105 protein-coding genes, 2 pseudogenes and 2 riboswitches (2 of these 109 running past the window's edge) are annotated in these 113676 nt (G+C 74.6%); of the genes and pseudogenes, 55 read left to right on the top strand and 52 right to left on the bottom strand.

Annotated elements, in window-relative coordinates; translation table 11 throughout:
- The 5 genes in view from Ae150APs1_RS06825 to Ae150APs1_RS06805 are tightly spaced (at most 42 nt apart) and all read right to left on the bottom strand, a layout consistent with a single transcriptional unit that may run on beyond the window.
- Positions 1-633: the 5' portion of a metal-dependent hydrolase gene (locus tag Ae150APs1_RS06825; RefSeq protein WP_010237342.1), read on the bottom strand. The gene continues 276 nt to the left of window position 1, outside the view; only the first 633 of its 909 coding nucleotides appear in the window; its start codon is at positions 631-633; its stop codon lies off the left edge, out of view.
- Positions 630-2423, bottom strand: coding sequence for an SDR family oxidoreductase (locus Ae150APs1_RS06820; RefSeq protein ID WP_249266243.1), 1794 nt, complete (start codon positions 2421-2423; stop codon positions 630-632). Before Ae150APs1_RS06820 ends, Ae150APs1_RS06825 begins: the two co-directional genes overlap by 4 nt.
- Positions 2424-2465: 42 nt before the next feature.
- Complete coding sequence (locus Ae150APs1_RS06815) at positions 2466-2855, bottom strand: VOC family protein (RefSeq protein WP_075296486.1); 390 nt, start codon at positions 2853-2855, stop codon at positions 2466-2468.
- The gene (locus Ae150APs1_RS06810; protein ID WP_060575425.1) at positions 2852-3148 is read right to left on the bottom strand and encodes a metalloregulator ArsR/SmtB family transcription factor; all 297 of its coding nucleotides are present in this window, start codon (positions 3146-3148) and stop codon (positions 2852-2854) included. Before Ae150APs1_RS06810 ends, Ae150APs1_RS06815 begins: the two co-directional genes overlap by 4 nt.
- 32 nt (positions 3149-3180) lie before the next feature.
- Positions 3181-3735, bottom strand: coding sequence for a hypothetical protein (locus Ae150APs1_RS06805; RefSeq protein WP_060575426.1), 555 nt, complete (start codon positions 3733-3735; stop codon positions 3181-3183).
- Positions 3736-3862: 127 nt separating this feature from the next.
- Between Ae150APs1_RS06805 and Ae150APs1_RS06800 the strand changes: the two genes are divergently transcribed.
- Positions 3863-4765 carry an alpha/beta hydrolase gene (locus Ae150APs1_RS06800; protein WP_075296485.1) on the top strand — a complete coding sequence of 301 codons (903 nt, stop codon included), beginning with the start codon at positions 3863-3865 and terminating at the stop codon, positions 4763-4765.
- Positions 4762-5550 (top strand): crotonase/enoyl-CoA hydratase family protein, encoded by a 789-nt coding sequence (locus tag Ae150APs1_RS06795; RefSeq protein WP_010239949.1) that lies wholly within the window; start codon positions 4762-4764, stop codon positions 5548-5550. The genes Ae150APs1_RS06800 and Ae150APs1_RS06795 overlap by 4 nt, the downstream gene beginning before the upstream one ends.
- 9 nt (positions 5551-5559) lie before the next feature.
- Here Ae150APs1_RS06795 and Ae150APs1_RS06790 read toward each other — a convergent pair whose 3' ends face one another.
- The 6 genes from Ae150APs1_RS06790 to Ae150APs1_RS06765 all read right to left on the bottom strand — a co-directional run bounded on the left by Ae150APs1_RS06790 (position 5560) and on the right by Ae150APs1_RS06765 (position 11859).
- A complete protein-coding gene (locus Ae150APs1_RS06790; protein ID WP_083679975.1) occupies positions 5560-6849 on the bottom strand; it encodes a serine hydrolase domain-containing protein in 1290 nt (429 codons plus the stop codon).
- A gap of 174 nt (positions 6850-7023) precedes the next feature.
- Positions 7024-8307, bottom strand: a complete 1284-nt coding sequence (locus Ae150APs1_RS06785; protein ID WP_060575428.1) for an Nramp family divalent metal transporter — start codon at positions 8305-8307, stop codon at positions 7024-7026.
- Positions 8308-8357: 50 nt separating this feature from the next.
- The gene (locus tag Ae150APs1_RS06780) at positions 8358-8864 is read right to left on the bottom strand and encodes a GNAT family N-acetyltransferase (protein WP_010239958.1); all 507 of its coding nucleotides are present in this window, start codon (positions 8862-8864) and stop codon (positions 8358-8360) included.
- Between the two features lie 4 nt (positions 8865-8868).
- Positions 8869-9495 (bottom strand): YigZ family protein, encoded by a 627-nt coding sequence (locus Ae150APs1_RS06775; protein WP_075296484.1) that lies wholly within the window; start codon positions 9493-9495, stop codon positions 8869-8871.
- Between the two features lie 346 nt (positions 9496-9841).
- On the bottom strand, positions 9842-10156 hold the full coding sequence (locus Ae150APs1_RS06770) for a hypothetical protein (protein WP_010239966.1): 315 nt from the start codon (positions 10154-10156) through the stop codon (positions 9842-9844).
- A 17-nt stretch (positions 10157-10173) separates the two neighbouring features.
- The gene (locus tag Ae150APs1_RS06765; RefSeq protein WP_010239969.1) at positions 10174-11859 is read right to left on the bottom strand and encodes a sodium:solute symporter family protein; all 1686 of its coding nucleotides are present in this window, start codon (positions 11857-11859) and stop codon (positions 10174-10176) included.
- Positions 11860-12164: 305 nt separating this feature from the next.
- On the opposite strand from Ae150APs1_RS06765, the gene Ae150APs1_RS06760 reads away from it, so the two are divergent.
- Both Ae150APs1_RS06760 and galT read left to right on the top strand, forming a co-directional pair.
- Positions 12165-12956: a DeoR/GlpR family DNA-binding transcription regulator gene (locus Ae150APs1_RS06760; RefSeq protein WP_075296482.1), complete on the top strand. Its 792-nt coding sequence runs from the start codon at positions 12165-12167 to the stop codon at positions 12954-12956.
- A gap of 2 nt (positions 12957-12958) precedes the next feature.
- Positions 12959-14044 (top strand): galactose-1-phosphate uridylyltransferase, encoded by a 1086-nt coding sequence (gene galT, locus Ae150APs1_RS06755; protein WP_212567168.1) that lies wholly within the window; start codon positions 12959-12961, stop codon positions 14042-14044.
- Positions 14045-14125: 81 nt separating this feature from the next.
- On the opposite strand, the gene Ae150APs1_RS32645 is transcribed toward galT, so the two are convergent.
- The 3 genes from Ae150APs1_RS32645 to Ae150APs1_RS06740 all read right to left on the bottom strand — a co-directional run bounded on the left by Ae150APs1_RS32645 (position 14126) and on the right by Ae150APs1_RS06740 (position 17588).
- Positions 14126-15265: an NlpC/P60 family protein gene (locus Ae150APs1_RS32645; RefSeq protein ID WP_075296481.1), complete on the bottom strand. Its 1140-nt coding sequence runs from the start codon at positions 15263-15265 to the stop codon at positions 14126-14128.
- A gap of 389 nt (positions 15266-15654) precedes the next feature.
- Positions 15655-16422 carry an enoyl-CoA hydratase gene (locus Ae150APs1_RS06745; RefSeq protein WP_075296480.1) on the bottom strand — a complete coding sequence of 256 codons (768 nt, stop codon included), beginning with the start codon at positions 16420-16422 and terminating at the stop codon, positions 15655-15657.
- Complete coding sequence (locus tag Ae150APs1_RS06740; RefSeq protein WP_075296478.1) at positions 16419-17588, bottom strand: CoA transferase; 1170 nt, start codon at positions 17586-17588, stop codon at positions 16419-16421. The genes Ae150APs1_RS06745 and Ae150APs1_RS06740 overlap by 4 nt, the downstream gene beginning before the upstream one ends.
- Before the next feature lie 67 nt (positions 17589-17655).
- Between Ae150APs1_RS06740 and Ae150APs1_RS06735 the strand changes: the two genes are divergently transcribed.
- Positions 17656-18399, top strand: coding sequence for a GntR family transcriptional regulator (locus Ae150APs1_RS06735; RefSeq protein ID WP_139317089.1), 744 nt, complete (start codon positions 17656-17658; stop codon positions 18397-18399).
- Between the two features lie 17 nt (positions 18400-18416).
- Here Ae150APs1_RS06735 and Ae150APs1_RS06730 read toward each other — a convergent pair whose 3' ends face one another.
- Positions 18417-19181 (bottom strand): IclR family transcriptional regulator, encoded by a 765-nt coding sequence (locus Ae150APs1_RS06730; protein ID WP_010239990.1) that lies wholly within the window; start codon positions 19179-19181, stop codon positions 18417-18419.
- Between the two features lie 8 nt (positions 19182-19189).
- Complete coding sequence (locus tag Ae150APs1_RS06725) at positions 19190-20647, bottom strand: SLC13 family permease (protein WP_075296476.1); 1458 nt, start codon at positions 20645-20647, stop codon at positions 19190-19192.
- A 288-nt stretch (positions 20648-20935) separates the two neighbouring features.
- On the opposite strand from Ae150APs1_RS06725, the gene Ae150APs1_RS06720 reads away from it, so the two are divergent.
- From Ae150APs1_RS06720 to Ae150APs1_RS06710, 4 genes are all read left to right on the top strand, one after another.
- A complete protein-coding gene (locus Ae150APs1_RS06720) occupies positions 20936-22102 on the top strand; it encodes an aminotransferase class V-fold PLP-dependent enzyme (protein WP_075296474.1) in 1167 nt (388 codons plus the stop codon).
- A 65-nt stretch (positions 22103-22167) separates the two neighbouring features.
- Positions 22168-23892: an FAD-binding oxidoreductase gene (locus tag Ae150APs1_RS33365; protein WP_249266242.1), complete on the top strand. Its 1725-nt coding sequence runs from the start codon at positions 22168-22170 to the stop codon at positions 23890-23892.
- The gene (locus Ae150APs1_RS33360) at positions 23889-25112 is read left to right on the top strand and encodes a heterodisulfide reductase-related iron-sulfur binding cluster (protein WP_249266241.1); all 1224 of its coding nucleotides are present in this window, start codon (positions 23889-23891) and stop codon (positions 25110-25112) included. Before Ae150APs1_RS33365 ends, Ae150APs1_RS33360 begins: the two co-directional genes overlap by 4 nt.
- A gap of 3 nt (positions 25113-25115) precedes the next feature.
- Positions 25116-25949 carry a fumarylacetoacetate hydrolase family protein gene (locus tag Ae150APs1_RS06710; RefSeq protein WP_075296473.1) on the top strand — a complete coding sequence of 278 codons (834 nt, stop codon included), beginning with the start codon at positions 25116-25118 and terminating at the stop codon, positions 25947-25949.
- 62 nt (positions 25950-26011) lie between these two features.
- Here the strand turns inward: Ae150APs1_RS06710 and Ae150APs1_RS06705 are convergent.
- Positions 26012-27130 (bottom strand): annotated as a pseudogene (locus tag Ae150APs1_RS06705) (glycosyltransferase); the annotation flags it as partial.
- A gap of 75 nt (positions 27131-27205) precedes the next feature.
- Here Ae150APs1_RS06705 and cobF point away from each other — a divergent pair.
- The 4 genes from cobF to Ae150APs1_RS06685 all read left to right on the top strand — a co-directional run bounded on the left by cobF (position 27206) and on the right by Ae150APs1_RS06685 (position 32178).
- Positions 27206-28000, top strand: coding sequence for a precorrin-6A synthase (deacetylating) (cobF, locus tag Ae150APs1_RS06700; RefSeq protein ID WP_075296472.1), 795 nt, complete (start codon positions 27206-27208; stop codon positions 27998-28000).
- Between the two features lie 29 nt (positions 28001-28029).
- A complete protein-coding gene (locus Ae150APs1_RS06695) occupies positions 28030-28521 on the top strand; it encodes an SRPBCC family protein (RefSeq protein ID WP_010240005.1) in 492 nt (163 codons plus the stop codon).
- Positions 28522-28911: 390 nt separating this feature from the next.
- Positions 28912-31155 carry a hypothetical protein gene (locus tag Ae150APs1_RS06690; protein ID WP_075296471.1) on the top strand — a complete coding sequence of 748 codons (2244 nt, stop codon included), beginning with the start codon at positions 28912-28914 and terminating at the stop codon, positions 31153-31155.
- Between the two features lie 42 nt (positions 31156-31197).
- Positions 31198-32178 (top strand): SDR family NAD(P)-dependent oxidoreductase, encoded by a 981-nt coding sequence (locus tag Ae150APs1_RS06685; protein ID WP_083679973.1) that lies wholly within the window; start codon positions 31198-31200, stop codon positions 32176-32178.
- On the opposite strand, the gene Ae150APs1_RS06680 is transcribed toward Ae150APs1_RS06685, so the two are convergent.
- Positions 32168-32749 carry a helix-turn-helix domain-containing protein gene (locus Ae150APs1_RS06680; RefSeq protein ID WP_075296469.1) on the bottom strand — a complete coding sequence of 194 codons (582 nt, stop codon included), beginning with the start codon at positions 32747-32749 and terminating at the stop codon, positions 32168-32170. The two genes, Ae150APs1_RS06685 and Ae150APs1_RS06680, sit on opposite strands and share 11 nt — an antisense overlap.
- 143 nt (positions 32750-32892) lie before the next feature.
- Here Ae150APs1_RS06680 and Ae150APs1_RS06675 point away from each other — a divergent pair, with 143 nt between their 5' ends.
- Positions 32893-33423 carry a DUF5709 domain-containing protein gene (locus Ae150APs1_RS06675; protein WP_075296468.1) on the top strand — a complete coding sequence of 177 codons (531 nt, stop codon included), beginning with the start codon at positions 32893-32895 and terminating at the stop codon, positions 33421-33423.
- 103 nt (positions 33424-33526) lie between these two features.
- Here the strand turns inward: Ae150APs1_RS06675 and Ae150APs1_RS06670 are convergent, their stop codons facing one another.
- Both Ae150APs1_RS06670 and Ae150APs1_RS06665 read right to left on the bottom strand, forming a co-directional pair.
- Positions 33527-33937 carry an SsgA family sporulation/cell division regulator gene (locus Ae150APs1_RS06670; RefSeq protein ID WP_033199627.1) on the bottom strand — a complete coding sequence of 137 codons (411 nt, stop codon included), beginning with the start codon at positions 33935-33937 and terminating at the stop codon, positions 33527-33529.
- 273 nt (positions 33938-34210) lie between these two features.
- Positions 34211-34888 carry a hypothetical protein gene (locus tag Ae150APs1_RS06665; protein WP_075296467.1) on the bottom strand — a complete coding sequence of 226 codons (678 nt, stop codon included), beginning with the start codon at positions 34886-34888 and terminating at the stop codon, positions 34211-34213.
- Positions 34889-35068: 180 nt separating this feature from the next.
- On the opposite strand from Ae150APs1_RS06665, the gene Ae150APs1_RS06660 reads away from it, so the two are divergent.
- Positions 35069-36772, top strand: coding sequence for an AMP-binding protein (locus Ae150APs1_RS06660; RefSeq protein WP_075296465.1), 1704 nt, complete (start codon positions 35069-35071; stop codon positions 36770-36772).
- A 22-nt stretch (positions 36773-36794) separates the two neighbouring features.
- Here Ae150APs1_RS06660 and Ae150APs1_RS06655 read toward each other — a convergent pair whose 3' ends face one another.
- The gene (locus tag Ae150APs1_RS06655; protein WP_075296463.1) at positions 36795-37424 is read right to left on the bottom strand and encodes a flavin reductase family protein; all 630 of its coding nucleotides are present in this window, start codon (positions 37422-37424) and stop codon (positions 36795-36797) included.
- Between the two features lie 52 nt (positions 37425-37476).
- Here Ae150APs1_RS06655 and Ae150APs1_RS06650 point away from each other — a divergent pair, with 52 nt between their 5' ends.
- Positions 37477-38463 carry a cobalamin biosynthesis protein gene (locus tag Ae150APs1_RS06650; protein WP_256385573.1) on the top strand — a complete coding sequence of 329 codons (987 nt, stop codon included), beginning with the start codon at positions 37477-37479 and terminating at the stop codon, positions 38461-38463.
- Between the two features lie 519 nt (positions 38464-38982).
- On the opposite strand, the gene Ae150APs1_RS06645 is transcribed toward Ae150APs1_RS06650, so the two are convergent.
- Positions 38983-39825: an SURF1 family protein gene (locus Ae150APs1_RS06645; RefSeq protein ID WP_075296459.1), complete on the bottom strand. Its 843-nt coding sequence runs from the start codon at positions 39823-39825 to the stop codon at positions 38983-38985.
- Positions 39826-39866: 41 nt separating this feature from the next.
- Here Ae150APs1_RS06645 and Ae150APs1_RS06640 point away from each other — a divergent pair, with 41 nt between their 5' ends.
- The 9 genes from Ae150APs1_RS06640 to Ae150APs1_RS06600 all read left to right on the top strand — a co-directional run bounded on the left by Ae150APs1_RS06640 (position 39867) and on the right by Ae150APs1_RS06600 (position 50540).
- A complete protein-coding gene (locus Ae150APs1_RS06640) occupies positions 39867-41426 on the top strand; it encodes a cobyric acid synthase (protein ID WP_075296457.1) in 1560 nt (519 codons plus the stop codon).
- Entirely contained in the window at positions 41423-43630 is a 2208-nt protein-coding gene (locus Ae150APs1_RS06635; protein WP_075296455.1) for a putative cobaltochelatase, read from the top strand. The genes Ae150APs1_RS06640 and Ae150APs1_RS06635 overlap by 4 nt, the downstream gene beginning before the upstream one ends.
- Before the next feature lie 13 nt (positions 43631-43643).
- The gene (gene cobO / locus Ae150APs1_RS32640; protein WP_029239795.1) at positions 43644-44258 is read left to right on the top strand and encodes a cob(I)yrinic acid a,c-diamide adenosyltransferase; all 615 of its coding nucleotides are present in this window, start codon (positions 43644-43646) and stop codon (positions 44256-44258) included.
- Positions 44252-45631, top strand: a complete 1380-nt coding sequence (locus Ae150APs1_RS06625; RefSeq protein WP_075296453.1) for a cobyrinate a,c-diamide synthase — start codon at positions 44252-44254, stop codon at positions 45629-45631. Before cobO ends, Ae150APs1_RS06625 begins: the two co-directional genes overlap by 7 nt.
- A 150-nt stretch (positions 45632-45781) precedes the next feature.
- Positions 45782-46165, top strand: a complete 384-nt coding sequence (locus Ae150APs1_RS06620) for a cobalamin biosynthesis protein (protein ID WP_075301769.1) — start codon at positions 45782-45784, stop codon at positions 46163-46165.
- A 201-nt stretch (positions 46166-46366) separates the two neighbouring features.
- A riboswitch (cobalamin riboswitch) is annotated at positions 46367-46438 on the top strand.
- A 55-nt stretch (positions 46439-46493) separates the two neighbouring features.
- Positions 46494-47714, top strand: coding sequence for a uroporphyrinogen-III C-methyltransferase (cobA, locus tag Ae150APs1_RS06615; RefSeq protein WP_075296451.1), 1221 nt, complete (start codon positions 46494-46496; stop codon positions 47712-47714).
- Between the two features lie 57 nt (positions 47715-47771).
- Positions 47772-48287 (top strand): MarR family transcriptional regulator, encoded by a 516-nt coding sequence (locus tag Ae150APs1_RS06610; RefSeq protein ID WP_010230287.1) that lies wholly within the window; start codon positions 47772-47774, stop codon positions 48285-48287.
- An 87-nt stretch (positions 48288-48374) separates the two neighbouring features.
- Positions 48375-49925: a chloride channel protein gene (locus Ae150APs1_RS06605; RefSeq protein WP_249266240.1), complete on the top strand. Its 1551-nt coding sequence runs from the start codon at positions 48375-48377 to the stop codon at positions 49923-49925.
- Between the two features lie 2 nt (positions 49926-49927).
- A riboswitch (cobalamin riboswitch) is annotated at positions 49928-50115 on the top strand.
- A gap of 35 nt (positions 50116-50150) precedes the next feature.
- Entirely contained in the window at positions 50151-50540 is a 390-nt protein-coding gene (locus tag Ae150APs1_RS06600; RefSeq protein WP_075296447.1) for a hypothetical protein, read from the top strand.
- A gap of 7 nt (positions 50541-50547) precedes the next feature.
- Here Ae150APs1_RS06600 and Ae150APs1_RS06595 read toward each other — a convergent pair whose 3' ends face one another.
- From Ae150APs1_RS06595 to Ae150APs1_RS06585, 3 genes are all read right to left on the bottom strand, one after another.
- Positions 50548-52131 (bottom strand): DNA polymerase IV, encoded by a 1584-nt coding sequence (locus tag Ae150APs1_RS06595; RefSeq protein WP_075296445.1) that lies wholly within the window; start codon positions 52129-52131, stop codon positions 50548-50550.
- A complete protein-coding gene (locus Ae150APs1_RS06590) occupies positions 52128-52835 on the bottom strand; it encodes a 4'-phosphopantetheinyl transferase superfamily protein (RefSeq protein ID WP_249266239.1) in 708 nt (235 codons plus the stop codon). Before Ae150APs1_RS06590 ends, Ae150APs1_RS06595 begins: the two co-directional genes overlap by 4 nt.
- Before the next feature lie 102 nt (positions 52836-52937).
- A complete protein-coding gene (locus Ae150APs1_RS06585; protein ID WP_075296441.1) occupies positions 52938-53261 on the bottom strand; it encodes a hypothetical protein in 324 nt (107 codons plus the stop codon).
- Between the two features lie 256 nt (positions 53262-53517).
- Here Ae150APs1_RS06585 and Ae150APs1_RS06580 point away from each other — a divergent pair, with 256 nt between their 5' ends.
- Together Ae150APs1_RS06580 and Ae150APs1_RS06575 are read left to right on the top strand one after the other, a co-directional pair.
- Complete coding sequence (locus Ae150APs1_RS06580; RefSeq protein ID WP_083679972.1) at positions 53518-54582, top strand: FAD-dependent oxidoreductase; 1065 nt, start codon at positions 53518-53520, stop codon at positions 54580-54582.
- Positions 54583-54692: 110 nt separating this feature from the next.
- Entirely contained in the window at positions 54693-55904 is a 1212-nt protein-coding gene (locus tag Ae150APs1_RS06575) for a cytochrome P450 (protein WP_075296439.1), read from the top strand.
- Between the two features lie 42 nt (positions 55905-55946).
- Here the strand turns inward: Ae150APs1_RS06575 and Ae150APs1_RS06570 are convergent, their stop codons facing one another.
- From Ae150APs1_RS06570 to Ae150APs1_RS06555, 4 genes are all read right to left on the bottom strand, one after another.
- A complete protein-coding gene (locus Ae150APs1_RS06570) occupies positions 55947-56573 on the bottom strand; it encodes a 3-oxoacid CoA-transferase subunit B (protein WP_075296437.1) in 627 nt (208 codons plus the stop codon).
- The gene (locus tag Ae150APs1_RS06565; protein WP_010227284.1) at positions 56573-57319 is read right to left on the bottom strand and encodes a CoA transferase subunit A; all 747 of its coding nucleotides are present in this window, start codon (positions 57317-57319) and stop codon (positions 56573-56575) included. Before Ae150APs1_RS06565 ends, Ae150APs1_RS06570 begins: the two co-directional genes overlap by 1 nt.
- Positions 57320-57589: 270 nt before the next feature.
- Positions 57590-58489, bottom strand: coding sequence for an MOSC N-terminal beta barrel domain-containing protein (locus tag Ae150APs1_RS06560; protein WP_010227286.1), 900 nt, complete (start codon positions 58487-58489; stop codon positions 57590-57592).
- Positions 58490-58534: 45 nt separating this feature from the next.
- Positions 58535-59182 (bottom strand): HAD hydrolase-like protein, encoded by a 648-nt coding sequence (locus Ae150APs1_RS06555; RefSeq protein ID WP_083679971.1) that lies wholly within the window; start codon positions 59180-59182, stop codon positions 58535-58537.
- Between the two features lie 40 nt (positions 59183-59222).
- Between Ae150APs1_RS06555 and Ae150APs1_RS06550 the strand changes: the two genes are divergently transcribed.
- From Ae150APs1_RS06550 to Ae150APs1_RS06515, 8 genes and pseudogenes are all read left to right on the top strand, one after another.
- Positions 59223-60374, top strand: coding sequence for a lyase family protein (locus tag Ae150APs1_RS06550; protein ID WP_075296435.1), 1152 nt, complete (start codon positions 59223-59225; stop codon positions 60372-60374).
- On the top strand, positions 60371-61165 hold the full coding sequence (locus Ae150APs1_RS06545; protein ID WP_060575482.1) for an IclR family transcriptional regulator C-terminal domain-containing protein: 795 nt from the start codon (positions 60371-60373) through the stop codon (positions 61163-61165). Before Ae150APs1_RS06550 ends, Ae150APs1_RS06545 begins: the two co-directional genes overlap by 4 nt.
- A 59-nt stretch (positions 61166-61224) precedes the next feature.
- Positions 61225-61689 carry a pyridoxamine 5'-phosphate oxidase family protein gene (locus tag Ae150APs1_RS32635; RefSeq protein WP_075296433.1) on the top strand — a complete coding sequence of 155 codons (465 nt, stop codon included), beginning with the start codon at positions 61225-61227 and terminating at the stop codon, positions 61687-61689.
- A gap of 71 nt (positions 61690-61760) precedes the next feature.
- Complete coding sequence (locus tag Ae150APs1_RS06535; RefSeq protein ID WP_075296431.1) at positions 61761-62813, top strand: LLM class flavin-dependent oxidoreductase; 1053 nt, start codon at positions 61761-61763, stop codon at positions 62811-62813.
- Between the two features lie 37 nt (positions 62814-62850).
- Positions 62851-63756: pseudogene (locus Ae150APs1_RS31910) on the top strand (winged helix DNA-binding domain-containing protein); the annotation flags it as partial.
- Positions 63757-63948: 192 nt separating this feature from the next.
- Entirely contained in the window at positions 63949-64917 is a 969-nt protein-coding gene (locus tag Ae150APs1_RS31905; RefSeq protein ID WP_075301763.1) for a helix-turn-helix domain-containing protein, read from the top strand.
- Between the two features lie 58 nt (positions 64918-64975).
- On the top strand, positions 64976-65839 hold the full coding sequence (locus tag Ae150APs1_RS31005) for an acyl-CoA thioesterase domain-containing protein (protein WP_075296429.1): 864 nt from the start codon (positions 64976-64978) through the stop codon (positions 65837-65839).
- A 59-nt stretch (positions 65840-65898) separates the two neighbouring features.
- Entirely contained in the window at positions 65899-67308 is a 1410-nt protein-coding gene (locus Ae150APs1_RS06515; protein ID WP_083679967.1) for an FAD-dependent oxidoreductase, read from the top strand.
- 27 nt (positions 67309-67335) lie between these two features.
- Here Ae150APs1_RS06515 and Ae150APs1_RS06510 read toward each other — a convergent pair whose 3' ends face one another.
- On the bottom strand, positions 67336-67644 hold the full coding sequence (locus Ae150APs1_RS06510) for a hypothetical protein (protein ID WP_075296427.1): 309 nt from the start codon (positions 67642-67644) through the stop codon (positions 67336-67338).
- Between the two features lie 295 nt (positions 67645-67939).
- Here Ae150APs1_RS06510 and Ae150APs1_RS06505 point away from each other — a divergent pair, with 295 nt between their 5' ends.
- The gene (locus Ae150APs1_RS06505) at positions 67940-68218 is read left to right on the top strand and encodes an Lrp/AsnC ligand binding domain-containing protein (RefSeq protein ID WP_010232544.1); all 279 of its coding nucleotides are present in this window, start codon (positions 67940-67942) and stop codon (positions 68216-68218) included.
- Between the two features lie 256 nt (positions 68219-68474).
- Here the strand turns inward: Ae150APs1_RS06505 and trpD are convergent, their stop codons facing one another.
- Together trpD and Ae150APs1_RS06495 are read right to left on the bottom strand one after the other, a co-directional pair.
- Positions 68475-69518 (bottom strand): anthranilate phosphoribosyltransferase, encoded by a 1044-nt coding sequence (gene trpD, locus Ae150APs1_RS06500; protein ID WP_139316818.1) that lies wholly within the window; start codon positions 69516-69518, stop codon positions 68475-68477.
- A gap of 12 nt (positions 69519-69530) precedes the next feature.
- Positions 69531-69977 carry a response regulator gene (locus tag Ae150APs1_RS06495; RefSeq protein WP_050802227.1) on the bottom strand — a complete coding sequence of 149 codons (447 nt, stop codon included), beginning with the start codon at positions 69975-69977 and terminating at the stop codon, positions 69531-69533.
- 202 nt (positions 69978-70179) lie between these two features.
- Between Ae150APs1_RS06495 and Ae150APs1_RS06490 the strand changes: the two genes are divergently transcribed.
- From Ae150APs1_RS06490 to Ae150APs1_RS06475, 4 genes are all read left to right on the top strand, one after another.
- Complete coding sequence (locus tag Ae150APs1_RS06490; protein WP_010225598.1) at positions 70180-70788, top strand: heme-copper oxidase subunit III; 609 nt, start codon at positions 70180-70182, stop codon at positions 70786-70788.
- A gap of 71 nt (positions 70789-70859) precedes the next feature.
- Positions 70860-71750: a cytochrome c gene (locus tag Ae150APs1_RS06485; protein WP_139316817.1), complete on the top strand. Its 891-nt coding sequence runs from the start codon at positions 70860-70862 to the stop codon at positions 71748-71750.
- Positions 71747-72883 (top strand): Rieske 2Fe-2S domain-containing protein, encoded by a 1137-nt coding sequence (locus Ae150APs1_RS06480; RefSeq protein ID WP_010225594.1) that lies wholly within the window; start codon positions 71747-71749, stop codon positions 72881-72883. The genes Ae150APs1_RS06485 and Ae150APs1_RS06480 overlap by 4 nt, the downstream gene beginning before the upstream one ends.
- A complete protein-coding gene (locus Ae150APs1_RS06475) occupies positions 72880-74586 on the top strand; it encodes a cytochrome bc complex cytochrome b subunit (RefSeq protein WP_083679966.1) in 1707 nt (568 codons plus the stop codon). The genes Ae150APs1_RS06480 and Ae150APs1_RS06475 overlap by 4 nt, the downstream gene beginning before the upstream one ends.
- A 91-nt stretch (positions 74587-74677) precedes the next feature.
- On the opposite strand, the gene Ae150APs1_RS06470 is transcribed toward Ae150APs1_RS06475, so the two are convergent.
- Positions 74678-76426 (bottom strand): DEDD exonuclease domain-containing protein, encoded by a 1749-nt coding sequence (locus Ae150APs1_RS06470; RefSeq protein ID WP_249266238.1) that lies wholly within the window; start codon positions 76424-76426, stop codon positions 74678-74680.
- A 126-nt stretch (positions 76427-76552) separates the two neighbouring features.
- Here Ae150APs1_RS06470 and Ae150APs1_RS06465 point away from each other — a divergent pair, with 126 nt between their 5' ends.
- A complete protein-coding gene (locus tag Ae150APs1_RS06465) occupies positions 76553-78175 on the top strand; it encodes an NYN domain-containing protein (protein ID WP_083679965.1) in 1623 nt (540 codons plus the stop codon).
- A gap of 12 nt (positions 78176-78187) precedes the next feature.
- On the opposite strand, the gene Ae150APs1_RS06460 is transcribed toward Ae150APs1_RS06465, so the two are convergent.
- A complete protein-coding gene (locus Ae150APs1_RS06460) occupies positions 78188-78565 on the bottom strand; it encodes a hypothetical protein (protein ID WP_010224480.1) in 378 nt (125 codons plus the stop codon).
- 504 nt (positions 78566-79069) lie between these two features.
- On the opposite strand from Ae150APs1_RS06460, the gene Ae150APs1_RS06455 reads away from it, so the two are divergent.
- On the top strand, positions 79070-80203 hold the full coding sequence (locus Ae150APs1_RS06455; protein ID WP_075296423.1) for a glycosyltransferase family 4 protein: 1134 nt from the start codon (positions 79070-79072) through the stop codon (positions 80201-80203).
- Between the two features lie 43 nt (positions 80204-80246).
- Here Ae150APs1_RS06455 and Ae150APs1_RS06450 read toward each other — a convergent pair whose 3' ends face one another.
- The 3 genes from Ae150APs1_RS06450 to Ae150APs1_RS06440 all read right to left on the bottom strand — a co-directional run bounded on the left by Ae150APs1_RS06450 (position 80247) and on the right by Ae150APs1_RS06440 (position 83035).
- The gene (locus Ae150APs1_RS06450; RefSeq protein ID WP_075296421.1) at positions 80247-80984 is read right to left on the bottom strand and encodes a DUF4191 domain-containing protein; all 738 of its coding nucleotides are present in this window, start codon (positions 80982-80984) and stop codon (positions 80247-80249) included.
- 87 nt (positions 80985-81071) lie between these two features.
- Entirely contained in the window at positions 81072-82076 is a 1005-nt protein-coding gene (gene lipA, locus Ae150APs1_RS06445; protein ID WP_075296419.1) for a lipoyl synthase, read from the bottom strand.
- Positions 82073-83035: an SDR family NAD(P)-dependent oxidoreductase gene (locus tag Ae150APs1_RS06440; protein ID WP_075296417.1), complete on the bottom strand. Its 963-nt coding sequence runs from the start codon at positions 83033-83035 to the stop codon at positions 82073-82075. Before Ae150APs1_RS06440 ends, lipA begins: the two co-directional genes overlap by 4 nt.
- Positions 83036-83073: 38 nt before the next feature.
- Here Ae150APs1_RS06440 and Ae150APs1_RS06435 point away from each other — a divergent pair, with 38 nt between their 5' ends.
- Positions 83074-84000: an LLM class F420-dependent oxidoreductase gene (locus Ae150APs1_RS06435; RefSeq protein WP_075296415.1), complete on the top strand. Its 927-nt coding sequence runs from the start codon at positions 83074-83076 to the stop codon at positions 83998-84000.
- Here Ae150APs1_RS06435 and Ae150APs1_RS06430 read toward each other — a convergent pair.
- The 6 genes from Ae150APs1_RS06430 to lpdA all read right to left on the bottom strand — a co-directional run bounded on the left by Ae150APs1_RS06430 (position 83988) and on the right by lpdA (position 90762).
- Positions 83988-84485: a winged helix-turn-helix domain-containing protein gene (locus tag Ae150APs1_RS06430; RefSeq protein WP_075296413.1), complete on the bottom strand. Its 498-nt coding sequence runs from the start codon at positions 84483-84485 to the stop codon at positions 83988-83990. The two genes, Ae150APs1_RS06435 and Ae150APs1_RS06430, sit on opposite strands and share 13 nt — an antisense overlap.
- Positions 84486-84520: 35 nt before the next feature.
- Positions 84521-85246: a lipoyl(octanoyl) transferase LipB gene (lipB, locus tag Ae150APs1_RS06425; protein ID WP_029239165.1), complete on the bottom strand. Its 726-nt coding sequence runs from the start codon at positions 85244-85246 to the stop codon at positions 84521-84523.
- Between the two features lie 27 nt (positions 85247-85273).
- A complete protein-coding gene (locus Ae150APs1_RS06420) occupies positions 85274-86509 on the bottom strand; it encodes an NAD(P)/FAD-dependent oxidoreductase (RefSeq protein WP_075296411.1) in 1236 nt (411 codons plus the stop codon).
- Complete coding sequence (locus Ae150APs1_RS06415; RefSeq protein ID WP_010224470.1) at positions 86506-87396, bottom strand: TIGR01777 family oxidoreductase; 891 nt, start codon at positions 87394-87396, stop codon at positions 86506-86508. Before Ae150APs1_RS06415 ends, Ae150APs1_RS06420 begins: the two co-directional genes overlap by 4 nt.
- 150 nt (positions 87397-87546) lie before the next feature.
- A complete protein-coding gene (gene sucB / locus Ae150APs1_RS06410; RefSeq protein WP_075296407.1) occupies positions 87547-89304 on the bottom strand; it encodes a 2-oxoglutarate dehydrogenase, E2 component, dihydrolipoamide succinyltransferase in 1758 nt (585 codons plus the stop codon).
- A 57-nt stretch (positions 89305-89361) separates the two neighbouring features.
- On the bottom strand, positions 89362-90762 hold the full coding sequence (gene lpdA / locus Ae150APs1_RS06405) for a dihydrolipoyl dehydrogenase (RefSeq protein WP_170918052.1): 1401 nt from the start codon (positions 90760-90762) through the stop codon (positions 89362-89364).
- Between the two features lie 212 nt (positions 90763-90974).
- On the opposite strand from lpdA, the gene Ae150APs1_RS31000 reads away from it, so the two are divergent.
- On the top strand, positions 90975-91340 hold the full coding sequence (locus tag Ae150APs1_RS31000) for a hypothetical protein (protein WP_010224467.1): 366 nt from the start codon (positions 90975-90977) through the stop codon (positions 91338-91340).
- An 18-nt stretch (positions 91341-91358) separates the two neighbouring features.
- Here Ae150APs1_RS31000 and Ae150APs1_RS06395 read toward each other — a convergent pair whose 3' ends face one another.
- Positions 91359-92210, bottom strand: a complete 852-nt coding sequence (locus Ae150APs1_RS06395; protein WP_249266237.1) for an SDR family oxidoreductase — start codon at positions 92208-92210, stop codon at positions 91359-91361.
- Positions 92211-92310: 100 nt separating this feature from the next.
- On the opposite strand from Ae150APs1_RS06395, the gene Ae150APs1_RS06390 reads away from it, so the two are divergent.
- Positions 92311-92883 carry a hypothetical protein gene (locus tag Ae150APs1_RS06390; RefSeq protein WP_010224465.1) on the top strand — a complete coding sequence of 191 codons (573 nt, stop codon included), beginning with the start codon at positions 92311-92313 and terminating at the stop codon, positions 92881-92883.
- 23 nt (positions 92884-92906) lie between these two features.
- Here Ae150APs1_RS06390 and Ae150APs1_RS06385 read toward each other — a convergent pair whose 3' ends face one another.
- Positions 92907-94358: a leucyl aminopeptidase gene (locus Ae150APs1_RS06385; protein ID WP_249266538.1), complete on the bottom strand. Its 1452-nt coding sequence runs from the start codon at positions 94356-94358 to the stop codon at positions 92907-92909.
- Between the two features lie 291 nt (positions 94359-94649).
- On the opposite strand from Ae150APs1_RS06385, the gene Ae150APs1_RS06380 reads away from it, so the two are divergent.
- Together Ae150APs1_RS06380 and gcvT are read left to right on the top strand one after the other, a co-directional pair.
- Positions 94650-96008, top strand: coding sequence for an amino acid permease (locus Ae150APs1_RS06380; protein WP_170918051.1), 1359 nt, complete (start codon positions 94650-94652; stop codon positions 96006-96008).
- A gap of 19 nt (positions 96009-96027) precedes the next feature.
- Positions 96028-97155, top strand: a complete 1128-nt coding sequence (gcvT, locus tag Ae150APs1_RS06375) for a glycine cleavage system aminomethyltransferase GcvT (RefSeq protein ID WP_075296403.1) — start codon at positions 96028-96030, stop codon at positions 97153-97155.
- Positions 97156-97222: 67 nt separating this feature from the next.
- Here the strand turns inward: gcvT and Ae150APs1_RS06370 are convergent, their stop codons facing one another.
- Positions 97223-98461 carry a DDE-type integrase/transposase/recombinase gene (locus Ae150APs1_RS06370; protein WP_249266236.1) on the bottom strand — a complete coding sequence of 413 codons (1239 nt, stop codon included), beginning with the start codon at positions 98459-98461 and terminating at the stop codon, positions 97223-97225.
- Positions 98462-98656: 195 nt separating this feature from the next.
- On the opposite strand from Ae150APs1_RS06370, the gene Ae150APs1_RS06365 reads away from it, so the two are divergent.
- Entirely contained in the window at positions 98657-99778 is a 1122-nt protein-coding gene (locus tag Ae150APs1_RS06365) for a branched-chain amino acid aminotransferase (protein ID WP_075296399.1), read from the top strand.
- On the opposite strand, the gene Ae150APs1_RS06360 is transcribed toward Ae150APs1_RS06365, so the two are convergent.
- From Ae150APs1_RS06360 to Ae150APs1_RS06345, 3 genes are all read right to left on the bottom strand, one after another.
- Complete coding sequence (locus Ae150APs1_RS06360) at positions 99779-100600, bottom strand: adenosylcobinamide-GDP ribazoletransferase (RefSeq protein ID WP_075296397.1); 822 nt, start codon at positions 100598-100600, stop codon at positions 99779-99781.
- A complete protein-coding gene (locus tag Ae150APs1_RS30995) occupies positions 100597-102798 on the bottom strand; it encodes a bifunctional adenosylcobinamide kinase/adenosylcobinamide-phosphate guanylyltransferase (protein ID WP_249266235.1) in 2202 nt (733 codons plus the stop codon). The genes Ae150APs1_RS06360 and Ae150APs1_RS30995 overlap by 4 nt, the downstream gene beginning before the upstream one ends.
- 167 nt (positions 102799-102965) lie before the next feature.
- Complete coding sequence (locus tag Ae150APs1_RS06345) at positions 102966-103631, bottom strand: DUF3043 domain-containing protein (protein WP_075296395.1); 666 nt, start codon at positions 103629-103631, stop codon at positions 102966-102968.
- A 37-nt stretch (positions 103632-103668) separates the two neighbouring features.
- On the opposite strand from Ae150APs1_RS06345, the gene Ae150APs1_RS06340 reads away from it, so the two are divergent.
- From Ae150APs1_RS06340 to Ae150APs1_RS06330, 3 genes are all read left to right on the top strand, one after another.
- Positions 103669-104796: a glycerate kinase gene (locus tag Ae150APs1_RS06340; protein WP_060575499.1), complete on the top strand. Its 1128-nt coding sequence runs from the start codon at positions 103669-103671 to the stop codon at positions 104794-104796.
- A 135-nt stretch (positions 104797-104931) separates the two neighbouring features.
- A complete protein-coding gene (locus tag Ae150APs1_RS06335; protein WP_010225492.1) occupies positions 104932-105288 on the top strand; it encodes an iron-sulfur cluster assembly accessory protein in 357 nt (118 codons plus the stop codon).
- A gap of 137 nt (positions 105289-105425) precedes the next feature.
- Complete coding sequence (locus Ae150APs1_RS06330; protein ID WP_139317087.1) at positions 105426-106361, top strand: carbohydrate kinase family protein; 936 nt, start codon at positions 105426-105428, stop codon at positions 106359-106361.
- A gap of 72 nt (positions 106362-106433) precedes the next feature.
- Here Ae150APs1_RS06330 and asnB read toward each other — a convergent pair whose 3' ends face one another.
- On the bottom strand, positions 106434-108380 hold the full coding sequence (gene asnB, locus Ae150APs1_RS06325; RefSeq protein ID WP_075296393.1) for an asparagine synthase (glutamine-hydrolyzing): 1947 nt from the start codon (positions 108378-108380) through the stop codon (positions 106434-106436).
- 303 nt (positions 108381-108683) lie between these two features.
- Between asnB and Ae150APs1_RS06320 the strand changes: the two genes are divergently transcribed.
- Entirely contained in the window at positions 108684-109634 is a 951-nt protein-coding gene (locus tag Ae150APs1_RS06320; protein WP_075296391.1) for a cytochrome c oxidase subunit II, read from the top strand.
- A 14-nt stretch (positions 109635-109648) separates the two neighbouring features.
- Complete coding sequence (locus Ae150APs1_RS06315) at positions 109649-110047, top strand: cytochrome c oxidase subunit 4 (protein ID WP_010225485.1); 399 nt, start codon at positions 109649-109651, stop codon at positions 110045-110047.
- Positions 110048-110119: 72 nt separating this feature from the next.
- Here the strand turns inward: Ae150APs1_RS06315 and Ae150APs1_RS06310 are convergent, their stop codons facing one another.
- Positions 110120-111031 (bottom strand): SDR family oxidoreductase, encoded by a 912-nt coding sequence (locus Ae150APs1_RS06310; RefSeq protein WP_075296389.1) that lies wholly within the window; start codon positions 111029-111031, stop codon positions 110120-110122.
- Between the two features lie 95 nt (positions 111032-111126).
- Between Ae150APs1_RS06310 and Ae150APs1_RS06305 the strand changes: the two genes are divergently transcribed.
- Positions 111127-111699 carry a TetR/AcrR family transcriptional regulator gene (locus Ae150APs1_RS06305; RefSeq protein WP_075296387.1) on the top strand — a complete coding sequence of 191 codons (573 nt, stop codon included), beginning with the start codon at positions 111127-111129 and terminating at the stop codon, positions 111697-111699.
- Between the two features lie 36 nt (positions 111700-111735).
- Here Ae150APs1_RS06305 and Ae150APs1_RS06300 read toward each other — a convergent pair whose 3' ends face one another.
- Positions 111736-112893 (bottom strand): acyl-CoA dehydrogenase family protein, encoded by a 1158-nt coding sequence (locus Ae150APs1_RS06300; RefSeq protein ID WP_075296385.1) that lies wholly within the window; start codon positions 112891-112893, stop codon positions 111736-111738.
- Between the two features lie 193 nt (positions 112894-113086).
- Here Ae150APs1_RS06300 and Ae150APs1_RS06295 point away from each other — a divergent pair, with 193 nt between their 5' ends.
- On the top strand, positions 113087-113676 hold the beginning of the coding sequence (locus tag Ae150APs1_RS06295; protein WP_010225476.1) for a sensor histidine kinase. Its footprint extends 868 nt past the window's final position; the window shows 590 of its 1458 coding nt (coding positions 1-590); its start codon is at positions 113087-113089; the stop codon falls past the right edge of the window.

Raw genomic sequence — 113676 nt, 5'->3', positions numbered from 1 at the left:
GAGCTTCGCCAGCGCCGGGCCGCTGACGACCATCGACCGGATGCGGCGCAGGTACCGGCCGTCGAGATGGACGTAGAGGTCGTGCGCGACGCTGCGGTGCTCGACCTCCTCGGCGCCGTGCCAGCGCAGCATGTCGAGCATCTGCGGGTCCGCACCGGCGGCGTCGAGCTCGGGGGAGTGCAGCACCCACTCCCCGAGCACCGCCGTGAAGTGCTCGATCGCCGCGATCAGCCCGACCCGCTCGACCAGCCACTCGCGGGCGTCGTCGCCGGTCAGCCCGCGGTCGCCCAGCAGGTCGTTGAAGATCCATTCGACCTGCTCGACGTACCGCGAGACGTCCACACCGGCGTCGAGCAGGTGGTCCAGTGCCCCCTGGTGCGACGTCGCGTGCATCGCCTCCTGTCCGATGAACCCGCGAACGTCCTCGGCGAGTGCCTCGTCGTGCACGTGTGGCAGCGCCTGCGAGAAGACCTCGACGAACCACCGCTCGCCCTCGGGCAGCAGCAGGTGCAGCACGTCGATGAGGTGCGAGGCGAACGGCTCGCCGGGGATCCAGTCGGTGCGGAGGGTGGAGAAGTCGAACCGGACGTCGCGGGCGTGCAGGGCGATCCGGTCGTCGTCGGCAGTGCTCATCGGCGGTGCTCCTCCCGGGCGGGGGTCGGTGACGGACGGCCGGTGCCGCCGTCGACGCGGGCGACGGCGCGCAGCAGGCCCGGGGCCAGGCGCGACGCCAGCAGCCCGGCGTGGGCCTCGGCGGTGACGGGGGCGAGCGGCAGGTCGCCCTCGACGGCCCGGACGAGCCGCCGGGCGACCCGCTCGGGGGTGTAGCCGCGCCGTGCGTAGGCGGCGCCGGCCGCGTGGCGGCGGGCGTCCTGCTCGTCGTCGCCGGTCCCGGCGAACCGGGTGTGCGCGGTGATCGGGGTGTCGACGAAGCCCGGGCACAGTGCCGTGACCCCGACGCCGGCGTCCGCCAGCTCGGCGCGCAGGCACTCGGACAGCATCAGCACGGCCGCCTTGGTGGTCGCGTAGGCGGGCAGCGCCCGGGACGGGAGGAAGGCGGCGGCCGACGCCGTGTTGACGATGTGGCCGCCCTCGCCGTGCTCCGTCAGCAGCGCCCCGAAGTGCCGGCAGCCGTGCACGACGCCCCACAGGTTCACGTCGACGATGCGCTGCCACTCGGCGAGCGTGGTCTCGGCGAACGGCCCGGCGACGGCGATCCCCGCGTTGTTGACGACGACGTCGGGCACCCCGTGCTCGGCGGCGACCCGGCCGGCGAGCTCGGCGACGGCGGTGTCGTCGGCCACGTCGACGGTGTGCGCGACCGCTCGGCCCCCGGCCCGCTCGACCTGCGCCACGGTCTCCGCGGCGCCGTCGGTGGACAGGTCCGCGACGACGACGCGGGAGCCCCGGGCGGCGAACGCGAGCGCGGTCGCGCGGCCGATCCCACTGCCCGCCCCGGTGACGACGGCGAGCCCGCCGTCCCAGCGCACGGCCCGGTCCCGGCGCCCGCCGGAGGCGACCAGTGCGGTGCCCCGGGAGCGTGCGCGGGCGAGGGCGGGCCCGCCCTCCCCGGTGGTGCCGGTCGCGGTGGCGCCGGCGACCATCTCCGCCGTGCACCGGGCGATCACCTCCGGCCGCTGCCGGACCACCCAGTGCCCGCCGGGCAGGTAGCGCACCCGCAGGTCGGGGGCGAACTCCGCCGCGCTCGTCGCCAGTGCGGGCGTCACGTACGCGTCGCCGCGCGGAGCGAGGACCTGCACCGGGACGTCGGTCCGGCGCGGCTCGGGACGCCCGAGGCGGCGCGGGAGGTTGTGCCGGTACAGCTCCAGCCCGTTGACGGCGTCGCGCACCGCGGGCCGCGGGATCCGCTCGCGGCGGGTCAGCAGCCCCCCGAGGAACCCGCTGCGCACGGCAAGCTCCGGCACCACCGGCAACCGGAAGAACAGCGTGTACCAGGAGTGCGCGGCCTGCTTCAGGACCGCCCGCAGGTCGCGCGGGGACCGGCGGCGCAGGAACAGCGCGACGTGGTCCAGGCACGGCCCGGAGATCGAGGTGAAGGACGCGACCCGCCCGGCCAGGACGGTCCCGGTGACCGCGTGCCAGGTCTGGATGGCGCCCCAGTCGTGGGCGAGCAGGTGCACCGGCTCGCCGGGGGACACGGCGTCGCACACCGCGCGCAGGTCGGCGCCGAGCAGTTCCAGGTCGTACCCGGCCGGGCCGGCGGGGGCCTCCGAGTCTCCGTGGCCCCGCACGTCGTAGGTGACGACGTGGTGGTCGGCCGCCAGGAGCTCGGCGACACCGTCCCAGACGTGCCGGTCGTCGGGGTAGCCGTGCACCGCGACGACGGTCGGCCGGGACGGGTCACCACGCTCCTCGACGGCCAGCCGGAGTCCGTCGGAGCTCGTCACCGCACTGTGAGACACCGCGTCATCGTAGAAAATCTGTCAACAAGACGCCAGGGGGTGCTACTTCATGGTGGCGAGCTGGATCAGGTTCCCGCAGGTGTCGTCGAGGACGGCGACCACGACGGGGCCCAGGTCGGTGGCCTCCTGGGTGAACTCGACACCCAATCCCTTGAGGCGCTCGACCTCGGCGTACACGTCGTCGACGGCGAACTGGGTGAAGGGGATGCCGTCGGCGGTCAGGGCCTTCTTGAACGGGCCGGCGGCGGGGTGCCCGTCCGGCTCCAGCAGCAGCTCGACGCCGTCCGGGTCGGCGCGGGAGACCACGGTGAGCCACCGCGCGTCGCCCGCGGGCACGTCGGTCTTCGGGACGAAGCCGAGCTTGTCGGTGTAGAAGGCGAGCGCCTTGGCCTGGTCGTCGACCAGCACGCTGGTGACGTTGATGCGGATCATGGGAGGGGTCCTTCGCGGTCGACGGGCCACCGTTCGGCGATCGCTCGCAGCGGGCGCGCGTCGATGTGGTGGAACTTGTACCGGCCCTGGCGGCGGGTGCGCACCAGGCCGGCCTGTTCCAGCACCGCGAGGTGCTGGGAGACGGCCTGGCGGGTCGAGCCCAGGCCGTGCTTCATGGAGAGCCGGCCGCAGATCTCGAACAGGGTCTGCCCGTCCCGCTCGGTCAGCTCGTCCAGGATGATGCGCCGCGTCGCGTCCCCGATCGCCTTGAACAGCTCCGGGTCCGCGTCCACGGACCCTTTATAGGCAAGTCTGTACTTGCCTGTCAAGGGCGGCCGGCGCGCTCACCCGCCGCCCACATCGTCGCGACCCGGCCGGTGACCCGGTCGTGCGCCGCGCGCACCGCGGGCCCGGCCGCCCGGACGCCCGCGAGGGCGTAGAGCAGCTCGCCGTCGGGCCCGTGGTCGAGGTCGAGCAGGCCGTGCGCGCGGGCCAGCCCGACGACGAGGTCCTCGGCCGTCGTGCGGGCGCACCCGGCCGCCCGGTCGAGCGCGGCCACCGGGCCGGGCTCCGCGCCCGGGAGCAGCAGCCGTCCCAGCGCGCGGGCCAGCCGTCCCAGGGCGTCGCAGTCGGCGGGGGAGACGGCGACCAGGCACAGGTCCGGGCACGGCCCGGGCCGGTAGCCCGGGCGGGCCTGGGCCGCGCGCAACGGTCCGGACAGCTGCCGCCATGCTCGCAGGGCGCCGCCGGCCGCGGCGGGAGCGTGCACGTCGGTCGCGAGCGCGGTGAGTGCGGCGGACAGCGTCCGGTCCACCCGGGACCAGGCGACCCGGTCCCGGGGCAGGGCGCGCAGGACGGTCCCGGTCGTCGTATCGCCCATGGCTCCTCCGCCCTGCCGCGACTGTTGCGGACCGGTTCGCCCGGGTCCGCCGCATCGTCACGGGGCGTAGCCAGAAGTGGGGAGGAGGTAGGTTCGGCGGATCCGTACCCGTCGATCGGAGGCGCGTGTGTCCGACCAGCCGCCCGCATGGTTCACCTCGGCGGTCGCCACGCCGGCCGGCACCGGGCAGGTCGAGGTGGACGGCGTCCCGATCGTCTACCGCACCTGGGGCGAGCCGGGCGGTCCCGGCGTCCTGCTGGTACACGGCGGGGCCGCGCACGCGCGCTGGTGGGACCACGTGGCGCCGTTGCTGGTGGAGGGCTCCCGGCGGGTCGTCGCCGTGGACCTGTCCGGGCACGGCGACTCCGGGCGCGCCCCGTCCTACGACCTGGACCGGTGGGCGGCCGAGCTGCGCGGGGTGATCGGCGCGGCCGGCCTGGGTGAGCGTCCGACGCTGATCGGGCACAGCATGGGCGGCTTCGTCACGCTCACCGCGGCCCTGCGCCACGGCGAGGAGCTCGCGGGTGCGGTCGCGGTGGACTCCCCGGTGCGGGAGCGCTCCCCCGAGGAGCGGGCCGCCCGGCAGCGGCGGGCGTTCGGCCCGGCCCGCGTGCACACCGACCGCGACGCGCTGCTCGCCCGTTTCCGCACCGTCCCCGAGCAGGACGGCGACCTGCCGTGGGTGCACCGCCACATCGCGGAGCACAGCATCCGTGCCGTCGACGGCGGCTGGAGCTGGAAGTTCGACCCGAAGATCTTCGGCGGGATCGGGCTGACGCCCGGCGAGCTCGGGCGGCCCGGGTGCCGGATCGCGCTGTTCCGCGCCGAGTACGGGCTCGTCCCGGCGGACATGGGGGAGATGGTCGTCGACCGGATGGGCCGCGCGGCCCCGGTCGTCGAGATCCCCGGAGCCGGGCACCACGTCATGATCGACCAGCCGCTGGCGCTGGTGACCGCGCTGCGCACGCTGCTCGCCGACTGGGAGCACTCGGTGCCCGTGGTGGCCCCGCGTTCTAGAGTGGCGCCATGACCGAGCAGTCAGAGCTGACTGTTTCCGAGTCCGAGGTCCTGGTGGAGCGCCGCGACGGCGTCCAGGTGATCACCATCAACCGGCCCCGCGCGAAGAACGCCCTCAACGAGAACGTCGCGACGGCGGTGGCCGCGGCCGTCGACGAGCTCGACGCCGACGGCGACCTGCGCGCCGGGGTCCTCACCGGCGCGGGCGGGGTGTTCTCCGCCGGGATGGACCTCAAGGCGTTCCTGAAGGGCGAGCGGCCCTCGCTGCCCGGCCGCGGGCTGTGCGGGATCACCCAGCGGCCGCCGCGCAAGCCGATGATCGCCGCCGTCGAGGGCTGGGCGCTGGCAGGCGGCTTCGAGCTGATGCTGGCGTGCGACCTCGTCGTCGCCGCCCGTGGCGCCCGCTTCGGGGTGCCGGAGGTGAAGCGGTCGCTGGTCGCCGCGGCCGGTGGCGCGCTGGAGCTGGCGAACCGGGTGCCGCGGGCGCTGGCCCTGGAGATGCTGCTGACCGGCGACCCGATCGACGCCGCCCGCGCCGAGGCCGCCGGTCTGGTCAACCGGGTCGTCGACGACGGCGGCGCGCTCGACGCCGCCCTGGAGCTGGCCGCGCGGATCGCGGTGAACGGGCCGCTCGGCGTCGCGGCGTCGAAGCGGGTGGTGCTGGAGAGCCCGGACTGGGGCGACGACCGCTGGGCCCGGCACGACGACGTCGTCGGCCCGGTCCTGACCTCCGAGGACGCCCGCGAGGGCGCCGCCGCGTTCGCCGAGAAGCGCGACCCCGTGTGGCGAGGCCGCTGACCCCGGGCGTCACCCCGTGCTGGTCGGCGCCGCCGGAGCCGGTGCTTCGTCGAGCTGGTAGACCTGCCGGGCGACCTCCAGCAGCAGGGTGTTCGCGGTCTGCCGGCCGTCGAGCCCGACGGTCAGGTTGCTCCAGATCACCAGCGTCACGTCGTTGACCGGGTCGTGGCCGGCGAAGGCGTTGTAGCCCGGCATCTCGCCGAAGTGGAAGTACATGGTGGCGCCGGGGGCGAGTGTCTGGCGTTCGATGCCGTACCCGTACTGGGATGCGTCGGGCTCGGCCGGGTCCGCGGGGCGCGGGCTGCCGGCCCACCGCTCCTGGGTCGCGGCGTCGGAGACCCGGCCCCCGGCCAGTGCCCGGATCCAGGCGGCGAGGTCGTCGGCGGTGGACACCACGCCGCCCGCCGCCCAGGCGTAGGACGGGTTCTGGTGGGTGTGGTCGACGGGCGCCAGCGTCCCCGCCCGCGCCGCGGCCTGCACCTCCGGCGGGTACGGCACGTCCACCAGCGCGTACGCCGACCCGCCGTACATGTAGCCGTGCGAGTACGGGTCGGGCAACGACGCGTCCGTGGCCGCCGGGAGGTACGTCGCCCGCAGGCCGAGCGGATCGAGCAGCCGGTCCCGGTACACCTGGCCCAGCGGCCTGCCCTCGACCTGCTCGACGACCAGGCCGAGCAGGGTGTAGTTCGTGTTGCTGTAGTCGTAGGCGGTGCCGGGCGGGAACAGCGGCGGGTGCCGGTACGCGATCGCCAGCGTCTCCTGCGGCGTCCAGACCTTCCCGGGATCGGCGTCGAGGGTCGCCGCGAACCCGGGGTCGCCGGTGAACCCGTACAGCCCGCTGCGCATCGTCAGCAGGTCGGCGACCGTGATGTCCCCGCCGCCGGGGACGCCCGGGACGTGGGCCGACACCGGGTCGTCGAGCCGCAGCCTGCCCTCCTGCGCGAGCTGGACGACCACCGCGGCGGTCAGGGTCTTGGTGATGGAGGCGATCCGGACCCGGGTGGCGCCGTCCGGCCGGTCCGTGGCGCCGCGCCGGGTCGTGCCGGTGGTGGCGGTGAACGCTCCCTGCGGGGTGCGGACCTCCACCACGGCGCCGGGGACCATCAGCTGTGCGGCGGTCCGGTCGACGGCGTCCTGCAGCGCTGCGGGGTCGATCGTCCGCAGCACCGGCGGGCCGCCCGGGACGGCCGGTGACGGGGTCGGTGTCGGTGCGGCCGGCGGGGCGCCGGCCGTCGACGGGGGTGCGGCACCCGCCGCGCACCCGCTCACCAGGAGGAGGACGGCCACGAGCACGCCCACGGGCCCACGCCCGGGCGGGTTCCGGCACCACTCGGCACGAGGACGCATCCGCTGCTCCGACGCTTCACGGGGCCCGCACCGGGCCGGTCCCACCCATGCTGGGGCAGGGCCCGTGGCGTCACAGCCACCGTCCGGACCAGCGGGGATGCGGGCGCCCGGGGTAGGCGAGAGGTGTCAGCCCGTCCCGGAGAACGTCTGCCAGAGCAGCACGCCGTTCAGCGCCACCACGATCGCGGTGACGACGACGGCCGCGGCCGTCGTGGCCCGGTGGTTCACCAGGTCGCCCATCACCGACCGCTTCGCCGTCAGCCACACCAGCGGGGCCAGCGCGAACGGGATCCCGAACGAGAGCACCACCTGCGACAGGACGAGCGCCTGCGTCGGGTCGATGTCGAAGCCGAGCACGACGAGTGCCGGGGCGAGCGTGAGCAGCCGGCGCAGCAGCAGCGGGATCCGCCGGCGCAGGAACCCGGCCATGATCACCTGCCCGGCGTAGGTCCCCACCCCGGACGAGGCGAACCCGGACGCCAGCAGCGCGATCGCGAACCCGTAGGCCGCGACGGTGTCGAGCTCGGTCCCGAGCCCGGCGAAGATCCCCTCCAGGGTGTCGGTGCCGGGCACGTCGGTGCCGAAGAACAGCGCGGCCGCGACGACCAGCATCGACAGGTTGACCAGCCCGGCCAGGCCCATCCCGAGCACGATGTCGGTCCGGCCGGTGCGCAGCAGGAAGCGGGTGTCCTCCGGGGAGCGCGCCACCAGCCGCTTCTGGGTCAGTGCCGAGTGCAGGTAGATCACGTGCGGCATGACGGTCGCGCCGAGGATGCCGGTGGCGAGCACGAGCGAGTCCAGACCCGCGAAGCCCGGGACGAGACCGGCGGCGACCCCGCCGGGATCGACGTCGGTGCGGAACAGCGTCGACGTCAGCCCGACCAGGATGATCGCGAGCAGGAACACGATCGCCCGCTCGAACGGCCGGTGCCCGCGCGACTGCAGGCCCAGCAGCGCGAACGCGATCACACCGGTGATCAGGCCGCCGGTGAACAGCGGGATCCCGAACAGCAGGTGCAGCGCGACCGCGCCGCCGATCACCTCGGCGAGGTCGGTGGCGATCGCGACCAGCTCGGCCTGCGCCCACATGAACCGGGTGCCCCACCGGGACAGGTGCTCCCGGCACAGCTCGGGCAGGTTCTTGCCGGTGGCGAGGCCGAGCTTCGCCGACAGCGACTGGATCAGCATCGCCATCAGGTTGGCGACGACGATCACCCAGACCAGCAGGTAGCCGTAGCCGGCGCCGGCCGAGAAGTTGGTGGCGAAGTTGCCGGGATCGACGTAGGCGACCGCGGCGACGAACGCCGGGCCGAGCACGACCAGGCGGCCGCGCCAGCCGCGGCGGCGCAGCTGCTCGACCGTGACGGTCCCGGAGTCGGTCCCGGGGCCGTCGGTACGCACCGTCGCCATGGTCGCCCCCCGTGGTGTGAAGGTCCGGCGAAGACGGAGTGTAGGGGCGGCTAACTCTGCACGGAAGTGGGGTCCAGCCTGCGGTGCATCACGTGCAGGCCGGTCGTCGACCCGTCGGGGAGCCGGAACGCGTCCGGCACGATCCCGACCGTCGCGAACCCGAGCGAGTGCCACAGCGCGACGGCCCGGGTGTTGGTCGCGACGACCGCGTTGAACTGCATCGCCGTGTACCCGAGGGAGCCGGCCAGCGCGACGACGTGCTCACCCAGTGCGCGCCCGGTACCGCGCCCGGCCCGCTCCGGGTCGACGGCGAAGCTCGCGGTGGCCACGTGCGAGCCGGGGCCGGGCTGGTTCGGGCCGGTCTTGGCGGTGCCGACCACCACGCCGTCGTCGACGGCCACGACGACCCGCCCGGGCGGCGGGAGCATCCACATGCCGCGTGCCCACGTCTCGCCGGCGTCGACCGGCACGGTGTAGGTCCGGCCCTCGGCGAAGATCGGGCGCAGTACCGCCCAGATGGCCGGCCAGTCGTCGTCGGTCGCGTCCCTGATCTCCACCGGCTCAGGGTAGGTAGAGCTCGCGCGGGCCGGCGTCGAGGGCCTCGACCGAGCCGCCCGTGTGCTCGGCGAGCCAGTCGCCGAACCCGTCGACGTCGTCCTCGGCGACGGCCACGGTCAGCGTGACGTCCGCGCCGTGCTCGACGTCGCAGAGCCGGTAGGCGGAGTGGCGCAGGTCGTGCTCGAGGCGCCCGGCCCGGTCGTGCGGCACGGCGAGCAGCAGCTCGCGGTGCCGGACCCGGCGCAGCTCCCCGACGGTGTCGAGGGTCTCGGCCAGCGCGCCGGAGTAGGCCCGGACCAGGCCGCCCGCGCCGAGCTTGGTGCCGCCGAACCAGCGGGACACGACGGCGACGACGTCGGTGAGCCCGCGCCGGGCCAGCACCTCCAGCATCGGGACGCCTGCGGTGCCCGAGGGTTCGCCGTCGTCGTTCGAGCGGGCGGTGAGGTCCCCGGTGGCCGGGTCGCCGATCCGCAGGGCGGTGCAGTGGTGGGTGGGGTCCGGTCCGGCCCGCCGGACCCGCTCGATCACGGCGGTCGCGGCCTCGACCGTGCCGGTGCGGGCCACGGTGCACACGAAGCGGGAGCGCTGGATCTCGATCTCGTGCACCCCGTCGCGGGCGATCACCCGCACGACGCGCTCCGGGTCACACCGTGACGGCGCTCGCCATCGGCGGCGCCACGGGATCGATTCAGTGCAGACTGGTCGTGTCCGGTGAGGGGCTCCGCCCCACCCGGCGGTGCCGCCCCTCCCGGCACGAGAGCGGTCCCGGAGATCCGGGACCTCCGGGAGAAGAAGGGACCCAGACCCATGAGCGACACCCTCCGCGTCCTCCGTAGCGGCCTCGGCACGATCGCCCGCCGGATCGACGCCTACACCCTGCAGGCGTTCAACCCGGTCTACCCGACGCCGGCGGGCCGGGGTCGCTGACCCCCGGCCCACCGGCCGCCGTCACGGGCGCCCGAGGGCGGAGCGGCGCTCAGTCCTCGCCGTCGTCCCGCGAGGGGATCTTCAGCGGCCGCAGCCGCACCCACAGCACGAACAGCGCGCCGACGACCAGCATCGCGATGCCGGTGTCGAGGTTGAGGTTCGTCCCGCCGGTCTTCGCCAGGTTCTCCGGATCGTTCCCGGAGACCAGCCCGACGATCAGCAGGACGAGGCCGTAGACCCCGAACAGCAGCGCGATCACCGAGCGCAGGTCGAACAGGTTGGTCGCGGTGGTCGAGATCGGGGCGTCGGTCCCGGCCCGGTCGCCGGTCCCAGGGTCGACGCCGCCGGAGTTGTCCTCGGTCATCTCTGGTCTCCCTCCGGTCAGCCGACGATGATGTAGAGAACCACGGTCAGGGCGAGCACCAAGGCTCCCAGGACCATGGGCGACCGGTACCAGCCCGCGTCGTCGCCCTCCGAGGAGTGCGTGCGGGCCTCCTTGGACGTCAGGCTCCAGACCAGACCGACCAGCTCGGCGTCCGGCTTCGGGGTGCTCACCATCGACACCCCGGTGGCGACGCCGACACCGACGACGAACGCGGCGATCGCACCGACGAAGCTGCCGGCCTGGCTGGACATCTGCCACACCTCGGTGCGCACCAGGACGTCGACGAGCACCGCGGCCGTGGTGCCGGACAGCAGGCCGATCCAGGCCGACGGACCGGTCATCCGCTTCCAGAACAGGCCCAGGATGAAGATCGCGAACAGCGGTGCGTTGAAGAAGCTGAACAGCGACTGGATGTAGTCCATCAGGTTCTCGGAGCCCGAGGCGATGAACGCCGTACCGATCGCCAGCACGCAGCCGATGATCGTCACCATCCGGCCCACCTGCAGGTAGTACCGGTCCGGGCGGTCCGGCCGGAGCCAGTCCTGCCAGATGTCGTAGGTGAACACGGTGTTGAACGAGCTGATGTTCGCCGCCATGCCCGCCATGAACGCGGCCAGCAGGCCGGCGATCGCGACGCCGAGGATGCCGTTCGGCAGGACCTCCTTCATCAGCAGCGACAGCGCGTTGTTGTAGGTGATGCCGTCGACGGCCTCACCGCCGCCCTCCTTCACCGCGCTGATCTGCGGGACCAGGATCGCGGCGATCATGCCGGGGGTCACGATGACCAGCACGACCAGCGCCTTCGGGAACGCGCCGATGATCGGGGTGCGCCGGGCCGCGGACATGCTCTTGGCCGACAGTGCGCGCTGGACCTCGGCGAAGTTCGTCGTCCAGTAGCCGAACGAGAGCACGAAGCCGAGACCGAACACGATGCCCAGCACGGACAGGAACGGGTTCGCGATCTCGGTCAGCGGCGTGCCCGGCCAGGCGTTGAGGTCGGCGCCCCCGCTGGGGCCCTCGGTCACCGCCCTGGTCAGGCCGTCCCAGCCGCCGACCCGGTTCAGCCCGGCGACGGTCAGCGGGATCAGCAGCGCGAGGATCACGAAGAACTGCAGGACCTCGGTGTAGATCGCCGCGGAGAGGCCGCCCAGGCTGATGTACCCGAGGACGACGACGGCCGCGACCGGGATGGCCAGGTACAGCGACCAGCCGAGCAGCGCCTCGAGCACCAGGCCGAGCGAGAACAGGTTGACGCCCGCGATCAGGATCGAGGCCACCGCGAAGATCACGGCCTGCACCCGCTGGGTGGTCCGGTTGAACCGCTTGAGCAGGAACTCCGGGACGCTGCGGGCCTGGGAGCCGTAGTAGAACGGCATCATCACGATGCCGAGGAACACCATCGCCGGGATGGCGCCGAGCCAGTAGTAGTGCACCGTCGGCACGCCGTACTGCGCGCCGTTGGCCACCATGCCGATGAGCTCGATCGCGCCCAGGTTGGCCGAGATGAAGGCCAGACCGGTGATCCAGGCCGGCATCGACCGGCCGGACAGCAGGAAGTCGAGGCTCGACGACACCGAGCGCCGGGCCGCGTAGCCGATGCCGAGCACCAGCACGAAGTAGAAGGCGACCAGCAGGTAGTCGACGAGGTTCGGGTTGAGGCGCAGGACGTCCTGAGCGGTCATGCCGCGACCTCCCGCAACGCCTCCGGGGCCCGCCCGGGGGCCGTCTCGCGGTGATCCATCTCGGAAGCTCCTCGCCGTCGAGTGCGTACGTCCAACCGGCCCGGGCGACGACACGGTGCGCGAGCCACCGCACAAGCTAGACCGCACTCGGACAGAAGTGAACACTTTCGCGCGAAGTTGAGACCCTTGCGTGATGATGGGAGTCCACATGATCGGGTCCCGCATTCTCCGTGCCTGCTTGCTGACCGTTCGTATTTGTTGCATTGTGTGCGGGTGACGTCGATTCCCGCCGGGAGCCCCGGACGATGAGCCTGCTCGCCGAACAGCGGCGCGAGGTCATCGTCGACGAGGTCCGCACCCGCGGTGCGGTCCGCGTCTCCGAGCTCGCCGAGCACCTCGGGGTCTCCGAGATGACGGTGCGGCGTGACCTCGACGTCCTGGCGCGTCGCCGGCTGGTGGACAAGGTGCACGGCGGTGCGACGGCGATCGGCGAGCACACCACCGAGGAACCCGGGTTCTCCGCGAAGTCGGTCCGGGAGCTGGAGGAGAAGGACGCGATCGCCGCCGAGGCCGCGGAGCTCGTGACGCCCGGCTCGGCGGTCGGCCTGTCCGCCGGGACGACGACGTGGCGGCTCGCGCACCGGCTGGCGAGGATCCCGCGCCTGACCGTGGTCACCAACTCGCTCGCCGTCGCCGAGGCGCTGCACACCGGCGGCGCCGAGTCCCGCGGCACCACGGTGATCCTCACCGGCGGGGTGCGGACGCCGTCGGAGGCCCTGGTCGGACCGGTCGCGATCGCCGCGCTCCGCTCGCTGAATCTGGAGATCGTGTTCCTCGGCGTGCACGGGATGAGCGCGGCGGCCGGGTTCTCGACCCCGAACCTGACCGAGCGCGACACCAACCGCGCGCTCGTCGACGCCGGTCAGCAGCTCGTCGTCGTCGCCGACCACACCAAGTGGGGCACGGTCGGCATCTCCACCATCGCCGACCTCGACGAGGCCGACGTGCTGGTCACCGACGCCGGCCTCGCCGACACCGACCGTGCGGTCCTCGAGGGCGAGCTGGACCGCCTGATCATTGCTGACCCCGGGAAGTAGGCATGACGGTGCAGAAGCTCTCGACACGGATGGCCGACGGCCGGGAGATCCTCTGGTTCGACGGCCCCGGTCACCCGCCCCGCGATCCCGCCGATCTCGTCGACCGGCGGGACCTGCCGCGGGTCACTCCGGCCTCGCAGCTGCGCTACGACGCACTGGCGGGGGAGTGGGTGGCGATCGCCGCGCACCGGCAGGACCGCACGTACAAGCCGCCGGCCGACCAGTGCCCGCTCTGCCCGAGCCGCGACGGGCGGCTGACCGAGGTCCCCTCGCCCGAGTACGGCGTGGTCGCCTTCGAGAACCGGTTCCCGTCGTTCGGGTCCGCACCGGGGACGCCGCTCCCGGTCCCGGGCGAGGTGCCCGAGGCGGCGTCGGGGCGGTGCGAGGTCGTCTGCTTCACCGACGACCACTCGGTCCCGTTCTCCCGTCTCCCCCCGGAACGGGTGCGGCTGGTGCTGGAGGCGTGGGCGGACCGGACCGCGGAGCTCGGCGCGCGTCCCGGGGTCCGCTACGTGTTCCCGTTCGAGAACCGCGGCGCCGAGATCGGCGTGACGCTGTCGCACCCGCACGGCCAGATCTACGCCTATCCCTACGTCCCGCCGTTCCCGCAGCGGATGCTCGCCCACGTCGCCGCGCACCGGGAGGCGACCGGGGAGAACCTGATCGACTCGCTGCTCGCCGAGGAGCGCGCGGGGGAGCGGGTCGTCGTCTCCGGGGAGCACTGGACGGCGTTCGTGCCGGCGGCCGCGCGCTGGCCGGTCGAGGTGCACCTGTACCCGCACCGGCCCACGCCCGACCTGCCCGCGCTCGACGAGGCGCAGCGGGCCGAGTTCCCGCACGTCTACCTGGACCTGCTGCGCCGGCTCGACGCGCTCTACGACGACGAGCTGCCCTACGTCGCGGGCTGGAACCAGGCCCCCGTACGGGAGTCCGACGGCCGTGCCGACGCCCGGCTGCACCTGCGCGTGCACTCGATCCGCCGGGCCCCTGGCAAGATCAAGTATCTGGCCGGGTCGGAGTCCGGTGCGGGCGCCTTCATCTCGGACGTGCTGCCCGAGGCGGTCGCGGAGCGGCTGCGCGAGCTCTGACCCCGGGCGGCCCCGGACATGCGTCGAGGCCGGTACCCCTCCCCAGGGGCACCGGCCTCGGACGTCTCGGGGGTGGGTCGGTCAGACCCGGACCGCGCTGTTGAACGGCATCGCGTCGATGTCGGAGTACTTCACCGGCTCGCCGCTCGTGGACGCGTGCAGGATCTTGCCGTTGCCCGCGTAGATGCCCACGTGGCTCACCGGCGAGTAGAAGAACACCACGTCGCCGGGCTTGAGGTCGCTCTTCGAGACGGACTCGCCGTCCATCTCGGCCTGCGCGCTCGACGTGCGCGGGAGGTCGACGCCGACCTTCTCGAACGCCCACACCATCAGGCCGGAGCAGTCGAACGCGCTCGGGCCGGTGGCGCCCCACTGGTACGGGGTGCCGAGCTTGGTCTTGGCGGCGGCCAGCGCCTGCAGGCCGTTCGCGGAGCCGGTGAGGTCGGTGACGGGGTCGCCCGACACCTCGCCGGAGCCCGCGCCGTCGCGGGCGCTCGACCGGGCCTTCTCCTCGGCCTCGGCGGCCTTCTCCTCGGCGTCCTTCTTCGCGACCGCGGCGATCCGGGCGGCGTCGGCCTGCTCGAAGGCCTGCGGGACGGCGGAGGTGACGTGCTCCAGGCCGGTGCTCAGCGAGGACGCGGCCTCGCTCGTCCCCGGGCCGCCCTGCTCGGAACCGGCGGCCGGCACGGAGAGCTGCATCGTGGACTGGTTGTCGGCCTGGGCAAGGTCCATGTTCGCCGCGGGGTCGACCGGCGTGTCGTCCGGCGCGCCGAGCGAGGTCACCACGCCCATCACGGCGGTGGCGCCGACGAGGGTGGCCGACATCGTCGCGGCGACGGCGCGGGGCCGGGTGCCGAACGGGCCGGTCTCCGAGGTGCCGCGGACGAGGCCGACGGCGGAGCGGGAGGTGACGCCGGCGGGGACGTCGCGGGTGACGACGGTGTCGTCGCTCCCGCCGGTCCCGGCGGTGTCGCCGGGCACGACCGGCAGGCCGGTCGGCGGGGTGTCGATCCGCTCGATCGCCGGGCCGAAGGCGCCGGTGCCGTTCTCGCGGGCCGCGCGGCGGCCGCCGGAGGTCGGGGCGTCGAAGCCGGCGTCGGAGTACCGGGCGAGCAGCTCGGAGGCGGAGATGCCGGCGGTCGCGTCACGGTCGCGCCGGCGACGGGGGATCTCGGTTCCGGCGACGTCGGGGGTGTCGCCGGGGCGCAGTGCAGTGGTCATTCGTGTCCTCGCCGCCACGCGGACACCGGCTCTCGGGGGTCGAGCCGGACATCGTGTCCGCCCCCGCCGCATGCTGGGGTGGGCGCCAGGGGGAGTGTCGGCGGGCGGGGGAGCAGGCGGCCGACCGGGCGCACCAGCCGACATCTCGTCGACCAGCACCCAGGACCGTAACCGGTCCGTGACTCACATGCCTGCCCGGCTCGCGTGCGTGCGACGAACGGCGTCTCCCGCGCGATCCGCGTGCGGATCGACCGCCGAACGGCGGGCGTACTGGTCCGTCGGGGCGATCGCAGCGACCGTCCACGACGAGCGGTCGGTGCGATCGGGTGACGGGACGGGGCCGGGGGTCACCCGGCGGCACCCGGCCGGACGGGTGCCGCCGGGCCCGGTCAGTTCCCGGTCCAGGTGGGTGGACGGCGGTCCCCGAACGCGGCGACGGCCGCCCGGAAGTCGGCCGAGCCGTAGACCCGCTCGACGACCGCGGAGTCGTCCCGGTCCGGCCCGTCGGCCCGGCCGCGGAGCAGCTCCTTGGTCGCCCAGATCGTCAGCGGCGCGCCGCCGGTCAGCCGGGGGGTCAGCTCCGCGAGCCCGGCGTCGAGGTCGTCGACGACCGCGTGCAGGAAGCCCGGGACCCGCCTTGCCTCGTCGGTCTCCAGGAACCGCGCGGTGAGCAGCAGGTCCGCGGTCAGCGCGCGGCCCAGCGACTCGACGAGGAGGTCGAGCGTGCGGGCCGAGAGGCAGTTCCCCAGCGTCCGCGCGATGGGCACGCCGAACCGGGAGCCCGGCGTCGCGATCCGCAGGGCGGTGGCGCAGGCGATGCCCAGGCCGCCGCCGACGCAGTACCCCTCGACCGCCGACACCGTCGGCACCTGCACCGCCCGGATCCGGTCCAGGACCTCGGTGACCCGCTTCTCGTAGGCGACGCCGTCGGCCCCGGAGGTGAAGGCGGCGAACTGCCCGATGTCGGTGCCGGCGACGAAGGCCCGGCCGCCGTCGCCGCGCACGACGAGAGCGCGGACCTCGTCGTCGGCGTCGGCGCGCTCGCAGGCCTCGACCAGCGCGGCGTACATGTCCCAGGTCAGGGCGTTGTGCTGGGCCGCGCGGCGGAACGTCAGGGTGAGCACCCCGGCGTCGAGCGCGGTGGTCGCGTCGCTCATCGTCGTCCTCCCTGCGCCGGCTGGGGCAGCTCGGCGAGCACGTCGTCGGTCGCCGACCCGAGCGACGGGCCGGCGTTGCCGCGGCGGGCCGGGGTGCGGGAGAACCGCATCGGCGAGCCGAGCTGGCGCACCTCGCCCAGCTCCGGGTGCTCGGCGTCCCAGAAGAAGCCGCGCTCGGTCAGGACGTGGTCGGTGAACACCTCGTCGTGGCCGGCGATGGCGGCGCAGGGGACCCCGGCGTCGTCGAGCGCCGCGAGGACCTCCGCCGAGGTCATCGTGGTGGTGACCGCCTCGATCCGGGCGATCAGCGCGTCCTTCGCGGCGAGCCGGCCCGGGGTGTCGGCGAAGCGCGGGTCGGACTCCAGCTCCTGCAGTCCGAGCGCCGAGCACAGCGCCGACCAGAGGCGCTCGGTGTTCGCGCCGACCGTCACGTGCCCGTCTCCGGTCCGCACCGCCTGGTAGGGCGCGTAGCGCTGGTGCGCCGACCCCTGCCGGACGGGGACCTCGCCGTCGCCGAAGTACATCCCGGCCTCCCAGACCGCCAGCGACGCACCGGACTCCAGCAGTGAGACGTCGACGTGCTGCCCGGAGCCCGACCGGTCCCGCTCACGCAGCGCGGCGGTGACGGCCAGCGCGACGTACAGCGCGGTGACCAGGTCGCAGACCGGCACGCCGACCTTGACGGGGTCGCCGCCCTCGGTGCCCGTCACGCTCATCAGGCCGCTGGCCGCCTGGGCCATGATGTCGAGGCCCGGCCGCCCGGCCGCGGGACCGTCCTGGCCCCAGCCGGACGCGGAGGCGTACACGAGCTCGGGGCGCCGTGCGCTCAGCGCCGCGTACCCGAGACCGAGCCGGTCCATCGCGCCCGGCCGCAGGTTCTCGACGACGACGTCGGCCCGGTCCACCAGTGCGAGGAAGGCGTCGCGGCCGGCCTCGTCCTTGAGGTCGAGGACGACCGACTCCTTGTTCCTGTTGAGCCGCAGGAACGGCGAGCTCTCACCGTCGAGGAACGGGCCCGCCGACCGGGTCGGGTCGCCGATGCCCGGCGGCTCGATCTTGACGACGCGCGCGCCGAGGTCGGCCAGCTGCATCGTGGCGAACGGCGCCGCCATGAACGCGCCGATCTCGAGTACGAGCACTCCCTGCAGGGGTGGTGCGGTGGACATCTGCGACCTCCTCGGAGCCGACGGTCCGGCTCGATATACGGTATACAGAACAGTGGCGAAGGGGGCGATGCCGATGACGGCGGTGGAGCCGGAGGACCGGCGGCGGATCGTCGCGCCGCCGAGCATGGCCGTGCTGGCCACCGACGCCCTGCGCGGGATGATCTTCTCCGGCGAGCTCGCGCTGGGCGAGCGCCTGGTCGAGACCCGCCTCACCGAGCGGCTGGGGGTGTCCCGGCCGCCGCTGCGCGAGGCGTTGCAGACCCTCGCGCACGAGGGGCTCGTCGTGACCCACCCGCGGCGCGGCGCCACCGTCCGCACCCTGACCCGGCACGACGTCTTCGAGATCGTGACGCTGCGCGAGGAGCTGGAGTCGTTCGCCGTCCAGCTCGCGCTGCCGGTGCGGTCGGAGGCCCGGCTGGAGCGCTGCCGGGAGGCACTGCGGGTGTTCGAGGCAGCGGGACGGGCCGGCGACGAGACCCGTTTCATGCAGCGGAAGTTCGACTTCCACCTGGAGATCGTGGCCCTCGCGGGGCACTCGCGGATCACCGAGACCTACCGGTCGCTGTCGTTCCAGATGCTGCTGTGCTTCGCGCTGAACCGGGCCGCCCGCCGCGACGTGGAGACCCTGCTGGACAACGTGGAGCGGCACCGCGAGCTGCTCGAGGTGATCGAGGCCGGCGACCCGGAGGACGCCCGCCGGGCGCTGGCCGAGCACGGTCACGGCTCGTTCCTGCTCGACGTGGTCGACCAGCTCGACGGCGGCACCCCCGAGTCGGAGGAGTGGCTCGCCGCGCGGCGCGCCCTGCGGTGACCCGCCGCCGGGACAGCTCACCCGAACAGTCCGCCGATCCGTTCGGCGGCCCGGCGCAGCAGCGTGTCCGCCTCTGCGGCGCGGTCGTGCGTGAACCGCTGCACCGGTCCCGACACCGACACCGCCGTCGGGACTGGAGCGCCGGGCACGGGGACGGCGACGCAGAAGACGCCCAGCTCCTGCTCCTCGTCGTCGATGGCCCGGCCGGCCCGCCGGATCCCGGCGAGCTCGGCCAGCAGGAGATCGGTGTCGACGATCGTGCGGCCGGTCATCACCGGCGTCCCCGCGCTGCGGAGCAGGCGGCGCACCTCGTCGTCGTCGAGCTGGGCGAGCAGGGCCTTGCCCACCCCGGTGCTGTGCAGGTGCACCCGTCGCCCGACCTCGGTGAACATCCGCATGGAGTGCCGGGACGGGACCTGCGCGGTGTAGACGGCGCGTTCGCCGTCCAGCACCGCCATGTTCGCCGTCTCGCCGATCTCCTCGGCGAGCGACCGCAGGTCCGCGCCCGCCCGCACGCCGAGCACCCGTGACGCCCGGTCCCCGAGGCCGATCAACCGGGGGCCGAGGGTGTAGCGCCGGTTGGTCAGCTGGTGGGCGTAGCCGAGATCGAGCATGGTCCGCACGATCCGGTGGATGGTCGGGAGCGGGAGGCCCGACGCCTCGGCGAGCTCGCTGATCGTGAGCTCGCCGTCGGCGTCGGCCATCACGCCGAGCACCTGGAAGGCGCGGGCGATCGACTGGACACCGGCCGTCCCGCTCCCGGTGCTGGGCGCCGTCGTCATCGGGTGCCTCAGCCCCAGCCCGGGACGACGAAGATCAGCCAGGTGGCGAGCGGGGCGACCGCGCACATGCTGAAGCCCCAGATCGTCAGCCCGCGGAAGACCTTGTCGGTCTCCTCGCCCGGCGCGTTCGCCACCACCAGTGCGCCGCTGGTGGAGAACGGCGACGAGTCGACGACCGACGACGAGATCGCGAGGGCGATGATCAGCCCGACCGCGCCGACCTCACCGGCCAGCAGGAACGGCACCGCGAGCGGGATCAGGGCACCGAGGATGCCGGTGGTGGAGGCGAAGGCGGAGACGATCGCGCCGATCAGGCAGATGATGATCGCCGCGAACAGCGGCCAGCCGATCTGGGTCACCAGGTTGCCGAGCCAGTCGATCGTCCCGACCTGCTCCATGAGCGACACGAACGTCACGATGCCGCAGATCAGCAGCACGGTCGGCCAGGCGACCTGCCCGACGGCGGCCTTCGCCGACGACGGCGAGATCAGCGAGAGCACGGCGGCGACGGTGAGGGCGGTGAAGCCGACGTCGAGGCCGAACGCCAGCGCGTCGACCGCGAGGGCCACCAGGCCGACGATGGTGAAGATGTGGTCGCGGGTCAGCGGGCCGTGGTCCGGCTCGCCGACGGAGCCGTCCGTGCCGCCGGGGCCGCTCCGTCCGTCCGTGCCGTCGGAGCCGCCGGTGTCGCCCGGGTCGCCCGGGTCGCCGCCACCGGTCGCGGGGGCGTCGCCGGAGCCGCCGGTGGAGTGGTGCCGGTGCGTGCCCGACCCGCCGCCGCCGAGCGCCACCGACGTGGCCGGCTCCGCGGCGAGCGCGATCCGGTCCTCCGACGCGGTCGCGGCGGCCGCGTTGGAACGGCGGATCAGCTCGCGCCCGCCGAACAGGAAGAACACCACGACACTGAGCAGCAGGTTGAACAGGAACGACGACACGAACAGCAGGACCGGGCTGCTCGGGAGCGCATTCCGGTCGACGACGCCGTTCACGATGCTGCCGAAGATGCTCATCGGCGAGAACCCGCCCGCACTCGCGCCGTTGATGATGAGCAGACCCATCATCATCGGATTGATGCGGTAGCGGAGCGCGAATCCCATGCCGATCGGCGCGATGATCGCGACCGCGGCGGGGACGACCGCACCGACCGCCGTCAGCACCGCGGTGACCAGGAACATCACCCACGGGATCAGGGCGATCCGGCCACCCACGGCACGGACGGCCAGCTGTACCAGGCGATCGACGGTGCCGTTGCCCTTCGCGATCGCGAACAGCAGCGTGACGCCGACCAGGATGACGAAGAGGTCACCCGGGAATCCGGAGACGATGTCGTCGGTGTCCTCGCCGACGAACGCGGTGCCGACGATGAAGGCGGCGACGAAGGCGAGCGCACCCATGTGGACCGGGAGAACGGTGGCGATCAGGAACACCAGGGCTAGCGCCACGACGGTGATGAGTTGTATGGACATCGCGATCCTCTGTGGTCGGCACTGACTCAGGCAGGGACGTGCGAACGGTCGCCTCGGTGCGGCCGCACAGTTTTCCGCATCGCGGAAAATCAATTCCTTTTGGAGTATCAGCCGGATCACACTCGGGCGTCAACCCGGTGCTGCAGGCCGGCGGTGGCGGGTCGTTCGGGCTCGGACGGGACTCGGTTCTAACCTCTCGACGGAAGACAGTAGACGGTATACCGTCTACTGGCGAGACCGAGATTTCGTGATGCGGAAGCACTCGGCACCGAGCGTGGAGGACGCACAATGACGTACGCAGCAGGCCGCCACTTCCTGCAGATCCCCGGTCCCACGAACGTCCCGGACAGCGTGCTGCGGGCGATGTCGGCGCCGACGATCGACCACCGCGGACCCGACTTCCAGGCACTCGGCCAGGAGCTGCTCCGCGACATCCGGCCGGTGTTCGGCACCACGAACCCCGTGATCATCTACCCGGCGACCGGCACGGGGGCCTGGGAGGCGGCGCTGGTCAACACGCTCAGCCCTGGCGACGCCGTGCTGACGTTCGAGACCGGCCACTTCGCCACGCTCTGGCAGGAGATGGCCCGCGGGCTGGGCCTGGAGGTCGACTTCGTGCCGGGCGACTGGCGGCACGGCGCGGACCCCGCCGTCGTCGCCGAGCGGCTCGCCGCCGACACCGCGCACCGCATCAAGGCGGTCTGCGTGGTGCACAACGAGACCTCCACCGGCGTCACCAGCCGGGTGCCGGAGATCCGGGCGGCCATCGACGCCGCCGAGCACCCCGCCCTGCTGCTGGTCGACACCATCTCCTCGCTGGGGTCGATCGACTACCGGCACGACGAGTGGGGCGTCGACGTGACGGTGTCCGGCTCCCAGAAGGGCCTGATGCTGCCGCCGGGCATGAGCTTCAACGCGGTCAGCGACAAGGCCCTCGAGGCCTCCCGCACCGCGCGGCTGCCCCGGACGTTCTGGGACTGGGCCCCGATGCTGGCCGCCAACGAGCGCGGCTTCTTCCCCTACACGCCCAACACCAACCTCATGTACGGGCTGCGCGAGGCGCTGCGCCTGCTCTACGACGAGGGCCTGGAGAACGTCTTCGCCCGGCACACCCGGCACGCCGAGGCGACCCGCGCCGCCGTCCGCGGCTGGGGCCTGGAGGTCCTCTGCCTCGACGAGCGGGAACACTCCGGCGCGCTCACCGCGGTGCTGGTCCCCGCCGACGTCGACGCCGACAAGGTCCGCGCGATCATCCTCGACCGCTACGACATGTCGCTCGGCGCCGGGCTGGGCAAGCTCGCCGGGAAGGTCTTCCGGATCGGGCACCTCGGCTCGTTCAACGACCTCACGTTGGCCGGGACCCTGGCCGGCGTCCAGATGGGGCTGAACCTGGCCGGCGTGAAGATCGACCCGGGCGGTCTCGACGCCGCGCTGGAGCGCCTGCAGTCCGGCTGAGCCCCCGCCGGCCCCGCGTCGCAGGAGCACCACCCGTCGCATCGTCGCGAGAGGACCCACCACCGATGACCGCCGAGCTGACCCGTCCCGCCCGCCCGGCCCCCGCCTCCACCGGACTCGAGGACGCCCTGCGCGCCCGCGTGACCGGTGAGGTCGCCTTCGACGACTACTCCCGGCACCTGTTCTCCCGGGACGCCAGCATGTACTCGATCATGCCGCTCGGTGTGGTCTTCCCCCGCACGCACGACGACGTCGCCGCGGCCGTCCGCATCGCGGGCGAGTTCGGCGTCCCGGTGGTCCCGCGCGGGGCAGGCACCAGCCTCGCGGGGCAGACCGTCGGCCCGGGCCTGGTGCTGGACATGTCCCGGCACCTCAACCGGATCGTCGAGATCGACCCGGAGGCGCGCACCGCCGTCGTCGAGGTGGGGGTGGTGCAGGACCAGCTCAACGCGCGCGCCGCCGAGCACGGGCTGATGTTCGGACCGGACACCTCCACCAGCAACCGGGCGACGATCGGCGGGATGCTCGGCAACAACTCGGCGGGCAGCGGGTCGCTCACCTTCGGGATGACGATCGACCACATCCGGGCGCTGGACGTCGTGCTGTCCGACGGCTCGACCGCCCGGCTCGAACCGGTCGACGAGGCCGAGCGGCTGCGGCGTGCGGCGGCCGACACCCTCGAGGGCCGGATCTACCGGGAGCTGCCGGAGCTGGTCACCGCGCACGAGAAGGCCATCGCGGAGGGCATGCCGCTGTTCTGGCGGCGGGCCTGCGGGTACCGGCTGGACCGGCTCGCCGGCTACGGCGAGGCCAACCCGTTCGACCTGGCGAAGTTCGTCGTCGGGGCGGAGGGGACGCTGGTGCTGGCCACCCGCGCCGTCGTCGACCTGGTGCCGAAGCCGAAGCGCACCGTGTACGCGGTCGGGCACTTCGACACCACGCACGGCGCGATCTCGGCGACCCTGGACGCGCTGAGCTGCGCGCCGCACCAGGTCGAGATGATGGACAAGACGATCCTCGACCTGTCCCGGAAGAAGATCGAGTACGCCGACCTGGGCAACCACCTCGTCGGCGACCCGGCGGCGCTGCTGTTCGTGTCGTTCTCCGGCGACGAGGTCGACGAGCTGTCCGCGAAGGTCGACGCCGTTGCCGCCCTGTGGGCCGAGCACGGGCACGGGTACCACACGCTCAAGCTGGTCACCCCGGCCGAGCAGGCGGCGCTGCTGAAGGTCCGCAAGTCCAGCCTCGGTCTGCTGATGGCCGCCGGTGGGGGGACGAAGCGCCCGCTGGCGTTCATCGAGGACACCGCGGTCGCGCCCGAGCACCTGGCCGAGTACACGGAGCGGTTCGCCGCGATCCTCGACGCCCACGGGCTGGAGGCCGGCTTCTACGGCCACTGCTCGGTCGGCTGCCTGCACATCCGGCCCTTCGTCGACCTCACCGACCCGGAGCAGGTCGAGACGATGCGGGTGGTCGCCGAGAAGGTCAAGGACCTGGTCGCCGAGTACGGCGGCGTCAACTCCAGCGAGCACGGCGACGGCCTCGCCCGCTCGGAGTTCAACCGGGAGATCTTCGGCGACGAGCTCTACGAGGCGATGCAGCGGGTCAAGCGGATCTTCGACCCGGCCGGTGTCATGAACCCCGGCAAGATCGTCGACGCGCCGCCGATGACCGACAACCTGCGGGACCGCGACGCCCTGCCGCCCGCACCGCCGCTGACCACGGCGCTGTCGTTCGAGGTGATCGGCGGGCCGGGCGCGGGATGCGGGACGTGGCGGACCGGTGCATGAACATCGGCCTGTGCCGCAAGACGACGGCCGGGGTGATGTGCCCGTCCTACCAGGTCACGCTGCAGGAGGAGCACTCCACGCGGGGCCGGGCGAACGCGCTGGTCAAGGCGCTGTCCGAGCCGGACCCGGCCGCCGCGCTCGGCGACGAGCGGCTGCACGAGATCCTCGACCTCTGCCTGGGCTGCAAGGCGTGCAAGAGCGAGTGCCCGATGAGCGTCGACATGGCGTCGCTGAAGTCGGAGGCGCTGCACCACCACCACGAGCAGCACGGCACGCCGCTGCGCTCGCGGATCTTCGGCGGGATCCGGGCACTGAACCGGCTCGGGTCGGCGACGGCGCCGCTGTCGAACCTGCCCGACCGGGTCCGCCCGCTGCGGGCGCTCATGGAGCGCACCGTCGGGATCACCGCGGCCCGGCCGATGCCCCGGTTTGTCCGGGACAACCTGGTGCGCTGGAACCGGCGCCGGGACCGGCCCGCGCCGGGCAGCGCCGGCACCGTGAACTGGCTCGCCGACTCCTTCACCACCTACACCGAGCCGCACATCGGGCGCGCCGCGATCGAGCTCCTGGAACGTGCCGGATGGACCGTCGAGCTCGCCGGTGGCGGCTGCTGCGGGCGGTCCAGCCTGTCCAAGGGCATGCTCGACGACGCCCGCCGCAAGGCGTCCGGGCTGGTCACCTCGCTGGCCCGGGACACCGCGCCGGGATCACCGATCGTCGGCTGCGAGCCGTCGTGCGTGTTCACCCTGCGGGACGAGACGCTGTCGCTGCTCGGGAACACCCCCGATGCGGAGCAGGTCGCCGGCCGGGTGCAGCAGGTCGAGGAGCTGCTGGTCGCCGCGATCGACGACGGCCGCCTCGTGCTGCCCGAGCGGTCCGGGCTGAGTGGGCGGCGGGTGGTCTTCCACGGGCACTGCCACCAGAAGGCCGAGGTCGGCACCGCCGCGACCCTGGCCCTGCTGCGCCGGATCCCCGGCCTGGAGGTGTCCGAGATCGACTCCGGGTGCTGCGGGATGGCCGGGTCGTTCGGGTTCGAGGCCGAGCACTACGAGACGTCGATGGCGGTCGGCCGGGACCGGCTGTTCCCGGCGATCGAGGCCGAGCCCGCCGACACCCTCGTCGCCGCCACCGGGGTCTCCTGCCGGCAGCAGATCTTCCACGGCGTCGGGCGGACCGCCTGGCACCCGCTGGAGCTCGTCCGCACCGCGCTGGAGGGCTGACGCGTGCGCGTCGTGCGGTACCGGGACGCCGGCGGCGCGGCCCGGCGGGGGAGCGTGGAGTCCTCGGCGGACGGCGACCTGGTGCGCGAGCTCGGCCCGGACGGGCCGGGGGAGGTCGTGGGCAGGCTCGACGACGTGGCACTGCTCGCTCCGTGCGACCCGCGCACCATCGTGTGCGTGGGCAGCAACTACGCCTGCCAGGTCGAGGAGAAGGGGCGCCCCTGGCCGGAGCAGCCCGCGCTGTTCCTGAAGGCACCGAACGCCCTCGCCGCGCCGGGGCAGACGGTCCTGCGCCCGGCCGAGGTGCAGCGGCTGGAGTACGAGGGCGAGCTCGCGGTCGTGATCGGGCGGACCGCCCGGAGGGTCACCGAGCGCGATGCGATGGCCCACGTCTACGGCCTGACCTGCGCCAACGACGTCACCGCGCACGACTGGCGGTCCGACGGCCAGTGGACCAGGGCGAAGAGCGCCGACACCTTCCTCCCGCTCGACCCGTGGATCGAGACCGGTGACGACGACGGCCCCGCCGACCGGCCGCGTGCCGTGCGGACCCGGCTCGGAGACCGGGTGGTGCAGGAGTCCGACACCGGAAAGATGATCTTCTCGGTGCCCGAGATCCTGGCCTGGGTGACGCGGTGGATCACGCTGCAGCCCGGCGACGTCGTGCTCACCGGCAGCCCGGCTGGGGTCGGCCCGATGGCGCCGGGGGACCTCGTGACCGTCGAGATCGAGGGGCTCGGGGCGTTGAGCAATCCTGAGCCGGCGGGCCCGACCGGCTCCGGGGTGTCCAGCTCGGCGGGCGCCGGGGCGTCGGCGTGCCCGAGGGCGCTGCGGTAGACGTCGCCGAGCTGCGCGGCCCAGCCGGACGCCTCGAAGCGGTCGAGGAACCGCTGCCGGGCCGCCGCCCCGTACCGGGCGCGCAGCTCCGGGTCGCGGGTCAGGCGCACCAGCTCGTCGGCGATCCGCGACGACACCACCGGGGCCAGCGCACCGGTGTGCCGGGTGACGATCTCCGGGATCCCGCCGACCCGGGTCGCGACGGCGGGCGTACCGGTGCCGTGCTCGAGCACCAGCATCCGCGGCATCGTGTCGTGCCGGGTGGTGTGCAGCTGCACGTCGGCCGCCCGCAGCAGCTCGACCGGGTCGGTGCTGCGGCGGAAGGCGACCCGGCCGGACAGGGCGTCGTCGCCCGCCACCCGGGACTCCAGCCACGGACGCAGCGGTCCGTCACCGCCCAGGACGACGGTGAGCGGCTCGTCCGGCGGGATCTCGGCGACGGCGTCGAGCAGCATGTGCTGGCCCTGTCCGCGCCGCATCGGCGCGACCGACACGGCGACGACCTCGTTCTCGTCGACCCCGAGCCCGCGGCGCAGCCGGGCGGCGGCGTCGGGGGTCCCCACGCCGGGGTCGGCCGCACCGTCCGGGATCACCGACAGCCCGGCGGTGGAGCCTGCGACTCGCCGGTACCAGTCCCGCTGCAGCACCGAGGTCGCGATCGTGCGTGTCATGAACCGGCGCCGGGCCAGCGTCTTCGCCGTCCGGCGGAGCTGGTCGCCGCGGTCGGCAGGCTGCTCGTGGATGTGGTGCAGCGTCGAGACCGCGGGGACCCGGAGCCGGGCCGCGGCGGCCGAGCCGACGACGTCGGGCCGCAGGCCGTGGGTGTGCACGAGATCGACCCCGCGCTCGCGGAAGGCGGCGACGACCCGCAGGACCCCGCGCGGGTCCCACGGCGCCACGTTCAGCTCGACCGGCGGCGTGCCGGCCCGGGCGAGACGGGTCGCGATCCCGGTCGTGTCGGACGGGGCGAGTGCGACCACGACGATCTCGTAGCCGGCGCCGGGTGCGGCCTCGGCCAGGTCTGCCAGCGCGGCCGCGCAGCCACGAGGGTCGAGGGACTCGACGACATGTCCGATCTTCACGGTCTTCTTCCCTCCCGGGGCGGTAGGGACATCGGTCGGCGGTCCGGACGACACTACCGAGTGACGACGGTCGGTGACGGATCGGAACGCTGCGCGCATCGGGCGACGGTCGCTCCACGCTGCGGCCGGTCGGGGGAGCGCGGCGGGCCGTCGTGCGTCCATTACGGTCACGTCGTGCGTACGGTGCTGGTGATCGGAATCGGGGCGGGTGACCCGGAGCACCTCACCCTCCAGGCGGTGTCCGCCCTGCGGCGGGCCGACGTCGTCTTCGTCATCGACAAGGGCGACGTCAAGGACGACCTCCGGGCACTGCGCACCGGGATCCTCGACCGGCACCGGCCCGAGGGCGGGTACCGGCTCGTCACCGCGCCCGAGGTGGACCGCGACCGCGGCACCGAGGTCGAGCACGACGACGGGCGGTACCGCGACGTCGTCGTCGACTGGCAGGACCGGCGTGCCGAGCTGTACCGGCGGATGCTGACGACCGAGCTCGCCGACGGCGAGATCGGCGCCTTCCTGGTCTGGGGCGACCCGTCGCTCTACGACGGCACCCTGCGCCTGCTCGACCGGGTGCTCGACGGCATCGACGGCGAGTGGTCGGTCGAGTCCGTCGCCGGGATCTCCAGCGTGGCCGCGCTCGCCGCGGCGCACCGGCTGATCCTCAACCGGATCGGCCGCTCCGTCCTGATCACGACCGGGCGCCGGATCGCTGAGGGGATGCCCGACGACGTCGACGACGTCGTCGTCATGCTCGACGGCCGCACCGCCTTCGCCGGCCTCCCGCCCGAGCAGCGCGCCGACCTGCACATCTACTGGGGCGCCTACCTCGGCACCCCGGACGAGCTGCTGGTCGAGGGCCCGCTGGACGAGGTCGCCGGCGAGATCGCGGAGGTCCGTGCCGCCGCCCGCGAGCGCAAGGGATGGATCATGGACACCTACCTGCTGCGGCGGGGCGCCGACGAGCGCTGAGCACCGCGCAGCCCGACGAGGAGGTCGTAATGCGCTACGCCGACGGGCCCACCACCGAGGCCGAGACCCGGGTCGACGCCGATCCGGTGGCGGTGTGGGAGCTGGTGACCGATCTCGGCTTCCTCAGCGGGGTCTCCACCGAGATGCAGCGCGCCGCGTGGGTCGGCGACGCCGCGCCCGGCCCCGGCGCCCGGATCCGTGGCGAGCACCGGCACGATGCCCGCGGTGAGTGGACGACCGTCTCCACGGTGACCGGCTGGGAGCCGGGCCGCGTCTTCGAGTGGACGGTCGAGCCCGACCAGGACGGCGGGGCCGCCGCCGTCTGGCGCTTCGAGCTGACCCCCGACGACGGCGGTACCCGGCTGCGCCAGTGGGCGCGGATGGGGCCGGGGCCGTCCGGGCTGACCGAGGTGATCGCGACCCGTCCCGAGCTGGAGGAGCGCATCGTCGCCGGCCGGCTGCGGGAGTGGCAGGCCGGCATGGAGCGCAACCTCGAGGCGGTACGCGAGCAGGTCCGCTGACGCTCGCCGTCACCCGTCCGGGACGTGAGCGCAGGAATTCCTGCGACGAACCGTCACCATGAGCGGGTCCGGTCGTTGATCCATGGGGACATCCGGCGAACCTGAGAACACTCAGCGTGTTCGTCGTAGATCGTTGCGCTGTTCGGCGCAATGTCCCGTGCGTTCGTCGTGCCGCGCTGTCGGATGATCGCTCCGGTCGTCGTCACCCTCTCAGGAACGCAACCTGTGGCCCGCGGGTTACCTAACGTCGCCGACCGGACGAGCCGGGCGAACCGGCACGCTCCGGCCGCTCCCACGGGTGCTCCCGCACCCGGCCGCGCCGGTCGCCCGCGCCGTCCTCCGATGCTCCCCAGCGCGTCGCCCCCCCGGCGACCGGAAGGACTGCTCGAGATGGGTAAGCACACCCGAGTCGGCAAGCGCCTCGTCGCGGCCGCGCGGCCGGAGGTCCGGCGCCGCCACGCCGCACCCTCGTCCGGCGTGGGCCGGCGGATCGCCGCGCCCGCGGCGCTGACCGCGGTCCTTCTGACCTCCGGCGGAACGGCCGGCACGGCCTTCGCGGGGGAAAGCTCCGGATCCGGCGACGACAGCGGCTCGTCCTCCGCCGACTGCCCGGACGGGAGCACGCCGGAGGACGGCGAGTGCGAGACCGGGTCGTCCGGCTCGTCCTCCTCGCTCGGCGGGCTGTCGGACGCGGTGACCGGTGACGACGTCGTCGGGTCGGTCATGGGGGCCGGCGGTGGGTCGTCCTCGGGATCGGGCTACTCCGGTTCGGACGGTTCCGGTTCGAAGGACTCGGGCTCGAAGGATTCGGGTTCGAAGGACTCGGACTCGGAGGACTCGGGCTCGGGTGGTTCCGGCTCCACGGAGTCGGCATCGAGCAGCTCGGGGTCGGGCGGCAAGGACTCCGGCGGAAGCGGCTCGTCCGGCAAGGACTCCGGTGGTGAGGGCTCGGGCAGCGCGGGCTCGTCAGGGAAGGACTCGGGCCCCGGCGCGGACCCGAGCGGCTCCGATTCCGGGAAGGACGCGAGCAGCTCGGGCACGACCGGTTCGGACGCGGGGAGCTCCGGCGCACCCTCGTCCGGTTCCACCGGGGGCTCCGGCGGTGGCCTGCTGGACGGCCTCTCCGGCACCGACGTCCTGTCCGGCGTCACCGGCGGCGGATCCCCGACCGATGCGCTCCCCGGCGTCGGCGGCGGCACGGACAGCAGTGCGGCCGGCGGCAAGGACAGCGGCAAGGACAGCGGAGCGGCCGGCAGCAAGGACAGCGGCGGCAGCAGCAGCGGCGAGGACAGCTCCGGCGGTGGCAGCGGCGGCACGGACGGCGGGGCGAGCGGCGGCAGCACGGACTCCGCGGGCGGCAGCGGAGGCCCCGGCGGTGCAGCCCCGACGGACGCGCTCGGCGGCGTCACCGGCGCGCTCGGCGGGCACGGCGGCTCCCCGCTCGACGCGCTCTCCGGCGTGACCGGCGGCGGCCCGACCGGCGGTGCGCCCGACTCCGGGTCCGCCGAGGCCGCCTCCACCGAGGACAGCTCCGCCGAGGGCGCCGGGGCTGCGACGGGCGTGCAGCAGTCCGGCGACGCGCCGTCCACCCCGGCCGCCGCGGCTCCGGACGCGGGCCCGCTCGGCGCCGTCCCCGGCCTGAACGACCTCACCACCGGGCTCGGGAAGGCCCCCGACCTGGACACCGCGACGTCCCCGCTCACGTCGCTGCCCGACCCGGCCGAGACCCTCGCCGGCGCGAGCGGGCAGGTCCCCGGCGCGCAGCAGGCCGGCGGCCTGGTCGACATCGCGATGGGACTGACCGGCACTGCCATCGGCACCGACACCGGTACCGACGTCGGTGGGCTCCCCGAGGGCATCGCGGGGCTCGCGAACCTGCCGTCGCTGCCCGAGCTGCCGTCGATCCCCGGGGTCACGGACGGCAGCACCGACGAGCTCCCCGACGTCCCCGGCGTCACCACCAGCGGTGCGCTCGACGGCCTCAACGAGATCGCCGGACTGCCCGACACGTCCCCGCTGACCGGCGCGGACGGACCGCTGCCGGACCTGTCCGGTGTCGCCGAGGCCGCCGGCCTGCCGGACTACTCCGGGCTGGGCGGGCTGCCGGACGTCGCGGGCGTCGTCGGCGGTCCGGGCACCGGGCCGACCGAGTTCAGCCTCGACTCGAAGAACACCGACGGTGTCAGCGGGCAGGCGTCCGTCGACGACGACACCGTCACCGCGACCGCCACCGGCATGGACCCGGACGCGGAGTACGTCAGCTTCTTCTACGGCGCCACCTCCAGCGCCACCAACAACAACCCGTGCATCCTCGACGGCACGAACCCGGTGCCCGGTGGCCAGACGGTGGGCGAGTGGGAGGTCGACGAGAACGGCAACGGCACCCTGGACGCGCCGAACCCGTCCGGGAACATGTACAAGCTCACCGGCGGCACGATGTCGATCCGGAAGGTCGAGCACGGCTTCGACAAGGCGACCGCCCCGCCGGTGAACCCGCTGTCGTACTCGCTGTCGAGCTGTGGCGAGATGGAGCGGATCTCCACCGCGGACCCGGTGACGAACGCGGTGCCGAAGCTGCCGACGGCGAACGTGCCGAGCGTCCCGTACGTCTCCGGTCCCGGCCTGGCGGGCTAGATCATCGGGCGGGCCCGGGACCGCTGTGGTCGGATCGGTGGTGTGCTGAGCGTGCTGGACACCGTCCTCGACCGCGCCCTGGTCCTGGGCTACTCGAGGATCGGCCACCTGATCCGCCGACGGACCTGGTCCGGGGGCCGGGCCGACCCCCCGCGCGGGGCGCTGGCCGGCCGCACGGCGCTGGTCACCGGCGCCGGCGGCGGGCTGGGGGAAGCCATGGCGACCGGGCTGGTCCGGCTCGGCGCCACCGTGCACCTGCTGGTCCGGTCACCGGACAAGGGGCGGGCGGCGCAGGACCGCATCGTCGCCGCCGTCCCCGGCCTGTCCCGGGACCGGCTGCCGGTGCAGGTCTGTGACCTGGGGGAGCTGGCCGACGTCCGCGCCTTCGCCACCCGCTTCGCCACCGAGGTCGAGGCGCTGGACCTGCTCGTGCACAACGCGGGCCTGCTGCCGAAGGAGCGCTCCGAGACCTCCGAGGGCAACGAGCTGACGCTCGCCGTGCACGTCCTCGGGCCGCTGCTCCTGACCCGGCTGCTCGCGGACACGCTCGCCGCGGGTGCGGAGCGCTCGGGCACCGACTCGCGGGTGGTCGTCGTGTCGTCGGGCGGGATGTACGCGCAGCCGCTGCGCGACGACGACCTCCAGTTCACCCGCGGCGACTACGGCGGCACCGCCGCCTACGCGCGCACCAAGCGGATGCAGGTCGTCCTCACCGGGCAGCTCGCCGACGAGCTGGGGCCGCGCGGGATCACGGTGCACGCGATGCATCCGGGCTGGGCCCGGACACCGGGCGTCACCGGATCGCTGCCGCTGTTCGACGCGGTCGTCGGGCCGGTGCTGCGGACCCCCGCCCAGGGCGCGGACACGGTCGTCTGGCTGGCCGCGGCGCCGACGTCGGAGATCGGGACGGGCCGGTTCTGGCACGATCGGGCCGCCCGCCCCGTGCACTATCTCGGACGGACCCGGGAGACCGCGGAGCAGCGGGACCGGTTCCGCGCCGAGGTCGACCGCCTCACCGGGTGACGGAGCCGGTCAGCAGTGCCGACGCGGTCCGGGTGACGTGGTCCATGACGGCGTCCGGGTCGGCGGTCCCGATCGCGCCGTCGGGCAGCAGCGGGTGCGCGAGGCTCAGGCCGAGCAGCCAGGTCAGCAGCAGCTCGGCCCGCAGCGCCGCCTCCCGCTCGTCGGCGGCGCCGGTGGCCTGCGCGGCGAACGCCGCGGTGAAGGCACCCGCGAGCTCGACCCGGACCGCGGCCGCGGCCTCCGAGGTTCCGGCGGACCTGACCAGGGAGCCGAAGACGTCGTGCTCGGGCCCGGAGCCGCGGTCGAGGATCGAGCGCAGCGTCCGTCCGAGCAGCTCCTCGGGCGGTCCGTCGCTCAGGACGGCCAGGGCGCGTTCGGCGGCGACCCGGGCGTAGAGCGCGTCCTTGCTGCCGAAGTGGCGGAACAGCAGCGCCTGGTTCACCCCGGCCCGCTCGGCGATGGCCCGCACCGACGTCCGGTCGTAGCCATGCTCGGTGAACAGGTCCGCGGCCGCGGCGAGCAACGCGCGCCGGGTGGCCTCGCCGGAGCGGGCGGAGGGGGCGGCGGTCACGGGTGGTGCTCCTCTCGGCGGGACGCCGTGCGGTGGTGATCCGGTGGACGGACGGTAGCGCCCGGCGGGCGGCGCATGATGCGGCACGCCCCCGGGTACCTGCTGACGACGACGAGAACGACACCCGAGGAGACGCACTTCTGATGGCCGCAGGCGACGAGAACGAGTTCCAGCCCGAGGCGCCCGACATGGCGTCGGCGATGCAGCTGGACACCGACGAGGCGCTGACCGGCCCCTCGGGGACCGACCCGCTCGACTCCGGTTACGTCCCGCCGGACCGGCCGTACGGCGTCGACGACAATGCCGTGACCCCGGCGGGCGAGCGCGAGGGCGAGACCCTCGACGAGCGACTGGCCAAGGAGGTCCCCGACGAGCTGCCCGCCGACGCGGGCGACCGGTCCGGGCGGCTGGTGAACGCCACCGACTCGCCGGCCGGGGAACCCGCCGTCGACGGGGCGGCGTCCGAGGTCGGGATCGACGGCGGCGCGGCCAGCGCCGAGGAGGCGGCCGTGCACGACGCCGACGTGGGCATCGAGCCGGTCACCGACGACAGCCCGGCCGAGGATCCCGAGGTCAGCGCCCAGCTGGACGAGGACGCCGACCGGGCCGACGAGGCTGCCGCGGACGCCGAGTGGGACGCCGACACCGACCCCGAGTGGGCCGAGCAGCGCTGAGGACACACCGCCACCGGGCACGAGGGCCCCGGACCGGGCAGCCGGTCCGGGGCCCTCGCGCGATCCCCCGGGGCGCGCTCCGCGGAGCGCTCGTCCGTGATCGTCAGGCCGCGCTGCCGGTGAGGCGCGCGATGGCCGTGTCGATGTCCAGGTGGTCGTTCTCCTCGCCGAGATCGACGATCTCCAGCGTCGCGTCGACGAACTGGGCCAGCAGGTCGCGGTCGACCTCGAGGACCGCGGAGCCGCCGTCGGAGCGGATCTCGATCTCCACGACGTCGTAGCCGTCGACGCGGCGCGGTGCCATCCGGATGTCGCCGATACCGGTGGGCGTGGTCAGGCCCTCGATCACGAGGTCGCGGGCGACCAGCCACTCGATCCACCGATCGGTCGAACGACGCACCGAGAACGAGATCGCGAACGGGTCCGACGCGCGGTACGCCCAGCGGCTCACGATCGGCGACGCCTGACCGTGCAACACGGTGAAGACGTCCTGCTGGATCGAGTCGCTGGTCATCGTGCCCACCCCTCCTGGAACCCGCCGGACCGGGACGTCGTGCGCCGGTCTCACCAGGAACATCGCCGGGGGCCGCCCCGGCGCTGCAACTTTCGCGCTGATTCACCCGTTCGCGCCACCTGTCGTTCACCTCACGGTACTGATGTGGCGCAGAGGGTGTAACGAGCGACCGGGCCCGGAGCGACTCCTCCGGATGGTCATCGGATCCGGTGACGCCGCGTGCGTGACCGGATCCCGGCGGTGAGTGCAGGCCGGTACCGGACCGGTACCGGATCAGTACCGGTCGACGCGGGTGACCAGCCAGATCCCGCCGGGGCCCTTCCGGACGGTCTGCTCCAGCGACACCGTGGACTTCGCCGCGGACCGGCCGTCGGTGACGGCGAACCGTCCCGGCGCGAGCTCCGTCATCGACGGGTCGCGGTAGCCCAGCTCCGCACCGACGTAGGAGATCGCGACCTCCTCCGGGTCCAGCAGCCACGGGTCGCCGCCGTCGTCGGCCTGCTGCTGCATCCGCTTCGCGGTGGCCGCGTCACCCGCCGGCCACAGCGGCGGGGCCGCGCCCGGCTGCGGGGCACTTCCGCCGGTGCCGCCCTCACCACCCGTGCCGCCCGTGCCACCGCTCCGGTCGCTCGGCGGTGCCTCGGTCGTCGGACGGGTCGTCTCCGGGGCGGGGGTGGTGCGGGTCGGTGACGGCGACGGTGAGGGGGTCGGGCCCGCCGTCGGTGACGGCGTCGCCGGGGCCGTGGTCCCGGCAGGCAGCTCGCCGTTCCCGCAGCCGCTCAGCAGCAGGACGAGGACGAGCAGCGCGACGACGACGAACGCGGTGCGCAGCAGCAACCGTGGTCCGAGGTTCCCGACCCGGACGCGCGACAACCCGGCCCGCGACGCCCCCCGGACGGATCGGGCGGACGTGGCGGACGGCGTCACCCTCGGCAGGTCCGGCGCGGTCACAGGGGCACCTTACGATCTTCGACCTGACCGTTGTGGCAGGCAGCGTGGTCTCGTTCCGGTGATCGGTGTCGGTCGGGCGTCGCGGTCCCCACGGCCGGGCCGCAGTGATTAGGGTCGCCGGGGACGGCCGGGGACCGGTCCCCGCGCGCACGACCCACGAGCCCGACGAGGTGCACACCCATGGCGTCTGCCACCGGTACCGCGGCGACGGAGAAGTTCCTCGCCGCCCGCGACTTCCTGCTGGCCCACCGCGAGGACTACGAGACCGCCTACCGGGACTTCCGCTGGCCGGAGCTCGACGAGTTCAACTTCGCGCTGGACCACTTCGACGTGGTCGCTGCCGACCCGGAGCGGGGCGCCCGGCGGGCACTGTGGATCGTCGAGCAGGACGGCTCGCAGGCGTACTGGACCTACGCGGAGCTGGCCGAGCGCTCGAACCGGGTCGCGAACTGGCTGCGTGCCCAGGGCGTCGCCCGCGGCGACCGGATCATCCTGATGCTCGGCAACCAGCTGGAGCTGTGGGAGACGTTGCTGGCGGCGATGAAGCTCGGCGCGGTCGTCATCCCCGCCACGACCCTGCTCACCCCCGCCGACCTGCAGGACCGGGTGGACCGCGGCGGGGCGCGGCACGTCGTCGTCGGGGCGGGTGACGCCGCGAAGTTCGACGCCGTCGACGGTGACTACACCCGCATCGCGGTGCGCGGGGTGGTGAACGGCTGGCGCGACTACTCCGCCGAGGCGTACGACGCGTCGGCGGTGTTCGAGGCGGACGGTGTCACGAAGGCGTCCGACACGCTGCTCCTCTACTTCACCTCCGGCACGACGGCGAAGCCGAAGCTGGTGGAGCACACGCACACGTCCTACCCGGTCGGGCACCTGTCCACGATGTACTGGATCGGGCTGGAGCCCGGCGACGTCCACCTGAACATCTCCTCGCCGGGCTGGGCCAAGCACGCCTGGTCGAACGTGTTCGCACCGTGGATCGCCGAGGCGACGGTGCTGGTCATGAACTACGCGAAGTTCGACGCCGAGTCCGTCCTGTCGGTGCTCGACTCCTGCGGCGTCGACAGCTTCTGCGCTCCGCCGACGGTGTGGCGGATGCTGATCCAGGCCGACCTGTCCGGGCTGGCGACGCCGCCGTCGAAGGTGGTCGGTGCCGGGGAGCCGCTCAACCCCGAGGTGATCGAGCAGGTCGAGCGGTCCTGGGGGCTGCGGATCCGGGACGGGTTCGGCCAGACCGAGTCGAGCGTGCAGATCGGCAACCCGCCCGGGCAGCCGGTGAAGCCGGGCTCGATGGGGCGGCCGATCCCGGGCTTCGTCGTCGCGCTGGTCGATCCGGCCACCGGCGCGAGGGCCGACGAGGGCGAGATCTGCCTGGACCTCGACCACCGGCCGACCGGGCTGATGGTCGGCTACGCCGACGACCCCGAGCGCAACGCCGAGGCGATGGCCGGCGGCTTCTACCACACCGGCGAGGTCGGCTCCCGCGACGAGAACGGCTACATCACCTACGTCGGCCGCGCCGACGACGTGTTCAAGGCCAGCGACTACCGGATCAGCCCGTTCGAGCTGGAGAGCGTGCTGATCGAGCACCCGGCCGTCGCGGAGGCCGCGGTCGTGCCGTCGCCGGACCCGGTGCGTCTCGCTGTCCCGAAGGCCTACGTCGTGCCCGCGAAGGGGTACGAGGCGAACGAGGAGACCGCGAAGGCGATCCTGCAGTTCGCCTACGACAACCTCGCGCCGTACAAGCGCGTCCGGCGGCTGGAGTTCTTCGAGCTCCCGAAGACGATCTCCGGCAAGATCCGCCGGGTCGAGCTGCGCGGCCGCGAGGGCGAGATCCACGCCGACCCGGCCGCGCAGCCGCCGAAGGAGTACACGCTGTAGGCGCCGCGCGGCGGGCCCGGCGTCAGCTCTCGTAGTGGCCCGGCCACTCCCGGTACGGGATGCGGGTGATCTCGATGATCTCCCCGAGCCGGGACCACTCGTTGCGCCCCAGGCGGGCCAGCGGGGCGAGCCGGCGGACGTCGGGCAGGCTGTTGCCGCGCTCGTCGGTCACGAACACGCTCTCGTCGATCGCGGCGTGGGTGACCCGGCCGATCACGACCGTCGAGTTGCCGAGCTCGATGTTGGCGTGCAGCTCGCACTCCAGCACGACCGGTGACTCGGCGACCCGGTACGGCGCGACGGTCGCGCTCGGCTCCGGGGTCAGGCCCACCGAGGAGAACTCGCTGATGTCGGAGGGGAAGTCGGTGGCCGTCGCGTTGATCTTCTCGAACATCGGCTCGCCGGCCAGGCAGACCACGAACTCCCGGGTCTCCGACACGTTCCGCAGCGAGTCCTTCTTCCCGACCGAGGTGAACTGGACCATCGGCGGGTCGACGCAGGACACCGTGAAGAACGAGTGCGGGGCCAGGTTGTCGACACCGTCCGCGGAGCGGGTCGACACCCAGGCGATCGGCCGGGGGACGACGACGCTGGTCAGCAGCTTGTAGAACGGGCCGGCGCCCACCTCGGCCGGCTTCAGGTCCGTGCGCATGCCGCTGATCCTGCCTGCTGTGCCTCCGGCGTGCCGATCTACGGTCGTCGTCGTGCGCGCACGGGGCCGGGCGGCCGGACTGATGATCGGGATCCTCGCCGACGCGGTGCTGGGCGATCCCCGGCGCGGGCATCCGGTGGCCGGTTTCGGGACGCTCGCCGCGGGTCTGGAGCGGCGCCTGTACCGCGACTCCCGCGCCGCCGGGGCCGCCTACACGACGGTCCTGGTCGGCGGGACGGTCGCGGCCGGTGCGCTGGCCGAGCACGCTCTCCGGCGCGGTTTCCGGCGGGGTCCCCGGCACGGCCTGTGGCGCGGCGCGGCCCGCTCGCCGGCCCCGACGGTGCTCGTGACGGCGGCCGCGACCTGGGCGGTGCTCGGTGGCAGCTCGCTGGTCCGGGAGGGATCGGCGCTCGCCACCGCGCTGGACGCGGATGACCTCGCCGCGGCCCGCGCCCGGATCCCGAGCCTCTGCGCCCGCGACCCGGAGCTGCTCGACGCCGACGGGATGGCCCGTGCCGGGGTCGAGTCGCTGGCGGAGAACACCTCGGACGCGGTCGTCGGCCCGCTGGTCTGGGGCGCCGTCGCCGGGGTACCCGGGCTCCTCGGCTACCGCGCCGTGAACACCCTGGACGCGATGGTCGGCTACCGGTCGCCGAGGTACGAGCGCTTCGGATGGGCCGCGGCGCGCCTCGACGACCTGGTCAACCTGGTCCCGTCGCGCGTGACGGCGGTCCTGACGGTCGCGCTGGCACCGCTGGTCGGCGGCAGCCCGCGGGACGCCGCCCGGACCTGGCGCCGGGACGCCGCGGGCCACCCCAGCCCGAACGCCGGCCCGGTCGAGGCGACCGCCGCCGGCGCCCTGGGCCTGCGGCTGGGCGGGACGACGACCTACGCCTACGGCGTCGAGGAGCGCCCCGCCCTGGGCGACGGCGACCCGCCCCGCGTCCCGGACCTGCACCGCGCGGCCCGCCTCTCCCGCCTGGTCGCCGCGGCAGCGGGGGCGTTGGCGGTCGGCGTGGCGTGGGTGCGGGCGGGGTGACCGGCTCCCGGCTCCCGGCTCCCGGCTCCCGGCGCCCCGGCTCCCGGCGACCCGGCCACCCGGCGACTCGGTGGCTCGGCGGTCGGCGACTCGGGCCGTCCGTCGAACGCGCGTCCCGGCCGAGGTGAGGGGGTTCCGTGGAATCGCTTCCTCAGGCAGCGATCTCGGAACAGGTCCTCGTGCCGTCGGTCCCGTGCCTGAGCGGTGGGGTGTCGTCCGGGCCCTTGGGAGCGACCGGGCTCGTGCCCGGCAGACCGGCGGCGGAGCAGTCCGGACGTGGCGTCCCGCCCTCGTGGAGGGACGCACTCGGGGGAGATCGCTTCCTGAGGAAGCGATTGTCGGTGAAGTGGTCCTGGCCCCCGACCGGGTTCCGGCCCTGGCCCTGGCCCGCCCGGCCCGGCCCTGGCCCGCCCGGCCCGCCCGGCCCGGCCCGCCTGCCTCCGGCGCGCCCGACATTCGACGTCGGCTCCTGGCCCGCGCGCCCGCGCGGCGCACGGTCGAGCGCCCGGGGAAGCCGGGTCAGGTCCCGCTGGGCGTGTGCTCGTCCCGGTCGGCGCGGGGTTCGTCGGCGGAGTAGCCGTCGCGGCCGGAGAGCTGGTCGCGCAAGCTGCCCCGGCTCTCGCGCCTCCCGCGTCGCTGCAGCATCTCCAGCCGGATGAAGATCCCCAGTGCGACGAGCGCGACCACGCCGAAGGTCAGCCACTGCAGGGCGTAGGAGAAGTTGCTGAACGGCGCGCCGCCGCCGGGCGGGGCGATCGGGATCGGGGTCAGCACCCCGGCCTGCCCCTCCTCCAGCGAGACGACACCCTCGAGCGGGGACGCGCCGGTCGCACCGGCTAGCGCCCGGGAGTCCGCCGCGTAGATCTGGTGGGTGCCGCCCTCGAGCAGCGGCGGGCGGCCCTGCGGGTCGTTCTCGTTCAGGCGCAGCCGTCCCTCGACGGTGACCTGGCCGGACGGGGCCGGCGCGTACCCGGGGACGACGCCGCCGTCGCCGGCCGCGACCGACCCCCGGTTGACGACGACGAGACGGCCGTCGGCGAGCCGCAGCGGTGTCAGCACCTCGTAGGCCGGGGCGCCGCCGACGACGCGCAGCCGGACCAGCGTCTCGGCGTCGCGCTCGTAGGTGCCGGTCAGGTCGACGCGGCGCCAGATGTCGTCGCCGGACACGCCCTGGCCCGGCGGGACCAGCTCGGCGAAGGGGACCGCCGGCGTCGCGTCGGCGGCGGCGATGGCGCGGTTCTGCGCGTCCCGCTCGGCCTCCCGGTCGAACTGCCACGGTGCGAGCAACGTGTAGCAGAGCACCACGAAGGCGCAGACGACGCCGATGAAGGCGAGCCAGCCGGGCCGCAGCAGGAAACGCACGCCGTCCAGGGTAGTCGGGGGGCGCAGGGATACTGATCGCCGTGGCTGCTGATCCTCCGGGCACCGACCTCACGGGTGCCGTGCTCGTCGCCGGTACGACCTCGGACGCGGGTAAGAGCGCGCTCGTCGCGGGGATCTGCCGGTTCCTGCACCGGCGCGGCGTCCGGGTCGCGCCGTTCAAGGCGCAGAACATGAGCAACAACTCCGTCGTCACCCCGGACGGTGGCGAGATCGGGCGGGCCCAGGCCATGCAGGCGTTCGCCTGCGGGATCGCCCCGGGCGTCGACCTGAACCCGGTCCTGCTCAAGCCGGGCAGCGACCGGACGTCGCAGGTCGTGGTGCGGGGGCGCGCCGACGGACAGGTCTCGGCGCTGTCCTACCGGCACCGGACGGCCGCGCTGTCGGACGTCGTCGCCGCGTCGCTGGCGGAACTGCGCAGCCGCTACGACGTCGTCGTCTGCGAGGGCGCCGGCTCACCCGCGGAGATCAACCTGCGGGCCACCGACCTCGCGAACATGGGCCTGGCGCGCCGCAACGACCTGCCGGTGCTCGTCGTGGGGGACATCGACCGGGGTGGTGTCCTCGCGCACCTGTTCGGCACCCTCGCCGTCCTCGACCCGGCCGACCAGGCGCTCGTCGCCGGGTTCGTGATCAACAAGTTCCGCGGGGACCCGCGCCTCCTCGAACCGGGCCTGGAGCAGCTGCGGGTGCTCACCGGGCGGCCGCCGCTCGGGGTGCTCCCGTTCGCCGAGGGGCTCTGGCTCGATGCCGAGGACTCGCTGTCCGCGGTCGCCGACGGCGTGCTCGGGAGCCCGGCGCCCCCGCGGGGCGACCAGTGGCTGCGGGTCTCGGTGGTCCGGTTCCCGCGGATCTCCAACGCCACCGACGCCGAGGCGCTGGCCTGCGAGCCGGGCGTCGCCGTCCGGTACGTGTCCGTGCCGTCCCGGATCGCGGACACCGACGTCGTCGTCCTGCCGGGGTCGAAGTCCACCGTGTCCGACCTGGCGTGGCTGCACGCGTCCGGGATGGCGGACGCGGTGCGCGCGCACGCCGCCGCCGGGCGTCCGGTGCTGGGGATCTGCGGCGGGTACCAGATGCTGGGCCGCACGATCGCCGATCCGGACGGCGCCGAGGCGGAGGCGGGCACCGTCGTCGACGGGCTCGGGCTGCTCGATCTCGACATCGCGTTCGACCCGGTCAAGCACCTCGGCACGCCCACCGCGACCGCCTGGGGTGAGCCGGTGACCGGCTACGAGATCCACCACGGCCGTGTCGTGCGCTCCGGTGACCCCGCGCTGGTCGACGGCGCCGGGGAGGGCTCCGACCGCGGCGGCGTGCTCGGCACGCACTGGCACGGCCTCGCCGAGAACGACGGGTTCCGCAGGCTCCTGCTCACCCGGCTCGCCGCCGAGGCCGGGCGGGACGGCTTCCGGGTGGCCGACGACACGTCGTTCCACGCCGAGCGGACCCGGCAGGTCGATCTGCTCGCCGACCTGGTCGAACATCATCTCGATACGTCCACACTTGAACATGTGATCGGACACGGTGCGCCACCGGACCTCCCGGTGCTGGCGTCCGGTCTGGCAGCCTCACGCGGGTGAGTTCGACGAGCACGGCCGGTACGACCCCCCGCTTCCCGTTCTCCGCCGTCGTCGGGCACGACGACCTGCGGCTGGCGTTGCTGCTCAACGCCGTCCACCCGGGCGTCGGCGGGGTGCTCGTGCGCGGGGAGAAGGGCACCGCCAAGTCGACCGCGGTGCGCGCACTGGCCGCCTTGCTGCCGGAGCACGACGTCGTCGACGGCTGCCGGTTCGGCTGCGACCCCGCCGCCCCCGACCCGGGGTGCCCGGACGGCCCGCACGCCGCGGAGCCCGCCGCGTCCACCCGGCCCGCACGGCTCGTGGAGCTGCCGGTCGGCGCCACCGAGGACCGTCTCGTCGGTTCCCTGGACCTGGAGCGGGCGCTGTCCGAGGGCCGCCGCGCCTACCAGCCCGGCCTGCTCGCCGACGCCCACCGCGGGGTGCTCTACGTCGACGAGGTCAACCTCCTGCACGACCACCTCGTCGACCTGCTGCTGGACGCGGCCGCGATGGGCCGTGCGCACGTCGAGCGCGACGGCGTCTCCGTCTCGCACGCGGCCCGGTTCCTGCTGGTCGGGACGATGAACCCGGAGGAGGGCGAGCTGCGTCCGCAGCTGCTCGACCGGTTCGGGCTGACGGTGGAAGTGCGGGCGTCGCGCGACGTCGCGACCCGGGTCGAGGTGACCCGGCGGCGGATGGCGTTCGAGGACGACCCCGCCGGGTTCACGGCCCGCTACGCCGGCGACGAGGCCGCGACCGCCGGGCGGCTGCGCGCCGCCCAGGAGCGCGTCGGGTCCGTCCGCGTCTCCGACCGGGAGCTGGAGCGGATCGCGTTCGTCTGCGCCCGGTTCGACGTCGACGGCATGCGCGCCGATCTCGTCATCACCCGCGCCGCCGCCGCACACGCCGCCTGGGAGGGCCGGACGGCGGTGACGGAGGACGACGTCCGCGTCGCCGCCCGGCTCGCGCTGCCGCACCGCCGCCGCCGCGATCCCTTCGACGAGCCCGGCCTCGACGAGAAGGACCTCGACGAGGCACTGCGCGACGCCGAGGACCACCTGGGCCCGGACGACGACCCCGACGACGGCCCCGACGACCCGGACGGCGGCCCGGACGACGGGGGGCCCGGCGGCGACCAGGACCCGGGCGACGGCGGCCCCGACGGTCCGGGCTCCGACGGCGGCGCCCCGGACGCACCCGGGACCGATCCCGGTGGGGCGGACGGATCGGGGACCGGTGGCGACCCGGCGGCGCCCCGCGACGACGCCGGCGGCGGCCAGGAGGGCGAGGAGGGCCCGCAGGGATCCGACGCCCCCGCACCGGACCCGGCCGACGGCACCCCGCAGGGCGGCGACGACGGCGAGGGCCGCGCCGTCGTCCTCGGGGACACCGCACGGCTGCGCCGGGCCACCGTCCGCAAGTTCACCGTCCCGGGCCTGGGGGCCGGCGCGCCCGGCCGCCGGTCGCGGGCCCGGACCGACACCGGCCGCGTCGTCCGGCCCACCGGTTCCGGCACGGCCCGCGCCGCCGACCTGCACCTGCCCGCCACGGTTCTCGCCGCGGCGCCGCACCAGGCCACGCGCGGGCGCAGCGGGCCGGGCCTGCTCGTCCACCGCACCGACCTGCGCCGCGCCCAGCGCGAGGGGCGGGAGGGCAACCTCGTGCTGTTCGTCGTCGACGCGTCGGGCTCGATGGCCGCGCGGAAGCGGATGACGGCGGTCTCCGGTGCGGTGCTCGGCCTGCTCCGTGACGCCTACCAGCGCCGGGACAAGGTCGGGCTGGTGACGTTCCGGGGCCGCGCGGCGGAGCTCGCGCTGCCGCCGACGTCGTCGGTCCCGACCGCGCAGCAGCGCCTCGCGAAGCTGCGTACCGGCGGGCGCACCCCGCTCGCCGGAGGGCTGCTGAAGGCGCGCGCCGTGCTCGACGCCGAGCGCCGCCGGGACCCGCGCCGCCGCCCGCTGGTCGTGCTGCTCACCGACGGTCGTGCCACCGTGCCCGCCCGCGACGGCGGCGACCCGGTGTCGGACGCCCGCCGCGCCGCCGGTCTGCTGGCCGCCGACGGGGTGCACACCGTCGTCGTCGACTGCGAGGGCGGGCACGTCCGGCTCGGGCTGGCCGCGCCGCTGGCCGCCGCGGCCGGTGGCGAGCTGGTGACCCTCGACGAGCTGACCGCCGACAGCGTGGGCGACCTCGTGCGCTCCGCCCGCACCGCCCAGGCCGCGTGAAGGGAGAACGACCGTGCCGCAGGGACAGGTGAGCGTCACCCCCGCCGACGGGCTGACCACCCGCCAGCGCCGCAACCGCCCGCTGCTGGTGGTGCACACCGGCGTCATGAAGGGCAAGTCGACCGCCGCGTTCGGGATGGCGCTGCGCGGCTGGAACCAGGGCTGGCCGATCGGCGTGTTCCAGTTCGTGAAGTCGGCGAAGTGGAAGGTCGGTGAGGAGGAGGCGTTCCGCGCCCTCGGGAAGCTGCACGACGACACCGGCCAGGGCGGGCCCGTCGAGTGGCACAAGATGGGCTCGGGCTGGTCCTGGACGCGCAAGCAGGGGACCGAGACCGACCACGCCGACGACGCCCGCGAGGGCTGGGCCGAGATCCGCCGCCGGATCGCCGACGAGCGGCACCGGGTCTACGTGCTCGACGAGTTCACCTACCCGCTGAAGTGGGGCTGGATCGACACCGACGAGGTCGTCGAGGTGCTCGCGAACCGGCCCGGGCAGCAGCACGTGATCATCACCGGGCGGGACGCGCCGCAGGCCCTGGTCGACGCCGCCGACCTGGTCATGGAGACGACGAAGGTCAAGCACCCGATGGACGCCGGTCAGAAGGGGCAGCGGGGGATCGAGTGGTGAACCCGGCCCGGGCGGTCGTGGTCGCGGCGCCGTCGTCGGGCAGCGGCAAGACGACCGTCTCCACCGGTCTGATGGCGGCGCTGAGCCGGCGCGGGACCCGCGTCGCCCCGTTCAAGGTCGGGCCGGACTACATCGACCCGGGCTACCACACCCTGGCCGCCGGGCGTCCGGGCCGGAACCTCGACGTCGTGCTGCAGGGCACCCACCGGCTCGCGCCGCTGGCCCGGCACGGGGCGGCCGGGGCCGACGTCGCCGTCGTCGAGGGCGTGATGGGCCTGTTCGACGGGCGGATCGCCGACGGCGCCGGATCGACCGCGCAGGTCGCGGCCGCGCTGGGAGCGCCGGTGGTGCTCGTCGTCGACGTGCGCGGGCAGTCCCGCTCGCTCGCCGCGCTGCTGCACGGGTTCCGGTCGTTCGACCCGTCCGTGCAGGTCGCGGGCGTGATCCTGAACCGGGTCGGCTCCGACCGGCACACCGAGGTGTGCCGGACCGCGGCCGACGAGGTCGGCCTGCCGGTGCTGGGCGCCGTGCCGCGGCGCGCTGAGCTGGCCGTGCCCTCCCGGCACCTCGGGCTGGTCACCGCCGCCGAGCACGGGTCCGCCGCGACCGCAGCGGTGGACGCGATGGCGGAGCTGGTGGCGGCGCACGTCGACCTCGACGCGGTGCTCGCACTCGCCCGGCCGCTGCCGGACGGCCCGGCGTGGGACCCGGCGGCCGAGACCGCCGCGGCGAGCCCCATACCGGGTGCGGGGGAGCGGCCCGTCGTCGCACTGGCCGGTGGGCCCGCGTTCGGGTTCGGGTACGCGGAGCACGCCGAGCTGCTGGCCGCGGCCGGGGCCGAGGTGGCGGTCGTCGACCCGCTGCGGGATCCGTCGCTGCCGGACCGGACGGCGGCGCTCGTCCTGCCCGGCGGGTTCCCCGAGGAGCACGTCGGTGCGCTCGGGGAGAACGCCTCGCTGCGCTCCGGGGTGGCGCGGCTCGCGGCCTCCGGGGCACCGGTGCACGCCGAGTGCGGTGGGCTCCTCTACCTGTGCCGGGACCTCGACGGGACCCCGATGTGCGGGGTGCTCGACGCGTCCGCCGCGATGACCCCACGACTCACCCTGGGCTACCGGGACGCCGTCGCCGTCTCCGGGTCCGCGCCGTTCCCGGCGGGTGCCCGGGTCGGGGCGCACGAGTTCCACCGCTGCGCCGTCACCCCGCGGGCCGGGGCGGCACCGGCCTGGGTGTGGCGCGGCGGCGAGCCCGAGGGGTACGTCGTGGACGGGGTGCACGCCTCGTTCCTGCACACCCACCCGGCGGGCGTCCCGGAGGCGGTGGCCCGGTTCGTCGCCGCCGCACGCGGGGCGACGACGGCGCCCGCCTCACCGTGAGCAGCGCCCGCGTCGCTGTGACCGGTGCTGCATCGCCGTGACCGGTGCCCGCGTCGCCGTGCCGGGGGCCGCGTCGCCGTGCCCGGGGGCTGCGGGGCCCCGGCCGCGGATCGGTGCGGTCCTGCCCCGGCGGTGCGTGCCGGGCCGGCCGTGACCACAGGAAGGGCGGACGGGCTCGTCGTCGGGATCGGGGCGCGGCCGGGATGCTCCGAGGACGCGGTGCGCCGGCTCCTGGACCGGGTCGCGGTCGCGCACGGCCTCGACCTGGCCTCCGCGGACGTCGCCACCCTGGACCGGCGGGCCGGCGAGCCCGGCCTACGCGCGGCCGTCGCACCCCGGGTGCCGCGGGGGTTCACCGCGACCGAGCTGGCCGGGGTCGTGGTGCCGCACCCCAGTGAGCGGGTCGCCGCCGCCACCGGGACGCCCGGGGTCGCCGAGGCGGCGGCGCTCCTGGCCGCGGGCCCCGGCGCGGAGCTCGTGGTGCCCAAGACCACCGGCACCGGCGTGACCGCCGCCGTCGCCCGCCGCCCCTGACCCGCCCCTCGCCCCCCGGTTCCCCGCCGCTGTTCGCACGGAGTTCCTCCGCTCGCACAGGATCCGATCCCGTGCGAGGCGAGCGATCCCGTGCGAACCCGGGACGGAGGGAAGGGGACCCGACCCTGGCCGGTGGTGTGGGGTTGGCCTCCGTGGGGCGGACACGCATGCGTCGGTCGTTATCCTCGATCGTCGCCGTCGAGCGGGAACCCGGTGCGAGTCCGGGGCGGTCCCGCCGCCGTGACCGGGTCCGCGGGCCCGGGAGCCGGACCTCGCCGTCGGCGCGGAACCCACGTCCGGGCGCGGACCACCCGGGAGAGGAACGTCGTTGAGCGCGCAGCACGAGCAGTATCTGGTCGGCCTGGACCTGTCCGGGCGACGGGTCGTCGTCGTCGGCGGGGGGCAGGTCGCGCAGCGCCGCGCCGCCCGTCTGATCGCCGCCGGGGCCGTGGTCGAGGTCGTCTCGCCCGAGGTCACGCCGGCGGTCGAGGGCATGGTGTCGGCCGGTGAGATCACCTGGTCCGCCCGCGGGTACGCCGACGGCGACCTCGACGGCGCCTGGTACGCCATCGCCGCCACCGACGACGCGTCCGTCAACACCGCGGTCACCGCCGAGGCCGAGCGGCGACGGGTCTTCTGCGTCCGGGCCGACGACGGCAGCCGCGGCACCGCCGTCACCCCGGCCACCGGCCTGCACGACGGGCTGACCGTCGGCGTCCTGGCCCGGGGTGCGCACCGCCGTTCCGCGGCCGTGCGCACCGCGCTGGTGGAGGCGCTGCAGTCCGGCGTCGTCGACGAGGACGCCGAGCTCCCGCAGGCGGGCGTCGCGCTCGTCGGCGGCGGGCCCGGCGATCCCGAGCTGATCACGGTCCGCGGACGGCGGCTGCTGTCCCGGGCACAGGTCGTCGTCGCCGACCGGCTCGGCCCGCGCGACCTCATGGACGAGCTCCCGCCCGACGTCGAGGTGATGGACGCCTCCAAGATCCCCTACGGCCGCGCCATGGCCCAGGAGAAGATCAACGAGCTGCTGGTCGAGAACGCGCGGGCCGGCCGGTTCGTCGTCCGGCTGAAGGGCGGCGACCCGTTCGTCTACGGACGCGGGTTCGAGGAGGTCCAGGCCTGCGCCGCGGCCGGGGTGCCGGTCACCGTCGTCCCCGGCATCACCAGCGCGTTCGCGGCACCCGCCGTCGCCGGGACGCCCGTGACCCACCGCGGGGTGGCGCACGAGATCGTCGTGGTCTCCGGGCACGTCGCGCCGGACGACCCGCGCAGCCTCACCGACTGGACCGCGCTGGGCCGGATGACCGGCACGATCGTGCTGATGATGGCCGTCGAGCGGCTCGGGCGGTTCGCCGACGCGCTGATCACGCACGGCCGCGCCGCGGACACCCCGGTGCTGATCGTGCAGGACGGCACCACCCGCATCCAGCGCACCGTGCGCGCCACCCTGGAGACGGCCGAGAAGGTCGCCGCCGAGGCCGAGGTGAGCCCGCCCGCGATCATCGTCATCGGGCCCGTGGCGGGCCTGGAGGCACCCGTCGCCGACTGATCCGTGCACAGCCTGATCCGTGCACACTGCAACTTTGCAGTGTGCAACGATGAGGGCGTGACGGACGAGATCGACGACGTCGTGGACGCGGTCATGACCGCGAGCCGCGCGATGCTCTCGGTGGTGGCCCGGTCCCTGGCCGCCGCCGGTGAGCACGCGGGCGAGGACGTGACCGTGCCCCAGTACCGGGCGCTGGTCGTCCTGGCCCAGCACGGCACCCGGCGCCCGGCGGACCTGGCCGTGGCGCTGGCGGTGTCGGCGTCCACCGCGACCCGGATGTGCGACCGCCTGGTGGCCCGCGGGCTGGCGGAGCGCACCCGGACCGGTGCGGACCGCCGGGAGGTCGCCGTCGCGCTCAGCGGCGCCGGCCGGGACCTGGTCCGGGAGGTGACCCGGCGCCGTCGTGCGGAGATGCACCGGCTGCTCGCGACGCTGCCTGCGGGGGAACGGACCGCCGTGCGCGACGCGCTGCGGACGTTCGCCGCCGCGGCGGGCGAGGTGCCCGAGACGGACTGGGCCGTCGCCCCGCTGTCCGTGGGCGAGCAGGACGACCAGGGCGGGGCAGCCCGGTGAGCGCCGTCGCCGGAGCCCCCCCGCCCGGCCCTCCGTGCGCTGCACCGGGCGCTCGTCGGTACCCGGCCCGGCCTGGTCGGCCTCGCCGTGATCATCGGCGTCGGAGCCGGGGTGGGCTCGGTGCTGTTCCACGAGCTGATCCTCGGTGTGACCTGGCTGGTCACCGGCCGGGAGGACTACTCCGGCGCAGGGCGCGTCCCGTCGGAGCACCTGCCCGCGCTGGGGGTCTGGTTCCTGCTGGTCGCGCCGGTGCTCGGCGGGCTCGTGTACGGGCCGCTGGTCCAGCGGTTCGCACCGGAGGCCCGCGGGCACGGCGTCCCCGAGGTGATGGTCGCGGTTGCGCGCCGCGGCGGCCGGATCCCGGCGACGGTGGCCGGGGTGAAGGCGCTCGCGTCCGGGATCTGCATCGGCACCGGCGGCTCGGTCGGCAGGGAGGGGCCGATCGTGCAGATCGGGTCCGCGCTCGGCTCGGCGATCGGGCAGTGGCTGCGGGTGCCGTCGACCCGGCTGGTGCTGATGGTCGCCTGCGGGGCGGCGGGCGGGATCTCCGCGACGTTCGACGCGCCGATCTCCGGTGTCGTCTTCGGGCTGGAGCTGATCCTCCGGTCGTTCGGCGCGGAGGCCTTCGGTGTGCTGGTGATCAGCTCGGTGACCGCGAACGTCACCGCCGAGCTGATCGCCGGGGACCGCGCGATCCTCACGCTGCCGCACTTCGAGCTGGGCAGCGCCGCGCAGCTGCCGCTCTACGCCCTGCTCGGGCTGCTCGCCGGGCTGCTCGGCTGGGCGTTCGCGCGGATCCTCTACCGGATCGAGGACGTGTGCGACGCGGTCTGGCGCGGCCCGGAGTGGCTGCGCCCCGCCGTCGGAGGGTTGTTGCTGGGGGCGTTGCTGCTGGCCCTGCCGCAGATGTACGGCGTCGGCTACCCGGTGCTGGAGGGGGCGATCGAGGGCCGGTACGTGTTCGGGTTCCTGCTCCTGCTGGTGATCGGCAAGATCGTCGCGGCGAGCCTGACCATCGGGATCGGCGGGTCCGGCGGCGTGTTCGCGCCCTCGCTGTTCATCGGCGGGCCGGCCGGGACCGCGTTCGGGGTCGCCGCCGCGGCCGCGTTCCCCGCGCTGCACCTCGACCCCGGGGCGTTCGGGCTGGTCGGGATGGCGGCGGTGTTCGCCGGGGCCGCGCACGCCCCGATCACCGCGGTGCTCATCGTGTTCGAGCTGACCGGCGACTACGCCCTGATCCTGCCGCTGATGGCGGCCGTCGTGCTCGCCACCGGGCTCTCGCACCTGGTCTCGCGGGACGACATCTACACGCTCAAGCTGCTCCGGCGCGGTATCGACCTCGCCGCCGACACCCCCACCGACGAGGCGTTGCGATGGGTGACGGTCGGCGAGGTGATGCGTCCCCTCGACCCCGCCGACGACGGCGGGGCCTCCCCGGCCGACGGGCGTCCGCAGCCGGGGGCCGGTGGGCCGCTCACCCCGGACACCCCGGTGCACGACGTCCTGGACCTGCTCGCGGCGCACCGCGGGGCCGGGCTCCCGGTGCGGGAGACACCGGACGGCCCGCTGCTGGGCACGCTCGCCGAGCACGACGTCCTCGATCATCTGCGGGGTGTGGGCTCCGCCGGTCGTGGTTGACCCTCGCCCGTCCGCGTGATGGGCTCGGTGACGACGACGGTGCAGGAAGCCGGTGCGAGTCCGGCGCGGTCCCGCCACTGTCATCGGGGAGCGCGTCCCCACCCACGGTCACGGCCCACCACGGGCGGGAAGGCCGGGGGCGCGTGACGATCCGCGAGCCAGGAGACTGGCCGTCGTCGCAGGAGATCCACTGGTGAGGGCGAGGACCCTCGAGGAGGTCATGCGATGAGCGACGACGCGCGCCCGGTCCTGGTCGTGCTCGGCACCGAGCCCGACGCCGGGTCCGGCCCGGCCGGTTGCGGGGCCGACGACCTGCTCGCCGAGGCGGACACCGTCTTCACGTTCCCCCGCGGGCCCGAGTCGGTCGCGCTGTTCTACGCCGAGGCGTGGCGGGTCGAGGGGGTGTCCCCGCGCGACGCGGTGGCGCGCTTCACCACCTGGGCGGGCGCCGCCCCGTCCGGCACCGCGGTGCTGCTCGTGGCGGGGGAGCCGAGGTCCGACGTCGCGCTCGGCGCCGTGCTGGACGGCCTCGAGCGCTGCTGCCCGGACCTCGATGTCCGCGTCCCCGCCGGGACCCGGGTCGCGCCCCCGCACCGGAGCCCGCTGATCGGCTGACCGGGGTTCAGGCGGGTGCCTGCCAGCTGCTGAGCGGATCGGCGCGGGCCAGGACGGGGTCGGACGCGTCGAGGGTGCGGGTGCGGCCCGGGCCGGTCAGCGCCGTCTCGAACCGGACGGTCACGCGGCCGTGCCCCGCTCCCTGGACCCAGCCGTGCCCGTGCTCGGGATGGTGGACGTCGTCGCCCGCGGCCCGCGGCCGGTCCGGGTCGGGCACCCGGTCCGGACGGGTGGGGCCCGGGCCGACCGTCGGCGGTGCCGGCTCGTCGGTCACCGCCGGTAGCGCCGGCTCGTCGGCCGCCGCCGCCACGGTGGTGACGACGGCGTGGCCGGCGATCGTCGCGGTACCGCCCGGGACGCCGGGCTCCGCGGCCGCTGCTCCGCCGGTGCCGCGCTCCGGTCCACCGGGGCCCGGCTCCGGGGAGTCGGTGCCGCCCGGCTCCGCGGTGTCGCTGCTCGTCGCCGCCCGCCAGCCCTGCTCCGACGGGACCGCCTCGAACAGCGCGAGCGGCGGCTCGTCGCCGAACCCGGACACCGACACCCCGAGCAGCCGGACCCCGCCCTCGCCGACCGCGGTGTCGGCCAGCCGGCGGGCCACCGCGGTCAGCGTGGCGAGGTCCCGGCTGGGGAACGGGGTCGTCTCCGACCGGGTGTGGGTCGTGAAGTCCCCGGTCCGCGCCTTGACGGTGACGGTGCGCGCGGCGCGCCCGTCGGCGACGAGCCGCCGGTGCACCGCGACGCAGATCGACGCGACGGCGTCGTGCACCGCCGTCATCGCGGTGAGGTCGGTGTCGAACGTGGTCTCCGCGGAGATCTGCTTGGCGGCGCCGCGCGGCGCGACCGGGCGGTCGTCGATCCCGCGGGCGAGCCGGTGCAGCTCGGTGCCCATCGCGGTGCCGAGCACCCCGGCGACCTCGCGCCCGTCCATGGCGGCGAGCTGGCCGATCGTCTCGATCCCGATCTTCCGCAGCGCCTCACCGGAGACGGGTCCGATGCCCCACAACGACCGCACCGGCAGTGCGGCGAGCACGGTCTCCTGCTCGGCGTGGGCGATCACCCGCAGCCCGTCCGGCTTCGCCAGCTCGGAGGCGATCTTCGCGATCTGCTTGCCGGACCCGGCCCCGACCGACGCCGGCAGCCCGGTCCGCTCCCGCACCGCCGCGCGCAGCCGGGTGCCGAACTCGTCGACCGCCGCCGGATCCGCCCCGGCCAGCACCGGCGGTTCGATGAACGCCTCGTCCACCGACACCGGCTCCAGCACCGGGGAGAACTCCGCGAGCACCCCCATCACCTGGTCGGAGATCGCCTTGTACAACGCGAACCGGGGCGGCAGCACGGTCGCGTGCGGGCAGCGGCGCCGGGCCTGGCCCATCGGCATCGCCGAGCGCGCCCCGAACACCCGCGCCTGGTAGCTCGCCCCGGCGACGACGCCGCGCGGACCGGCCCCGCCGACCAGCACCGGCCGGTCGGCGAGCGTCGGCCGGGTGAGCTGCTCGACGGAGGCGAAGAACGCGTCCATGTCGAGGTGCAGCACCCATCGGGCGGACGCGGTCCGCGGGGCGCCCGGGCTCCTCCCGTCCGGTGTCGTCACCGCCCCATGGTGCCCCGGACCACCGACAGGACCGCGTCGCCGTCGGCGACGTCGATCCGGGGCGCGGCGTGCCCGGCACCGGCGACCGCGCCGGGGTGGTCGGGGTGCGGGGTGGCGACGTCGGCGACCCACCACGGCCCGCCCGCATCCGGCCAGTCGAGGATGCGGGCGTCGGCGTCCGGCGCGGAGAGCGTGATCGCCTCCATCGGGCTGCTCAGGCCCTCGCCGGTGGCCTTGAGCAGGGCCTCCTTCCGGGCCCACGTGACGAGGAACCCGTCGGCCGCGAGCACGCCCGCGTCGCGCTCGGCGGGGGAGAGGGCGTGCCGGGCGAGGCCGTCCAGGTCGGGGAGGGGCCTGTGCTGCTCGACGTCGACGCCGACCGGCCCGGCCCCCAGCGCCACGCCGACGAGCGCGCCGGAGTGGGTGAGGGAGAAGCCGGGGTCGTCGTGCCGGCCGGTGAGCCGGGGCTTGCCGTGCGGCCGGCCGCAGCGACAGGTGCGGTCGAGAGCGAGCCCGGCCGGATCGGCGTCGAGATGCGTGCCAAGGACGAGGCGGGTCAGCGCGTGCGCGGCGAGGTAGCGGGCGCGGTCGTCGTCGCGGCGCAGCGCGGCCATCCGGTCGCGCTCGTGGTCGTCGAGCAGCGCGACGAGATCGGGCCGGGAGGAGGGCTCGACCGGCGCGGCCCACCAGACGGAGACGGTCACGGCGGACAGCGTCGCACGGGCCACCGACAGCGGGGGTGGTGCTCGGGTGTGATCACGGTCCGGGGCCCGTGCCCGGTGACGGGCACGGGCCCCGGAGACCGGTCAGCCGGACCGGCGGGCGGCGAAGTCCGTGCGGACGTGCGCGGGCTTCACGTGCGGCGTCGGTCCCGCGGTGCGGGGCGCGGCCGGGCCGGACGCCCCGCCGGAGCCCTTCCCGCGCTTCGCGGCACGGCGTTCGGCGCGGTTGGCCGGGCGGTCGGACGCGCCGGTGCCGGGCACGGTCGCGGCACCCGTGCCGGTGGTACCGGTGTCCGGGCCCGCCGCGGAGGGTCCGGGCAGGAGGGCCGGGGACGGCACGGTGGTGCCGCCGCCGGACGTGGTGGTGTCGCCGGGCGTGGCGGTGGAGCGGGATCGGGTGGTGCGCATACGGGCCTCCAGGTGATGACGGGTCGGACGTTGACCGAGGAGGGCCGGTGACGTGCCGGAACGCCGGACGGCAGGATGCGGCGGAGCGCGCGGCATCGGTTCCGGGCCCGGGGACGGACGTCACGGGCCGGCGGGCGCGGGGACTCGCGGGAGGAGCCCCGGCGGGCCGCTCAGAGGAACCGGATCAGCATGGCGGGAACGGTAGGAGACCACCGCCACGGCGTGCCACCGGTTTTCCGCGGCTACCGTCGCGCCGGTGGACGCGCACCTGACGGACCTGGTCGTGATCGGCGGCGGGATCGCCGGTGTGTCGGTGGCCTACGAGCTGGCCGCGCACGCGCGCGTCGTGCTGCTGGAGGCCGAGACCGACATGCCGGTGCACTCGACCGCACGGTCCGCGGCGACCTACATCCCCGGGCACGGGTCGGGGCCGTTCCGGGCGCTGATCGCGGCGTCCGGGCCGCGTTTCGCCGCGCTGCCCGACGAGCTCGGCACCCCGCCGCTGCTGACCCCGCGCCCGGTGCTGCACGTCGGCACCGACGACGACGGCGCCGCTGCCCTGGCCGCGATGCTCGCCGACCAGGCCGGCGAGCCGGGCGCCCCGGTGGCGCTGGACCCGGACGAGGCGCACCGCCGGGCACCCGTCCTGCGCCGGCCGCCCCGGGCCGCCGCCTGGACCGCCGGCGCGGCCGACGTCGACACCGCGGCCCTGCACGACGGCTACCGGCGCGGCCTGCGCGCCCGCGGCGGCACCGTCCTGCGCGACGCCCGGGTGAGCGCGCTGGCCCGCGACGGCGACGGCTGGACCGCGCGGACGGTCGCCGGGCACGTCGTGCGGGCCGGCGCCGTCGTCGACGCCGCCGGGGCCTGGGCCGACGAGGTGGCCGCACTGGCGGGCGTCTCCGGCGCCGGGCTGGTGCCGCACCGCCGCACGATCGCCGCCTGCCCGGTCGCCGATCCGTCGGTGCTCCGCCCGGGCGGAGCACCGCTCCCGCTGATCGCGGACGCGGCCGAGCGCTGGTACCTCAAGCCCGAGGCCGACGCCGTCCTGGTGTCACCCGCCGACGAGACCCCGCAGCCGCCCGGCGACGCCCGGCCCGACGAGCTCGACGTCGCGCTCGCGCTGGACCGGGTCGGCGAGGCGATCACGCTGGGCCTGCGCTCGGTGCGGACCGCATGGGCCGGCCTGCGGACGTTCGCCCCGGACCGGGCCCCGGTGCTGGGTGCCCGCCCCGGTCACCCCGGCTTCCACCTCGTCGCGGGGCAGGGCGGGTCCGGGATCGAGTCCGCCCCGGCGCTGGCCGCCCTGCCGCGTCGGTGATCCTCGGGCGGCCGGCCCCGGCGGACGTCGCGCTGGACCCGGATGTGTGCTCCGCCACTCGTCTCGGCTGATGTAAGCGGTCGCTTACCCATCGCTGGCACCATGGGGACATGGCGCTGACCACCACCGGCACCGAGCCGCACGCCCTGTTCTCCGGCGACTTCTGGACCGACCCGCACCCCGCCTACGCGGCGCTGCGCGACGACGAGCCGGTGCGCGAGCTGGCGCTGCCGGACGGGAAGGCGTGGCTGATCACCCGCTACGCCGACGTCCGGGAGGCGTTCGTCGACCCACGGCTGTCGAAGGACTGGCGCTACACGCTGCCGGCGGACCAGCGGGACGAGCACGCCGCGGCGCCGACGCCGATGATGATCCTGATGGACCCGCCGGACCACACCCGGCTGCGGAAGCTGGTCAGCCGCTCGTTCACCGTCCGGCGGATGAACGAGCTGCAGCCGCGGGTCGAGGAGATCACCCAGGAGCTGCTGGACCGGCTGCCCGCCGACCGGCCGGTCGACCTCATGCGGGAGTACGCGTTCCTCGTCCCGGTGCTCGTGATCTGCGAGCTGCTCGGCGTGCCTGCGGAGGACCGGGACCAGTTCTCCGCGTGGTCGTCGGTGATGGTCGACGACTCGCCGCAGGAGGAGAAGTTCGCCGCGATGGGCAGCCTGCACGGCTACCTGAGCGAGCTCATCGAGCGCAAGCGCACCGAGCCCGACGACGCGCTGCTCTCGTCGCTGCTCGCGGTCAGCGAGGCCGACGGCGACACCCTGTCCCACGAGGAGCTCGTCGCCATGGCGATGCTGCTGCTCATCGCCGGGCACGAGACGACGGTCAACCTGATCGGCAACGGCGTCCTGGCCCTCCTGACCCATCCCGGGGAGCGGGCGAGGCTGCAGGACGACCCGTCACTGATCACGTCGGCGGTGGAGGAGTTCCTGCGCTTCGAGTCGCCGGTGACGAACACGCCGATGCGGTTCGCGAGCGAGGACGTCACCTACTCCGGGGTGACCATCCCCGCCGGGTCGACGGTCATGCTCGGCCTGGCCGCGGCCAACCGGGACCCCGCGTGGACCGAGCGGGCCGAGGAGCTCGACATCACCCGGGACGCGTCCGGCGGGGTGTTCTTCGGGCACGGCATCCACTTCTGCCTGGGCGCCCAGCTGGCACGCACCGAGGGACGGGTGGCGATCGGGAAGCTGGTCGCGCAGCGCCCGGACCTCGCGCTCGCCGTCGACCCGTCGGAGCTGACCTACCGCGAGTCGACCCTGGTCCGCGGGCTGACGGGGATGCCCGTCACGGTGGGCGCTGCGCGCCCGTGAGTGGTTGACGCGGTCAGGACCGCGTCAACCACTCACGAGCCGTCAGGCCAGCGGGGCGCCGGTCTTCTCCCGCACCTCGTCGGCGGAGACGCCCGGGGCGGTCTCGACCAGCGCGAGACCGTCGGGTGTCACGTCGATGACGGCGAGGTCGGTGACGATCCGGGTCACGCAGCCCAGGCCGGTGATCGGCAGCGAGCAGCGCTCGACGATCTTCGGTGACCCGTCCTTCGAGACGTGGTCCATCATCACGACGACGCGCCGGGCGCCGTGCACGAGGTCCATCGCGCCGCCCATCCCCTTGATCATCTTGCCGGGGACGGCCCAGTTCGCGAGATCGCCGTTCGCCGCGACCTCCATGCCGCCGAGGACGGCGACGTCGAGCTTCCCGGCCCGGATCTGGCCGAAGCTCTCCGCAGACCCGAAGTAGGCGGCGCCGTCGGCGACGGTGACGGTCTCCTTGCCGGCGTTGATCAGGTCGGGGTCGATCTCGTCGTCGGTGGGGTAGGGACCGACGCCGAGGATCCCGTTCTCCGAGTGCAGGACCACCGTGCGGCCGTCGGGGATGTGCCCGGGGACCAGGGTCGGCATGCCGATGCCGAGGTTCACGTACGACCCGTCCGGGAGTTCCTCGGTGACCCGGGCGGCCATCTCGTCGCGTGTCAGGGCCATCAGCCGCTCACCGTCCTGAACTCGACCGGCTTCTCCACGCCGGGCACGTGCAGGACGCGCTGGACGTGGATGCCGGGGGTGTGCACGTGGTCCGGGTCGATCTCGCCCGGCTCGACCAGGTGCTCGACCTGCGCGATCGTGACCCGGCCCGCGGCGGCCGCGTCCGGGTTGAAGTTTCGCGCCGAACGCCGGAACACGAGGTTGCCGTGCCGGTCGCCCTTCCAGGCGTGGACCAGCCCGAAGTCGGGGGTCAGTGCGCGCTCGAGGACGTAGGACACGCCGTCGAACTCGCGGACCTCCTTCTCGGGCGACATGACCGCGACGGAGCCGTCGGGTGCGTAGCGCCAGGGGAGGCCGCCGTCGGCGACGAGCGTGCCGACACCGGCCGGGGTGTAGAACGCCGGGATCCCCGCGCCCCCGGCGCGCAGCCGCTCGGCGAGCGTGCCCTGCGGGGTCAGCTCCAGCTCCAGCTCGCCGCCCAGGTACTGGCGGGCGAACTCCTTGTTGTTGCCGACGTAGGAGCCGATCGTGCGCCGGATCCGGCCGGCGGACAGCAGGGTGCCGAGGCCGAAGCCGTCGACGCCGAGGTTGTTCGAGATCGTCTCCAGATCGGTCGCGCCCTGCTCCAGCAGGGCGGCGATCAGCACCGTCGGGACCCCCGACATGCCGAACCCGCCGACCGCGAGCGACGCGCCGTCGCCGATGTCGGCGACCGCGTCCGCGGCGGATGCCACCACCTTGTCCATCACGCACCTCCGTCGGACGCGACGGTACCGCAGTGTGCGATCTGCGGACAAGCGTTCGCTGTGCGAACGCCATCGGTGCCGACGGAGCGCGGGCGTGCGCCGTCGCGTAGCCAGGCCCGCTCCGTCCGGCGGCCGTCTCGAGCCGGAGCACCCCGTCGTCTGTCCGTGCACCCCGGCGCCGGCTCACGCACCCGTCGCGTGGGGTGCCTCGCCACGTGACGGGGTGCGCCGACGGTGGCGGGGTGCGCCGACCGGGTGCCGGGCGCGGGGTCAGGCCGCGGTGGGGGCCTCGTGCTCGTCGCCGACCGCGATCTCCCCGTCGGTGACGACGTCGGCGTACACCCCGGCGCACGCCCAGACCCCGCCGATCTGCGGGATCTCGATCCGGTTGTGCTTGGCGATGGTCCGCAGGGTGCCGGGGTCGCGGGGCAGGTCGCCCTGCGCCAGCGTCGTCATCACGCACCGCATGGTGGCGAACGAGTACCGCACGGCGACGCCGCCGATGGTGCCGTCCGACCCCGGCCAGTCGTTCTCGAGGAAGCCGGCGTCCTCGCCGCGAAGGACGACGTTCGGGCGGTAACGGCGCGGGTCGAAGGTCGCGTCCGGGGCGAGCTCGCGCAACCGGTCCAGTGTGGACTCGGTGAGCACGTGCAGCGTGGACAGGTCGAAGAAGGTGCCCGGCGCGCCGAACGCGGAGACGTCGAACCGGCTGACCCGCTCGCCGGTGTCCTCGTGCCGGGCGGTGGTGCCCTCGATCAGCTGCCCGGGGGCGAGCTGGTCGATCGGGAGGTCGTCGAACTCCGGCCAGACCTCCTCGAACTGGCTGCCCTCCGGTGGCTCGGCGATGAGCCGGACCTCGCGGTCGAGGATCGCGGAGAGCGCCGTGTCGATCCCCGGGTCGTCGGAGCGCAGCATCGAGCCGTCCGGGAAGCGGATCTCCACCTCGGGCAGCGGGCGGCCCGGTTCCGGCTCGGCGGCGAACCGCGCGGAGAAGTCGAGCAGGCCCGACCACAGGCGCGGGACCTTGGCGCTCGCGACGGTGCCCGACTCGACGTCGTACACCGCCAGTGCCCGGTCGCCCAGCAGCCCGCGGCCGGTCACCACCGACCGTTCCACGGACTCGCCGAGCATGGATTTCACCGGGTACCGGTGCAGTGAGACGACCGTCATACCTCGGTGTCTACCGGTCGCGAACGGGCCGGCGAAAGGAAGTCCTCAGCCGAGGAGTGCGACCCGGAGATCGTCCGCGGATGCGTACACGATCTCGGCACCCGCGGCTTCCAGCTCGCCCGGCTCGGCGTAGCCCCAGCCCGCGCCGGCACAGCGGAGGCCGTGCTCGGCCGACCCCTCGACGTCGTGCAGCCGGTCGCCGACCATCAGCGGCTCGTCCGCACCGGACGGGTTCCCCAGCCGGCGCAGCGCCTCGGCGACCACGGCGCCCTTGGTCGGGCGGTCGGCGGTGCGGGTGTCGCCGACGATCTCGGTGAACAGGTCGGTCCAGCCGTGGTGAGCGAGGATCTTGCGCGCCGACGGCTCGGCCTTGCTGGTGGCGAGCGCCATCGTCACGCCGGCGTCGCCGAGCGCCCGCAGCAGCTCCTCGACGCCGGGGTAGGGCCTGCTCCCCATCCAGCCGTCCTCGTCGCCGTAGATCCGGCGGTAGACCGGCAGTACCGCCGCCGTGCCCTCCTCGCCGAGGATCGGCGGGAGCGAGCGGTAGAGCGGCGGCCCGAGCAGGTGGGTGCCCAGCGCGGACTCGGGCACGTCGAGGCCGACCTCGTCGATGGCGCGGCGCATCGAGCCGAGGATGCCGGGGGCGGAGTCGACGAGGGTGCCGTCGAGATCGAGGAGGATGTGGGTCAGCACGGCTCCATTCTCCCTGTTCTCTCTGCGTACACTCGTCCGCATGGCGAACGCCCTCTTCGGCCCGCTGTCCGGCACGGACCGGGTCGACGTGCTGCTCGACGACGGCGCCTGGATCGCCGCGCTGCTCGAGGTCGAGCTGGCGCTCTCGGCGGTCGCGGCCGAACAGGACGCGGTCTCCACCGACGACGCCGACGGGGTCGAGCGGGCCGTCGCGGCCGTCGCCGGGGTGGACCCGGCCGCGCTCGCCGCGGAGTCCGTCGAGGGCGGCAACCCGGTGATCCCGCTGGTCAAGCGCTTGAAAGCGGCCGCTGCCCGGATCCAGCCGGGCGCCGAGCGGGCGGTGCACCCGGGCGCGACCAGCCAGGACGTCCTGGACACCGCGCTCGTGCTGCTCACCCGCCGGGCCGGGCACCGGATCACCGAGGACCTGGCCGCCTGCGCGGACGCCGCGGCCGCGCTCGCCCGCGACCACCGCGGAACCCCGTGTGCCGCCCGGACCCTGGGTCAGCAGGCGCTCCCCACGACGTTCGGCCTGGTCGCCGCGAACTGGTGCGCCGGCCTGGACCGCGCCCGGGTGCGGCTCGCGGCGGTGCTCGACGAGCTCCCCGTCCAGTACGGCGGCGCCGCCGGCACCCTCGCCGCGACCCACCAGCACGGCCCGGCCGTCGCCGACGCGCTCGCCGCCCGGCTCGGGCTCGCCCCGCAGGGCGTCCCGTGGCACACCGAGCGCACCCGGATCGGCGAGCTCGCCGGGGCGCTCGGCGTCGCGGCGGGGGCGTGCGCGAAGCCGGCGGGCGACGTCGTCCTGCTGTCGGCGACCGAGCTGGCCGAGGTGTCCGAGGCCGCGCCGGGGGACTCGTCGTCGATGCCGCATAAGCGCAACCCCGCCGCGGCCGTGACCGCCCGCGGCGCCGCGACGCGGGCCCCCGGCCTCGTCGCGACCCTGCTCGCGGCGCAGGAGCAGGAGTTCCAGCGCGCCGCCGGCGCCTGGCACGCCGAGTGGGAGACGCTCACCGGGCTGCTCCGGGTCGCCGCCGGCGCCGCCTCCCGGCTGCGGACGTGTCTCGAGGGACTGCAGGTGCACCCGGACGCGATGGGCCGGAACCTGGCGCTCGCCGCGGGCGCGCAGGGCAGCGGGGCGGGCCACGCAGCGGAGCTGGCCGACCGGGTGCTGGCGGGGCGACCGCGGTGAGCGAGGAGCCGGGGGAGCGCCGCGAGCAGGTCCGGTCGCTGGCGCGCGGGCTCGCCGTCATCCGCTCGTTCGACGCCGACCGCCCGCAGCAGACCCTCGCCGACGTCGCCCGCTCCACCGGCCTCACCCGTGCCGCCGCGCGCCGGTTCCTGCTCACCCTCGCCGACGAGGGCTACGTCCGCACCGACGGCAGGCTGTTCGCCCTCACCCCGCGGGTGCTGGAACTGGGCTGGTCCTACCTGTCCGCGATGGGCCTGCCCGAGGTCGCCGCCCCGCACCTGGAGCGGCTGGTCGCGACGGTGCGCGAGTCGGCATCGGTCTCGGTGCTCGACGGCGACCCGGCCACCGGCTACGACGTCGTCTACGTCGCCCGGGTGCCCACGTCGCGGATCATGACCGTCGCGATCACCATCGGGACCCGGTTCCCCGCCTACGCGACGTCGATGGGTCGTGTCCTGCTCGCCGCGCTGCCGCCCGCCACCCTCGACACCTACCTCGCGGGGCTGCGTCCGGAGACCCTGACCGAGCACACCGTCGCCGCCCCGGAGGCGTTGCGGGCCGAGCTCGGCCGGGTCCGGGCCGACGGGCACTGCGTCGTCGACCAGGAGCTCGAGGAAGGGCTGCGTTCGATCGCGGTTCCCGTGCACGACCGGGCCGGGCGGGTCACGGCCGCGGCGAACGTGTCGACCCACGCGTCCCGGCTGGACGCCGCGACCCTGCGCACGGACGTGCTCCCGGAGCTGCGGGCGTGCGTGTCCGCGATCGAGGCGGACCTGCGGGCCGCCGGATAGGGCACCATCGGCGGCATGACTACTCTGATTCAGATCACTATGCCGGCCGGGGGCCTGCGATGACGGCCGCGCTGCTCGACCGCGGTGCGCCCGGGCACGCCCACGTCGCGGCCCGGCTCGCGGCCGAACCGGTCATCTGGCTGACCACCGTCGGCGACGACGCCCGCCTGCACTCGGTTCCCGTCTGGTTCCTGTTCGCCGACCCCGAGATCCTGATCTTCAGCAGGCCGGACACCGCGAAGGTCGCCCGGCTCCGCGACCGGCCCGGGGTGTGCCTGTCGCTGGACACCGCGGCGTCGGGCACCGACGTCGTGCTCGCCGAGGGCGACGCCGCACCGGCCGTCGAACCGCCGGAGCCGGAGCTGCGCGAGTTCGGGGAGAAGTACCGGGAGATGCTCGGTGACCAGGAACTCGACGGCTGGCGGCAGGTGTTCGCCCGGCCGCTGCGGGTCCGGCTGCGCCGCATCGTCGCCTGGCGGGTCGGCCCGGGCGGGCTCGAACGGGTGGCGGTCCGGGCCGGCTGAGGTCCCCGGCGGGAACATCGGCCCGCACGGCCCGGTTGCGCCGGAGGGACGGTCACGACGAGGGAGGCACGGTGAGCGGACGCTTGCACCTGGCGGTCGAGCTCGGAGCGGCCGGGCGGCATCCCGGCGCCTGGCGGTCGACCGGCGCCGATCCGGACCGGCTGCTCACCGCCGAGCACCACGTCGACGTCGTCCGGACCGCGGCGCGCGGTGGTCTCGACCTGGTCGCGCTGCCCGACTCGCTGCAACCCCCCTCGGACGACCCCGCCGCGCTGCCCGGCACCCTCGACGCCGTCGCGATCGCCGCGCGGGTCGCTCCTGCGGTGCCCGGCATCGGCGTCGTCCCGACCGCGACGGTCACCCACACCGAGCCGTTCCACCTGTCCAAGGCGGTCGCCACCCTCGACTTCGTCGCGACCGGGCGTGCCGGCTGGCAGCCCGACGTGTCGCGGACCCGCGCCGAGGCGGACCTCTTCGGGCGCACCGGACCCGAGGAGCCGGCGACGCTCTGGCGCGAGGCCGGCGAGGTGATCGACGTCGTCGCCCGGCTCTGGGACTCCTGGGAGGACGACGCCGAGATCCGCGACGCCCCGACCGGCCGGTTCGTCGACCGCGACAGGCTCCACCACATCGACTTCGCCGGCGAGTTCTTCTCGGTCAAGGGCCCGTCGATCACGCCCCGGCCGCCGCAGGGGCGGCCGCTGACCGTGCTGCGCGGCGACGAGACCGCGGCGCTGCCGGTCGTGGGCCGCCACGCCGACGCCGGCCGGGACCCCGGGACCGTCCCGGTGCTGCTCGACGTCGAGACCCTGCTCGGCCCGGACGCCGCGGACCGGCTCCGGGAGCTCGACGCGCTCGCCCCGGCCGGGGCGGACCTCGGACCGGCGACACTGCGCCACGTCGGGGACCCGGCCGGGCTCGCCGCGCTGCTGCGTGACGCCGCCGAGGAACGGGCCGCCGACGGGTTCGTCCTCGCGCCGCTGGCCCTGCCGAGCGGTGCCGGGGAGATCGTCGACGGGCTGCTGCCCGCGCTCGGCGACGTCTGGTCACCCGCGCCCTGCGACGGGTCGCTGCGCGAGCGGTTCGGCCTGTCCCGCCCGGCGAACCGGTACGCCACGCGCTGAGGCGCACCGACCGGCGCGGACCGGGCAGGATCGCGGCATGCGCCTGCTCACCGCGGACGACTCGCTCCGGGCCCTGCTCGCCCGCCAGCTGCTGCTGGAGCGGGCCGACCTGGGCGTGCCCCGGGCCTTGGAACGGCTGGGCGGGCTGCAGACCCAGCACGCGCCGTCGGGCTATCTCGGGCTGGCCGCACGGCTCCGCGGGTTCGACCGGGCCGCGCTCACCGCGATGCTGCACGACGGGCGGGTCGTGCAGACCTGGGCGATGCGCTCGACGATCCACATGCTGAGCCGGCGCGACCACCCGACGTTCACCGCGGCCGTCCGCGACGAGCAGCGGGCGGAGTGGCTACGGCTCCGCCGGGACGTCACCGGCGACGACATGACCGCCGCGGCGGCAGCCGTCGCGGATCTCCTCGCCGGCGGACCGCGCCGCCATACGGAGATCACCGCGGAGCTCGCGGCGCGCGGACTTCCCGCCGGGACCTTCCCCGGCGTCCAGCACTGGGTCCCGCTGGTCAGGGTGCCGCCGGCCGGGACGTGGACGACGCCCCGCGCGCACGTCTACGGCCTGGCCGCCCGGCGCGGCCGGGATACCGGCGACCCCGGCGAGGACGCCGTGCAGCAGGCCAGGGTCGAACTCGCCCGCCGGTACCTGCGTGCGTTCGGCCCGGCCTCCGCGCCGGACGTCGCCCGCTTCGCCGGCTGGCCGGTCCGCGTCGCCCGGACCGCGCTCGGGGAGCTGGACCTGCGCCGGTTCCGCGACGAGGACGGGACCGAGCTCGTCGACGTCCCGCGGGCACCGCTCCCGGACCCGCGGACCCCGGCACCGGTGCGGTTCCTGGGCCCGTTCGACGCCGTGCTGCTGCTCGCCCACGCCGCCCGCGGACGGATCCTGCCCGCCGCGCACCGGCACCTCGTCTTCGCGACGAGCAGGCCCCGCTCGGCCCCGACGTTCCTGGTCGCCGGCCGGGTCGCCGGCACCTGGACCCACGACGACGGCCGCGTCCGCCCGCGCCGTCGCCGACGAGGCCGAGCGCCTCACCGCCTGGTACGCGGGCTGACCACGGCGGGATCCCGACGGCGCGTGGCAGGAACGACCGTGGACGGCCGGTTCCTGCCGCTCTACCGTCGGTCCATGCTGCGCAGCGTCTCCGTGCTGGTGCTCGACGAGCTGGCGGTCTTCGAGTTCGGCGTGCTCTGCGAGGTCTTCGGCCTGGACCGCTCGGACGACGGGCTGCCCGTGCTCGACTGGTCGGTCTGCGGGATCGAGGCCGGACGGCCGGTGACGACGAAGAGCGGCGTCACGATCACCCCCGAGCACGGTCTCGACGCGCTGGCGGGCGCCGACCTGGTGTGCGTCGCCGCGACCGCGCTGCGCGAGTTCCCGGCGGCCGCGCTCGACGCGGTGCGGGCCGCGCACGCCCGCGGCGCGACCGTGCTCTCGGTCTGCTCCGGGGTGTTCGTGCTCGGCGCCGCCGGGCTGCTCGCCGGCCGCCGCTGCACCGTGCACTGGAAGCACGCCGACGAGCTGCGTGCGGCCCATCCCGAGGCCCGCGTCGAGGAGGACGCCCTCTACGTCGACGACGGCGACCTCGTCACCGGTGCGGGCACCGCCGCCGGGATCGACGCCTGCCTGCACCTCGTCCGCCGCGAGCTCGGCGGCGCGGTCGCCAACGGCATCGCCCGCCGGATGGTCGTCCCTCCGCAGCGCGAGGGCGGGCAGCGCCAGTTCGTGGAGCTGCCGGTCCCGGAGTGCACCGCCGACTCGCTCGCGCCGGTGCTGGCCTGGCTGCTGGAGAACCTCGACCGCGAGCACACCGTCGCCGGGCTGGCCCGGCGGGCCGCCATGTCGGAGCGGACGTTCGCCCGCCGCTTCGTGGAGGAGACCGGCACCACGCCGCACCGGTGGATCTCCGCGCAGCGGGTGCTGCACGCACGCACCCTGCTGGAGGAGACCGACCTCGGGATGGACGCCGTCGCCACCCGCACCGGGTTCGGCACGGCCGCGCTGCTGCGCCACCACTTCCGGCGTGCCCTCGGCGTCTCGCCGGCCGACTACCGCAGCACGTTCCGCTGCCACCGCGACGAGCGCCGCCCCGCGTGAGGGACGGCACACCCGCCCGCCCGCCTGCGAAACGTTCCCGTATCGCACGATGACGGGTATGCCCACCACGTCGTCGACCTCCGGCCCGTCCACCCGCGAGCGGATGCGGCGCGCGCCGGTCGAGACCGGCCTGGGCATGGTGCCCGACCCGGCGTCGACCGCCGAGCGGATCCGGCTGCGCGCCCCGATCACCGACGGTGTCCGCACCGATGGTGGACGGCTCCTGCCCGCGCTGCTCGCCGACTCCGGCATCGGCTACCTCGTCTTCTCCACCGCCAAGCTCGTCGCCGGTGCCCCGACCGTGGACCTGCGCCTGGACCTGACCGGCGTCCCCGCGCCCGGCGCCCGGTGGCTGACCGCCGACCTGACCCTGCTGCACCTCGATGACGAGATCGGGATCGGCCGCGCCGAGATGTACGACGACACCGGTGTGCCGGTCGCGCACGCCGTCGTCACCATGGCGCTGACCGGCGTCCCGGACCGGCCGGGCGGGCTGGCGTCGGGCGGCGCCGCGGTCGACGCCGGCTCCGGCGGCGGTCCCGACGACGACACCGACTTCCGCTCCGAGCTCCCGCCGTTCGACCCCGCCCGGCTGGTACCGGACAACCTGGAGTCCGACGGCGACGACGCCCTGTTCACCCCCGGCCCGTCGACGGTGAACCTCAACGGCACCACCCACGACGCCGTCCTGACCGGCATCGGCGCCGCCGCGCAGGCCCGCCACCTCGCGGACCCGACCGCGCGTTCGCTCGCGCTGACCGTGGACTTCCTACGGCCCGTCCAGGTCGACGCGCCGCTGCGGGTCCGCACCGAGACGGTCCGCGACGGCCGCCGGTTCTGGACGCTGCGCACCGAGCTGCTGCTGCCCGACGGCCGTCCCGCGGTGCGCGTGACGGGCGGGGGCATCCGGCGCGCCGCGTGATCGCCGGGGGCGACGGGGACTGTTAGCGTCGTCACCGACCGACGGCCGGAGGTGCGATCGTGACGTCCCCGCAGGTGCCCGTCCCGCGGCCGTACCGGGTGGCGGTGATCGGCTCCGGCCCCTCCGGCCTGTACACGGCGGAGGCCCTGCTGGAGGGCGATCCCGACGTGCAGGTCGACGTGTTCGACCGGCTCCCCGCCCCGTACGGACTGGTCCGCTACGGCGTCGCCCCGGACCACCTGAAGATGAAGTCGGTGATCCGGGCGCTGGTGTCCACCTTCGACGACGCCGACCGGGTCCGGTTCCTGGGCAACGTGCACGTCGGGGACGCGGCCGGCGGCGGCGCCGTGCCGCCGGAGGTGCTGCGTGAGCACTACCACGCCGTCGTGCACGCCACCGGCAGCGCGATCGACCGCGACCTCGGGATCCCGGGGGAGGGGCTGGCCGGATCGGTCGGCTCGGGAGCGTTCGTGTCCTGGTACTGCGGCCATCCTGACGCGGCGGGGCCGGGACCCGCGCTGGACCGGGCCGGTGCGGTCGTCGTCGGTGCCGGGAACGTCGCGATCGACGTCGCCCGCATCCTGGCCCGCCCCGCCGACGATCTCGCCGCCACCGACCTGCACGACGTGGTCCTCGACCGGCTGCGTGACAGCGCCGTCATCGACGTGCACGCCCTGGTCCGGCGCGGGCCGCAGCACGTCCGGTTCACCCCGGCGGAGCTGCGTGCGCTGGGGAAGCTGGACGACGTCGAGATTCGGGTGCACGACGACGGGATCCTCGCCGCCGGGGTCGAGGAGCCCGCGGAACGCCGGATGCGGCAGGTCCTGGAGACGCTCACCGAGTGGGCGGCCGACCCGCCCGGCGCCGGCGGCAGGCGACGGATCCACCTGCGTTTCCTGCGCAGCCCGGTCCGGCTCGTCGGGGACGGCGACGGTTCCGGACGGGTTCGCGCGATCGAGATCGAGCGCAACGAGATCGCGCCGGACGGCTCGGTACGGGGGACCGGGGAGACGTCCCTGCTGGAGACGGGGCTCGTGGTGCGCGCCATCGGCTACGCCGGCGAGCCCGTCCCGGGCCTGCCGTTCGACGGTGCCGGTGGCACGGTCCCGCACGAGGCCGGACGGGTGGTGCTCGGCGGGGAGCCGCTGCGAGGCAGCTACGTCACCGGCTGGATCAAGCGGGGGCCGACCGGCGTCATCGGGACCAACAAGGGCGACGGCGCGGAGACCGCGGCCTCGCTGCTGGCGGACCTGCCCGGCCTCGCGACCCCGCCGCGGCCCGGCGGCGACGCAGTGATCGACCGGTTGCGGGAGTTCGGCGTCGACCCGGTGCTGTGGGAGGACTGGCAGCGCCTGGATGCCGCGGAGATCGCGCTCGGGCAGCGGCGCGGCGGCACCGATCGGGTCAAGATCGCTGAGCGCACGGCGATGCTGGACGCCGCCCGGGGCACCCGGACCGGAGGCGGGTGACCCGGTCCACCGGTACGGGCCGACCGGTCAGTACGCGTCGACGGCGAGGACGAACGGCATCGCGAGCATCCGGGTCTCGAATTCGTCGGCCTCGGACGGCGTCATCGACATCGTGCAGGTGACGGAGCTGTAGGCGACGCCCTCGCGGACGTCGACGCAGAACTCCCGCAGCGTGCGGCCGCAGGTCTGGAGTGCCGTCGCGACCTGCATGACGCCCTCCATCCCGTCGCCGGTGACGACGGTGTGCCGCCGCGGCATCCGGGACGCGATGTCCGCGGCGCCGCCGGAGGAGGCGGGGAAGGCGAAGGTGGTCGGGCGGTCAGCGGTGATGCTCATGATGAGAAGGCTCCGTGCGTCACGAGGGAGAACGTGCTGTGTGAACGCGAGCCAGGTCTCGGCGTACGAGAGGGGTGCGCCTGGATGGGGCGCGGCGCGTCGGCGGCCTGGATCAGCCGACGCGCAGTGCTACTACCGCGAGAAGTCGTGCGGGCAGCGCTGCGGCCGGAGCAAGGGTGAGCTCGACGGAACGCATGCGATCACCGTAGCAACCAGGTGCGGCCTGCGCCACACGGGATCCGCGCACTAGCCTGTGCGGCGACCGTCAGACCCTGACCCGAGGGGGAGTCCCGTCGTGATCACCGCGATCGTCCTGGTGCACACCGCAGCCGACCGGATCCCCGAGACCGCGCAGACGATCGCGAACCTCGACGGTGTCGCGGAGGTCTACTCCTGCGCCGGCGACGTCGACCTGATCGCGGTGGTGAAGGTGCGGGAGCACGAGGAGCTCGCCGACATCATCGCCGGGAAGCTGAGCAAGGTCGACGGCGTCGTCGGGACCGACACCCACATCGCGTTCCGCTCGTATTCGAAGGCCGACACCGACGCGGCCTACTCCATCGGCCTCGACTGAGGGCGGATCCCCGGCTCTCCACCGCCCGGACGGCCAGGGCCGGCCACCCCTGTGTGGAATCGCTGCTCGAGGCAGCGATTCCACACAGGGGTGGCCGTCGCCGGATGCGGTCACACCGGTGAGGACCGCGCCGGACGGCTGCGGACCGCGCCGGACGACTGCGGACCGCGCCGGACGACCGCGGACCCGGTGCGTCCACGACCGGCCGGAAGCCCGGCCCGGCCCGGTCCGCGCTGCCGGTCGGCCGGCAGCGCGCTCAGCCCGCGGCGAGCTCGGTGGACAGCGCGGCCCAGCGGGCCAGCAGGTCCGCGGCGGCGCCCGAGTCGATCGCCCGCGCCACGGTCTCCATCGCGTCGGCGACGGCGGGGGCCAGCGCGCCGTCCACCCCGCGGTGTGCGGCCAGGGCACCGGCGGCGTTGAGCAGCACGGTGTCCCGCACCGGACCGCCCTTGCCCGCGACCAGGTCCCGCACGACGGCGGCGTTGACCTCCGGCGGACCGCCGCGCAGCTCCTCGGCGGTCACCGGCCGGACCCCGAGCGCGGCCGGGTCCAGCGTCTCCCGGCGCACCGCTCCGCCGGAGGTGATCCAGACCGAGCTGGTCGTGGTCGTGGTCAGCTCGTCCAGGCCGTCGTCGCCGCGGACCAGCAGCACGGACTTGCCGCGCCGGGCGAACACCTCGGCCATCACCGGGGCCAGCCGGGGGTCGGCGCAGCCGATCAGCCCGGTCTCGGGCTGGGCCGGGTTGGACAGCGGCCCCAGGACGTTCATCGCGGTCGGGACGCCGAGCTCGCGCCGCACCCCGCCCGCGTAGCGCATCGCCGGGTGGAAGGCCTGCGCGAAGCAGAAGCCGATGCCGAGCTCGGCGACGCAGCGCTCCACCGCCGCCGGGCTCAGCTCGATCGCGACGCCGAGCGCCTCCAGCACGTCGGCGGTGCCGGACTGCGACGACGCGGCCCGGCCGCCGTGCTTGACCACCGGCGCGCCGGCGGCCGCCACGACGATCGCCGACATCGTCGAGATGCTGACCGTCTGCGCCTGGTCACCACCGGTCCCGACGACGTCGACCGCCCGGCCGGGGACCTCCACCCGCAGCGCGCGCGCGAGCATCGCGTCGGCCATCCCGGAGATCTCGGCGGCGGTCTCGCCCTTCGCGCGGAGCGCCACGAGGAAGCCCGCGAGCTGCGCGGGCGTCGCCTCGCCGGCGAAGACCCGGCCCATCGCCCAGGTGGACTCCTCGGCGCTCACGTCCTCGCCACGCATGAGGCGGCCGATGACGGACGGCCAGGTCGGTGCAGTCACGCGGTGCGGTCCCTACTCGGTCTCGGTGAGCGTTCCGGCCCGGTGGTCGCGCAGCACCTGCGCGATCACCTCGGCCGCCTCGATCGGGTCCAGCGGGTGCACGAGCACCGCGTCGGCCTCCGACCAGGTGGCCAGCCAGCGGTCGTCGCGGCGGCGGACGGTGAGCACGATCGGGGGACAGTCGGTGACCTCGTGGTGCAGCTGCTTCGCCACACCCATCCCGCCGGTGGGCTGGGCCTCACCGTCCAGGACCAGCAGGTCGGCCGTGCCCGCGTCGCACGCAGCGAGGACCTCGGCGATGCCGGAGGCCTCCACGTAGCGCACGCGCCCGACGTCCGGCGCCGGGCGCCGCCCGACCGCCTGGATGATGCTCTCGCGGACCTCGGGGCGGTGGCTGTAGACGAGCACGGTGCTGGTGCCCGCACTCGTCCCCGCCGCGCCACCGGCCGCGCTGCCGATCCCTGCCGCTGTTCCGCTCGCCACGGTGGCCGATACTAGGGGAACTCCCCGACACTCCCGAACGTCGATCGGTCGGGCACCGGCGACGGCGGCGCCCCGTCCTCCCGACCAGGCGAAGACCTGCTGATCATCGGCACCGTTCGCCGATCGTGATGCGGGAAGGGGTATCCCGACAAGCCGTAGAAGTTCGCGTCGGGTCATAATGCCGGGCGTGACGACAGCGGCACCCAACATCAGCGCGCGGATCCACTCGTTGAACCGCCCCAACCTGGTCAGCATCGGCACCATCGTCTGGCTCTCCAGCGAGCTGATGTTCTTCGCCGGGCTGTTCGCGATGTACTTCACCGCGCGGGCGCAGAACGACGGGCCCTGGCCGCCCCCGCCCACGCACCTGAACGTCCCCTACGCGCTCGCGATCACGATCGTCCTGGTGGCGTCGTCGTTCACCTGCCAGTTCGGGGTGTTCGCGGCGGAGCGCGGCGACGTGTTCGGGCTGCGGCGGTGGTACCTGCTGACGCTGGCGATGGGCACGTTCTTCGTCGTCGGCCAGGCGTACGAGTACTACGAGCTGGTCGAGACCGGCACGACGATGGCCGCCAGCTCGTACGGCACGGTCTTCTACATGGCGACCGGGTTCCACGGCCTGCACGTCATCGGCGGTCTGGTGGCGTTCGTCTACCTGATCATCCGCACCAGGCTCAGCAAGTTCACCCCGGCGCAGGCCACCGCAGCGATCGTCGTGTCCTACTACTGGCACTTCGTCGACGTGGTGTGGATCGGACTGTTTGCCGTCATCTACTTCATCCGATAACGGGCCGAGCCCCACTTACGTCCCGAGACTCCCCACCCGCCACGACGTCGAGGTTGGAAAACCCCCCAGCGATGACCGAGAACCCCGAGGGCGCTGACCACGCAGCCCAGAACCCACCACCGGGCAACCGGCCGGACGAGAAGGCCGGCGCCCGGCGCCGCCCGCACGGCAAGCTGCGCCGCCGGATCGCGGGCGCCCTCGCCATCGGTCTCGGCCTGCTGTCCGTCGGCTTCCTCTACGCCGCCTTCGCGCCGCAGCCGCAGTTGGCCGAGGCGCAGCCGGACGCCGCGCTGATCGCCAAGGGTGAGCAGCTCTACAACAACACCTGCATCACCTGCCACGGTGCGAACCTGCAGGGTGAGCAGGACCGCGGGCCGAGCCTGATCGGTGTGGGCGACGCGGCGGTCTACTTCCAGGTCTCCTCGGGCCGCATGCCGATGGCCCGCCAGGAGGCGCAGGCCATGCGCAAGCACCCGCTGCCGATCTTCGACCCGGAGTCCGCCGAGGGCCGCGCGAACCTGGAGGCGCTGGGCGCCTACATCCAGGCGAACGGCGGCGGACCGGTCACGCCGGTCGAGCGCGGGGAGGCGCTGCGCGGTGAGGACCCGGGGCGCGGCGGCACGCTGTACCGCCTGAACTGCGCGTCCTGCCACAACTTCACCGGTGTGGGCGGCGCGCTGTCGTCCGGCAAGTTCGCCCCGGCGCTGGCTCCGGCCAGCGAGGAGCAGATCTACACCGCGATGCAGACCGGCCCGCAGAACATGCCGCGCTTCTCCGACCAGCAGCTCACGTCGGAGGAGAAGCAGGACGTCATCGCGTACATCAAGTCGGTCAACAACACGAACGACCCGGGTGGCAACGCGCTCCTGGGTCTCGGCCCGACGGCGGAGGGGATCTTCATCTTCACCGTCGTCATGTCCGGGCTCGTCGGGTTCGCGATCTGGTTGGGGGCGAAGTCTTGAGCAGCGACGTCAGCACCGGGCCGGGCGGGCGCCCGACCCAGGAGGAGCTCGACGCGATGTCGCCGGAGCAGTTGGCCCGCCTGGCCGGCGAGCTCGACGAGGTCGAGGTCGTGCACAACGCGCCCGCCTTCCCGATCCCGGGGACGCGGGCGGAGAAGCGGGCCGAGCGCGCGGTCGCGCTGTGGTTCCTGATCTCGGCGATCTCCGGGATCGCGTTCGTCGTCGCCTTCATCTGGTGGCCGTGGGAGTACGTCAACGCCGGCGAGCCCGGCGTCGGCCTGTACTCGCTCTACACCCCGGTCATCGGCCTCACGTTCGGGATGTCGATCCTGGCGCTCGGCATCGCGGTGATCCAGGCCGTGAAGAAGCTCTTCCCGGCCGAGGTCGCGGTCCAGCAGCGGCACGACGGCCCGTCGGACGAGATCGACCGCCGGACGATCATGGCCCAGCTGGCCGACGCCGGTAACGGGACCACGCTCGGCCGCCGGAAGCTGATCATCCGCTCGGCCGGGCTGTCGGCGGCGGTGCTCGGCATCGGTACCGGCGTGATCGCGCTCGGCGGCATCGTCCGCAACCCGTGGGCCGAGGGCGAGGAAGCGCCGCTCTGGCACACCGGATGGCGCCCCGAGGGCGGCGAGACCGTGTACCTCCGCACCGACACGGGTATCCTCGGGGAGATCGCACGAGTGCGTCCCGAGGACATGGAGCCCGGTTCGATGATGACCGTCTTCCCCTACCGGGAGAGCGAGCGCGGGAACGAGGAGGAGCTGCTGCACGCGCAGCGCGCCTCCGACGCGCCGGTCATGCTGATCCGGCTGCGCCCGGGTACGCCGGTCACGGCGCGTCCCGGCCAGGAGAACTTCAGCTACGGCGACTACTACGCATGGTCGAAGGTCTGTACCCACCTCGGGTGCCCGACGTCGCTGTACCAGGCACAGGACAACCGCATCCTGTGCCCCTGTCACCAGTCGCAGTTCCTCGCGACGGAGGACGCCGAGCCGGTCTTCGGGCCGGCCGCGCGGCCGCTGCCGCAGCTGCCGATCACGGTGAACGAGGAGGGCTACTTCGTCGCGGAGAGCGACTTCGTCGAGCCCGTCGGACCCGCGTTCTGGGAGAGGCCGAAGACGACATGAGTTCGATCACCACGCCGAGGTCCTCCTCCGGAGGGCTGAACGAGAAGGGCGCCGAGGCGCTCGACCAGCGGTTCCACCCGGCGGCCGGACTGCGCAAGCAGTTCAACAAGGTCTTCCCGACCCACTGGTCGTTCATGCTGGGCGAGATCGCGCTCTACAGCTTCATCATCGTGATCCTGTCGGGCATCTACCTGGCGCTGTTCTTCGATCCCTCCATGGAGGAGATCGTCTACAACGGCCCGTACGACCCGCTGCGAGGTGTCCACATGTCGCGGGCGTACGAGTCCGCGCTGGAGATCTCGTTCGAGGTCCGCGGCGGCCTGTTCATGCGCCAGCTGCACCACTGGGCCGCGCTGCTGTTCGTCGCCTCGATGATCATCCACATGTTCCGGGTGTTCTTCACCGGAGCGTTCCGCAAGCCGCGTGAGGCCAACTGGACGATCGGCATCGTGCTGATCCTGCTGGGCACCTTCGCCGGCTTCACCGGCTACTCGCTGCCGGACGACCTGCTCTCGGGCGTCGGCCTGCGGATCGCCTCGGGCATCACGCTGACCGTGCCGATCATGGGCACCTGGGTGCACTGGGCGCTGTTCGGCGGGGAGTTCCCGGGCACGGAGATCATCCCCAGGCTCTACATCCTGCACGTCCTGGTGCTGCCGGGGATCATCCTCGCGCTGATCGCGGTGCACCTCGGGCTGGTCTGGTACCAGAAGCACACCCAGTTCCCCGGCCCGGGACGGACCGAGAAGAACGTCGTCGGCGTGCGGATCCTGCCGCAGTTCGCGGCGAAGGGCGGCGCGTTCTTCGCCGTCGTCGCCGGTGTGCTCGCGCTGATCGCCGGCCAGTTCCAGATCAACGGCATCTGGCACCTCGGCCCGTACGACGCCTCGCACATCTCCGCGGGGTCCCAGCCGGACTTCTACATGCTCTGGTCCGAGGGCATGGGCCGGATCTTCCCGCCGTGGGAGTTCTACCTGTTCGGCGAGTACACGATCCCGGCCGCGTTCATCCCGACCGCGGGCTTCCTGCCGGTGCTGTTCGTGGTGGCCGGGATGTACCCGGCGCTCGAACGCCGGTTCACCGGCGACGACGCGCTGCACAACCTGCTGCAGCGTCCGCGCGACGTGCCGGTCCGCACGGCGCTCGGCGCGATGGCGATCTCGTTCTACCTGTGGCTCGTGATGTGCGGGTTCAACGACTGGATCTCGTACTTCTTCCACATCTCGCTGAACGCGACGACGTGGGCGGGCCGCCTGGGGCTGATGATCGTCCCGCCGATCGTCTACTGGGTCACCTACCGCTGGTGCCTGGGCCTGCAGAAGTCGGACCGCGCGGTGCTGGAGCACGGCATCGAGACCGGCATCATCAAGCGGCTCCCGCACGGCGAGTTCATCGAGGTGCACCAGCCGCTGGCCGGTGTCGACTCGCACGGTCACGCGATCGAGCTGGACTACCAGGGCACGTCCGTGCCGAAGCGGATGAACCAGCTGGGTTCGGCCGGCGAGCCGGTCCCGGGTTCGCTGATGAAGCCGGACCCGGCCGAGGAGTCGCGGGAGCTGGCGCACGCCCGGCACGAGGCCCACGAGCGGGAGCTGACCGAGCGCGACGAGCGCGCGGCCGCCCGCCGGGAGCTCGAGTCCCGCCGCGAGGAGCTCGCCGGCCGGCCGGACGACGGTGGTCGTCCGCAGCAGCCGACCGAGTGATCTCCTAGGAACGCACGACGACGGGCCCCGCCGGACACCTCCGGCGGGGCCCGTCCGCGTTCCGGGTCCGGCGCGGTCAGGTGCGGTGCGGTCAGGTGCGGTGCGACGGCTCGTCGGGGGACTGCTCGCCCGTACGGTGCGCGGCGTCGCGGGCCCGGTCCGCCCACTCGCGCCACGGCCCGCCACCCCGGGCCGGCTCCGCCCACGACGGCGTGCTGTACACCAGGCGGGTGCCGCCCTCGGTCAGCCAGCGGTAGAGCAGCCGCACCTCCTTGGCGGGAGCGCCGCGCAGCGGTCCGGGCTCGGGCAGGACGGTCTGTGCCCCGTCGCGCAGTGCCTCGACGACCGGCATCGGCCGGACCCCGCGCGGGGCGTTCCCGGCTGCGGCGAGCCTGCCGTGCCGCAGCACGGCGAGCTGCCAGCCGCCGCTGCCGTCCGGCCGGGCACCGACGACCTCGTCGAGCCCGGCGAGCCCGGCGAGCGTGCCCGCCCGGTCGACACCCGAGGCCAGCGCCGCGAGCCGGTCCCGGGCCAGTGCGGCGGCCTCGTACCGGCCGTCGGCGGCACGGGCGTCCACCCCGTCGGCCAGCGCGCGCAGCGGGGCGTCGCTGCGGCCCTCGACCAGCTCGCGCCACGACTCGACGGCCGGCGCGTAGTCCTCGGCGGACTGCAGCCCGGCGCACGGCGCGGCACACCGCCCGAGCTCGTGCAGCGCGCACGGCGTCCCGGACGGGTTCCGCGCCGGGATCCGGATGGTGCACCGGCGCAGCGGGACCGCGTCGAGCGCGGCGTCGAGGACGGCGGTGGCCGCCCGCTGCGAGGAGAACGGCCCGAGTGCGCCCTCCCGCGGCGAGGCGACGACCGAGAGCCGCGGGAAGGTCTCCGCCGTCGGCGCCACCCACCAGGCGCGGCCGGGGTTGCGGGAACGCCGGTTGTACCGGGGCCGGTGCGCGGCGATCAGGCGCAGCTCCCGCACCGACGCCTCCAGCGCGTGCGCGCACACGACGGTGTCGACCCGCTCGGCCTGCGCGACCATGTCGCGGACCCGGCGGCGCCGCTCGCCCGCGGTGAAGTAGGAGCGGACCCGGCGGTGCAGGTCCCCGCTCGTGCCGACGTAGAGCACCTCGTCGCCCGCGCCGCGGAACAGGTAGACCCCGGGCTCGGACGGCACCCGCTTCGCGAGGTGACGGCGTTGCCGCTGCGCGGTGGTCGGGCGGTGCGGCGCCCGGTCCTTCACCAGCTGCAGCAGTTCCTCCAGGCTCTGCACCCCGAGGTTCCCGATGCGTTCGAGGAGGTGGTGCAGCACCTCGACGGTGGCCCTGGCGTCGGTCAGCGCCCGGTGGTCCGGCGTGGTGCGACAGCCGAAGTGCGCCGCGAGCGCCCCGAGCCGCACGCTCGGGCACTCGCTGCGGGGGAGCACCGCGCGGGCCAGCCGGGCCGTGCAGAGCACCGGTGGCGACGGCCAGGGACGCTCGTGCCGCTCGCACGCGGCCCGGAGGAACCCGGTGTCGAACGGGGCGTTGTGGGCGACCAGCACCGACCCCCGGAGCAGGTCGAGCACCGGGGGCAGCACCGCACCGAGCGGCGGGGCACCGGCGAGCATCCCGTTCGTGATCCCGGTCAGCCGGGTCACGTCGGCCGGCACCCGCGTGCCCGGGTCGACGAGCGTGGACAGCTCGCCGACCGACTCCCCGCCCCGTACCGAGACCGCGCCGACCTCGGTGATCGCGTCGGCCCGGTGGCTGCCGCCGGTGGTCTCCAGGTCGACGACGCAGAACGTGACGTCGCGCAGCGGGGTGCCGAGCTCGTCGAACGTGAGCTGCGGGGAGCAGGGGGTCACGTCCCGCACCGTAGCGCCGGGGTCCGACAGTATGTTCGAACCGGGTCGGTGACGGGCCGGTTCCGATCGGGCTCCGTGCCCGGCCGGTCGGCGGCACGGGGCGGCGGTCGGGGATAGCCTGGACCGATGGCGCACGACGACACGGATGCACCGGGCCCCACGGCTTCCGGCGTCCCGTCGTGTCCCGGCGCCGGGGCGTCCGAGGACCCCTCGGACCGTTCCGGCGGCCCGTCCGGCCCCGCACGCGGCCCGTCCGGCCCCGCACGCGACTCGTCGGGCCCCGCACGCGACCCGTCCGGCTCCGACGACCCCGGTCCGGGCTCCGACTGCACCGGTCCCGGGTCCGGCACTCCCTGGCCGCCGCTGTCGGCGCCGTTGCGGGCCCGGCTCGCCGAGATCGCGAGCGCGGCCCTGGGCGGCCTGCGGCCGGTCGAGGTGCCCGCCCCGCTGCGGCGTTTCGCGACGTTCACCCCGGCGAAGCGGGCCCGGCTCGCCGGGCAGGTCCTGGTCGCCCAGCTGGAGTCCGACGCGGCGTTCCGCGCGGCCGTCGTCGCGTGGTGGGCCGAGCACCGGCCGGGCGAGCTGGAGCTGCCGGACCGGACGGAGCAGGGGAGTGGCGACGACGCCTCGGCAGCCGCCTCCGCGGCCGGCCCGGCGGCCGGTACTGCCGGGTCCGACACCGACGGGGACCTCCCCGCCCCGGTCGACAAGCTCGACGCGGCCGCCGTCGCCCTGCTCACGGGCGACCCGCGGGCCGGGCGACGGGTGACCGAGGCCGAGCAGTCCGGGGACCTGACCGCGATGCGGGCCGAGCGGGACGAGGCGCTCGCCAAGGTCGACAAGCTCACCGCCGAGCTGGAACGGGTGCGGGCCGAGGTCGCGGAGGAACGGGACCAGGCGCGCACGGTCGTCGGGAGCCGGGACGCGGAGTTCCAGCAGATGCGACGCCGGATCAGCGACCAGGGTGGGAAGCTGCGCGCCGCGCTCGACGCCCGCGCGGAGCTGGAGGCCGAGGTCGCCGGGCTGCGTGCCGGGGCCGACGAGCGGCTGACCGCCGCGCGCACCGAGTGCGCGCACGAACGGGAGCGTGCCGAACAGGAGCGGCGCCGGGCCGAGGCGGCGACCCGGGAGGTCGCCGCCGCACGGGCGGCGGCCCGGGAGGCGCGCCGCGGCGACGAGGTGCGGCTGGAGCTGCTGCTGGACACGGTCGGCGGGGCGATCGCGGGTCTGCGCCGCGAGCTCGACGTGGGCGCCGGGGGACCGCGCCCGGCGGACCTCCTCGCCGGGACGGGCGGGGACGCGGCGACCGCGGCCCGCGGGCGGGCCGGGGTGCCCGTCGACGGGCTCGCCGCGCTCGACACGTTGCTCGCCATGCCCGCGGTGCACCTGATCGTCGACGGCTACAACGTCAGCAAGACCGGCTACCCGGACCTGCCACTGGCCGACCAGCGCTCGCGCCTGGTGGGGCAGCTCGGCGTGCTCGGCGCCCGTACCGGGGTGGAGATCACCGTCGTGTTCGACGGTGCCGCGGTCAGCGCTGCGCCGCTGCGGGGCGGGCGCGGCGTCCGGGTGCTGTTCAGCGAGGCCGGCGTGATCGCCGACGACGTCGTGCGCGATCTCGTGGCCGCCGAGCCCCGCGGGCGCCCCCTGCTGGTGGCGACCACCGACCAGGAGGTCGTCCGCTCGGTGCGTCGCAGCGGTGCCCACACGGTGCCCTCGGCCGTCCTGCTGCGCCGCCTGGGCGGCTGAACGAGCCCGGACTCAGCCCGCGTCGCGGTGGCGCCGGTCGCGGACCGGTACCACGGGGACCGGCATCAGGGGCCGCTCCGCCGCGGGAGCACGCCGCTCGGACGGCTCCACCAGCTGCAGGTGCGGGATCAGGCCGTGGTCGGCCAGCACCTGCAGGGCCCGGCGCTCCGGCTCGGCGAACTCGACCGGGCCGCTCCCCGGACCGCCGGCCACCGGGCGCAGCCCGCCGGGTACGGCCGCGGCACCGCTCCGGCCGGTCTGCTCGCCGGGCAGGTCGACCGGCAGGTAGGGGATCGGACGGTCGATCTCGGGCACGTCCATGAGGACGCCGATCACGCAGTCACCGCAGGCGGTGCCACGGACCTCGCAGCGGTCGCAGTCGACGATCATCGGGGCCTCCCTCGTCGTGTGGTCGTGCGATCACCGCGGAAGCTAGGGGAGGGGTCCGACAGAAACCGGCCGCGGAGGTCCGTTCCCCCGGATCAGGGAAATCCGTTGCCGATCCGTAACCCGGGCCCGCCCGCGCTCGTTCACCTGAACAGCACCACCTCCTCACCGGACGTCCTGCCGGGTGGTCCCCCGCCACCCGGTCGGAGCATCCCGGGAGCTCCCGGCCCCGACGGGAACCTCCCGGGGCACCGCGGGACGACGGGGAGGAGAGCGGATCGTCCGCTCCCCAGAAGGCCGGTCGGCGGCCCGCATCCCCGACGCGTGCGGCGCCGCCGGACCGGCCCTTCGAACCGTCGTGACCCGGAGCGCCGACACCGCCGTGCCCCGGTCCGCCCAGACCGCCGTGACCCGGCCCGCCCGCCCACACCGCGGTGGCAGGGCCCGCCGACACCGCGGTGGCCCGGCCCCGGACCGCCGTGACCGGCCCGGCTACCGTCGGTCGCCGTGGCGCGCACGTTGCTGGTGACCAACGACTTCCCGCCCCGGCCCGGCGGCATCCAGAGCTACCTGCACGACCTGGCGTGCGCGCTGCCGGTCGGCGAGCTCGCCGTCTACGCCCCGGCCTGGCGGGGAGACCACGAGTTCGACGTGACGCTCCCGTTCCCGGTGCACCGCCACCGGTCCTCGCTGATGCTCCCGGTGCCCGAGGTCGCCCGGCGTGCCGCGGGGATCGCCCGCGAGCACGGAGCCGGCGCCGTCTGGTTCGGTGCCGCGGCCCCGCTGGGCCTGCTGGGCCCGTCGCTGCGCCGGCGGGCCGGGATCGGCCGGGTCGTCGCCACCACCCACGGGCACGAGGTCGGCTGGTCGATGCTGCCCGGGGCGCGGGCGGCACTGCGCAGGATCGGGGCGGACGCCGACGTCGTCACCACCGTCTCGCGCTGGACCCGGGACCGGTTCGCGGCCGCGTTCGGCCCGGACGCCGCGCTCGAGCCGCTGCCGCCGCCGGTCGACACCACCCGGTTCGCGCCCGATCCCGCGGCCCGCGCCGCGGTCCGGGCCCGCTACGGCCTCGGCGGGGCACCGGTCGTCGCCTGCGTGTCCCGTCTGGTACCGCGCAAGGGGCAGGACGTGCTCGTCGCGGCCCTGCCGGCGATCCGCGAGCGGGTGCCCGGTGCCCGCCTGCTGCTCGTCGGTGGCGGGCCGTACCGGGACCGGCTGCGGAGGCTGGCCGTCTCGCACGGGGTGGCCGACGCCGTCGTCCTGACGGGGGGTGTGCCGGCCGCGGAGCTCGCCGCGCACCACGCGGCCGGGGACGTGTTCGCGCTGCCGTGCCGCACCCACCTGGGCGGGCTCGACGTCGAGGGGCTGGGGATCGCGCTGCTCGAGGCGGCCGCGTCCGGGCTGCCGGTCGTCGCGGGGGACTCCGGCGGAGCCCCGGAGACGGTGGAGGAGGGCGTCACGGGGCACGTCGTCGGAGGGCGCGACGTGAGCGCCGTCGCCGACCGGGTGGCGGGTCTGCTGGCCGACCCGGCTCGGGCGTCGGCGATGGGCCGCGCCGGGCGGGACCGGGTGCGGCGGATCTGGGGTGGGACCGCCTCCGCCGACCGGCTGCGGACGTTCCTGCACCCCCACGCCTGAGGCGGCCAGGGGACCAGGCCGCCCGGGTGTCCGGGAGCGGAGCTCAGCGGCGGCGCACGGCGCGCTGGACGCTCCGCATCTTCGCGCCCTGGGGCATCGGCCCCTTCGGCATCGCCGCGGCCCGGCTGCCGAGCGCGTTGAGGCGGTTCTCCAGCGAGTCCATCTCCGCGGCGGAGATGTTGCGCGGCAGCTTCATCAGGTACCGCTGCAGGCCCTTGAGCGGGACCTGCCCCTCCTCGTTCCCGACGATCACGTCGTAGATCGGGGTGGTGCCGGCGACCCGCGCGGTCCGCTTCTTCTCCTGCGCCAGGAGGTTCTTCACCCGGTGCGGCGCGCCCTCGGCGACGAAGATGATGCCGGGCCGCCCGATGACCCGGTGCACCGCGTCGAGCTGGGTGGTGCCGGCGATGCTCTGGGTGATCCGCCACTGCCCGCGCATGTTGTCCAGCGCCCAGCCCGCGGCACCCGGCTGCCCGTCGGCCTTGACGTAGACCGAGCGCTGCACCCGCCGGCCGAAGATGCTGAACGCCCCCAGCGCACCGATGAGCACGCCGAACGGCACGAAGAACCAGGTCAGCCCGAAGAGCCAGCCGACCAGGGTGAGCAGCGCGATCGCACCGACGAAGACGCCGATCATGATCGGGAGGAGCTTCTTGTCCTCCTTGCGCTGCGTCTGGAACGCCTGCCAGATCTGCTGGCGGCGCTGCTTCGACGCGGCCTTCTTCTGGGCCTTGAGCGCCTTCTTCTCTTCGGGCGAGGGCTTGCGGGGCTTGCCGGGCATGTGACCAGCGTACGTGCCCGCGGTGATCAACGGTCCGTGTGGTCCACGGGCCGTCTCACGCGCCCCGCCCGCCCCGCCCGATGCGGGTCAGCCCCGGGCCAGGAGGGAGCTCGCCTCCTGGGCGGCGGGGCCCGACTCGGTCAGGTGCGCCAGGTCGGGGTGCAGCTCCTCGCCGCGGTGGGCGACGGTCTGCGCGTACAGTCGGCCCGCCCGGTACGACGACCGCACCAGCGGTCCGGCCATGACCCCGGCGAACCCGATCTCCTCGGCGGCCTTCGAGTGCGCGACGAACTCCTCGGGCTTGACCCAGCGCTCGACCGGGTGGTGGCGCTTGGTCGGGCGCAGGTACTGGGTGATCGTGATGATCTCGCAGCCGGCCTCGTGCAGGTCCCGGAGCGCCGAGGTGACCTCGTCGGGGGTCTCGCCCATCCCCAGGATCAGGTTGGACTTGGTGACCAGGCCCTTCTCGCGGGCCTTGGTGATCACCTCGAGGGAGCGCTCGTAGCGGAACGCCGGGCGGATCCGCTTGAAGATCCGCGGGACCGTCTCGAGGTTGTGCGCGAGGACCTCGGGGCGGGCGTCGAAGACGGGGCCGAGCTGGTCGTCACGGGAGTTGAAGTCCGGGATCAGAAGCTCGACGCCGGTGCTCGGGTTCATCTCGTGGATCAGGCGGACGGTCTCGGCGTAGAGCCAGGACCCGCCGTCGTCGAGGTCGTCACGGGCGACGCCGGTGACGGTGGAGTAGCGCAGACCCATCTGCTGCACGGACTCCGCGACCCGGCGGGGCTCGTCGACGTCGAGGTCGGACGGCTTGCCGGTGTCGATCTGGCAGAAGTCACAGCGGCGGGTGCACTGCTCACCACCGATCAGGAACGTCGCCTCCCGGTCCTCCCAGCATTCGTAGATGTTGGGGCAACCGGCCTCCTCGCACACCGTGTGGAGCCCGCCCGAACGGACGAGTCCCTTGAGCTCGGTGTACTGCGGACCGGTCCGGGCGCGGGTGCGGATCCAGGACGGTTTGCGCTCGATCGGGGTCTCGCTGTTGCGGACCTCGAGGCGGAGCAGCTTGCGGCCTTCGGGTGCGACGGTCACACCTGCACCCTACGCCCGGGGTCCGGTGTGATGCCGGTCGCGGCTGCGGTGACCTGCCACAACCTGCCCGCGAGCACCGGGTCCTGCGCAGCAGCCGTCCGGCGGGCCGGAGCGGGCGGTCCGTGCACCTCACCCCACCCGGACGGTCCGATGTAGTCACCGCCGTGCACCGGCCCGGTCGCGGCCGCCAGCTGCGGTGCGATGCCGTCCTCCACCGGCTGGACGATCAGCCGGTCCAGCACGCCGTAGACGCGGTCCTTCCACGCGCCGCTGCCCGCTCGCCGGAACGAGTTCGCCAGCAGCGACGACTCCGTCATCCCCGGGTGTGCGGCCACCGAGAGGACCGGGTCACCCGCCAGCCGCAGGCGACGGTCCAGCTCGGCGGCGAAGAGCAGGTTCGCCAGCTTCGACGCGCAGTAGGCCGCGTTCGGCCCGTAGCGGCGACGGGTCCAGTGCAGGTCGTCGGGGTCGATCCGGCCGCTGCGGTGCCCGAGGCTCGACGTCGTGACCACCCGCGACGGCTGCTCCGCGTCGCCCGCTCCGCGCAGGGCCGGCATCAGCAGCCAGGTCAGCGCCGCCGGACCGAGGTGGTTGGTCCCGATCTGGAGCTCGAAGCCGTCCGCGGTCTCCGCGCGCGGCCCCATCGCGACGCCGGCGTTGTTCACCAGCACGTCGAGCCGGTCGCCGGTGTGCTCGCGGATCCGGGTCGCCGCGGCCCGCACCGAGGCGAGGTCGGCCAGGTCGAGCAGGACCAGCTCCGCGCTGCCCGCGCCCGGTGACGACGGGGTGAGCCCGGCCCGGACCTGTTCGACCGCCGCCGTCCCGCGTCCGGCGTCCCGCGCCGTCATCAGGACCCGGGCACCGGCCCCGGCCAGCGCGGCGGACAGGGACTTGCCGAGCCCGGACGTCGTCCCGGTGACGACGACGGTGCGGCCGGAGAGGTCGGGGAGCGGGTGCACGCGGCGACGGTAGCGGTCCGCGGCTAGCGTCTCCCGACGTGGACTTCCGGATCTTCACCGAACCCCAGCAGGGGGCGACCTACACCGACCTGCTGCGCGTCGCGCTTACCACGCAGGACGCCGGGTACGACGCCTTCTTCCGCTCCGACCACGTCCTCGCGATGGGCGACGGCGGCGGCCTCCCCGGCCCGACCGACGCCTGGGTGACCCTCGCCGCGCTCGGCCGGGAGACCGAACGCATCCGGCTGGGGACGCTCGTCACCAGCGCGACGTTCAGGCTGCCCGGCCCGCTCGCCGTCGCCCAGGCCGACGAGATGTCCGGCGGCCGGATCGAGCTCGGTCTCGGCTCCGGCTGGTTCGAGGCCGAGCACACCGCCTACGGGATCCCGTTCCCGCCGCTGGCTGAGCGCTTCGAGATCCTCACCGAGCAGCTGGAGATCCTCACCGGGATGTGGGCGACCCCGCCGGGCGAGCGGTTCTCGCACCGGGGCACCCACTACACGGTCGCCGACTCGCCGGCCCTGCCGCGGCCCGTCCAGGACGCGCCCCCGGTGATCGTCGGGGGTATGGGGAAGCGCAAGACCCCGGCGCTGGCCGCCCGGTTCGCGTCCGAGTTCAACGTCCCGTTCCAGGACCCGGACACCGTCGCCGCGCAGTTCGGCCGGGTCCGCGAGGCCTGCACGACCGCCGGTCGCGACCCGGGAGAGCTGACGTACTCGGTGGCGCAGATGCTGTGCCTGGGCCGGGACGACGCCGAGGTCGCGCGCCGCGCGGCCGCGGTCCGTCGCGACGTCGACGAGGTCCGCCGCAACTGCCTCGCCGGCACCCCCGGCGAGATCGTCGACCAGCTCGGCGTGTGGTCGGAGAAGACCGGGACCACCCGCATCTACCTGCAGATCCTCGATCTCGCCGATCTCGGCCACATCGAGGAGTTCGCGTCGTCGGTGGTGCCTCAGCTGGCCTGACCGAACAGGCCCGCGACGTCGGCCGACGCCGTGAGCAGGACGAGCGCGGGTACGACGGCCCGCGGTGCCATCCGGTAGGTGCCGCGGCCGTCCTGCTCGACGAAGCCGGCGTGGGTGAGCGCCTTGAGGTGGTGGTAGAGCTGCCCGGTGGAGGCAAGCTCGGCGGCCTCGGTGAGCTCGGCGGTCCCGCGCGGGCCGTGCAGCAGGCTGCGGACGATGCGCACCCGGACCGGGTGACCGAGCGCGGCGAGCACGGCGGTCCGGGGCTCGTCCGCCAGGTCGAGCGCGGCGCCGGCGTCGTACTCGATCGCCCACTCGATGTCGCCGTGCAGCGCGACCTCACCGGAGTAGCGGACGGTCCCGGCGCCGGTGGCCGCGGGACCCCGCGACCCGCGGCCACCGGGATCCCCGTCGACGATCCGCCGTTCGAGCTGGGCGACCCGGTCCTCCAGGTCGGTCAGGCGGCGGTCGGCGTCGTCGGTCACCGCTCCGATACTACGGAACTACGGAAGTCCGTGCATCAGCCCAGGCCGGACATCAGATCGACCATCCGGGCGACCCGGTGCTCGGAGACGGGCAGCCGCCCCTCGAGCGCGTCCAGCACCGCGGTGGTGACGGCACCGGTGACCTCGTCGATCGTGACGTCGCGGCCCAGCTCGGCGCTCAGCGTGGTCACGCCGGCGTCGGCGATCCCGCAGGGCACGATCCGGCCGAAGTCGCCCAGGTCGGCGTCGCAGTTGAGGGCGAACCCGTGCTGGGTGATCCCGCCCTGGATGCGCACGCCGATCGCGGCGATCTTGCGCTCGGGGGTGAAGCCCTCGGCGGGCAGCCACACCCCGGACCGCCCCTCGATCCGGCCGGCCTTCTCCAGGCCCAGCTCGTGGCAGACCCGGATCAGCGCCTCCTCGAGCCGGCGCACGTAGTCGACGACGTCCATCGGCTCGGCGAGCTTCATGATCGGGTATCCGACCAGCTGGCCCGGGCCGTGCCAGGTGATCCGGCCGCCGCGGTCGACGTCGATCACGGGGGTGCCGTCGGTGGGCCGGTCCTCGGGCTGCGTGCGCCGCCCCGCCGTGTAGACGGGCGGATGCTCCAGCAGCATCAGCACGTCCGGGCCGGCGCCGTCCTTGCGGGCGGCGGCGTGCGCGCGCTGGGTGTCCCAGGCGGCGAGGTACTCGACACGCCCCAGCCGGTCCACACGGACGGGGTCGGTTCCGGCACGGCAGCTCAGGTGCGGGGCGGGCATGGGGCCGAGGTTACTCCCGGCCGCGGGTCATCCCCCGGACCGCACACCCAGCCGGGCGAGCACCGCCTGCGCCGCCCGGCGCCCCGAGACCAGCGCCCCCTGCGTCGACGGGGTGTCCCGGTGGTCCCCGGCGACGAACAGGTTGCGGCCGAGGCCGACGTCGCGCCGCACCGGCTGCCCGGCAGGCAGCAGCGGCAGGGCCTCCTCGACGCGGGCGGTGTGCAGGTGCGCCCAGTCGTCGGCCGGTTCGCCCCAGATCCGGGTCAGCTCGCGGCGCACCGCGGGCTCGTCGATCCCTGTGCCCTCCGGCGTCCCGACGATCGTCGAGGCGACCAGCGGCCGTCCGTCGGCGGAGTAGCCGGGCGCGGCGGCCGTGAGCACGACCGTGTTGACCACCGGGCCGCCGGTGCCGTCGAGGTGCAGCAACGGCGACGACGACGGCGCGTGCGGCGGCACGTGGAAGAACGTGGTCAGCGCGTGCATCGCCGGATCGGCCACGCCCGGGAGCAGCGCGGCGGCCGTCCGCGGGTCCGCGGCGACGAGCACGGCGCGGGCGGGGACCGTGCCGTCGTCGGTGTCGACGGCGGGTGCGGGTCCGCCGTGGACGGCCCGGACCCGGGTCCCCAGCGAGACCGTTCCCTCCGGCAGGGCCGCGGCGAGCCGCCGGGGGAGTGCCTCCATGCCGTCCCCCGGCACGACGACCGTGCCGAGTGCGAAGCTGCGCCAGACCAGCCGGACGAAGGCCGCCGACGTCTCCAGTGCCGTCTCACCGAGCACACCGGACAGGAACGGGCGCAGGAACCGGTCGGTGACGGCGCCGCCGAGCCCGGCGGCGTCGAGATCGTCGGCGGCGGAGCGGTCGATCAGGGTGGCGGTCCGCGACGGCGGCGACGCCAGCACCCGGGCCGTCCAGGCGACCAGCCGGGCCTTGTCGATCGGTCCGAACAGGTCGTCGGTGACGAGATCGGGGCCGGAGGCGGGGCGGCGCAACGGGTTGACGAAGCGGTGCAGCTCGCCGTCGCCCGCGCGGATCGCGGCCCCGGGCTCGAACGGCCGGGCGTCGAGCGAGTCGAGCCCGTGCGGGGCGAGCGCGGCCCGCAGCGCCGGGTAGGAGGTGTTGAGGACCTGGAAGCCGCGGTCGCAGCGGAAGCCGTCGACGACGTCGGTGGCGACCCGGCCGCCGACCCGGTCGGACGCCTCCAGCACCCGCACCGAGAGCCCGTGCCGGTGCAGGACGGCGCCGACGACCAGGACGTCGGTCACGTGCCGACCGCGGCCGAGAGCGCGTCGCCGACGGTGTGGTGGCGGAACTGGAACCCGGCGTCGAGCAGCGCCCTCGGCACCGCCCGCTGCCCGCCGAGCAGCATCTCCCGGCCCATCTCACCGAGCACGCCCGCGACCACCGGCCCGGGCACCGGGAACGGGGTGGGCCGGCCGACGGCCTCGCCCATCTCCTTCGTGAACTCGGCGTTGGTGACGGGGACCGGCCCGGTCAGGTTCGCCGGCCCGGACAGCGTGCCGGTCTCGACCGCGAAGCGGACGGCGGACACGTGGTCGTCCAGCGAGATCCACGGCCAGTACTGCGCACCGGACCCGATCCGGCCGCCGAGGAAGCCCTTGAACAGCGGTCGCACCCGGGCGAGGATCCCGCCGGAGGGGGAGAGGACCAGGCCGGTGCGGACCAGCACGACGCGGGCGCCGGCGTCGGAGGCGGGCGCGGCGGCGGCCTCCCAGTCCCGGCAGACGTCGGCGAGGAAGCCGCTGCCGGACGGCGCGGACTCGTCCACCTCGACGTCGGCGGTGTCGCCGTAGTATCCGACCGCCGAGCCGCTGACGAACACCGGCACCTTGTGCCGCGCGACCGCCGTGGCCAGCACGTCGGTGGGGACGTTGCGGGAGTCGCGGAGCAGCTGCTTGCGGGCCCCGCTCCACGGCCGGTCCGCGATCCCGGCGCCGTTGAGGTTCACGACGGCGTCGACGCCGTCGAGCGTGCCGTCCTCGATGGTCCCCGCGGGTGGGTCCCAGCTGCGCTCGTCGGGCGCGGCGGCCGAGCGCCGAACCAGGCGCAGCACCTCGTGCCCCGCGCCCCGCAGGTGGGCGACCAGGGCGGTTCCGATCAGTCCGGACGAACCGGCGACGACGACTCGCACGGCGGCGATCCTTCCGGTTCCGGGCGGTCCGCGCGACCCGGACATGCCGCGACGGTGATCACCGCATCACACAGCCGGGTGAACGACGGCGGCCCGTCCCGGTGGAACCGGGACGGGCCGCGACATCGTGTTCCGCGTGTCCGGGAAGGACTACAGGCCGAGCTCGGCCTCGAACGCGCCCTCCTCCAGGCGGGCCCGGACGGCCGAGAGGAACCGGCCGGCGTCCGCGCCGTCGACCAGACGGTGGTCGTAGGTCAGGGGCAGGTAGCACACCGAACGGATGGCGATGACGTCCTCGCCCTCCGGGCCGGCGACGACCTTCGGCTCCTTCGCGATCGCGCCGGTGCCGAGGATGCCCACCTGCGGCTGGTTGATGATCGGCGTGTCGAACAGCGCCCCGGCGGAGCCGATGTTCGTGATCGTGAAGGTGCCGCCGGACAGCTCGTCCGGGCCGATCTTCCCGTCGCGGGCGCGGGCCGCGACGTCGGCGATCTTCTTGGCGATGCCGGCCAGCGACAGGTCGTCGGCGTCCTTGATGACGGGCACGAGCAGGCCGCGCGGCGTGTCGACCGCGATGCCCATGTGCACCGGCCCGTGGTAGGTGACCTGCTTGGCGTCCTCGGAGATCGAGGCGTTCAGCGACGGGAAGGCCTTGAGCGCCTCGATGGTCGCCTTGGCGATGAAGGCCAGGAAGGTGAGGTTGGCGCCCTCACGCTTCTTGAAGTCCTCCTTGACCCGGTTCCGCAGCTTGACGATGCGGGTCAGGTCGATCTCCTGGACCGTGGTCAGCTGCGCCGAGGTCGACAGGGACTCGGTCATGCGCTGGGCGATGACCTGGCGCAGGCGCGGCAGCTTGACCGTGGTGCCCGGCTCCGGGGCGTCGCCGGAGCGGGTCGGGACGGCCTGCGGCTGCTTCGGCGCGCCACCGGCGGCCGGTGCCGACGGGGCGGCCGAGGCCGCGGGGGCCGGTGCCGACTTCTGCTCGGCCGCGGCCAGCACGTCCTGCTTGCGGATGCGCCCGCCGACACCGGAACCGGTGACCGACTCGAGGTCGACGCCGTTCTCCTGGGCGAGCTTGCGGACCAGCGGCGTGACGTAGGGCTTCTCGCCCGACCCGTTCGACGACGACGCGCCGCCCTGGGTGTCCGTCGATCCCTTCGGCGCCGCCGCCTGCTCCTTCGGGGCCTCGGCCTTCGGCTGCGCGGGCGTCGGCTCCGGCTCCGGCTCCGGCTGCTTCGGGGCCTCCTGCTCCGGCTCCTCCTTGGGGGCCGGAGCCTCCTGCTGTGCGGGGGCGGCCGAGCCGTCGCCGACCAGCGCGAGCTGCGCGCCGACCTCGACGGTCTCGTCCTCGCCGACGGTGTGCTCGAGCACGGTGCCGGCGACCGGCGACGGGATCTCGGTGTCGACCTTGTCAGTGGAGACCTCGAGCAGCGGCTCGTCGACCTCGACCGACTCGCCGACCTGCTTGAGCCAGCGGGTCACGGTGCCCTCGGTGACCGACTCGCCCAGCTCGGGCATGGTCACCGGGGAGCCGGAACCGCCGCCGGAGGAGCCGCCCGGCTCCTGCTTCGGCGCCGGGGCCTCCTCCTGCGCGGGCTCGGGCTCCGGCTCGGCCTCCTGGGCCGCCTGCTCGGAACCGCCGGAACCGCCGCCGGAGGTGTCGGCCTCGCCGGCGTCGCCGATCACGGCCAGCTCGCCGCCGACCTCGACGGTCTCGTCCTCGCCCGCGATGATGCGCTTCAGCACGCCTGCCGCCGGCGACGGGATCTCGGTGTCGACCTTGTCGGTGGAGACCTCGAGCAACGGCTCGTCGACCTCGACGGTGTCGCCCTCGGCCTTGAGCCAGCGGGTGACGGTGCCCTCGGTGACACTCTCGCCCAGGGCGGGCATCTCAACGGTGACGGCCATGTGGGGTGGAGCTCCTCTTGTTCCGCGTGGGTGTTCGGGTCTGTGGTGGCCGGGGGGTCAGCCGTGGGTGTGCAGCGGTTTCCCGGCCAGCGCGAGGTGGGCCTCGCCGAGGGCCTCGCTCTGCGTGGGGTGGGCGTGGATCAGTGCGGCGACGTCGGCGGGGAGTGCCTCCCAGTTGTAGATCAGTTGCGCTTCCCCGACGAGCTCACCGACCCGCGACCCGACCATGCGCACGCCCACCACGGGGCCGTCCGCGCCGGACGGGCCCGCCTGGACGAGCTTGATCGCGCCGGAGGTCTGCAGGATCTGGGACTTCCCGTTCCCGGCCAGGTCGTAGGTGAGGGTGTGCACCTCGCCGTACCGGTCGCGGGCGTCCGCCTCGGTCAGCCCGACCGAGGCGATCTCCGGATCGCAGTAGGTCACGCGCGGGATGCCGTCGTCGGTCACCGGGACCGGGGAGAGCCCGGCGACCTCCTCGGCGACGAAGATCCCGTGCGCGAATCCGCGGTGGGCGAGCTGCAGGCCGGGCGTGACGTCCCCGACGGCGAAGACGCCGTCCAGGTTCGTGCGCAGCCGCTCGTCGACGGTGACGAATCCGCCGTCCATCGCGACGCCGGCCTCGGCGAAGCCGTGACCGGTGGTGTTGGGGCCGCGGCCGACCGCGACCAGCAGGAGGTCCGCCTCGATCTCCTCGCCGGACTCCAGGGACACCGTGACGGTGTCGCCCTGCCGGGTGGCCTTCGAGAAGCGCACTCCCGTCCGGGCGGTGATCCGGCGCCGGCGGAAGGCGCGGGCGAGCTGGGTGGAGGCGAACTCGTCCTCGCCCGGGACCAGCCGGGGCAGCGCCTCGACGACGGTGACCTCGGCCCCGAACGAGCGCCACACGCTGGCGAACTCGACGCCGATCACGCCGCCGCCGAGCACGACGACCCGCTGCGGGACGTCGTCGAGCGAGATCGCGGCGTCGGAGGTGACGATGCGGTCGTCGAGCTCCAGGCCGGGCAGCGAGCGTGCGTACGAACCGGTCGCCAGCACGACGTTGCGGCCGGTCCAGCGTTCGTCACCGACCCGGACGACGCCGGGGCCCTCCAGGGTGCCGGCGCCCTCGACCACGGTGATGCCGCGGGAGGCGACCAGGCCCTGCAGTCCCTTGTGCAGGCGGGAGACGACGCCGTCCTTGTAGGAGTTGACCCCGGCCATGTCGACACCGTCGAACGTGGACCGGATTCCGACCTTGCCGCCGTCGCGGGCGTGGTCGGCGACCTCGGCGGCGTGCAGCAGCGCCTTGGTCGGGACGCAGCCCCGGTGCAGGCAGGTACCGCCGAGCTTGTCCTTCTCGACGAGCACGACCGACAGCCCGAGCTCCGCCGCACGCAACGCGCAGGCGTAGCCGCCGGAACCGCCCCCCAGGATCACCAGGTCGGCGGTGTCCGTGCTCCGCAGGCCCTCCTCGGACACCGATCAACTCCCTCCCGGTCGCGCCCGGCTGCTCCGTCAGCGGTACGCGACACCGCACTGCGGCGCCCATCTTGTCACTACCCGGCCGTCGCGCCACCGGGGTGTCGGGAGCAGATCACGCGTCCCGTGCGTTGGGGTACAGGAGACGCTGTGTCCGTTTCGCCGCACCCGGGCGACGGACGCGCCACGAGCGGACGAGAGGGGTGACGCGCATGGGCCTGCTGGACAGGTTCCGTCCCCGCAGGTCCTCCGGTGGGGGACGGCCACGGGACGACGAGGCCTACCTGCGGGAATGGGCGGACGCGCGGATCGGGGTGGAGGCCTTCGTGGAGCCGCGCACGACCGTGACCGAGACGACGGTGGTCTTCGTCGCCCACGACGGCGAGTGGACCCGGCGGCGGGTCGGGAACCCGAACCGGGCGAAGAAGCTCGCCCGGTCGATGCGCATCCCGATCTACGACGTCCAGCTGGTGGGATACCCGAACCGGATGCGCGAGCACGACGCCCGCGGGCGTGCGCTGCGCAAGCGGGAGCGGCAGGAGGAGATGCTGCGCCAGCTGCGGGACAAGGACCGGTAGGGATCGGTAGGTCCCGGCTCAGCGCCGCAGCGACCGCGCCTTGCGTGCGCCGACGGCCCGCATGGCGGGCTCCATCCGGAGAGCGGGCCCCGGCAGCAGCGCCGTGAGCCGCAGGACGGCGCCGCGCCAGGCCGGGATCGTCCGGTAGACGCGGGCGGTGCCGAACATCCCGACGAGCCCGGTCGCGACCTGCGTGGGGGTGACGAGCGTCCCGGAACGGACGAGCGCCTGCGCCTGCCCGCCCGGCTCCATCCCGCGCAGCAGGGCGGTGTCCACCCCGTCCGGGCAGATCGCGTGCACCCGGATGCCCTCCCGCCGGACCTCGGAGGCGAGCCCCGACGCCAGCGACAGGGCGCCCGCCTTCGACGCCGCGTACACCGACAACCCGGGCACCGGGCCGAGCCCGGACAGCGACACGGTCACGCCGATCTCGCCGCCGTGCGCGGTGCCGGCCGCGGCCTGCTCGCGGAACGCGGCGATCGCGGCGCGGGCGCCCCAGGCGGGACCCAGCGTGTTCACCTCGACGAGGGCGCGGACCCGCGCCTCGGACAGTGCCGTCAGCGTGCCGTCGAAGCCCACCCCGGCGTTGGCGATCCAGGCGCCCAGCGGGGCCAGATCGCGGGCGGCCGCCGTCACGTCGTGGGCGGCCGCGGGGTCGGTGACGTCGTGGGCGAGTGCGCCCGCCGCGCCGATCCGGGTGGCGGCGGCCGCGTCGCCGTCGAGGTCGGTGACGAGCACCCGGTAGCCGCGCTCGACGAGTTCGGTCGCGACGGCCTCCCCGATGCCGCGGGCGGCGCCGGTCACGACGGCCGACCGGGGGGCGTGTGCGGGGATCTCGTGCCGGCCCGCCGGGCGACGTCGTCCGAACATCCCCGGAGTATGCCGTCCGGGGTTACCGGCCGGTAGCCCCGGGTGCCGGTCCGGGTGAATCCCGGGGCGGCCCGCCGGCCGGTGGGACACACTCGGCGCCGTGTCCGCCCCGATGCACCTGCCCCGGTTCCTGGTCCGCCAGCGGATCACGCTCGGCGTGAACCGCTACGACGTGCACGCCGCGAACCCCGACGGCAGCGAGGGCCCGCTGATGGCCTTCGCCCAGCAGAAGCGGTTCGCGTTCAAGGAGGAGGTCGTCTTCTGGGCCGACGACTCCCGTCGCCGCCGGGTCTTCTCCTTCAAGGCCCGGCAGGCGATGGACGTGCGCGCCCAGCACGACGTCCACGACGAGCACGGCCAGCTCCTCGGCACGTTCGGCAAGAAGTTCGGCGCGAGCCTGTTCCGCTCGACGTGGCGGCTCGAGAGCCCCGGGCTGGCCGCGACCGGGCAGGAGCGCAGCCTGCCGGTCGCGCTCCTGCGCCGGGTGTTCGACGACGTCCCGTTCCCGTTCCACTTCGACTTCACCGAGGACGGCGGCGGGCCGCTCGTCATGACCAGCGACCGGAAGCGGTCGATCCGGGACCGGTACGACGTCGCCGTCCCCGACCCGCGGATCGACTTCCGGCTCGCCGCCTCGGTCGCCGTCGCGCTGGACGCCCTGCAGTCCCGCTAGCTATCCCGCGGGCGCCGGGCGGGTCAGCCGTTCGCGGCCACGTCCTCCAGGAACGCGACCAGCGTCCGCACCGGCACGCCCGTCCCGCCCTTGGTCGTGTAGCCGCGCGGCCCGCCCGTGTTGTACGAGGGACCCGCGATGTCGATGTGGGCCCACGGCAGCCCGTCCGGCACGAACTCCTTGAGGAACATCCCGGCGAGCAGCATGCCGGCGAACCGCTGGCCGCTGACGTTGGCGATGTCCGCCACCCGGGAGTCGAGGTCGGAACGCAGGTACTCCGGCAGCGGCATCGCCCACGCGTCCTCGCCGGTCGCGACGGCGTGCCCGGTCACCCGGTCCCGCAGGTCGTCGGACCCCATGATCCCGGCGGTCCGCAGGCCGAGCGCGACCTGCTGGGCACCGGTCAGCGTCGAGGTCTCGACCAGGTAGTCGGGGGCGTCCTCCCCGGCCCGGACGATCGCGTCGGCCAGGACGAGGCGGCCCTCGGCGTCGGTGTTGAGGACCTCGACGGTGCGCCCGCCGTACATGGTCAGCACGTCGCCGGGCTTGTACGCGGTCGACGACGGCATGTTCTCCGCCATCGGCACCGTCGCCGTCACCGTGACCGGCAGCTCCAGCTTCGCGGCGAGCACGACCGTCGCGACGACGGCCGCGGCGCCGCCCATGTCGGAGGTCATGTCGGCCATGCCCGGGTTGGGCTTGAGCGAGATGCCGCCGGTGTCGAAGGTGATGCCCTTGCCCACGAGCGCGACGCGCTTCGAGGCACCGGCGCCGCCGTTCCAGGTGAGCCGGACCAGCCGCGGCGGGTTCGCCGAGCCCTTCCCGACGCCGACGACGCCGCCGTAGCCGTTCTCCCGCAGCTGCGCGTCGTCGAGGACCTCGGTGACCAGGCCGGCCTGCTCGCCGAGCGCCACCGCGCGGGCCGCGAAGGTCTGCGGGAACAACACGTTCGGTGCGGTGTTCACCAGGTTCCGGGTGGTGGCGACCGCCTCGGCGATCAGCGTGGCCCGGCGGACCGCGTCGTCGGTCGCGCCGGTGAACGACCAGGACGCGACCGGTGCCGACGCGGCGTCGGCCGAGGAGCGGTGGACGTCGAACCGGTAGCCGCCGAGCAGCGCCCCGACGACGGCCGCCTCGCCGTCGACGGCGGCGAGCGTGCTGACCGCGGACGCGGCCCCGGCGAGCGTGCGGGCGGCGGCACCGGCGGCCCGGCGGACCGCCTCGGCCCGCTCCGCGCCCTCGGCGGGCCTGCCGAGGCCGACGGCGACGACGCGCGGGGCCGTCACCGCGCCGCGCGACGGCAGCGACACGACCTGCTCGACCCGGCCGGTCGCGCCGACGACCTGCAGGAGGGCGGCGAGCTCGCCGCCGAACGCGGCGTCGACCTCCTCGGCGCCGGGGGCGAGGACGGGTGCCTCGCCGGCACCGGCGCCGGCGCCGTCCGGCCCGTCCTCCCGGGTCTCGGCCGGGTACAGGCCGATCACCAGGGCGCCGGTGTCGGCGGTCGCGGGGGAGCCGGTGAGCGCGGCGGTGTCCGGGATGGTCGGGTCGGTCGGCACGGTCGGAGCTCCTCGGTCGGGGATCGGTCGGTGATCGCTGGTTGCTCGATCAGGTGGCGTCGCGGGGCCGCTGCTGCACGCACGGTGACCAGCGCACGTGTCGCGTGCGCCGGGCGGGCGGGGAGCGGCCCGGCGAGACCGGACCGAGATGCTAATGACACCCCCGCGGCGCCGCGCGGTACAGGGTCGGATGGGATGGTGAGCAACGTGCCCCGCCCCCCGTACCGGATCCCGTCGACGACCGCGGTCGTCGTCGCGCTCGCGGCGACGTTCGGGACCGGGCTCTACGCGGCACTGGCCCCCGCCGCGGCGTCGGCTGGGGCCTGGTTCCCGCTCGGTGTCGTGCTCGCCGGGCTCCTCGCCCTCGGCGTGGTCGCCTCGACGGCGCACCTCGCGACCGCCCGCCCCGCGGGGCCGGAGCTGGTCCGCGGGGACCTGCCAGGGCCCGCGCTGCGGCTCGGTGCCGTCTCGCGGCTGGTGTCGCGGACCGCTGCCGCCGCCGCTGCCGCCGGGGTGTTCGGTGCGTACGTGCTGCCGTCCCGGCCGGAGCCGGTGGCGGTGATCGCGGTGCTCGCCGTGATCGGGGTGAACGCGGCGGGTGTGCGCGTGTCCCCGGGCGCGTCCCGCGGGCTGGTCGTGGGGACGCTGCTGGTGCTGGCGCTGGTCATCGGCGTCGGGCTGCTCACGAACGCGCCGGACGGCAGCGACCCGTCGTCGGCGATGCCGGCCGCGACGGCCGGGACCGCCGTGGCGGAGGCCGACGGGACGCCGGACGACCCGGTCGTCGGGACCCTGCAGGCGGCCGTCGAACCCGGGCCGCTGGGCGTGCTGACCGCGGCCGCCTTCGTGTTCTTCGCCTTCACCGGGTTGTCCCGGGTCGCCGAGCTCGGCGGGAGCCTGCGTGACCCGATGCGGGCGATCCGCCGGGCCCCGGCGGTCGCCGTGCTCGTCACGACCACGCTGCTGCTCCTGCTGTCGGCCGCGTTGCTGCACGGCCTCGGCCCCGCACGGCTGGCGGAGTCCGCGACCCCGCTCGCCTCGCTCATGGACACCGGGGGCAGCCCCGCGCTCGGGGTCCTCGTCCGGATCGCCGCCGCCGCGGCCACCGCGGCCGCGCTGCTGGGTGCGCTGTCCCGCGCCGCGTCCGGCGCGGCCCGGCTGGCGCGCGACGGCGAGCTGCCCGCCTTCCTCGGACGGGGTGGGTCCCGCGGCACGCCGTGGGTCGCCGACCTGGTCCTGGGTGGGCTGACCGTCGCCGTGACGCTGGCGTTCGGCCCGGTCGTCGCGATCGCCGTCTCGGTCGGTTCGGCGCTGGTGCACCACACGCTGCTGCACGCCGCGGTGCTGCGGCTGCCCGGGCGTCCCGGTACCGCGGCGTTCGTCGCCGGTGCCGGCGGGACGGGCTGCGTGCTGCTCGCCGCCGTGCTGCCGCCCTGGCCGCTCCTGGCGACCGCGGCGCTGCTGGTCGCGGCCTGGGGGCTGAGCACGGTCTGCTCGCGTTCCGCGGCCGCGCGGGAGCCCCGTGCGGAGAGCGGGCCGTCCGATCCCGAGGAGCGCGCGGCCTGAGGCACTAGGGTCGGTACGCGTGACCGACGATCTTCTGCCCAGCCCGCTGCACGACCGTCACGTCGCCCTCGACGCCACCCCCGGCGAGTTCGGCGGATGGTCGATGCCGATCTCCTACCCGGGTGGCACCGTCGCCGAGCACACGTCGGTGCGCGAGGCCGCGGGACTGTTCGACGTCAGCCACCTCGGCACCGTCCCGATCGCCGGGCCCGGCGCGGCCGCCCACGTGAACACCTGCCTGACCAACGACCTCGGCCGGATCGGGCCGGGACGGGCGCAGTACACGCTGGCCTGCAACGAGGCCGGCGGCGTCCTCGACGACATGATCATCTACATGGCGTCCGACGACGACCTGCTGCTCGTCCCGAACGCCGCGAACTCGACCCGGATCGTGACGATGCTCCAGGACGGCGCCCCCGCGGGCGTCACCGTCACCGACCGGCACCGCGAGCTCGCCGTGCTGGCCCTGCAGGGGCCGCGCTCGGGCGAGGCGCTGGCCGCGGCGCTCGGCGAGGCCGGCGCCGGCGTCGCCGACCTGGACTACATGGCGTTCACCGACATCGAGGGCGGCCTCGCCGGCGGCGGCGTCCGCGTCTGCCGCACCGGCTACACCGGTGAGCACGGCTACGAGGTGGTCCTCGACGCCGAGGCCGCACCCGCGATGTGGGACGCGCTGCTCGACGCCGTCCGGGCCGTCGGTGGCGGGCCGTGCGGGCTGGCCGCGCGGGACACCCTGCGCACCGAGATGGGGTACCCGCTGCACGGCCACGAGCTGTCCGAGGAGATCAGCCCCGTGCAGGCCGGGAGTGCCTGGGCGGTCGGCTGGGACAAGCCGTCGTTCTGGGGGCGCGAGGCGCTGACCGCCGAGCGGGCGGCCGGACCCGCCCGGCGCCTGCGGGCGCTGCGGGCGACCGGCCGCGGCGTCCCGCGGGCCGGCATGACCGTGCTCGACGGCGAGGGCGGCTCCCCGGTCGGCACCGTCACCTCGGGCACGTTCTCGCCGACCCTGAAGACCGGCGTCGCGCTCGCGCTGATCGCCACCGACCCGAAGGTGACGCCCGGCGACCAGCTGGTGGTCGACGTCCGCGGCCGCGTCCTGCCGGTCGAGGTCGTCAAGCCGCCGATGGTCCCGTCGCGGGTGCGGTAGCCCCCGTGAGTGGTTGCGTGGGCCAGGACTCACTGTCGTGTCTCAGCACATCTGAGACAGATCTGTCTCAGCACATCGTGGACGGTTTGCTGGTGGTCCGCTGGTAGCGGACGCTGCGATCGAGGGTAAGGCTGGCGGCGACCGCGTCGTCGATGAGGATGGTGACGCGGTCGCCTTGCCAGAACACCTCCGCGGTGGTGCCGGCGTGGCGGCGGCCCAGACCGATCGAGGTTCCGGAGAAGCTGATGACTCCGGTCTCGGAGACGGTGCGGGTGAGGTGTCCGGCGATGCGGGGTGCGGGTCCGGCCGGTCGGGCGGGTTCGCGGGTGTGGAAACGCTGGTGCGGGGTGTCGCCGTCGAGGCTTTGGTGGCGGCGGTGGTTGTAGCCCTGCCGGTAGGTCTCGAGCAGGTTCTGGAGTTCGGTCAGGGTGGCCGGGGTGGGTCGGGCGGCGAGCCAGCGTTGCAGGGTCTGGTGGGCGCGTTCGTTCTTCCCGCAGGTCTGTGGGTGTCCGATCGAGGACACGATGGTGGTGATGCCCAGCGCGGCCAGGCGGCGTTCGAGGTCGACCAGGGGCCACTGGCGGCGCCGGCCGGAGAAGGCGGTGCCGTTGTCGGAGAGCACGCAGGCCGGGTGGCCGTAGCGGGCGAAGCCGGCGCTGAGCGCGGCCCAGGCGGCCTCGCCGTTCTCGCTGCTCGCGGCGTGGCAGGCGATGTCGAGCCGGGAGTGGTCGTCGATGACCTGCACCACCGTGGCGCGCCGGCCATCGGCCAGTACGGTCCGGGCGCCGTCGATCTGCCAGACCGCGTTCGGGGCCGGGTGGACGAACCGGTGCGTGCTGCGGCGGGGTCGTTTACGTGGTTGCGGGGTGATCTGGCCGCGGTCGGCCAGCAGCCGGTGGATCGTGGCCCGCGACGGGACCTCGGCCTGCTCGAGTGCCGGGCCGCTGCCGCCGCTACTGCCAGGGCCGCTGCCGGGGCTGCTGCCGGGGCGGGCCGCGTCGAGCAGCCGCCAGCGGATGGTCTGGGCTCCGTGGTCCCAGCCCTGGTCGGCGAGTTCTTTGCGGGCCCGCACCACCGCCTCGGCCACGTGTTCGGCCACCGCGCTGGGACGGGTGTGCGGAGCACGTGAACGCGGTGCCAGACCGGTGCTGCCCTGGTCTCGGAAACGGGACAGCTTGCGATAGAACACCGACCGGGACACGCCGAGTTCTCGGCACACCCGAGCGATGTTGATCTCTTGCCCGGCGGCGGCCCGGGCGACCGCCGCGACGCGGTCGGGATCCATCTCGAACCCTGTTCCACCCACCTGGACCAGGCTGGCCGATCACCAGGATCGACCAACCCGGCCAGCGGGCTACTCAGTGTCCTCGATGTGCCGAGACATCAACTGTGTCGGATGTCCTGAGAACAGGCAGTGGGCCAGGACTCACGCAACCACTCACGACCAGCGGTTGGGAATCCGACTGTCTGACCCCGGTCGGACGGAGCTACCGTCTCCTCCATGAGCGCGCCGCACTTCACCGTGACCCGCAACCCCGCCCCGGCGTCCCCCCAGCGGCGCGCCGACGTACTGGCCGACCCCGGTTTCGGCCGGTACTTCACCGACCACATGGTCACCGTCCGCTGGACCGAGGGGACCGGATGGCACGACCCGAAGGTCGAGCCGTACGGGCCGCTGACCTTCGACCCGTCGTCGATGGTCCTGCACTACGGGCAGGAGATCTTCGAGGGGCTCAAGGCCTACCGGCACCCCGACGGGTCGATCGCGTCGTTCCGGCCGGAGGCCAACGCCGCGCGGTTCGCCGGTTCCGCCCGCCGGATGGCGATGGCGGAGCTTCCCGAGGACCTGTTCCTCGAGTCGCTGTCCGCGCTGCTCTCGGTCGACTCGGAGTGGGTGCCCGCCGCGGGCGGTGAGGACTCGCTGTACCTGCGCCCGTTCATGGTCGCGACCGAGGTCGGGCTCGGGGTGCGGCCGTCGGCGGAGTACCTCTACGCGGTGATCGCCTCGCCGGCCGGGCCGTACTTCGCCGGTGGCGTGAAGCCGATGGACGTGTGGCTGGAGACCGAGTACACCCGCGCCGCGCTCGGCGGCACCGGCACGGCCAAGTGCGGTGGCAACTACGCCGCCTCCCTGCTGCCGCAGGCGGTCGGCGCGAAGCACGGCTGCGCCCAGGTCGCCTACCTCGACGCCGAGGAGCGGACCTGGATCGACGAGATGGGCTCGAACAACCTGTTCTTCGTCTTCCGCGACGCGGACGGCCGGGCCGAGCTCGCCACCCCGGACCTGCGCGGATCGGTGCTGCCGGGCATCACCCGCGACTCGCTGATCGCCGTCGCGAAGGACCTGGGCATCGACGTGGTCGAGCGCCGGATCTCCGGCCAGGAGTGGCTCGGCGGCGCCGCGAACGGCGTGCTGACCGAGGTGTTCGGCTGCGGCACCGCCGCGGTGATCACACCGATCGGCACCGTGAAGCACAGTGGCGGCGAGGTGACCGTCGGCGACGGCGAGCCGGGCCCGATCACGCTGCAGCTGCGCGAGGCGCTCACCGCGATCCAGCGCGGTGCGGCGGCGGACCCGCACGGGTGGATGCGCACCCTGGTGCCGGCGCCCGCGTCGGTCTGATCACCCGCTGAGCGCGGCCGCCAGGACGACGAGCACGGCGGTGCTCCCCAGCTCCGCGGCCGCGCCCAGGACGTCACCGCTCATCCCGCCGAACCGGCGCCGGGTGTGCCGGGCCAGGCCCGCCACCCCCAGCGCCGCGAGGAGCACGGCACCGGCGGCGGCGAGGGCGGTCCCGGCGCCACCGGGCGGGACGGTCGCGAGCGCGGCCGCACCCGCGCCGGCGATGCCGGTCCACCAGAGCGGCGCCACCCAGGCCGGCTGGCTCCCGGCGACCGTCGCACCCAGCCCCCCGGGCCGGGCCGCGGGCGTCCCGCGCCGGGCGACCCAGCAGAACCCGGCCCGTCCGGTCGCGGCGGCCACCGTGCACGCGACGAGCACCGCGACCGGGGGAGCGGTGCCGAGCTGGGCCAGCGCCGCCGCGCGGCCGCCCAGCACGACCAGCAGCGTGACGACGGCGAACGGCCCCGCTCCGCCGTCCGCCATGACCCGCAACGCCCGCTCGGGCGGGCCGTAGCTGCCGAGCCCGTCGGCGGTGTCGGCGAGCCCGTCGACGTGCATCCCGCGGGTCGCGAGAGCCCCGGCACCCACCACGAGCAGCCCCGCGACCAGTGGGGACACCCCGGCCAGGATCAGGGCGAGCAGCAGCCCGCCACCGCACAGCCCGAGCCCGGCCCCGACGATCGGGGCCCACCGCAACGCCGACGCGGGCACCCCGTCGGGGAGCGCGCCGCCGGGTTCGGTGCGGACGCGGGCCGGGAGCACCGTCAGCCAGCTGACTGCCAGCGCGAGCCCGGCGAACGGGCCGGGTCGGCCCGCGCTCACCGCCCGGCGCCGGCCGTGGTCCCGCCCGGCGCCACGGTGGCCGCCGGCTCGCCCGGCACCACGGCGGTGGCCTCGGCGCTCCCGGTCTCGGCGAGCAGCCGCGCCGCGGTGACGAGCAGCGGCAGCACGGTCACCGCCGCCGTGCCGTCCTCGGTCCGCACTGCCAGGTCCAGCACGGGCGTCAGCGACAGGTGTTCCAGCACGAGGGTGCCCGCCGGGTCGGTGGACGGCTGCGCGGCGACCCACCAGTCCTTCGCGCCCGGGGCGAGCTCCTCGGCCAGCAGCGCCGCGGCACCGACGGCGACGCCGTCCAGCACCGCGGGCACCTTCCGCTCGGCGGCGCGCGCGAGGAACCCGGCGAGCACGACCAGGTCGGTCCCGCCGACGGTCCGCAGCAGCGCGAGCGGGTCGCGCACGTGCGGCCGGGCCCGGCGCAGCGCGTCCCGGATCGCGACGGCCTTCCGCATCCAGGCGCGGTCGTCGATCCCGGAGGCCCGCCCGACGACGGCGACCGGCTCGGCCCCGGTCAGCGCGGCCACGAGGGTGGCGGCCGGGGTGGTGACGCCGACGGCGAGGGTCGCCGGGACCAGCACGTCCGCACCGGCGTCGATCTCGGAGTCGGCGAGCCGCCGCCCCGTCCGCCAGGCGGCCTCGGTCTGTTCCGGGGTGAGCGCGTCCTCGCGGTCGATGCGTCCCGTCCCGCGGGTGACGACGTAGCCGGACTCGGTGCCGTCCGCGCCGGCGGCGAGGCCGACGTCGACGGTGCGGACCGCCGCGCCCGCCGCGCGTGCGGCGACGGCGACCGGCAGGCGTCCGGCCGCGGCGGCCGTCGCCCGGGTCGCCGAGACCTCCGGCGGGTAGGCGGACACGCCGAGCGCGGCGATCCCGTGGTCGGCCGCGAGTAGCACGACGCGGGCGTCGAGCGGGGGGCGCGGCGGGCACTCGGTCTGGCAGGACGCCAGCCAGACGCCGAGCTCGCCGAGCCGCCCGAGGCCCCCGGTGGGGGCCGCGAGGCCCTCGACGAGCGCGACGGCCTCCCGCCGGGTCCGCAGGTCGGGGCGCCCGACGGCGGCGGGGACGATCGGCTCGTCGCCCTCGGCCGGGTCCGGAGCCGGAGTGGGCGCCGGGGTCGGAGAGGGCGCCGGGGTCGGGGCGGGTGCCCCGGAGACGGCGGCCGGTGCGGCCGATGCCGGGGCGTCGGTGGGCGGCTGCGCCGGGATCGGCTCGGTACCGGCGGACCCGGGCCCGCCGGTCCCGGGCGTACCGGGAGCGGAGGTGCCGGTTCCGGAGGTGCGGGGGGCGGAGGTGCCGGGGTCGGGCGTTCCAGGACCGGGCGTGCTGGGATCGACGGTTCCCGGGACCCCGGCCGGGGTCCCGGCGACGTCGCCGCCCGGCCCGGCGATGCCGTCGTCCGGCCCGACGATGCCGCTCGCGACGCCGTCCTGCTCCTCCGCGGGCGCGTCGGCACGGACCGGGACACCCATCACCGGCCGCCCCGCCCGGGACACCGGCGTCGTGGCGGCCGGAGCGACGGGGCTCGCCGGGCCGTCCGCAGCCACCGCACCCGGGGCCGGCTCGGTGGCGCCCGTGGCCGGAGCCGGGGCCGCGGACGGGGCCGCCGGTGCGGTCGCGGGCGACGCCGGTCCCGCGGTCCCGGGGAGCCCGGACGCCGGGAGCCGCAGCGGCCGCCCGGCCACCACCAGCACCGTCTCCTCGCACACCGCCGCGAGCGTCGCGTTCAGCTCGCCCAGGCGGTCCCGGAACAGCCGCCCGGACCGGGTCTCGGGCACCACACCCAGGCCGGTCTCGGCGGACACCAGGACGAGCGGTCCCGGCGCCGCGGCGACGGCCGCCACCAGACCGTCGACGGCGTCGTCCACCTCGGGCAGCGGGCCGGTCCGCTCCCAGGCGGCGGCGTCGTCGAGGACGCCGGTCAGCCAGGTCGCGAGGTCGTCGACGAGCACCGGGCCACCGGTCGCCAGCGCGGCGGCGAGACCGGGCCCCGAGGTGATCTCCTCGGTCGTCCATTCCGGCGGCCTGCGGCCGGTGTGCGCGGCGATCCGCGCGTCCCACTCGGCGTCGCCGGGGATCCGCCGCCCGGTCGCGAGGTAGCGGACCGCCGTCCCGTCACCGAGGAGCCCCTCGGCGTACCGGGACTTGCCGGACCGGGTGCCACCGAGGACGAGTGTCGCGTTCACGCCGCTCATGGTGGCGCACGCGGTCCGACCGGCTTCCGGAAGGTGCGCGATCATCGTCGTCGCGCCGTGACCGCCGCCGGACGGACCGCCGCTGACCTGGCCGGACGGCCCCGGCACGACGACGGCCCGGCCCCCGTGGGGACCGGGCTGTGCGTCACGGGCGGAACTCAGACGGTGTCGCCGCGCTTGACGCGGGGCTTGGGCACCCGCATCCGGCGTGGCTGGGCGGCGCGGGAGAAGGCGTACCAGCCGGTCGGCAGGCCCTTGATCTCCTCGTCCGGGAACTTCGCGCGGGCCTTCTTCAGGACCTGCATGCCCAGCAGCGTCCCCTCGACGATCATCACGGCGAGCATCAGGAACGTGAACAGCGTGACGTACTGCTGGATGAACGGGTTCTGGATCAGCGCCGCCACCAGGACGAGCGCCGCCAGCGGAAGGAACAGGCCGATGACGTGCGGGCGCGAGTCGACGATGTCTCGGACGTGGGCGCGCACCTTGCCGCGGTCGCGGGGGAGGAGCACGCGGTCGTCGCCGGCGTCCATCCGGCGGCGGCGCTCGAGGGACTGCGCGCGGCGCTGGTCCTTCGAGGGACGGTTGGCCTTGGCCAGCTTCGCGGCCTCCCGCTGGGTACGCGGCGGGGGCGGAGCAGGACCGCGGCGCTTGCCCTCGGCGTCACGGCGCTTCGGCGTCGCCCGGCCCTTGCCGGCGGTGGTGTGCGGGCGCGTGGTGTCCGCGCCGTCGTCCTCCGTGCCCGTCGCGTCCGTGCCCGCCGAGGAGTCGACGGCTGTCTGACCAGCCGGGTCGGAGCTCTCGGAACGGCGCAGGAACCTCACAGCTCTCACAATACGGGCCGCGGCTAGCCTCGCCCGCATGCGGATCGTGGTGGCTCCCGACTCCTTCGGCGGAACGCTCAGCGCGCGGGAGGCCGCGGACGCGATCGCGGCGGGCTGGCGGCGCGCCGCGCCCGGCGACGACGTCCGGATCGTCCCCCTCGCCGACGGGGGCACCGGGTTCGCCGAGGTGCTCCACACCGCGCTCGGCGGGACCGTGCACAGCCGCGAGGTGACGGGCCCGTTGGGTGACCCCGTCACCGGCTCGTGGCTGCAGGTCGGCGACACCGCCTACCTGGAGTGCGCGTCGGCCTGCGGGCTGCACCACGTCGCCCGCGAGGACCGGCTGCCCGGGGTGGCGCGCACCGCGACGACGTACGGCGTCGGTGAGCTGGTGGCCGACGCACGGGACGCCGGGGTGACCCGGATCGTCGTCGGGCTGGGCGGGTCGGCCACCACCGACGGCGGCGCCGGGATGCTCGCCGCGCTCGGTGCCGCCCCGGTGGACGAGGACGGCCTCCCGCTGCCGCTCGGCGGGGCGGCGCTGGCCACCTGCGACCGGCTCGCGGGCGCGCCCGGGCTCGGCGGCATCGAGCTCGTCGCCGCCTCGGACGTCGACAACCCGTTGCTCGGCCCGCACGGCGCCGCCGCCGTGTTCGGCCCGCAGAAGGGCGCCGACGACGCCGCGGTCGCCGAGCTGGACGCGGCGCTCGGCGTGTTCGCCGGGGTGCTGGCGACGCTCGCGGGCCGCGACGTCCGGGACGAGGCCGCGGCCGGAGCCGCCGGTGGGCTCGGCGCCGCGCTGCTCGCGCTGGGCGCCCGGGTCGAGTCCGGGGCGGGTCTGGTCCGCGAGCTGGTCGGCCTGGACGCCGAGCTGGACGCCGCGGCCGCAACCGGCGGCCTCGCCGTCACGGGGGAGGGGAGCTTCGACTGGCAGTCGCTGCGGGGGAAGCTGATCACCGCCGTCGCCCGGGGTGCGGCCGACCGTGGGATGCCGTGCGTGGTGCTGGCCGGTCAGGTGAGCGTCGGGCGCCGCGAGGCCGGCGCCGCCGGGGTGGACTCCGCGCACGGCGTCGCCGAGGAGTTCGGGCTGGACGCGTCGATGGCCGACCCCGCCGGGACCCTCGCCGAGCTGGCCGCCCGGGTCGCCCCCCGCTGGAGCCGGTGACGCCCGCCACGCCCTCGTTCGGCGAACGGGGGATCGCCGGAACGCTGGACCCGCCCGGGACGTCGTAGTATGGACACCGGTACGAACGCCGCCTGTCCCGGGATTACGGCGGACCCGCACGTTGTTGGGAGAGCCATGACCGTCGATAACGCCACCGACACCCAGACCCACGGCGTGGAGCTGTCCGACGCCGCGGCCGTCAAGGCCCGCACCCTGCTCGAGCAGGAGGGGCGCGACGACATGCACCTGCGCATCGCGGTGCAGCCGGGTGGCTGCGCCGGTCTGCGCTACCAGCTGTTCTTCGACGACCGCTCGCTCGACGGCGACCTGTTCCGCGACTTCCACGGCCTCAAGGTCGGTGTCGACCGGATGAGCGCGCCGTACCTGCAGGGCGCGACCATCGACTTCGTCGACACCATCGAGAAGCAGGGCTTCACGATCGACAACCCGAACGCCGGGGGCTCCTGCGCCTGCGGTGACTCGTTCAACTGATCCTGGGCTGAGCCGCAGGTCAGACGCTCGGACGGGCCTCGTCCTGATCATCATGATCGGGACGAGGCCCGTTTCCGTGTCGTAGGGTGCCCGTCGTGCCTATTGCCGTGACGGGATCCATCGCTTCTGACAACCTGATGCACTTCCCCGGGAAGTTCTCCGAGCAGATCCTCGCCGAGCAGCTCGACCGGATCTCGGTCAGCTTCCTCGTCGACGACCTGACGGTCCGCCGGGGCGGGGTGGCCGGGAACATCGCGTTCGCGCTCGGTGTGCTCGGCCAGAACCCGGTGCTCATCGGGGCGGTGGGTGCCGACTTCGCCGAGTACAGGAAGGTGCTGGACGACCTGGGCGTCGACACCTCCGGCGTGCACACCCACGACGACGTGCACACCGCCCGCTTCGTCTGCACCACCGACGACGACATGCGCCAGATCGCGTCCTTCTACACCGGCGCGATGGCCAAGTCCTCCGAGATCGAGCTGGCCCCGATCGCCGAGCGCGTCGGCGGCTTCGAGCTGGTGCTCATCGGTGCCAGCGACCCGGACGCCATGGTCCGCCACACCGACGAGTGCCGCGAGAAGGGCTACCCGTTCCTCGCGGACCCGTCCCAGCAGCTGGCCCGGATGGAGGGCCCCGAGGTGAAGCGCCTGATCGAGGGCGCGAAGTTCCTCGTCACGAACGACTACGAGTACGAGCTGCTGCTCAAGAAGACCGGCTGGTCCGAGGCCGAGATCGCCTCGAAGGTCGGCACCCGGATCACCACCTTCGGCGAGAAGGGTGCGGTGATCGTCGAGTCCGACGGCACCGAGACCCGGGTCGACGTCGTCCCGCCGACCCAGCAGGTCGACCCGACCGGCGTCGGCGACGCCTGGCGCGCCGGCTTCCTCACCGCGCTGAACGGCGGCCTCTCAGTGGAGCGCTCCGCGCAGCTGGGCGCGCTCATCGCGACCTACGTGCTGGAGTCCGACGGGCCGCAGGAGTGGACCCTGGACCGTGCCGCCGCCCTGGTCCGCCTGCGCGACGCCTTCGGTGACGCCGCCGCGGACGAGATCGGCGCCGTCCTCCCGGCCTGACGCCGGCCCCGGAACGACGAACGGCCGGTACCCGATCACTCGGGTACCGGCCGTTCGGCCGTTCGGGACGGGTCAGATCTTGACCGGGTAGCTCGGCGTCGGGACGTCCGGCACGATCCGCTTCTCGACGAAGATGCCGTGCCAGATCAGGAAGACCAGCACCGCCCAGATCCGCCGGGAGTGGTCGACCGGGCCCTCGCGGTGCGCGTCGAGCATGCGGTGCACGGCCTGCAGGTCGATCAGGTGCCCGGCACCGGAGTTCTGCAGGATGTCCCGCGCCCACGCGTACATCTCGTCGCGCAGCCAGTGCCGGATCGGCACCGGGAAGCCCAGCTTCGGCCGGTTCAGCACGTGCGGCGGGATGATCCCCTCGCAGGCCCGGCGCAGCGCGTACTTGGTGGTGCCGTTTGCGCTGTGGGTGATCTTCTGCGACTGCGGCAGCGACGAGGCGATGTCGAAGACCTCGGGGTCGAGGAACGGCACCCGCAGCTCCAGCGAGTGCGCCATCGTCATCTTGTCCGCCTTGACCAGGATGTCGCCGCGCAGCCAGGTGAACAGGTCCACGTGCTGCATCCGGGCGACCGGGTCCCAGTCGTGGCTGGCGAAGTAGTGCGGGGCCGTCACGTCCTGCTGCGAGACGCGCGGGTCGTAGCCGCGCAGGACCTCGTGCAGCTGGTCGTCGCGGAAGATCCGGGCGTTGCCGTAGTAGCGCTGCTCCAGGCTGAGCGACCCGCGGCGCAGCAGGTCCTTGCCGCGCATCCCCTCGGGCATCTTGCGCGACGCCCGCCGCATGATCGGCCGCAGCGTGCCGGGCACCTTCTCGAACGGCGCCAGCGACAGCGGCTCGCGGTAGATCGAGTAGCCGCCGAACAGCTCGTCGGCGCCCTCGCCGGAGAGCACCACCTTGACGTGCTCGCGGGCCTCGCGGGCGATGAACCACAGCGGGACCAGCGCCGGGTCGGCGACCGGGTCGTCGAGGTACCAGATGATGAGCGGCAGGGCCTCCATCATCTCGTCCGGCTTGACCGTGCGGACCACGTGGCGCACGCCGATCGCGGCCGCGGACTCGGCGGCGACGTCGACCTCGGAGTAGCCCTCGCGCTCGAAGCCGGTGGTGAAGGTGATCAGGTTCGGGTTGTGCTCCTTGGCGAGCGCCGCGATCGCGGTCGAGTCGATCCCGCCGGAGAGGAACGCACCGACGGTGACGTCCGCGCGCATGTGCTTGGCGACCGAGTCGCGCAGCACGTCGGCGATCTCGCCGTGCACGATCGCCTCGGCCTCGGCGCTGGCCGGGGCGTGGCTGGGCAGCGAGACGAACTTCGGCGCGAAGTAGCGCTGGTGCAGCGGCTCCTCGCCGGGCCGCACGGTCACGTGGGTGCCTGACTCGACGCGCGAGATCATGCGGTTCAGCGACATCGGCTCCGGGACGTACTGCAGCGTCAGGTAGTGCTGCAGCGCCGCCGGCTCCAGGTCCAGCCCGATGCCGAGCTCGCCGGCGAGCGCGAGGAGCGACTTCTTCTCACTGGCGAACGCGGTGCCCGCCGCGGTGGTGGCGAGGAACATCGGCTTGATGCCGAACGGGTCTCGGGCGACGAACAGCTCGCGCTCCACCGCGTCCCAGATGGCGAACGCGAACATGCCGCGCAGCCGCTGGACGGCGTCGGGGCCCCAGTAGTGGAAGGCCGCGACGATGACCTCGCCGTCGCCCTCGGTGGCGAAGGCGGCGTCGTAGTTCTCGATGAGCTCCTCGCGGAGCTCGGGGTAGTTGTAGATCTCCCCGTTGAAGACGATCGTGTACCGGGTGTCCTCACCGGGCACCGGTCCCCAGTGCAGGGGCTGGTGCGAGTGATCGACGTCGATGATGGAGAGCCGGTTGAACCCGAGGACGAGATCGTGGTCGTTCCACGTAGCGCTCTCGTCGGGTCCCCGGTGCCGCGCACAGCGCAGCGCGTCGGCGATCGGCTCGACCCGGGTCGCGGCGTCCGCCCCGGCGGTCAGCAGTCCCAGCAGTCCGCACACACGAATCAGTATGACGAGTCATCCGGACGGGTCTCGCGCGCCCCGGTGGCGAACGGCCTTCCTCCTGCGAGACTGCCGGTTTCCGCCGTCGGCGGGTGGCGTGGGACACGAACCCGCGGGCACCCCGGAGGGGGCGTCGGCCGGGGTGTTCGTCTAGTCTCTACGCGAGGTCGAAGATGGTGCTCCGAACGGGTGAGCGATGATCGCCTTCGGCCGCCCCGTGGTGACAGTGCCGGAATCAGAGCAAGGAAGAACGTGCTGGCAGTGCGGCTGACGCAGGAGACGACAGGAAGGCGGCACGCAGTGGCCCGAACCGAAGGCCGCTCCCGGATAGCCCGGGCGGCGAAGCTCGGCGTGCTGGGCGTGCCGGCTCTGCTGGCACTGTCCGGTTGCTCGGTCGAGGAGGTCATCCGCTTCGGCTGGCCGGTCGGGGTCACCCCCGAGGCCGAGTCCATGCGGAACCTCTGGACCTGGTCCGCGATCGCCGCGCTCGTCGTCGGCGTCATCACCTGGGGCGTCATGTTCTGGGCGATGATCTTCCACCGGAAGCGCAAGGACGACGACGGCTCGCTGCCGCGCCAGACGCAGTACAACCTGCCGGTCGAGATCGTCTTCACCGCGATCCCCACGGTGATCGTCGCCGTGCTCTTCGGCTTCACCGTCAACGTGCAGAACTACGTCGACAAGGAGGAGGCCACCGCGGGTGGACCGGCCGACCTCCGCGTCGACATCGTCGGCTTCCAGTGGAACTGGGAGTTCTCGTACCCGGACGAGACCGGTGCGAACGGCCAGGCCGTGAACACCCTCGGCACCAGCGACGTCATCCCGATCATGGTGCTGCCGACCGACCGGTCGATCGAGTTCACCCAGCGCTCGCCCGACGTGATCCACTCGTTCTACGTGCCGGAGTTCCTCTTCAAGCGTGACGTCTTCCCGTTCCCCGAGCGGAACGAGCAGGACAACACCTACGTGATCGACCGGATCGAGCGCGAGGGCGCCTTCGTCGGCCGGTGCGCCGAGCTCTGCGGCACGTACCACTCGCAGATGAACTTCGAGGTGCGCGCGATCGAGCCCGCGCTGTTCGACCGCTACATCCAGCTCCGCAAGGAGACGAACCCGCAGACCGGGCAGCCCTACACCACCGGGGAGGCGCTGCAGGCGCTGAACTGCGGGGAGTGGTGCGCGCCGGAGGCGATCAGCACGAAGCCGTTCTCGACTGACCGTGGCCAGCTGGCCGCGCAGGTCACGGGCTGAGGGAGGGCGACACCATGAAGATCGAGTCCCGGATCTTCGAGATCTGCACCGGGTTCTTCATCCTCTGCGCGATCGTCTACATGTTCGTGGCGGGCGAGGTCGTCGGCGTCACCGCGCTGTGGCTCACCGCGGGCCTGTCGCTGATCGTCGGCACCTACTTCCGGTTCGTCTCGCGGCGGCTGGAGGAGCGTCCGGAGGACAACCCGGAGGCCGAGGTCTCCGACGGCGCCGGCGAGGTCGGCTTCTTCTCCCCGGGCAGCTACTGGCCGCTCGGCCTGGCCGCCGCGGCCGCGTTCACCGGCCTCGGCCTGGCGTTCTTCTACGTCTGGATGATCGTGGTCGGCGGCACGCTCGTGCTGATCGCCGTGGGCGGCCTGGTCTTCGAGTACCACCGGGGCCCCGCCCATCACTGAGCAGCGCGCGACACGGCCACGGCCCCGCTCCCGGACATCCGGGAGCGGGGCCGTCCGTCGTTCCGGGACCGGTCAGTGGTGGGCGTGCCCGGCGGCGGCGTGGACGTAGTGCCGCTCGAGGTCCTCGGTCAGGGTGGGACCGGCCGGGTGCCAGTCCAGCAGTGCCCGCGTCCGGTCGCTCCGGGCGACGACGTCGAGCCCGGCGAAGGTGCCCAGCCCGCCGAAGTGCTCCGGGGGCACCTGCCGCACCGGCAGGTCGAGGCCGCGGCCGATCGTCCCGGCGATCTCCCGCATCGGCACGCCCGGCTCGGCGGCGGCGTGCAGCACGGACCCGGCCGGCGCGGACTCGCAGGCCAGCCGGAACAGCCGGGCGGCGTCGCCGACGTGCACGGCGGGCCAGTGCTGCGTCCCGTCACCGACGTGACCGCTCACCCCGGTCCGCCGCGCCACGTCGACGAACGTGGCCATGAACCCGGGGTCGCCCGCGCCGTGCACGGTCGGGGCGAGCCGGACGCTCGCCGAGCGCACCCCCGACGACGCGAGCTGCAGGACGTCCTGCTCGGTGGCCATCCGGCCGGCCGTCGGGTCGCCGGGGTCCGCCGTGTCGTCCTCGGTGACGGCCGCTCCGGACGCGTGCCCGGCCAGCCCGGAGGCGATGACGAGCGGGCGCCCGGTGCCCTTCAGCGGGGCGGCGAGCGCGGCGACCGCCGCCCGGTCCGCCGCGACGGCGGTGGGGAAGTCGCCGCCGAACGCCACGTCGTGCTTGAAGGCGAGGTGGACGACGCCGTCGGAGTCCGCGGCCGCGGCGGACAGCAGGCCGAGTTCGTCCAGATCGCCCCGGACGACGTCGGCGCCGGCGTCCGTGAGCGCGGCCGCGCCGGTGTCGGAGCGGGCCAGGCCGACGACCCGGTGACCTGCTCCGAGGAGCTCGGGGACGAGGGCGGTGCCGACCCAGCCGGTCGCTCCGGTGACCAGGATGCGCATGAGGTGTCCTCCGGTGACGCGATGACCAGTGATGTCATCTGGTGACATCACCGTACACCGCGATGACACGTGGTGTCGTCACGTAGGCTCGGCCCATGGGTCGATGGGAGCCGGACGCCGCGGGACGGCTGCGCGCCGCGGCGCTGGACCTGTTCGAGGAGCACGGCTACGACGGCACGACGGTGGAGGACATCGCCTCCCGGGCCGGGGTCACCAAGCGGACCTTCTTCCGGCACTACGCCGACAAGCGCGAGGTGCTCTTCGGCGGTGACTCCGGTCAGGCGTTCGTGGGTCTCTTCGCCGAGGGACTGGCCGCGGCGGGCCCGGACCTGCCGCCCGAGCCGGCGCTGGCCGCGGCGATCGAGCACGTGGCGGGCTCGTTCGGCGGGCGGTGGGCGTTCGCGCGACGCCGGCAGCGGGTGCTCGCGGCGAACGCGTCACTGCGCGAGCGGGAGCTGGTGAAGATGGCGACCGTCGCGCAGGTGCTCGCCGGGGGACTGCGCGACCGCGGTGTGGCGGAGCCCGCGGCGACCGTGGCGGCGGAGGCGGCGGAGGCCGTGTTCCGCACCGCGTTCGAGCGCTGGGTCGAGGCGCCCGCGGAGCAGGACCTGGTGGACGAGGTCCGGACGGTGTCCGCGGCGCTGCGCGGCGTGCTCGCCGGGGGATGACCGGCGGTCCGGCCGGGCCGGACCGCCGGTGTGCGGTCAGCCGCGGGCGGCCTTGCCGAGCGCGTCCCGGGCGATGATGACCTGCTGGATCTGGCTGGTGCCCTCGTAGATCCGGAACAGCCGGGCGTCGCGGAAGAAGCGCTCCACGGCCACGCCCCGCATGTACCCCGCCCCGCCGTGCACCTGGACGGCCCGGTCGGCGACCCGGCCGACCATCTCCGAGCAGAAGTACTTCGCGGCGGCGGGGCCGGACACCATGTCGGTGCCGTCGTCGAAGCTGCGGGCGGCGTCGAGGACGAGGCCGCGACCGGCGCGGGCGTCGGTCACCGAGTCCGCGACGAGGCCCTGGACCAGCTGGAACCGGGCGATCGGCTTTCCGCCCTGCTCCCGGGTCCGCGCGTACTCGACGGTCTCGTGCACCAGCCGGTCGGCCATCCCGACGCAGACGGCGCCGATGTGCAGCCGCCCGTGCGCGAGGCACTTCGCCGCGGTGAGGAAGCCGTTGTCGATGCCCTCCTCGCCGCCGACGACGTTCTCGAACGGGACCCGGACGTCGTCGAGGTGCACGTCGGCGGTCCACGCCCCGAACTGGCCCATCTTCAGGTCCTTCGGGCCGACCGACAGGCCGGGCGTGTCCCGCGGGACGAGGAAGGTGGAGATGCCGCGGTTGCCCGGGGCGTCCGGGTCGGTCCGGGCGAACACCATGATCACGTCGGCGACCGGGGAGTTCGTGATGTAGCGCTTCGACCCGTTGATCACCCAGCTGTCGCCGTCCCGGACCGCGCGGGTGGCGAGCGACGACGGGTCGGACCCCGCGTCGGCCTCGGTGAGCCCGAACGATGCCGTGACCCGGCCGGAGGCGAGCTGCGGCAGCCAGTGGGCCTTCTGCTCGTCGGTGCCGCCCTCCAGCAGGACGTGCCCGGCGATGCCGTTGTTGGTGCCGAACAGCGACCGCAGCGCCGGGGTGGTCCACCCCAGCTCGAACGCCAGCCGGACCTCCTCCGACGCGGTCAGGCCCAGGTCGCCGTACTGCTCGGGGATGGTGAACCCGTACAGGCCCATCTCCTTGCACTGGGCGACGATCCGCTCCGGGACGGCGTCCTCGGCGTCGATCGTCTCCTCCAGCGGCACCACCTCGGTGCGGATGAAGTCACGGACGGAATCCAGGACGTCGGTCAGGTCGGAGGGATCCACGCGTCAGGCTCCTCGCGTCGTCGCGGTTGCTACCGCCCGGTAGCTCACCACGACAGCCGGGGGACGCGCGAGTGCGGCGCGGGGGTGAGCAGGACCACCGGTCCGGTCACGGCGGGCGGCACACGCGACCCGCTCACCGGAGGGGCCACCCGCCTATCCTCGGATCACGACCCGACCGGAGGGACCGAGCGCCATGCCGGAGCAGACGCGGACCACCGGGGACCCGGAGGCCCGCCGGGAGCCGCATCCCGACGAGCCGGGCGGCAACCCCCTCGATCCGCACCTGGTGCGCGTGCTCGAGGGCTGGGGCAACGGCGCACTGCGCGAGTACCTGCTGCGCGACGGCGGCCGCCACCTGCCGCAGTCGGTGAGCTGGCCGTCGGGCTGGCCCGGCCGCACCCGGCTGGGCGCGCAGATGGCCTACCTGCTGACGGGCCTGCCGCTCGCGATCATCAGCGGCGTCGTCGTGCTCGTCGGGCTGGGTCTCGGGGCCGGGACCTTCGTGGTCTGGATCGGGCTGCCGATCACCGTCGGGACGCTGGTCGCGGCGCGCGGCCTGGCCGAGCTGGAGCGCCGCGCGACGGAGGCGGCGACCGGGCGGCCGCTGCCGCCGCACCACTACCGCCCCAACCGCGGACGACGGCTGATGAGCCGGTTGTTCCGCGCGCTGGCCGATCCGCAGAGCTGGCGCGACGTCGCGCACGCCGTGGCCGCGCTGCCGCTGCGGGCGATCACCGCCGCCGTCGCGCTGGTGTGGTCGGTGACCGGCCTCGGCGGGCTGTT

It is taken from the genome of Pseudonocardia sp. Ae150A_Ps1, assembly GCF_001932315.1.
In the GTDB taxonomy this organism is placed as follows: domain Bacteria; phylum Actinomycetota; class Actinomycetes; order Mycobacteriales; family Pseudonocardiaceae; genus Pseudonocardia.
The sequence above is the reverse complement of the archived record's forward strand: the minus strand, read 5'-3'. Positions and strand labels throughout refer to the sequence as shown.

Coding starts and splice junctions, on each gene's coding strand:
- Ae150APs1_RS06815 (WP_075296486.1), bottom strand. CDS start 2,855: ATGATCCGCATCAACGTCACCAGCGTGCTGGTCGACGACCAGGCCAAG.
- Ae150APs1_RS06805 (WP_060575426.1), bottom strand. CDS start 3,735: ATGGGCGATACGACGACCGGGACCGTCCTGCGCGCCCTGCCCCGGGAC.
- Ae150APs1_RS06795 (WP_010239949.1), top strand. CDS start 4,762: ATGACCGAGCAGTCAGAGCTGACTGTTTCCGAGTCCGAGGTCCTGGTG.
- Ae150APs1_RS06785 (WP_060575428.1), bottom strand. CDS start 8,307: ATGGCGACGGTGCGTACCGACGGCCCCGGGACCGACTCCGGGACCGTC.
- Ae150APs1_RS06770 (WP_010239966.1), bottom strand. CDS start 10,156: ATGACCGAGGACAACTCCGGCGGCGTCGACCCTGGGACCGGCGACCGG.
- Ae150APs1_RS06765 (WP_010239969.1), bottom strand. CDS start 11,859: ATGACCGCTCAGGACGTCCTGCGCCTCAACCCGAACCTCGTCGACTAC.
- Ae150APs1_RS06760 (WP_075296482.1), top strand. CDS start 12,165: ATGAGCCTGCTCGCCGAACAGCGGCGCGAGGTCATCGTCGACGAGGTC.
- galT (WP_212567168.1), top strand. CDS start 12,959: ATGACGGTGCAGAAGCTCTCGACACGGATGGCCGACGGCCGGGAGATC.
- Ae150APs1_RS32645 (WP_075296481.1), bottom strand. CDS start 15,265: ATGACCACTGCACTGCGCCCCGGCGACACCCCCGACGTCGCCGGAACC.
- Ae150APs1_RS06745 (WP_075296480.1), bottom strand. CDS start 16,422: ATGAGCGACGCGACCACCGCGCTCGACGCCGGGGTGCTCACCCTGACG.
- Ae150APs1_RS06740 (WP_075296478.1), bottom strand. CDS start 17,588: ATGTCCACCGCACCACCCCTGCAGGGAGTGCTCGTACTCGAGATCGGC.
- Ae150APs1_RS06735 (WP_139317089.1), top strand. CDS start 17,656: ATGCCGATGACGGCGGTGGAGCCGGAGGACCGGCGGCGGATCGTCGCG.
- Ae150APs1_RS06730 (WP_010239990.1), bottom strand. CDS start 19,181: ATGACGACGGCGCCCAGCACCGGGAGCGGGACGGCCGGTGTCCAGTCG.
- Ae150APs1_RS06725 (WP_075296476.1), bottom strand. CDS start 20,647: ATGTCCATACAACTCATCACCGTCGTGGCGCTAGCCCTGGTGTTCCTG.
- Ae150APs1_RS06720 (WP_075296474.1), top strand. CDS start 20,936: ATGACGTACGCAGCAGGCCGCCACTTCCTGCAGATCCCCGGTCCCACG.
- Ae150APs1_RS33365 (WP_249266242.1), top strand. CDS start 22,168: ATGACCGCCGAGCTGACCCGTCCCGCCCGCCCGGCCCCCGCCTCCACC.
- Ae150APs1_RS33360 (WP_249266241.1), top strand. CDS start 23,889: ATGAACATCGGCCTGTGCCGCAAGACGACGGCCGGGGTGATGTGCCCG.
- Ae150APs1_RS06695 (WP_010240005.1), top strand. CDS start 28,030: ATGCGCTACGCCGACGGGCCCACCACCGAGGCCGAGACCCGGGTCGAC.
- Ae150APs1_RS06690 (WP_075296471.1), top strand. CDS start 28,912: ATGGGTAAGCACACCCGAGTCGGCAAGCGCCTCGTCGCGGCCGCGCGG.
- Ae150APs1_RS06675 (WP_075296468.1), top strand. CDS start 32,893: ATGGCCGCAGGCGACGAGAACGAGTTCCAGCCCGAGGCGCCCGACATG.
- Ae150APs1_RS06670 (WP_033199627.1), bottom strand. CDS start 33,937: ATGACCAGCGACTCGATCCAGCAGGACGTCTTCACCGTGTTGCACGGT.
- Ae150APs1_RS06660 (WP_075296465.1), top strand. CDS start 35,069: ATGGCGTCTGCCACCGGTACCGCGGCGACGGAGAAGTTCCTCGCCGCC.
- Ae150APs1_RS06655 (WP_075296463.1), bottom strand. CDS start 37,424: ATGCGCACGGACCTGAAGCCGGCCGAGGTGGGCGCCGGCCCGTTCTAC.
- Ae150APs1_RS06600 (WP_075296447.1), top strand. CDS start 50,151: ATGAGCGACGACGCGCGCCCGGTCCTGGTCGTGCTCGGCACCGAGCCC.
- Ae150APs1_RS06585 (WP_075296441.1), bottom strand. CDS start 53,261: ATGCGCACCACCCGATCCCGCTCCACCGCCACGCCCGGCGACACCACC.
- Ae150APs1_RS06575 (WP_075296439.1), top strand. CDS start 54,693: ATGGCGCTGACCACCACCGGCACCGAGCCGCACGCCCTGTTCTCCGGC.
- Ae150APs1_RS06570 (WP_075296437.1), bottom strand. CDS start 56,573: ATGGCCCTGACACGCGACGAGATGGCCGCCCGGGTCACCGAGGAACTC.
- Ae150APs1_RS06565 (WP_010227284.1), bottom strand. CDS start 57,319: ATGGACAAGGTGGTGGCATCCGCCGCGGACGCGGTCGCCGACATCGGC.
- Ae150APs1_RS06560 (WP_010227286.1), bottom strand. CDS start 58,489: ATGACGGTCGTCTCACTGCACCGGTACCCGGTGAAATCCATGCTCGGC.
- Ae150APs1_RS06550 (WP_075296435.1), top strand. CDS start 59,223: ATGGCGAACGCCCTCTTCGGCCCGCTGTCCGGCACGGACCGGGTCGAC.
- Ae150APs1_RS32635 (WP_075296433.1), top strand. CDS start 61,225: ATGACGGCCGCGCTGCTCGACCGCGGTGCGCCCGGGCACGCCCACGTC.
- Ae150APs1_RS31905 (WP_075301763.1), top strand. CDS start 63,949: ATGCTGCGCAGCGTCTCCGTGCTGGTGCTCGACGAGCTGGCGGTCTTC.
- Ae150APs1_RS31005 (WP_075296429.1), top strand. CDS start 64,976: ATGCCCACCACGTCGTCGACCTCCGGCCCGTCCACCCGCGAGCGGATG.
- Ae150APs1_RS06510 (WP_075296427.1), bottom strand. CDS start 67,644: ATGAGCATCACCGCTGACCGCCCGACCACCTTCGCCTTCCCCGCCTCC.
- Ae150APs1_RS06490 (WP_010225598.1), top strand. CDS start 70,180: ATGCCGGGCGTGACGACAGCGGCACCCAACATCAGCGCGCGGATCCAC.
- Ae150APs1_RS06485 (WP_139316817.1), top strand. CDS start 70,860: ATGACCGAGAACCCCGAGGGCGCTGACCACGCAGCCCAGAACCCACCA.
- Ae150APs1_RS06475 (WP_083679966.1), top strand. CDS start 72,880: ATGAGTTCGATCACCACGCCGAGGTCCTCCTCCGGAGGGCTGAACGAG.
- Ae150APs1_RS06465 (WP_083679965.1), top strand. CDS start 76,553: ATGGCGCACGACGACACGGATGCACCGGGCCCCACGGCTTCCGGCGTC.
- Ae150APs1_RS06460 (WP_010224480.1), bottom strand. CDS start 78,565: ATGATCGTCGACTGCGACCGCTGCGAGGTCCGTGGCACCGCCTGCGGT.
- Ae150APs1_RS06450 (WP_075296421.1), bottom strand. CDS start 80,984: ATGCCCGGCAAGCCCCGCAAGCCCTCGCCCGAAGAGAAGAAGGCGCTC.
- lipB (WP_029239165.1), bottom strand. CDS start 85,246: ATGCCCGCCCCGCACCTGAGCTGCCGTGCCGGAACCGACCCCGTCCGT.
- sucB (WP_075296407.1), bottom strand. CDS start 89,304: ATGGCCGTCACCGTTGAGATGCCCGCCCTGGGCGAGAGTGTCACCGAG.
- Ae150APs1_RS31000 (WP_010224467.1), top strand. CDS start 90,975: ATGGGCCTGCTGGACAGGTTCCGTCCCCGCAGGTCCTCCGGTGGGGGA.
- Ae150APs1_RS06395 (WP_249266237.1), bottom strand. CDS start 92,210: ATGTTCGGACGACGTCGCCCGGCGGGCCGGCACGAGATCCCCGCACAC.
- Ae150APs1_RS06365 (WP_075296399.1), top strand. CDS start 98,657: ATGAGCGCGCCGCACTTCACCGTGACCCGCAACCCCGCCCCGGCGTCC.
- Ae150APs1_RS06340 (WP_060575499.1), top strand. CDS start 103,669: ATGCGGATCGTGGTGGCTCCCGACTCCTTCGGCGGAACGCTCAGCGCG.
- Ae150APs1_RS06335 (WP_010225492.1), top strand. CDS start 104,932: ATGACCGTCGATAACGCCACCGACACCCAGACCCACGGCGTGGAGCTG.
- Ae150APs1_RS06330 (WP_139317087.1), top strand. CDS start 105,426: ATGCACTTCCCCGGGAAGTTCTCCGAGCAGATCCTCGCCGAGCAGCTC.
- Ae150APs1_RS06315 (WP_010225485.1), top strand. CDS start 109,649: ATGAAGATCGAGTCCCGGATCTTCGAGATCTGCACCGGGTTCTTCATC.
- Ae150APs1_RS06310 (WP_075296389.1), bottom strand. CDS start 111,031: ATGCGCATCCTGGTCACCGGAGCGACCGGCTGGGTCGGCACCGCCCTC.
- Ae150APs1_RS06305 (WP_075296387.1), top strand. CDS start 111,127: ATGGGTCGATGGGAGCCGGACGCCGCGGGACGGCTGCGCGCCGCGGCG.